The 95,714-nt window shown below is 36.6% G+C and carries 97 protein-coding genes and 6 tRNA genes; 26 read left to right on the top strand and 77 right to left on the bottom strand.

Annotation, left to right across the window (positions count from 1 at the left end):
• Nucleotides 1-158: 158 nt before the first annotated feature.
• From CVT05_RS08790 to CVT05_RS08735, 11 genes are all read right to left on the bottom strand, one after another.
• A complete protein-coding gene (locus CVT05_RS08790) occupies nt 159-686 on the bottom strand; it encodes a threonine/serine exporter family protein (RefSeq protein WP_107698511.1) in 528 nt (175 codons plus the stop codon).
• Nucleotides 679-1,461 (bottom strand): threonine/serine ThrE exporter family protein, encoded by a 783-nt coding sequence (locus CVT05_RS08785; protein WP_107698510.1) that lies wholly within the window; start codon nt 1,459-1,461, stop codon nt 679-681. The genes CVT05_RS08790 and CVT05_RS08785 overlap by 8 nt, the downstream gene beginning before the upstream one ends.
• A complete protein-coding gene (locus CVT05_RS08780; protein WP_107698509.1) occupies nt 1,445-1,924 on the bottom strand; it encodes a DUF4149 domain-containing protein in 480 nt (159 codons plus the stop codon). Before CVT05_RS08780 ends, CVT05_RS08785 begins: the two co-directional genes overlap by 17 nt.
• A 10-nt stretch (nt 1,925-1,934) precedes the next feature.
• Nucleotides 1,935-2,747 carry a HemK/PrmC family methyltransferase gene (locus CVT05_RS08775; RefSeq protein WP_107698508.1) on the bottom strand — a complete coding sequence of 271 codons (813 nt, stop codon included), beginning with the start codon at nt 2,745-2,747 and terminating at the stop codon, nt 1,935-1,937.
• Nucleotides 2,737-3,939 carry a M48 family metallopeptidase gene (locus tag CVT05_RS08770; protein ID WP_107698507.1) on the bottom strand — a complete coding sequence of 401 codons (1,203 nt, stop codon included), beginning with the start codon at nt 3,937-3,939 and terminating at the stop codon, nt 2,737-2,739. Before CVT05_RS08770 ends, CVT05_RS08775 begins: the two co-directional genes overlap by 11 nt.
• Nucleotides 3,940-3,950: 11 nt before the next feature.
• On the bottom strand, nt 3,951-5,324 hold the full coding sequence (locus CVT05_RS08765; protein WP_103576681.1) for a sodium-dependent transporter: 1,374 nt from the start codon (nt 5,322-5,324) through the stop codon (nt 3,951-3,953).
• A gap of 187 nt (nt 5,325-5,511) precedes the next feature.
• Nucleotides 5,512-5,952 carry a hypothetical protein gene (locus tag CVT05_RS08755; protein ID WP_107698505.1) on the bottom strand — a complete coding sequence of 147 codons (441 nt, stop codon included), beginning with the start codon at nt 5,950-5,952 and terminating at the stop codon, nt 5,512-5,514.
• Nucleotides 5,953-6,051: 99 nt separating this feature from the next.
• Nucleotides 6,052-6,852: a 3'-5' exonuclease gene (locus CVT05_RS08750; RefSeq protein WP_107698504.1), complete on the bottom strand. Its 801-nt coding sequence runs from the start codon at nt 6,850-6,852 to the stop codon at nt 6,052-6,054.
• A complete protein-coding gene (gene rpe / locus CVT05_RS08745) occupies nt 6,849-7,496 on the bottom strand; it encodes a ribulose-phosphate 3-epimerase (RefSeq protein WP_107698503.1) in 648 nt (215 codons plus the stop codon). The genes CVT05_RS08750 and rpe overlap by 4 nt, the downstream gene beginning before the upstream one ends.
• Before the next feature lie 9 nt (nt 7,497-7,505).
• Nucleotides 7,506-8,879: a prephenate dehydrogenase gene (locus CVT05_RS08740; RefSeq protein WP_107698502.1), complete on the bottom strand. Its 1,374-nt coding sequence runs from the start codon at nt 8,877-8,879 to the stop codon at nt 7,506-7,508.
• Nucleotides 8,876-9,622 carry a hypothetical protein gene (locus CVT05_RS08735; protein WP_107698501.1) on the bottom strand — a complete coding sequence of 249 codons (747 nt, stop codon included), beginning with the start codon at nt 9,620-9,622 and terminating at the stop codon, nt 8,876-8,878. The genes CVT05_RS08740 and CVT05_RS08735 overlap by 4 nt, the downstream gene beginning before the upstream one ends.
• 174 nt (nt 9,623-9,796) lie before the next feature.
• On the opposite strand from CVT05_RS08735, the gene rpmB reads away from it, so the two are divergent.
• From rpmB to CVT05_RS08720, 3 genes are all read left to right on the top strand, one after another.
• Entirely contained in the window at nt 9,797-9,988 is a 192-nt protein-coding gene (rpmB, locus tag CVT05_RS08730; protein ID WP_021090707.1) for a 50S ribosomal protein L28, read from the top strand.
• Nucleotides 9,989-10,011: 23 nt separating this feature from the next.
• A complete protein-coding gene (locus CVT05_RS08725; protein WP_107698500.1) occupies nt 10,012-11,142 on the top strand; it encodes a potassium channel family protein in 1,131 nt (376 codons plus the stop codon).
• 116 nt (nt 11,143-11,258) lie between these two features.
• Complete coding sequence (locus CVT05_RS08720; protein WP_084108294.1) at nt 11,259-11,459, top strand: YdcH family protein; 201 nt, start codon at nt 11,259-11,261, stop codon at nt 11,457-11,459.
• Between the two features lie 25 nt (nt 11,460-11,484).
• On the opposite strand, the gene epsC is transcribed toward CVT05_RS08720, so the two are convergent.
• The 13 genes from epsC to yajC all read right to left on the bottom strand — a co-directional run bounded on the left by epsC (nt 11,485) and on the right by yajC (nt 26,362).
• Nucleotides 11,485-12,036, bottom strand: a complete 552-nt coding sequence (gene epsC, locus CVT05_RS08715; RefSeq protein WP_107698499.1) for a serine O-acetyltransferase EpsC — start codon at nt 12,034-12,036, stop codon at nt 11,485-11,487.
• A 4-nt stretch (nt 12,037-12,040) separates the two neighbouring features.
• A complete protein-coding gene (gene cysK / locus CVT05_RS08710; protein WP_085657533.1) occupies nt 12,041-12,946 on the bottom strand; it encodes a cysteine synthase A in 906 nt (301 codons plus the stop codon).
• Between the two features lie 118 nt (nt 12,947-13,064).
• Nucleotides 13,065-13,733, bottom strand: coding sequence for an endonuclease III domain-containing protein (locus CVT05_RS08705; protein ID WP_107698498.1), 669 nt, complete (start codon nt 13,731-13,733; stop codon nt 13,065-13,067).
• Nucleotides 13,730-14,494 carry an ATP-binding protein gene (locus CVT05_RS08700; protein ID WP_107698497.1) on the bottom strand — a complete coding sequence of 255 codons (765 nt, stop codon included), beginning with the start codon at nt 14,492-14,494 and terminating at the stop codon, nt 13,730-13,732. The genes CVT05_RS08705 and CVT05_RS08700 overlap by 4 nt, the downstream gene beginning before the upstream one ends.
• Nucleotides 14,491-17,436: a transcription-repair coupling factor gene (mfd, locus tag CVT05_RS08695; protein ID WP_107698496.1), complete on the bottom strand. Its 2,946-nt coding sequence runs from the start codon at nt 17,434-17,436 to the stop codon at nt 14,491-14,493. The genes CVT05_RS08700 and mfd overlap by 4 nt, the downstream gene beginning before the upstream one ends.
• Nucleotides 17,417-18,619 (bottom strand): glutamate ligase domain-containing protein, encoded by a 1,203-nt coding sequence (locus CVT05_RS08690; RefSeq protein ID WP_107698495.1) that lies wholly within the window; start codon nt 18,617-18,619, stop codon nt 17,417-17,419. The genes mfd and CVT05_RS08690 overlap by 20 nt, the downstream gene beginning before the upstream one ends.
• Nucleotides 18,616-20,190: a GGDEF domain-containing protein gene (locus CVT05_RS08685; RefSeq protein WP_107698494.1), complete on the bottom strand. Its 1,575-nt coding sequence runs from the start codon at nt 20,188-20,190 to the stop codon at nt 18,616-18,618. The genes CVT05_RS08690 and CVT05_RS08685 overlap by 4 nt, the downstream gene beginning before the upstream one ends.
• Nucleotides 20,171-20,710 (bottom strand): LPS assembly lipoprotein LptE, encoded by a 540-nt coding sequence (gene lptE, locus CVT05_RS08680; protein WP_107698493.1) that lies wholly within the window; start codon nt 20,708-20,710, stop codon nt 20,171-20,173. Before lptE ends, CVT05_RS08685 begins: the two co-directional genes overlap by 20 nt.
• A gap of 3 nt (nt 20,711-20,713) precedes the next feature.
• Nucleotides 20,714-23,179, bottom strand: coding sequence for a leucine--tRNA ligase (gene leuS, locus CVT05_RS08675; protein WP_107698492.1), 2,466 nt, complete (start codon nt 23,177-23,179; stop codon nt 20,714-20,716).
• A gap of 8 nt (nt 23,180-23,187) precedes the next feature.
• On the bottom strand, nt 23,188-23,526 hold the full coding sequence (locus tag CVT05_RS08670) for a DUF6394 family protein (protein WP_021090699.1): 339 nt from the start codon (nt 23,524-23,526) through the stop codon (nt 23,188-23,190).
• Between the two features lie 9 nt (nt 23,527-23,535).
• Nucleotides 23,536-24,507, bottom strand: coding sequence for a protein translocase subunit SecF (secF, locus tag CVT05_RS08665; RefSeq protein ID WP_107698491.1), 972 nt, complete (start codon nt 24,505-24,507; stop codon nt 23,536-23,538).
• A 2-nt stretch (nt 24,508-24,509) separates the two neighbouring features.
• Nucleotides 24,510-26,090, bottom strand: coding sequence for a protein translocase subunit SecD (secD, locus tag CVT05_RS08660; RefSeq protein WP_107698490.1), 1,581 nt, complete (start codon nt 26,088-26,090; stop codon nt 24,510-24,512).
• Nucleotides 26,090-26,362 (bottom strand): preprotein translocase subunit YajC, encoded by a 273-nt coding sequence (gene yajC, locus CVT05_RS08655; RefSeq protein WP_107698517.1) that lies wholly within the window; start codon nt 26,360-26,362, stop codon nt 26,090-26,092. The genes secD and yajC overlap by 1 nt, the downstream gene beginning before the upstream one ends.
• Between yajC and CVT05_RS08650 the strand changes: the two genes are divergently transcribed.
• Nucleotides 26,338-27,630, top strand: coding sequence for an apolipoprotein N-acyltransferase (locus tag CVT05_RS08650; RefSeq protein WP_199906749.1), 1,293 nt, complete (start codon nt 26,338-26,340; stop codon nt 27,628-27,630). The genes yajC and CVT05_RS08650 overlap by 25 nt on opposite strands.
• 42 nt (nt 27,631-27,672) lie before the next feature.
• Here the strand turns inward: CVT05_RS08650 and metK are convergent, their stop codons facing one another.
• Entirely contained in the window at nt 27,673-28,878 is a 1,206-nt protein-coding gene (metK, locus tag CVT05_RS08645) for a methionine adenosyltransferase (RefSeq protein WP_107698488.1), read from the bottom strand.
• A 137-nt stretch (nt 28,879-29,015) separates the two neighbouring features.
• On the opposite strand from metK, the gene sstT reads away from it, so the two are divergent.
• From sstT to CVT05_RS08580, 13 genes are all read left to right on the top strand, one after another.
• On the top strand, nt 29,016-30,383 hold the full coding sequence (sstT, locus tag CVT05_RS08640) for a serine/threonine transporter SstT (protein ID WP_413784147.1): 1,368 nt from the start codon (nt 29,016-29,018) through the stop codon (nt 30,381-30,383).
• Nucleotides 30,384-30,470: 87 nt separating this feature from the next.
• On the top strand, nt 30,471-32,192 hold the full coding sequence (locus CVT05_RS08635; protein ID WP_107698487.1) for a M3 family oligoendopeptidase: 1,722 nt from the start codon (nt 30,471-30,473) through the stop codon (nt 32,190-32,192).
• 1 nt (nt 32,193) lies between these two features.
• Nucleotides 32,194-32,643, top strand: coding sequence for a hypothetical protein (locus tag CVT05_RS08630; RefSeq protein ID WP_107698486.1), 450 nt, complete (start codon nt 32,194-32,196; stop codon nt 32,641-32,643).
• A gap of 51 nt (nt 32,644-32,694) precedes the next feature.
• Nucleotides 32,695-34,764, top strand: a complete 2,070-nt coding sequence (locus tag CVT05_RS08625) for an ATP-dependent helicase (RefSeq protein ID WP_107698515.1) — start codon at nt 32,695-32,697, stop codon at nt 34,762-34,764.
• Nucleotides 34,761-35,582 carry a tRNA pseudouridine(55) synthase TruB gene (gene truB, locus CVT05_RS08620; protein ID WP_107698485.1) on the top strand — a complete coding sequence of 274 codons (822 nt, stop codon included), beginning with the start codon at nt 34,761-34,763 and terminating at the stop codon, nt 35,580-35,582. Before CVT05_RS08625 ends, truB begins: the two co-directional genes overlap by 4 nt.
• Nucleotides 35,576-35,806, top strand: a complete 231-nt coding sequence (gene csrA / locus CVT05_RS08615; protein WP_021090864.1) for a carbon storage regulator CsrA — start codon at nt 35,576-35,578, stop codon at nt 35,804-35,806. The genes truB and csrA overlap by 7 nt, the downstream gene beginning before the upstream one ends.
• A complete protein-coding gene (locus CVT05_RS08610; protein ID WP_107698484.1) occupies nt 35,803-36,546 on the top strand; it encodes a 4-(cytidine 5'-diphospho)-2-C-methyl-D-erythritol kinase in 744 nt (247 codons plus the stop codon). Before csrA ends, CVT05_RS08610 begins: the two co-directional genes overlap by 4 nt.
• 14 nt (nt 36,547-36,560) lie before the next feature.
• Entirely contained in the window at nt 36,561-37,013 is a 453-nt protein-coding gene (gene smpB, locus CVT05_RS08605; protein WP_107698514.1) for an SsrA-binding protein SmpB, read from the top strand.
• 8 nt (nt 37,014-37,021) lie between these two features.
• Nucleotides 37,022-37,618 (top strand): TlpA disulfide reductase family protein, encoded by a 597-nt coding sequence (locus tag CVT05_RS08600; RefSeq protein WP_107698483.1) that lies wholly within the window; start codon nt 37,022-37,024, stop codon nt 37,616-37,618.
• 62 nt (nt 37,619-37,680) lie between these two features.
• A complete protein-coding gene (flgB, locus tag CVT05_RS08595) occupies nt 37,681-38,115 on the top strand; it encodes a flagellar basal body rod protein FlgB (protein ID WP_107698482.1) in 435 nt (144 codons plus the stop codon).
• Nucleotides 38,116-38,123: 8 nt separating this feature from the next.
• The gene (gene flgC, locus CVT05_RS08590; protein WP_107698481.1) at nt 38,124-38,624 is read left to right on the top strand and encodes a flagellar basal body rod protein FlgC; all 501 of its coding nucleotides are present in this window, start codon (nt 38,124-38,126) and stop codon (nt 38,622-38,624) included.
• The gene (gene fliE / locus CVT05_RS08585) at nt 38,624-38,917 is read left to right on the top strand and encodes a flagellar hook-basal body complex protein FliE (RefSeq protein ID WP_021090507.1); all 294 of its coding nucleotides are present in this window, start codon (nt 38,624-38,626) and stop codon (nt 38,915-38,917) included. The genes flgC and fliE overlap by 1 nt, the downstream gene beginning before the upstream one ends.
• A gap of 7 nt (nt 38,918-38,924) precedes the next feature.
• Nucleotides 38,925-40,757, top strand: a complete 1,833-nt coding sequence (locus tag CVT05_RS08580; protein ID WP_107698513.1) for a peptidoglycan D,D-transpeptidase FtsI family protein — start codon at nt 38,925-38,927, stop codon at nt 40,755-40,757.
• A gap of 111 nt (nt 40,758-40,868) precedes the next feature.
• On the opposite strand, the gene CVT05_RS08575 is transcribed toward CVT05_RS08580, so the two are convergent.
• From CVT05_RS08575 to CVT05_RS08435, 29 genes are all read right to left on the bottom strand, one after another.
• A complete protein-coding gene (locus CVT05_RS08575) occupies nt 40,869-41,369 on the bottom strand; it encodes a hypothetical protein (protein WP_234400589.1) in 501 nt (166 codons plus the stop codon).
• 52 nt (nt 41,370-41,421) lie between these two features.
• The gene (locus CVT05_RS08570; protein ID WP_084108329.1) at nt 41,422-41,853 is read right to left on the bottom strand and encodes a fatty-acid--CoA ligase; all 432 of its coding nucleotides are present in this window, start codon (nt 41,851-41,853) and stop codon (nt 41,422-41,424) included.
• A complete protein-coding gene (gene ccsA, locus CVT05_RS08565; protein WP_107698480.1) occupies nt 41,854-44,949 on the bottom strand; it encodes a cytochrome c biogenesis protein CcsA in 3,096 nt (1,031 codons plus the stop codon). It abuts the gene before it with no gap.
• 45 nt (nt 44,950-44,994) lie between these two features.
• On the bottom strand, nt 44,995-45,552 hold the full coding sequence (locus tag CVT05_RS08560; protein WP_107698479.1) for a c-type cytochrome: 558 nt from the start codon (nt 45,550-45,552) through the stop codon (nt 44,995-44,997).
• Between the two features lie 92 nt (nt 45,553-45,644).
• Nucleotides 45,645-46,922, bottom strand: coding sequence for a major outer membrane protein (locus CVT05_RS08555; RefSeq protein ID WP_107698478.1), 1,278 nt, complete (start codon nt 46,920-46,922; stop codon nt 45,645-45,647).
• Between the two features lie 256 nt (nt 46,923-47,178).
• Complete coding sequence (locus tag CVT05_RS08550; RefSeq protein ID WP_107698477.1) at nt 47,179-47,616, bottom strand: hypothetical protein; 438 nt, start codon at nt 47,614-47,616, stop codon at nt 47,179-47,181.
• Between the two features lie 133 nt (nt 47,617-47,749).
• Nucleotides 47,750-48,337, bottom strand: coding sequence for a hydrogenase-4 component G (locus CVT05_RS08545; RefSeq protein ID WP_107698476.1), 588 nt, complete (start codon nt 48,335-48,337; stop codon nt 47,750-47,752).
• Nucleotides 48,338-48,419: 82 nt separating this feature from the next.
• Complete coding sequence (locus CVT05_RS08540) at nt 48,420-48,854, bottom strand: Dps family protein (RefSeq protein WP_107686540.1); 435 nt, start codon at nt 48,852-48,854, stop codon at nt 48,420-48,422.
• A 151-nt stretch (nt 48,855-49,005) separates the two neighbouring features.
• Nucleotides 49,006-49,383, bottom strand: a complete 378-nt coding sequence (locus CVT05_RS08535) for a rhodanese-like domain-containing protein (RefSeq protein WP_021090898.1) — start codon at nt 49,381-49,383, stop codon at nt 49,006-49,008.
• Between the two features lie 404 nt (nt 49,384-49,787).
• Nucleotides 49,788-49,864 (bottom strand) — tRNA-Arg (locus CVT05_RS08530).
• A 78-nt stretch (nt 49,865-49,942) separates the two neighbouring features.
• Nucleotides 49,943-52,021 (bottom strand): elongation factor G, encoded by a 2,079-nt coding sequence (gene fusA / locus CVT05_RS08525; RefSeq protein ID WP_107698475.1) that lies wholly within the window; start codon nt 52,019-52,021, stop codon nt 49,943-49,945.
• A gap of 12 nt (nt 52,022-52,033) precedes the next feature.
• Nucleotides 52,034-52,504, bottom strand: coding sequence for a 30S ribosomal protein S7 (gene rpsG / locus CVT05_RS08520; RefSeq protein ID WP_021090980.1), 471 nt, complete (start codon nt 52,502-52,504; stop codon nt 52,034-52,036).
• Nucleotides 52,505-52,582: 78 nt separating this feature from the next.
• A complete protein-coding gene (rpsL, locus tag CVT05_RS08515) occupies nt 52,583-52,981 on the bottom strand; it encodes a 30S ribosomal protein S12 (RefSeq protein ID WP_021090705.1) in 399 nt (132 codons plus the stop codon).
• Between the two features lie 131 nt (nt 52,982-53,112).
• Nucleotides 53,113-53,502: a DoxX family protein gene (locus CVT05_RS08510; protein ID WP_087585693.1), complete on the bottom strand. Its 390-nt coding sequence runs from the start codon at nt 53,500-53,502 to the stop codon at nt 53,113-53,115.
• Between the two features lie 121 nt (nt 53,503-53,623).
• On the bottom strand, nt 53,624-58,138 hold the full coding sequence (rpoC, locus tag CVT05_RS08505; protein WP_021091033.1) for a DNA-directed RNA polymerase subunit beta': 4,515 nt from the start codon (nt 58,136-58,138) through the stop codon (nt 53,624-53,626).
• A complete protein-coding gene (gene rpoB, locus CVT05_RS08500; protein ID WP_107698474.1) occupies nt 58,125-62,270 on the bottom strand; it encodes a DNA-directed RNA polymerase subunit beta in 4,146 nt (1,381 codons plus the stop codon). The genes rpoC and rpoB overlap by 14 nt, the downstream gene beginning before the upstream one ends.
• Before the next feature lie 118 nt (nt 62,271-62,388).
• Nucleotides 62,389-62,769 (bottom strand): 50S ribosomal protein L7/L12, encoded by a 381-nt coding sequence (rplL, locus tag CVT05_RS08495; protein WP_021090592.1) that lies wholly within the window; start codon nt 62,767-62,769, stop codon nt 62,389-62,391.
• Nucleotides 62,770-62,798: 29 nt separating this feature from the next.
• The gene (gene rplJ / locus CVT05_RS08490) at nt 62,799-63,284 is read right to left on the bottom strand and encodes a 50S ribosomal protein L10 (RefSeq protein ID WP_021090459.1); all 486 of its coding nucleotides are present in this window, start codon (nt 63,282-63,284) and stop codon (nt 62,799-62,801) included.
• A gap of 105 nt (nt 63,285-63,389) precedes the next feature.
• The gene (gene rplA, locus CVT05_RS08485) at nt 63,390-64,091 is read right to left on the bottom strand and encodes a 50S ribosomal protein L1 (protein ID WP_084108356.1); all 702 of its coding nucleotides are present in this window, start codon (nt 64,089-64,091) and stop codon (nt 63,390-63,392) included.
• A 59-nt stretch (nt 64,092-64,150) separates the two neighbouring features.
• On the bottom strand, nt 64,151-64,576 hold the full coding sequence (rplK, locus tag CVT05_RS08480) for a 50S ribosomal protein L11 (RefSeq protein ID WP_107698473.1): 426 nt from the start codon (nt 64,574-64,576) through the stop codon (nt 64,151-64,153).
• A 10-nt stretch (nt 64,577-64,586) separates the two neighbouring features.
• Nucleotides 64,587-65,117, bottom strand: coding sequence for a transcription termination/antitermination protein NusG (nusG, locus tag CVT05_RS08475; RefSeq protein WP_107698472.1), 531 nt, complete (start codon nt 65,115-65,117; stop codon nt 64,587-64,589).
• Nucleotides 65,118-65,131: 14 nt separating this feature from the next.
• Nucleotides 65,132-65,311 carry a preprotein translocase subunit SecE gene (gene secE / locus CVT05_RS08470; protein WP_072594862.1) on the bottom strand — a complete coding sequence of 60 codons (180 nt, stop codon included), beginning with the start codon at nt 65,309-65,311 and terminating at the stop codon, nt 65,132-65,134.
• A gap of 17 nt (nt 65,312-65,328) precedes the next feature.
• A tRNA-Trp gene (locus CVT05_RS08465) sits at nt 65,329-65,404 on the bottom strand.
• A 13-nt stretch (nt 65,405-65,417) separates the two neighbouring features.
• The gene (gene rpmG / locus CVT05_RS08460; RefSeq protein ID WP_035167196.1) at nt 65,418-65,576 is read right to left on the bottom strand and encodes a 50S ribosomal protein L33; all 159 of its coding nucleotides are present in this window, start codon (nt 65,574-65,576) and stop codon (nt 65,418-65,420) included.
• A 57-nt stretch (nt 65,577-65,633) separates the two neighbouring features.
• Complete coding sequence (gene tuf / locus CVT05_RS08455; protein ID WP_021090663.1) at nt 65,634-66,833, bottom strand: elongation factor Tu; 1,200 nt, start codon at nt 66,831-66,833, stop codon at nt 65,634-65,636.
• Nucleotides 66,834-66,907: 74 nt separating this feature from the next.
• A tRNA-Thr gene (locus CVT05_RS08450) sits at nt 66,908-66,982 on the bottom strand.
• Between the two features lie 126 nt (nt 66,983-67,108).
• Nucleotides 67,109-67,185 (bottom strand) — tRNA-Gly (locus CVT05_RS08445).
• 7 nt (nt 67,186-67,192) lie between these two features.
• Nucleotides 67,193-67,277 (bottom strand) — tRNA-Tyr (locus tag CVT05_RS08440).
• Nucleotides 67,278-67,331: 54 nt separating this feature from the next.
• Nucleotides 67,332-67,407 (bottom strand) — tRNA-Thr (locus CVT05_RS08435).
• A gap of 236 nt (nt 67,408-67,643) precedes the next feature.
• On the opposite strand from CVT05_RS08435, the gene CVT05_RS08430 reads away from it, so the two are divergent.
• Nucleotides 67,644-67,892: a hypothetical protein gene (locus CVT05_RS08430; protein WP_021090800.1), complete on the top strand. Its 249-nt coding sequence runs from the start codon at nt 67,644-67,646 to the stop codon at nt 67,890-67,892.
• Between the two features lie 209 nt (nt 67,893-68,101).
• On the opposite strand, the gene CVT05_RS08425 is transcribed toward CVT05_RS08430, so the two are convergent.
• From CVT05_RS08425 to hemB, 11 genes are all read right to left on the bottom strand, one after another.
• A complete protein-coding gene (locus CVT05_RS08425) occupies nt 68,102-68,740 on the bottom strand; it encodes a response regulator transcription factor (protein WP_107698471.1) in 639 nt (212 codons plus the stop codon).
• An 18-nt stretch (nt 68,741-68,758) separates the two neighbouring features.
• The gene (locus CVT05_RS08420; RefSeq protein ID WP_107698470.1) at nt 68,759-69,250 is read right to left on the bottom strand and encodes a DUF5416 family protein; all 492 of its coding nucleotides are present in this window, start codon (nt 69,248-69,250) and stop codon (nt 68,759-68,761) included.
• Nucleotides 69,250-70,716 carry an HlyD family type I secretion periplasmic adaptor subunit gene (locus tag CVT05_RS08415; protein ID WP_103648480.1) on the bottom strand — a complete coding sequence of 489 codons (1,467 nt, stop codon included), beginning with the start codon at nt 70,714-70,716 and terminating at the stop codon, nt 69,250-69,252. The genes CVT05_RS08420 and CVT05_RS08415 overlap by 1 nt, the downstream gene beginning before the upstream one ends.
• A gap of 2 nt (nt 70,717-70,718) precedes the next feature.
• Complete coding sequence (locus tag CVT05_RS08410; RefSeq protein WP_107698469.1) at nt 70,719-72,857, bottom strand: type I secretion system permease/ATPase; 2,139 nt, start codon at nt 72,855-72,857, stop codon at nt 70,719-70,721.
• Between the two features lie 3 nt (nt 72,858-72,860).
• Nucleotides 72,861-74,810 (bottom strand): LapD/MoxY N-terminal periplasmic domain-containing protein, encoded by a 1,950-nt coding sequence (locus tag CVT05_RS08405; protein WP_107698468.1) that lies wholly within the window; start codon nt 74,808-74,810, stop codon nt 72,861-72,863.
• A complete protein-coding gene (locus CVT05_RS08400; RefSeq protein WP_054196396.1) occupies nt 74,807-75,463 on the bottom strand; it encodes a transglutaminase-like cysteine peptidase in 657 nt (218 codons plus the stop codon). The genes CVT05_RS08405 and CVT05_RS08400 overlap by 4 nt, the downstream gene beginning before the upstream one ends.
• Before the next feature lie 19 nt (nt 75,464-75,482).
• Nucleotides 75,483-77,153 (bottom strand): TolC family protein, encoded by a 1,671-nt coding sequence (locus tag CVT05_RS08395; RefSeq protein ID WP_107698467.1) that lies wholly within the window; start codon nt 77,151-77,153, stop codon nt 75,483-75,485.
• Nucleotides 77,154-77,267: 114 nt separating this feature from the next.
• Nucleotides 77,268-78,629 carry an oxygen-independent coproporphyrinogen III oxidase gene (gene hemN, locus CVT05_RS08390; RefSeq protein WP_107698466.1) on the bottom strand — a complete coding sequence of 454 codons (1,362 nt, stop codon included), beginning with the start codon at nt 78,627-78,629 and terminating at the stop codon, nt 77,268-77,270.
• Nucleotides 78,622-79,107, bottom strand: a complete 486-nt coding sequence (locus CVT05_RS08385; protein WP_107698465.1) for a DUF2603 domain-containing protein — start codon at nt 79,105-79,107, stop codon at nt 78,622-78,624. The genes hemN and CVT05_RS08385 overlap by 8 nt, the downstream gene beginning before the upstream one ends.
• Nucleotides 79,104-80,021, bottom strand: coding sequence for an ornithine carbamoyltransferase (gene argF / locus CVT05_RS08380; protein ID WP_107698464.1), 918 nt, complete (start codon nt 80,019-80,021; stop codon nt 79,104-79,106). Before argF ends, CVT05_RS08385 begins: the two co-directional genes overlap by 4 nt.
• A 1-nt stretch (nt 80,022) precedes the next feature.
• A complete protein-coding gene (gene hemB / locus CVT05_RS08375) occupies nt 80,023-80,994 on the bottom strand; it encodes a porphobilinogen synthase (RefSeq protein WP_107698463.1) in 972 nt (323 codons plus the stop codon).
• 68 nt (nt 80,995-81,062) lie between these two features.
• Between hemB and ribA the strand changes: the two genes are divergently transcribed.
• From ribA to htpX, 5 genes are read left to right on the top strand one after another with little or no spacing between them, the layout of a single operon-like run.
• Entirely contained in the window at nt 81,063-81,626 is a 564-nt protein-coding gene (ribA, locus tag CVT05_RS08370; RefSeq protein ID WP_107698462.1) for a GTP cyclohydrolase II, read from the top strand.
• Complete coding sequence (rsmG, locus tag CVT05_RS08365; RefSeq protein WP_107698461.1) at nt 81,626-82,192, top strand: 16S rRNA (guanine(527)-N(7))-methyltransferase RsmG; 567 nt, start codon at nt 81,626-81,628, stop codon at nt 82,190-82,192. The genes ribA and rsmG overlap by 1 nt, the downstream gene beginning before the upstream one ends.
• Complete coding sequence (locus tag CVT05_RS08360) at nt 82,189-82,383, top strand: hypothetical protein (RefSeq protein WP_107698460.1); 195 nt, start codon at nt 82,189-82,191, stop codon at nt 82,381-82,383. The genes rsmG and CVT05_RS08360 overlap by 4 nt, the downstream gene beginning before the upstream one ends.
• Entirely contained in the window at nt 82,380-82,745 is a 366-nt protein-coding gene (locus CVT05_RS08355) for a hypothetical protein (RefSeq protein ID WP_107698459.1), read from the top strand. Before CVT05_RS08360 ends, CVT05_RS08355 begins: the two co-directional genes overlap by 4 nt.
• An 8-nt stretch (nt 82,746-82,753) precedes the next feature.
• Entirely contained in the window at nt 82,754-83,623 is an 870-nt protein-coding gene (gene htpX / locus CVT05_RS08350) for a zinc metalloprotease HtpX (protein WP_107698458.1), read from the top strand.
• A 237-nt stretch (nt 83,624-83,860) separates the two neighbouring features.
• Here the strand turns inward: htpX and CVT05_RS08345 are convergent, their stop codons facing one another.
• Genes CVT05_RS08345 through CVT05_RS08325 form a run of 5 tightly spaced genes read right to left on the bottom strand, consistent with a single transcriptional unit; the run spans nt 83,861 to nt 86,907 of the window.
• Entirely contained in the window at nt 83,861-84,241 is a 381-nt protein-coding gene (locus CVT05_RS08345; protein WP_199906748.1) for a hypothetical protein, read from the bottom strand.
• Between the two features lie 11 nt (nt 84,242-84,252).
• Entirely contained in the window at nt 84,253-84,684 is a 432-nt protein-coding gene (locus tag CVT05_RS08340) for a peptide deformylase (protein WP_087584793.1), read from the bottom strand.
• 9 nt (nt 84,685-84,693) lie between these two features.
• Nucleotides 84,694-85,707 carry an alanine racemase gene (locus tag CVT05_RS08335; RefSeq protein ID WP_107698456.1) on the bottom strand — a complete coding sequence of 338 codons (1,014 nt, stop codon included), beginning with the start codon at nt 85,705-85,707 and terminating at the stop codon, nt 84,694-84,696.
• Nucleotides 85,700-85,939, bottom strand: a complete 240-nt coding sequence (cmeU, locus tag CVT05_RS08330) for a CmeU family protein (RefSeq protein WP_021091016.1) — start codon at nt 85,937-85,939, stop codon at nt 85,700-85,702. The genes CVT05_RS08335 and cmeU overlap by 8 nt, the downstream gene beginning before the upstream one ends.
• Before the next feature lie 2 nt (nt 85,940-85,941).
• Nucleotides 85,942-86,907 carry a L,D-transpeptidase family protein gene (locus CVT05_RS08325; protein WP_107690951.1) on the bottom strand — a complete coding sequence of 322 codons (966 nt, stop codon included), beginning with the start codon at nt 86,905-86,907 and terminating at the stop codon, nt 85,942-85,944.
• A 137-nt stretch (nt 86,908-87,044) separates the two neighbouring features.
• On the opposite strand from CVT05_RS08325, the gene CVT05_RS08320 reads away from it, so the two are divergent.
• From CVT05_RS08320 to CVT05_RS08310, 3 genes are all read left to right on the top strand, one after another.
• The gene (locus tag CVT05_RS08320) at nt 87,045-87,467 is read left to right on the top strand and encodes a copper chaperone PCu(A)C (RefSeq protein ID WP_107698455.1); all 423 of its coding nucleotides are present in this window, start codon (nt 87,045-87,047) and stop codon (nt 87,465-87,467) included.
• Between the two features lie 71 nt (nt 87,468-87,538).
• Nucleotides 87,539-87,934: a hypothetical protein gene (locus CVT05_RS08315; RefSeq protein WP_199906747.1), complete on the top strand. Its 396-nt coding sequence runs from the start codon at nt 87,539-87,541 to the stop codon at nt 87,932-87,934.
• A 9-nt stretch (nt 87,935-87,943) separates the two neighbouring features.
• On the top strand, nt 87,944-88,486 hold the full coding sequence (locus CVT05_RS08310; protein ID WP_054196383.1) for an SCO family protein: 543 nt from the start codon (nt 87,944-87,946) through the stop codon (nt 88,484-88,486).
• Between the two features lie 295 nt (nt 88,487-88,781).
• On the opposite strand, the gene CVT05_RS08305 is transcribed toward CVT05_RS08310, so the two are convergent.
• The 7 genes from CVT05_RS08305 to napA are packed head-to-tail and all read right to left on the bottom strand — an operon-like array spanning nt 88,782 to nt 95,381.
• A complete protein-coding gene (locus CVT05_RS08305) occupies nt 88,782-89,123 on the bottom strand; it encodes a chaperone NapD (protein WP_072594844.1) in 342 nt (113 codons plus the stop codon).
• Nucleotides 89,120-90,055, bottom strand: coding sequence for a WD40 repeat domain-containing protein (locus tag CVT05_RS08300; protein ID WP_107698453.1), 936 nt, complete (start codon nt 90,053-90,055; stop codon nt 89,120-89,122). The genes CVT05_RS08305 and CVT05_RS08300 overlap by 4 nt, the downstream gene beginning before the upstream one ends.
• The gene (locus CVT05_RS08295) at nt 90,052-90,519 is read right to left on the bottom strand and encodes a 4Fe-4S ferredoxin (RefSeq protein WP_085657577.1); all 468 of its coding nucleotides are present in this window, start codon (nt 90,517-90,519) and stop codon (nt 90,052-90,054) included. Before CVT05_RS08295 ends, CVT05_RS08300 begins: the two co-directional genes overlap by 4 nt.
• A complete protein-coding gene (locus tag CVT05_RS08290; protein WP_107698452.1) occupies nt 90,519-91,046 on the bottom strand; it encodes a nitrate reductase cytochrome c-type subunit in 528 nt (175 codons plus the stop codon). Before CVT05_RS08290 ends, CVT05_RS08295 begins: the two co-directional genes overlap by 1 nt.
• Complete coding sequence (gene napH / locus CVT05_RS08285; protein WP_107698451.1) at nt 91,043-91,834, bottom strand: quinol dehydrogenase ferredoxin subunit NapH; 792 nt, start codon at nt 91,832-91,834, stop codon at nt 91,043-91,045. The genes CVT05_RS08290 and napH overlap by 4 nt, the downstream gene beginning before the upstream one ends.
• Complete coding sequence (napG, locus tag CVT05_RS08280) at nt 91,831-92,598, bottom strand: ferredoxin-type protein NapG (protein ID WP_107698450.1); 768 nt, start codon at nt 92,596-92,598, stop codon at nt 91,831-91,833. Before napG ends, napH begins: the two co-directional genes overlap by 4 nt.
• A 2-nt stretch (nt 92,599-92,600) precedes the next feature.
• Nucleotides 92,601-95,381 carry a nitrate reductase catalytic subunit NapA gene (gene napA / locus CVT05_RS08275; RefSeq protein ID WP_107698449.1) on the bottom strand — a complete coding sequence of 927 codons (2,781 nt, stop codon included), beginning with the start codon at nt 95,379-95,381 and terminating at the stop codon, nt 92,601-92,603.
• Between the last annotated feature and the right edge of the window lie 333 nt (nt 95,382-95,714).

The raw sequence follows: 95,714 nt of genomic DNA, 5'->3' as shown, positions 1-95,714 counted from the left end.
ATATACAATATAATATTTTTTTGACTCAACGAAACTTAATACCAATATAAGGAGTATTAAATTAAAGAGAACTTTTATTTTTATAATAATTTTTAAAAATACTTCACTATGCTTTTTACTTTAATCATAAATCATAATTGTTTTTAATAATTCTATTTTTAGCTTTTATTGTTATCTTGCATCGCCAGATCGCACTTGGCGCCGCGAGTAATCATCAAGGACTGATCGTAAAATAAAATTAGCACCACCGAAACCCCGACGCCAAGCGCTAACGAGACCGTGGTAGTCGTGATGGCGTTATCGAAAAATATGATTAAGTATTCGTTTTTCTTAGCGATATCAGGCTCGTTTAGAAACGAAAACAGCGCCAAAATGCCCTTGTACGCGTAAACTCCTGGCACCATCGGCAAAAGTGCGGGAAATGCGATGATCTCGGCGGGCACTTTGAGCCGTTTGGCAAAGAGCATACCCAAAATCCCGCTTAAAAATGAGACGATGAGCGTAGCGACGCTGATGTTAAAAAATCCCATCTGCATGATCCAAAAGCGGCTAGCGTGCGCAAATGCCGCAAGTAGCGCGCAAAATGCGAGAGTCCTTTTTGGCGGAGAGCTAGCGTAGGCAAAGCCAAGCCCCGCCACCGCGGCAAAAGCGCCGTCTATAACAGTTGCAGTAAAAAGCTCAAACATGTAAAATCTCCGCGTTGCTAAGCGAGAGCGTGATATAGACGCCCACCGCGATGCAAAGTATCAGGATGCCCGTGCTCACGGCTCTACTGATGCCTACAAGCGTGTTGTCGTTTAGGATGTCAAAGACCGAGTTTATGAGAAAAACGCCTGGCATCAAAAATAGTATCGACGAGCCGATCGCCACGTCGCTAGTATGCGTAAAGCCGTAAAATACGCCAAGATAAGCGATAAAAGAGACGACGAACGAGACTAGGACGTACTGGATTTTTAAATTTACGCCCATTTTAGCAAGCGCAAATCTAAGGCTATAGCCTACGAGCGTCGCAAAAAATACGCAAGCCACCGAGCCTGCATCGCCGCCGAAAAGCTTGCAAAACGCCGCATTTGCAAGGCTTATTAAAATAAGTGAGCTTGCAAATTTATGCGCCCCGATGCGCAGGACGCCTTCAAACTGCTCTTTTGCCTCGTTTAAGCTTAAATTTTCATCCAAAATCCGCCAGCTAAGCGACGAAAGCTCGGAAATGCGGTTAAAGCTTACATGACCAAACGGGATCTTTTTCACGTAGGTTCGGCGCAGGGAGTTGTCGGCCGAGTCCATGACGCTAATAGTAAAATACTTCACGAAAATCGTCACGCTAATGTCGTGGCCGTAGTGTTTAGCTATGCGGTCTACACACTTTTCTACGCGTGCGGTGTAGGTGCCAGCACTCACCATCGCCGCCGTGTATTCAGCTAGAAAATTTGTTAAGACTTGAATATCAGGCTTTGCATTCATTTTGGCTAATCTTAAATTTCACAAAAAATAAAATGATTTGCAAAACAAGCATGATTTTCATCACATATTCACTCGCACTATGCATTTTGGCAAATTCAGCCGTCTGTGTCGCGTCAACACCTAAATTTTGAGCGTAAACTATAAAAGGCGTAAAGAAAAATACAAAGCTCAAAGCTAAAGCCAAATTTAAAAAAGCAAGCATTAACATGCTAAATTTTAGTGAAAAAATAAGCTTTTTTCTAAGATCAAATAGCTCGCCAATCATTATAACTATACTTATAAAAAGCAAAATATAATTAAATTTCAAAAATATCTTTGTCATCATTTGACCGCTCATAAAATGCGTAAGTATGCCATCTCCTATGATGTTTTGCGGGAAAAATATGACTGGTGCCACCAAGATACCAAGCGTTAGCTCAGCTCCTATAAGTACCGCCAAAAGCAAAAAATAAACTCCTCTCAAATTCTCTCCTTTATATTTTTAACTTCGCGCAAAAGCCTCTATCAAAGCCAGCCAAGTCTTTGTAAAAACTATACTCAAAACCATTGACCTCTAAGAATTTTTGCATACTTGCTTTTTGATCGTACCCCATCTCACAAGCAACGTTTTTGATATTGCGATCTTTGGCTATGAGAATAATATCTTTTAAAATTTCATCTCCTACTTCGCCTCCAAAGAGCGCACTTTCTGGCTCATTTAGTACAAATTTACTAAGTTTATAGCTTCTTGCAATATATGGCGGATTTGAAACCAAAATATCAATATCTTCTAAAATTTCATCCACATAAGAGCAGTTTAAAAATTTGATCCTCCCACCTACATCAAATTTATCTGCATTTTTTTTAGCAAGCATCAAAGCTTTTTCATTTATGTCTGTTGCTACGATATTTGCATTTGTTTTTAGAGCTAGCATGATACTAATAATGCCGCTTCCTATGCCTATTTCTGCGATCTTTGGCTCTTTATATTCACTTGAAATTTCTATTACTTTATCCACTAAAATTTCTGTTTCAGGTCTTGGGATAAGTACTCCACTTTCCACGTAAAAATCAAGCCCATAAAAGCTAGCTTTACCAGTTATATATTCAAGAGGCTCGTAGTTCTCATACCTTTTAACTTGAGCGAAATAGCCGCTCTCATCAAATTCATTTTTTTGATTTAAAAATATCCATTCAATGCTTACATCAAGATAGTTCATAAGCAAAATTTTAGCAACTCTGCTTGGATTTTGGCAAAGTGAGCTTAGCCTTAAACTAGCCTCTTTAAGAGCTTCTTCAATTTTCATTTTCCAGCTCGTTTATACGCTCAAAAAGGCTTGGGTGCGAATGATAGACGAACGCATAGAGCGGATGAGCCTTCGGGAAGGCCTTGTTTTCGCTGCCTAGTTTTTTTAGCGCGCTTATCATGTCGGTTTTGTTTGAGACCTCGCCTGCGAATTTATCGGCGCCAAATTCGTTCGCGCGGCTAAAATACGAGCTCACCGGCGAAAATAAAAACCCGAAAATTGGCGAAAAAAGTAGCAAAAACACGATCACTCCGCCGCCGCCGTGATGAAGCCCAAGCGCTTGATACGCCGCGTCAGGGATATTGCCAAATATAAAAAACATCGCAAAAAGCATAACCGCGCTTAGAGCTATCATTTTTAGGATATCTTTGTGCTTAAAGTGCCCGAACTCATGCCCCAAAACGGCGATTATCTCCTCTAAGCTTAGTTTTTTAACGAGCGTGTCGAAAAGCACCACGCGTTTAGTTGCGCCAAGGCCGCCGAAATAGGCGTTTAAGCGGTTATCGCGCTTGCTGGCGTCTATCGTAAAAACGCCGCTACTTTTAAACCCGCACTGCGCTAAAAGCCCTTCTATACGGCTTTTTAGCTCGCCCTCTTCTAGCGGTTGCATTTTGTTAAAGATAGGCGCGATAAGCGTCGGGTAGATAAGATTTATAACAAGCGCGACCGCAAAGCTAAGCAAAAACGCCCAAAACCACCAAAAATCACCCAAAAATCTAATGCAAAGTAGCACCAGCCACACAAACAGCGTGCCAAAAACCAGCGTTAGCGCGAGCGTTTTAAGCAGGTCAAGCGCGAAAATTTTAGGCGTTACGTTTGAAAAGCCGAGCTTTTTATCTTTGACGAAGGTTTCGTAGATATTTAGTGGCAGTTCTAGTAGCGACGAAACGAGCAAAAATACCATAACCATAAAGATGTTGTCGCCTATATCTCCCGTTTTGTAGGCATGCCCCGATATCGCGCCAAGCCCCCAGCACGCCCACATCATAAATATCGCGGCGTGATAAAGTAGGCCTGCTATTTCAAATTTTTGATTAGTTATTGCTACGGCAGCGGCGGTTTCATACTCCCCCTGCTCTAGCACGACGGCTGGCTTTTTGGCCTCTGCGCGTATAAAATTTATCTGCAAAATCGCCAAAATCGCCTTTGCGGCGACGTAAAAAAAGTAAATACCGAGTAAAAAATAAAACATATTTTTACGCCCTATTTTAAAAAATTATCGTAAAACGAGCTAATAAAAAGCACCAAAATGATAAACGGTACGACGAATTTGATATACCAAAACCAGATATTTATTAGTTTTGCATGTTTTTCACTACCTTGCAAAATCTCTTTTTTTGCATCATCTTTTAGCACCCAACCTACGAATATTGCACAACCAAATGATGTAAATACAAAAAATATTGTTGCGCTTATTGCATCATATGCATCAAAAATATTCTTACCAAAAATGCTTACGTGACTTAGTATGTTTGTAGCCATCAGCGAAGGCAAATTTCCTAAAATAAATATACCTCCAAGGACTAAAAATATTGCTTTCTTGCGTTTTATTTTAAATTTTTCTTGAAGTGTTGTGATTATTACTTCATATATTGGTAGCGATGTTGTAAGTGCAGCGATCATTAATAGTGCGAAAAACGCAACCGCGAAAAAACCACCAAATGGCATGTGTGAAAAAACGATCGGCAGGCTCTTAAACACGAGGCTTGGGCCGCTATCTGGCGATACACCGTAGCTAAAAAGAGAAGGAAAAATCATAAATCCTGCAAGCACGGCAATTACCGTATTTAAAATACCTGTAATGATAGAAATTTTAACCAAACCCTCATCCTTTTTCACAAAGCTAGAAAGCGTGATCATCACACCAAATCCAAGCGAAAGAGCAAAAAAGACCTGCCCCAAAACATCAACAAAAAGCTTTAAATTTATCTTTGAGAAATTAGGTGTTAAGTAAAATTTTACGCCCTCTATTGCACCATCAAGTGTGATATTTTTAGCGATCATAATAAGCATTAAAATAAAAAGTAGCGGCATTAAAAATTTCGCTGATCGCTCGATACCACCGACCGCACCTTGTACCAAAATAGCGTAATTAACTAGCACAAAAACAAGAGTCGCAAAGCTGATAGCAAGTGGATTGCTTACGATATTTTGCTCATAAAACGCACTTGTCTCCTCAAAACTAACCACATGTGAGAGATCAAGTAAACCAAATGAAATTTGGGCGATATAGTTTAGCACCCAGCCGCCAATAACCATATAGTAAGCCATGATACCAAAAGCACCAACAAGCCCCATCCAGCCAACGATCTGCCACTTTTTGCTGATCTTTTTGCCATTTATTGATCCACCAAAAGCATCCACAGCGTTGCATTTTAGACGTCTGCCAATCGCATTTTCAACTAAAATCATCGGTATGCCAATCACGATCATCGCGATACAAAACACGAGCACATAGGCACCACCACCATTTTGCCCTACCAAATACGGAAAACGCCACGTCGCACCAAAGCCGACCGTAGCTCCTGCAACAGCTAAAATGTATGTGAGCCTTGAACTCCAAGATTTTCTATCCATCTTTTTGCCTTTATGAAAAATAGGGATTATATAAAAAAATTGATTAAATTTTGCTAGCAACAAGCGGTGTTAGGATGCAAGCCCAGTTTTTTGTTAATTTTAAGAATTTTTACGAATAATTTTTCTTTCACGTTTTGTTTTTATGGACAATTTTAGACGACTACTTAAAATAAATTTAAAAACTCTGTTAGTGCAAGACGCCAAATTCCACATATCCTTCCATCGCAATAAACAATATCCAGCCCTCCTTAGGACAGCAAAAATAGTGATGTTCTGGGATATTTTCAACTACAAATTTTAAAAAATCGTAAAAATACTTAGGCGCAAATTTAACCTCTATATTTGTTAAACTATCGCCGATATAGTTTATATCGCCACTTAAAATTTTACTTTTGATACTTGGATTTGAGCTGAGACATTTTTTAATGTCGGTAAAATTTTTATATTCAGCCGTTTTGTAATCTTCTAAATTTTGCAAAACTGGCTTTGAGCCGATAAATGTAAAATTTTGCTCTATAAATTTCGCCCCATCGTTACTCACGCACCACTTATTGCTAAAATTTGATAAAAAAGCGAGCATCTCATCATCAGCTGAGATAAAATTTGAAACTAAATTTTTCTGGCTCATTTGTCTCCTTTTTTGTAAAATTTAGCAAACTGCCCACAAGCTTTTAAAAAAAAGATTAAATTTAGTAATTTTGTATTGATAGTGGATAATTTTTTATCACTAATTCGCACACAAAACCGGTTCAGGTTTTAGCTTCACGCTTGGAGCTGTTTTGCTAAAGTTTATAAGATCCTCTGTCGTTTGGATACTAAAAGGTAGGCGCGTGAGACAAACTTTAAAAATTTCAGCCGCAGCTATTGCGTCATTTAACGCTCTGTGGTGGGTGTTGTTTATGCCAAGAAGCTCTTTTAGCGAGCCAAGTCCGTATTTTTGCGAAGCGATAGTGCGGCGACTAAGATCGATGGTACAAAGCTTTCTATTTAGCAACACGCCAAGGCCGATCTCATTTAGGCTATGAGAGATAAATCCGTAGTCAAAATTTACGTTGTGCGCGATAAAGACGCTAGTTCCAAGAAAAATTTTGAACCGCTCAAGTACATTTAGCAAATTTGGCGCACCGACTAAATCGCTAGCCTTTATACCGGTTAGCTCGGTGATATTTTCAGGCACCTCATTAGCTGCCACAAAGCTTTCAAAACGCCCTATCTCAACGCCATTTTTCATTTTTATTGCACCGATCTCAATGATCTGTCCGCTCGTCGTGCCACCAGTCGTTTCGATATCAACCACGCAAAATTCCTGCTCGCTAATATCTCTAAATCTCGTGCCAAGCTCGATCTCATTCTCTTCATTTCTAGTAATATCAAGTCCAAGAGTTCGCCACATATCAAGATCGCGCACGTCAATGAGTGATGAAATTTCTTCAATATCGCTAAATCTTAAAATAAACTCATGATAGCTTAAATTTTGCCTAGCTAAAATTTCAATGCTATTTTCTAAACGCTGTTTTTTTGGTTTCAAAACTCAAGCTTTATGGCGCGAATGGCTTGTTCGTAGGAATTTGATGAGAAGATATAGTTACCAGCCACCAAGATATCAGCCCCAGCGTCTTCAAGATCAGGCGCATTTAGTCCGTTTACGCCGCCATCTACTTCGATCAGACACTTAGCGTTTTTTCGTTCTATTAGCTCTCTTAGCGCCCTTGTTTTTTCAAGCACGACTGGCATAAATTTCTGACCCCCAAAGCCAGGATTTACACTCATCAAAAGCACCATATCAACTTCATCGATAATGTGTTCGATCGCACTAACTGGCGTATGAGGATTTAGCACGATGCCAGGACTTACACCATTTTTTCTGATGTGATCGATGAGCCTTAATGGGTGCTTCTCTTCTTCGATGTGAAAGGTTAGAAATTTTGGCTTTAACGGCAAGAAAAGATCAGCAAAAAATGAGTTATTCTCAACCATCAAATGTATATCAAGTGGCTTTGTAGCTGCTTTTGCAACGGCATTTACCACGACTGGTCCAATGGTTAAATTTGGCACAAAATGCCCATCCATAACATCAACATGCACCAGATCGCACCCAGCCTCGCAAATGGCTCTTATCTCAGCTGCCAAATTTCCAAAATCAGCCGATAAAATACTAGGTGCAACGTACATTTCTTCTCCTTACTTGGTTACAAATACAAAGCCTATTTCGTCATCTTTTACGTCTAGTCTATTCATGATGCCTACACTATTGTGATCGAAAAAAACATCATCAGATAAAATTTTAGGCAAGCTAACTTTTACTTTTATGTCTTTTTGCCAAAGATGTGTCAAAAATTTATCCGTAATGATACTAAAAATTTGAGAATATCCACTTAAATAGTCATTTGAATCATTGCCTTCAGGCATAAAAATAGAGCAAATTTTATCTAACTTATCTTTTTTTACACCAAATAGCACTCTTGCGTAAATATCACCATAATACTGAACACAAATACGCAAGTAATCGCACTCATCCTCTATGTCAAGCGCACTAACTTTGGTATCAACACACAAAATTTCTTCTTCTGCTAACTGTGAGATAATTTTGCTCGCAATTTGCGTCACATAAGATGAAATTTGAGCAACGTTCTTGTTAATATCTACTGGCTCTGCATCAAAGTCTCTTTTTTTAAGATAAAAAATAGTGTCATCTTTGTAAAAGTCATTTAAATTTTTATAGATAAATATATTTGCATCTTTAAGGTACGTTATTAATTCAATAGATAAATTTGATTCGTTTATGCCACAAAGCGAAATAAATGCACCTGATCTTTTGCTAATGCTAGCAAGTTTGATTAGAAATTTTGCACCCCTTATATTTAAAGCACCAGAAATATTTACCCATAAAATAAAAAATTTATATCCGATTTTTAGCATAATATCATGAGCTGACATATCAAAATCTTCAATAAAATCTGAGTCCATAAAACTTTTTATGGCATAAATAACGACACCATCTTTTATAAAAGTATCTATCTGATTTTGTCCTAATCTCACATGATTTAGCTGTGATACTGCATAACTATATAAATTCTTTTTTTTATTAAACTCGGTCGCATCTCTAGCCTCAACCACATCAAATGAGCGATTTTTGAGATAATTAGCCAAATAGTGCTTATACTGCTCAGTTGAGTTATAAATGAAAACTTTGTCATTTGCGTTATTTAGAAATTTATTTAAAAACAAGCTTGCGATATTTTCACTTTCAAACATCGAGACATTTAAAATATTCTTAACTGTTCTCATCATCAATTCATAAAAAATTTCATTGTAATCGCAAATCGCAAATACCACGCCAAGCTTTTGCGCTTCTTCGCTTAAATTTTCAATTATTCTACCAAGCCAAATAGGACTAAAAAATGTAACATTTTTTAGTGAGAGCAGTATAGCGCTGATATCACGCGAAGAAATTTGGTTTACGTATTTTTCACTTAATTTTAATGGAATATTCTCTGCTTCCAAAAAACCAAAAGGCCTTATAATAGCCATAGAACCATTAAAAGTTAATTTCATTTTTGTAGAGCTTTTTTAATAAATATAATGGTTTGCATCTCTGGATAAACATTGATATCTAAAATTTTATCAACTCCAAAATCATAAAATTCAGGCCTGCTGGACTCATAAGAGAGCAAAATCTCAAAAAAGCAAAGCATCTCTTTATCAATCTTGCTTAATGATTGCTTGTTCATATTCATTGCTTTTAAAAAAATATCCCAAAGGCTAAAGCCATATTTTTTTTGCAAAATTTTATTATAGCTTATGTCAGAATACGAAATAACATCTGACATATAAGATGGAAATTTCGAAAATAAATTCTCACACACTATAATACAGGCTATAGAATACGGAGCAAGCGATAAATAGTTATAGTGCTTTTCTTTAAAAGAATTTAATATCTTTAGCCAATCTGATAAAATTTTAGCATTAAGCTCGATCAAATCGACGATTTTAAAATTAAATACCTTATAAATTTTTGGGGATTTTAAAAATATAAAATAAGAAAGTACTATCGCTCTAAAAGTATCAATGCCAAGCATATTTGCTATTACTACCAAATCGTTGCCATCATAAGGAATATCAAATTTTGCACGTTTAAAAATGGAGCTAAAATAAGTTTTAAAAGATGATATATTTTGTAAAGTAGCAACTGCCTCAGTTACATTACCAGCTAATAAAAAGTGCTCGATCTTTTCAAAAAGAGTTGGCATCTGTAAAACAAAATCAACATTTTTTTCGATCAACTCTTTACTAAGCATTTTGTATCACTCAAGATTTCTAAATATTTTTGCTATTTATAATTTATAGACAAAGGCGTTATTTTATCTAGATTATTAATAAAAATCAATTCTTTTAAAAAAGAATCTATTTAAGCATTACTTTTGTTTGTTTTAGATAAAATCAGCAGAAATTTTTGTTTATAAGGAAAAAAAATGTCAAAAAGATGTGCGATAACAGGCAAAGGACCGATGATAGGCAACAATGTGAGCCACGCTAACAATAAAACTAAAAGAAGATTCTTGCCAAATCTTAGAACGATTCGCGTTACACTAGAAGATGGTACTACAAGAAAGATAAAAGTTGCTGCTTCTACTCTAAGAACGATGAAGAAACAATCAAACTAAGAATATAAAATGAAGAGGAATTTATGTCTTTTCTCTCAAGACTTTTAAAATTCCTCAACTGGTCAAACCCTACAAAACCAGAAATAAGCCTAGATACTGAGCTTTACGAACAATTAAAACCTTTTAGATTTCCACTAATTTCAGTCGTATTACTGTTACTTTTTGGAACATTAGGTTATGTCTTAATAGATAATTTCTCACTAATAGATGCCTTTTACCAAGCTGGCATGACTTTTACAACAGTTGGTTTTACCGAAGTTGCTCCAATAACTCCAAAGGGCAGAATTTTTACTATCACGTTTATACTTATTGGTTTTATTATATTTACACTATCGATCGGTATTGTGGTTGAGGTTTTAAAAAGAGGCACATTAATTAGCATTTTAAAGGAACGACGCATGCTTTATAGGATCGCAAGACTAAAAAATCACTTCGTTATTTGTTATCACAATCTATACACAATCGAACTTAGTGCTCAATTTCGCGAAAATCATATACCTTTTGTAGTGGTCGATGATAGAGAAGATATCGCAGAGCTAGCTCAAATTTATAAATATCCATATTTCATAAAAGCTCAGCCACATACACAAATTGCCTTTTTAAAGACACATCTATCAAGCGCAAAAGGACTTATAACTCTTAGCTCAAATATTGCTGATAACATCGCCCTTATAGCATCTGTAAGACTTTATGAAAAAGAGATAGGTCGCAGAAAACCTTATCATATCATAACAAATGCAGAGACAGAAGACGATACGCAAAGATTAAAAAAATTAGGCGCTGACAATGTGGTAAGTCCATCTCGCTTAGTCGCGCAGCGGTTAAGTGCCATGAGCGTAAGGCCGGACATGGAAAATTTATTAGAGCAGTTTTTGTATACAAAAAATTCACCTATCGATATAGAAGAAATTCTTGTTCCTGATTACTCTTGGATAAGATTTAAAAGATTAAAAGAAACTCATCTACGAAACATAACAAATGCAGACATAGTAGGCATTAGAGATATAAATAATAATTTTGTACCAATGCCAAATGGCGATACATTAGTGGGGACAGGATCAAAGCTTTTAGTTATCGGTACCGTTGATGGAATACGTCTAACCAAGCGCGTTGTAAAAAGCAAACATAAACCTGAAGAATTCAAATACGTATAAAATAATTTTTTCTACTTGCCTTTTTTTAAAAATTTAAGCAATGACTTGGTGCTTATTTTATATCCAAGCATTTACAAAGTCTTGATAAAATTTCTCAAATTTTTATAGGAGCCGATATGTTACATGAATATACAGACCTTATAAATGAGCTAAAGAAAACCGATGCTCGTTTTGCTACTCTTTGCAAAAAACATGATGAGCTAAATAAAAAAATAGACGACAACCTAGCAAAACCATCTGAAATTGATAATTTAAAGAAAGAGAAATTAAAACTAAAAGACGAAATTTATGCTCAAATTTTAAAGCATAAAAAGTAAAAATAAATTTATCCAATCTTTGAGATTAGATAATAAACTCTGGTTCAAATTTTGTGCCGTTTACTCGGACAACCCTTGCTGGTATACCAACAACGGTTGCATTTGCAGGAACATTCTTTAGCACAACCGAGTTTGCTCCGATCTTTGCATTTTCACCAATAGTTATCGCACCTAGTATCTTTGAGCCAGCTGCGATAGTCACGCCATTTTTTACAGTCGGATGCCTTTTGCCACACTCTTTTCCAGTACCTCCAAGTGTTACTTGATGATACATCATTACATCATCACCTATCTCAGCTGTCTCACCGATAACCACACCCATACCATGATCTATGAAAAATCTCCTGCCGATCTTTGCTCCAGGATGGATCTCGATGCCTGTTAAAAATCTTGCAATTTGTGAGATGAGTCTAGCTAGAAAAAAATGCTCTTTTTTATATAAAAAATGAGAAATTTTATGAAACAAAACCGCATGAATACCAGGAGTGTTTATAAGTATTGCCAAAAAGCAACACTTATGTACAGATGGGTCTTTTTCACGAACAGTTTGAACTAGCTCCTTTAGACTCTCCCGCATATTTTTATGCTCCGTAAAGCTCTGTGCTTAAGTATCTTTCACCATTATCTGGAGCTATGAAAAGTACTTTTTTGCCAGCGCCAAGTCTTTTAGCTACTCTTTTTGCAGCCACGTAAGCAGCACCACCGCTTATACCTATCATGAGTCCATCACTTTTTGCAATTGCTCTAGCTGCGTTTAGTGCGTCATCGTTGCTTACTTTTTCTACCTCGCTAACTAAGCTCATATTCATAGTATTTGGTAAAAATCCGGCTCCAATGCCTTGAATTTTATGCGGTCCTGGGTTGCCACCACTTAAAACCGGCGATGCTTCAGGCTCTACTGCGATGATCTTAGTATCATAGCCTTTTTCTTTTAAAATTTTTGCTACACCACTTATTGTACCACCTGTGCCAACGCCAGCTACAAATGCATCAAGCTTGCTAAAATCAGCCACAATTTCAGCTGCTGTTGTTAGCTCGTGAGCTTGTGGGTTATACTTGTTTTCAAACTGGCTTAGCATTACGTGATTTGGCTGAGCTGCTAGCTCTGTAGCTCTTGCGATCGCTGCTTTCATACCACCAGACGCTGGAGTAAGCTCAAGTTGTGCGCCATAAGCAGCTACTATTTTGCGTCTTTCGATACTCATGCTCTCTGGCATGCAAAGTATCACTTTAAAGCCAAGTGCAGCACCGCACATCGCTACACCAATGCCAGTATTTCCGCTCGTTGGCTCAACGATAGTATCACCATGTTTTAGCGTACCGTCAGCTAGCATCTTAGTTATCATATTAAATGCAATCCTATCTTTTACAGAGCCACCTGGGTTAAAAAACTCTAGTTTTACGTAAATTTCGGCTTCATCAGCACCTGTTTTTATCTTTACAATAGGTGTATTACCAATCGTTTTAACGATGTTATCGTAAATCATCACTCCTCCTAAACTAAATAAGATAAATTTTGTGTAAATTTAGCACAGAATTTTAAAATAGACTATAAAAAGCCCCGATATTTGGCAAATTTATAAATAGTTGTTACATATTAGTAGTTTAATTTTTAATGCTGCTTAATATTTTTTGACCATTTTGGCTTAAGATTTTACCTTTGAAATTTTCCTTGCAAAACTCCAAAATAAGAGCGTGATAGAGTTTTAAAATTTCAATCTCATCAAATTTCTCGCTATCAAGAATTTTATAAATTTCATCATAATCAAGCGAGCTAAACCACTCAGCCGCCTCATCGTAGCTCTCAAAAATATAGTCAAAATATGCCATTATCCTAAGCGCATAAGCATCAACAACCATATATGGCTTACCGCAAGCATAAGCAAGTATTGCATCACAAGTCTCGGCTCCAACACCTTTTACGCTTATGAGCCACTCACGACTTACATTTTCTTTGAAATTTTCAAAGTCGTCAAACTCGTTTCTTATGGCTTGGCAAAGCGTCTTTAGCCGTTTAGCCTTTGTGTTATAAAAGCCACTTGGCTTTATAAGCGTAGCAAGCTCGCTGTTTTCAAGCTCGCAAATGCCTTGTAGGCTATCTTTGTTTGCTTTTTTTAGATTATCTAGCGCTTTTTCTACGTTTTTCCAGTTGGTATTTTGCACTAAAATAGCACCTAAAATGACCCCAAAAGTACCCTCATCTGGCCATTTTAACTCGTCTAAATTTTTGTTTTTGTGATTAAACAAGGTTAAAAATAGATCGGTTGAAGTCATTTTAAATTTTCTTTAAAAGTAAGATAAAACTGCTTTGCTGTTCTGCCACTTCTGCTGGCTCTGAGTGTTGCGAAATTTTTAGCAAGTGTGTGAAGCTCGTCTTTATTGCCTTTATAGTCTTTAAAGTAAAAATCAACCATTTTTAGGTACTCATCGTAGTTGCCTTGATAAAAGCTGATCCAAAGGCCAAAGCGATCTGAAAGAGAAATTTTCTCCTGAGTTGCGTCGCTGTAATGTATCTCTCCGTCCATTAACTGCGAGTTTTCATTTTCGCTTTTAAACTCGCTTATTAGGTGGCGACGATTTGACGTAGCGTATAAAAGTACGTTTTTAGGTGGCTTTTGGATAGAGCCGTCCATTATAGGTTTTAGGAATTTATACTCATTACTGCCATTTTCAAAGCTTAGATCATCGCAAAAAATGATAAATTTAAACTCACTTTTTCTAATCTCGTCGATGATGTCGCCAAGGTATTTTAGATCTTCGCAGCCAAGCTCGATTATGCGAAGTCCGGTTTTATAAAATTTAGTAAAAACAGCCCTTACGAGACTTGACTTGCCACATCCTCTCTCACCCCAAAGAAGCACGTGATTTGCATCCTTACCTTCTATAAAATTTAGAGTATTTTTTAGTAAAATTTCTTTTTGTTTTTCCAGCCCATAAAGTGAGTCAATATCTACAAAATCAATATCATCAACTGGTTTTAGCATGCCTTTTGTGCTTCTATATATCGCTGCATACTTCACGCCCCAATCTATCACTTCTTATCCTTTCTTAGATAGACCAAAATTTCAGCCAAAACATCGTCATCGTCCTTGCTACGTGACTTTAGCCTGATCTTCTCGTCATCATTTTTTGTTATTAGTATATTTTGTTCGCTGTTTGAGATCGTCTTTATGCCAGCTTTTAGAGCTAAAATTTTGATGATGATAAGGTCTAAAAACTGCTTTGTAAATGTATCTATCTTGCCAAATCTATCTTCAAGCTCGCTTTGTATCTCATAGACTTCACTCACCTCTTTACACTTGCTAAGACGCCTGTAAATTTCAAGCCTTAGCCTATCTTCTCTTATAAATTCTTGATTTAAAAAGGCACTCACACTAAGCTTTAGATCGATCTTGTCAAGCTTTGCGGAGTCTTGATTAAGAAGCTTGTTTATCTCATCTTCTAGCATCTTTAGATATAGCGAGTAGCCGATAGCCTCGATGTGGCCACTTTGCGCTTCACCGATGATGTTACCACCACCTCTTATTTCAAGGTCGTGATAGGCAAGCACTGAGCCAGCGCCCAAAAATGAGTTGCCCTCGAGTGCCACAAGTCGTTTTAGTGCGTCTTTACTAATAGCATCTTTATCTTCCACCAAAAAGTAGCAGTAGGCCTGCTTGTCGCTTCTACCCACGCGTCCGCGCAGCTGGTGCAGGTCAGCCATTCCAAATTTATTGGCATTTTCTACGATTATGGTGTTTGCATTTGGCAAGTGGATGCCACTTTCAACGATGCTGGTGCAAAGTAATAAGTCATATTCGCCTCGCTCAAATTTCATCATCTCATCTTCAGTAACTTTCGCATTTACCTTTGAGTGAAGTATCAAAATCCTAAGCTTTGGCAAAATTTTTCTTAGATCATTTGCTGTTTGCTCTATGTCTGCGATGTGGTTGTGAATGTAAAAAGTCTGTCCACCACGTCTTAGCTCACGCATGATCGCCTCTTTGACGACCTTTTCATCCCACTCTTTCACACTTGTTCTCACATCAAGCCTTGAGCTTGGCGGAGTGGCTAAAATACTATATGTTTTTATCTTGCTAAGCGCCATATTTAGGCTTCTTGGTATAGGAGTGGCGCTCATACTTAAGATGTGTGAGTGCTGAGAAATTTCTTTTAGCTGCTCTTTTTGCTTAACGCCAAATTTATGCTCCTCATCAACCACTATAAGCCCTAAATTTTCAGCCTTTACACCAAGAAGTGCATGCGTACCCACGCAAACTATGGGCTCATTTTCTTTTAGCGCTTTTTGCAGGCTTGATTTTTCTTTAGCGCTTGAGAAGCGATCCAGCCTAAAGACCTTTATGCCAAATTTGCTAAATCTTTGGCTTAGTGTCTTGTAGTGCTGCGAGCTAAGAAGTGTCGTTGGCACAAAGAAAAATGCACTAAAGCCTGATTTTATGCAGGTAAATATAGCATTCATCGCAACTTCAGTCTTACCAAAGCCAACATCTCCGCTAAGCAGCCTATCCATGACCTTTCCGCTTTTTAGCTCATCCCTTATATCATTTACCGCTTTTTGCTGATCACTCGTATATGAAAAGCCAGCGTCTTGAACAAAATTTAGATAAGAGATGTCTTCTTTTTGCAAAATTTTACCAGCCACGAGCTCTCTTTTTGCCGCCATTGCTACGATCTTTGAAGCGATCGCAAAGAGTTTTTCTCTAACCTTTTCTTTTATCTTGGCAAAATTTGCCTTGCCGAGGCGATCAAGCACCGCCATAGAGCCATTTTGTGCGATGTAGCGATCGATTAGATTTAGATGCTCTACTGGCAAAAGAAGCTTGTCGTCATTTTGATAAGCAATGACCACAAATTCCTTCGTAGCACCCAAAACCTTGATCTTTTCTAGACCTAAAAATTTGCCTATACCATAGTCTTCATGCACGACGTAGTCATTTACTTTTAGCTCGTCTACCACGAGACTTGAGCGTTTAACTCGCCTTTTTTTCTCAAATTTATTTAGAGAAACGACTATCTTATCACTTGAGGTTATATTTACCACAAGAGGTGAAATTTCAAGCTTTACATTTGTAAAGACATCAAGCTCATAGCCTTTAAAAAGCCCCTCATTTCTTGAAAGAACGATTATATTTTTGCTTTTATTTAGCTCAAAAAAGTCAAAATTTAAAGTGACCTCTAGGTCTTTATAAAACTTTGGCTCAGGCAAAATTTCAATGCCCCTAAATTTCTCCTCAGACACATCATAAATTCCAAAATCGATCTTTTTAACAAGCTTTGAGTCAAAACATTTCAAATAGTCACTAAAGCTATCGATCGCCCAAAATCCAAGCGAATTTAGGTCGCTTACCAAGGCATCGCTTTGCATATCCTCGATCTTTTGGCTGACCTTTTCAAACTCATCTTTACTTAAATTTGCGATAAAAGGAACGATCTCGGCCTCGCCTAGCTCGGTCTTATTGCTAATTTGCGTGGCAGTGTTGTAGTTTCTTATACTCTCAACCTCATCACCAAAAAGCAAAATCCTAACAGGATCATCCATATTTACGCCATAAATGTCGATCACTTCGCCGCGAATGCTAAACTCGCCAACGCTCTCAACGATATCAACGCACTCGTAGCCAAATCGTATGAGCAAGTCGGCAAATTCGTTTAAATTTAGATTATCTTTTAGCTTGATTGTTGAGCTTTCTAGGTTTTTTTGCGTTGGAAGTGGGTTTAAAAGCGTGCTAAATGGGCTTATGATGATCTTTTTGCCATCAAATTTATAGTATTTGCTAAGAACGGATGAAATTTCAAAGAGCTCTTCGTTAAAGCTTCTTAGATCATCGCCCTTTTTAGCTCTAAAATCAGGTAATTTAAAAGCGTTAAAGCCAGCAAAACTGGCCGCATCCGCACAAAGAGCTGCCTCCTTATCATCTTCACAGATGAGAATTTGTGGGGCGTGTGTTAAAAGATACTCATAGACCTTTGCTTGCATAGTACTCTTTTAAAAAGGCTTCGGCTAGATGAAATGAGCCAAAAGCTAGATAAATTTTGCCGTTTCTAGCCTCTTTTACGTCGTTCATATCGCTTAGTTCAAAGTCTTTATATGAAATTTCTAGCTCATTTAATGCCTTGCTTATAAGTTCTCCACCAAGCTCTCTACCCTCACAGTGATAGTGATATAGTAGCACGTCATCAATAACCGGCTTAAGTGCTGCTAAAACTGCCTTGAAATCTTTATCCAAGAACGAATTATAGACTAAAGTAAGCTTCTTACTGGCAAACTCATCTTGGCTAAATTTCTTAGCAATAGCCTTTGCTCCAAGCTCGTTGTGACCAACATCTACGTATAAATTTGAGGCGATCTTTTCACATCTGCCTCGAAGCGTAAGAGCACCAAGCTTTTTTATGTCTATGCTTTTATCTAAAATTTTAGCAGAGGCGTAGGCTAGAGTTAAATTTGAGCGTAAAAATTCCGGCAAGTTATATTTGTGAGCGTATCTTGCTATCTCATCTAAATTTTCAGCAGTTAAGATTTCTCTTGGAAAGCTTAAAGCTGCCTTTTTCTCGCTTGAAATTTCTTTTACTATAACGATACTTGTCTCGTTCATTTCGTCATTTAAAATAGCTCTTGTGCCCATAGCCTCAAACTTCGTGCGTGAAATTTCTTCTAAACTATTTCCAAGAACTGCCGTGTGATCGAGCCCGATAGGCGTAAAAATGCTTAACTCTTTTTCAAAAACATTTGTCGCATCAAGCACACCACCCATACCAGCTTCGCAGACAAAGTAGTCGCAACCCTCAAAAAGCACAGCTGAAAGCAATGTCATATACTCAAAATAGCTCGTTTTTATCTTGTACTCGTCGCTTAAAAGAGCCTGCAAACGCTCATGAGCTGCTTCTAAAATTTCATCGCTAGCGACCTCACCATTTAGCCAAAATCGCTCATTAAATTTAAATATATGTGGGCTCGTGTAGTGCCCTACTTTTGCACCATTTTGACTTAAAATTTGTGCCAAAAAGCGTCCAGTACTTCCTTTACCATTTGTGCCTATTATGTGAATAATCTTAAATGGCTTTATATGTTCTTTTATAGTCGCATACGCTCTAATGATCCTGCCGTAGTCAATCTCTTTATAGTAAAGTGGTTTGCCATCAAGAAATTTAGCTAGACTCATTTTTCCTCGATTATCTTTGGCATTACTTGATTTCTACCATTTTCTTTTGAGAGATAAAGCATCTTATCAGCAGCTTCAAGCGTCATCGTCTCACTTAAATTTGCACTTCTTGTCGCTATGCCGGAGCTTATAGTAACCTTGATACGCTCATTTTTATAGATAAATTTAAAATTTTCTATCATACTTCTTAGCTTATCTCCAAATTTAACACTATCTTTTAAGCCAGTGCTTGGAAGCAAGATTACAAATTCTTCACCGCCATATCTACCAACAAAATCAACCTTTCTAGCATTTTTCTTAAGTACTTGAGCTACTGCCGAGAGTATAACATCTCCAGCCTCATGACCGTAAGTATCGTTTATCTTTTTAAAATAATCAATATCAACAAAGCAGATAGAATAATCGGTACCATAGCGTTTATATGCTTCTTCGATGCGTTGAATCTCATTCATCAAAGCACGTTTGGTAGATACTTTTGTCAAAAAGTCTTCTTTGTTCTCAAGCCTAGCTTCCTCAAGCTCTTTTTCAAGACTGATCACTCTATTTTGAAGCTCTGAAATAGTAACTTGCCTATTGTGCATCTCTATGCCAAGCTCTTTACTCTCGATCTCCAAAGCGCTAGCGATCTCAATAAGCATACTTCTTACTTGATCGATACTATTTGTGTTTAAATTTACATTTTTAAGATCATTTTTTATACTTTTTACTTTATCTGAACTACTTTGTGAACTAGCTGCAATATCAGAAATTCTCTCGCTTATATTTTGTAAGATATTATTTAGCGAACCAACTTTTTCTATGATCTCTGTTCTATCTTCTTCTATTCTGCGATCAACAAATGCCTTTACCTTTTCTTGAAATTCTTTGCTATTTAAGGTTTTAGGATTTTGCTTCAAAGTACTTCTTATCGTGCTAAGCTCTTCATCAAGATCCTTTGTAATAGAAGGCTCAAGAGTAAGGCTTAAAAGCTGAATCAAAACATCCTCTTCGCCATCTTCATCTTTTTGTGTAAGAAATTTCTCAAGTTCAGAACTCATTGTCTTTAAATCATCAAAATTTCTAACACCATAATATTTCAAAAATTCTAAAAATTCAGTATCGTAAGAGCTAACAAAGTCAAACCATCTAAGGCACATTTCTTCAAGATTTTTCTCATCATATCTTCTAGCGAGCAGTTGCATACTTTGCTCTGCTAAGCTTTTTGCATCTTTATTGTGAAGCATTGAGATAGCTTGGAGAATTCTTCTAGCAAATGCATTTAGTGATTGTAGTTTTTTATCATCAGCCATAAGGCTTGCTCCTTGTTGAGCACCTCTAGAGAGCCTGGCGGTCATAAAAGCAACAAACTCATCGACCGTCTTTATATGAAGGCTTAAGGCTTGATTTTTATATTCATCACCAAGCCTTGAGATATATTTTTCTATCTTTTTACTCTCTTCTGTTGTAAAGCCATGTTTTTTAGAAATTTCATTATAGACTTCAGTGTAATTCTCTGGCGTTAGCATCAAATGGCGATCTTTGATCTCATTTAAGGCTTCCTTGACTATTTGACTAACGGTTACTGCTGCCATTTCTATATCCTTTTACCGCTAAACTTGCGATATACTCATCAAAGGCCTCTTTTGATGCCTCTTTGATAGCTTCGTATTTTTGAGTATCACTAAGAATGCTATCAGCAAATCTTACATCTTTTTGACGTCTTACGACACTAAAGTCATACTCGCCAGTGGCTGGAATATCAACCACGCTACCATCTTTAAATTTAGTCTTATAATTTAAGCTTAAATGTGCTTTATATGACGTAATGTAACCAAACTCATCATAAATGATCGCTTCGTAATTTAAATCTTTTACCGAAATAATTATCGAAGTATCAGCACTCTCTTTACTTGATAAATCTTTATTTAGCCTTGCGACCATGCCCTCTTTTACAGCATCCTTTATCCAAACACTATTTTTTGGCTCTTCTTTGCTGATAATCACATCAACATAAATTTTATCGCCAACTAGATCATGTGTGATCTTTGAAACCGGCTTATAACCACACCCGCAGATAAATATCGCAATAAAAAACGCTAAAAAATATCTCAAAATTTATCCTTTAATGACAAAATTTACTAATTTGCCTTTTATATAAATCTCTTTTAAAATTTCTTTTCCTTCAAGCCATTTAGCCACATTTTGCTTAGCTAGCTTTAAAATTTCACCCTCACTCTCGCTTGCTGCTACTTCAAACTCGGCTCTTTTTTTACCATTTACTGTAACTGCAAGAGCGATGCTATCTTTTACAAAAACCTCTTCTTTTACGGCTATCTTTGTGAAATTTTTTCTACCAAAAAGCTCTTCACTAAGCTCATTTGCGATATGCGGCACAATAGGCTCTAGTAAATTTAAGATGATGAAAAAGCCCTCAGCATTTACATCTTCGTTATCCTGCGCATTTATGGCATTTAGTGCCTCCATGCAAGCAGCAATCAATGTATTAAAAGCAAATGTGTCGCCAAAAACCTCAGTTGATTTTTTAAGCGCTTCATAAATTTTTAGTCTTGCAAATTTCTCATCTTTGTTTAGGCTTTCGTGATCTATCTTAGGCAATTTATCTATCTTTTTGATAGTCTGAGCTTTTTCCCAAAGTCTATTCAAAAACCTAAATGCACCTTCAACTGCGCTGTCATTCCACTCAAGCTCTTTTTGAGGAGGCGCTGCAAAAAGGATAAACAGCCTTGCCGTATCAGCACCATATTTATTGATAATATCGTCAGGATCTACGACGTTGCCCTTACTTTTGCTCATCTTTTTGCCATCTTTTAAGACCATACCTTGAGTTAGTAAATTTTCAAACGGCTCATCATCTCTTAGATAGCCTAGATCTCTTAAGACCTTTTGGAAAAATCTAGCGTATAAAAGGTGCAAGATCGCATGCTCGATGCCTCCGATATACTGATTTACATTCATCCAGTAATTCACGCTCTTTTCGTCAAGTGCTTTTTGCTCCCAAGTCTTCTCATTACTTGCAAATCTAGCAAAATACCAGCTACTCTCCACAAACGTATCCATCGTATCAGTCTCTCTGATCGCATCTTGTCCGCATTTTGGACACTTTGTAAATTTCCAAGCCGGATGTTTATCTAAAGGATTGCCCTCGCCTGTGATCTCGACATCTTCAGGTAGCGCGATAGGTAAATTTTCCTCTTTTTCAGGCACTACGCCGCAGCATTTGCAGTGCACTACTGGTATTGGCGCACCCCAGTATCTTTGGCGAGAAATTCCCCAGTCTCTTAGTTTATAGTTTGTGATCCTTTTGCCTAAACCATCTTTTTCAAATTTTTCTATTATGAAATTTTTAGCTTCTTCTGAAGCAAGTCCATTTATAAGCTCAGAATTTATAGAAATTCCGTACTCAGAGTATGCTTTTGAGCTATCGCTCTCACCCTCAAGCGGCTTTACGACTGGCTTTATAGGAAGATTAAATTTACTTGCAAACTCGAAGTCCCTTTGATCATGCGCAGGAACAGCCATAATAGCGCCACTGCCGTAGTCAGCTAGGATGAAATTTGCAACCCAAACTGGGATCTTTTCATTTGTGAGTGGATGAACAACGTAAATTCCTAAAAATTCTCCGTCTTTTTCGCTCGCTTGACGCTCTCTTGGGCTTTGATTTAGGATTGCTTTTATCTTTGCCTTTTTGCTTTCATCAATTTTATCACTCTCAAGCAACGCTTTTACGATAGGATGCTCAGGTGCAAGAGCTGTGTAACTAACGCCGTAAATCGTATCAGCTCTTGTAGTAAATACCTCAAAGCCATCAAATTTACCACCTAAAGCCTCTTTTGAAGCCTCATCAAGATAAAATTTAAACTCTAGGCCGTAGCTTCTGCCGATCCAGTTTTCTTGCATTGTGATTACTTGATTTGGCCATTTGCCTTCAAGAAGTTTCAGATCATCAAGTAGCTCACTAGCATATTTTGTGATGTTAAAGTAATATCCTGGAAGCTCTTTTTGTACAACATCATTACCACATCTCCAGCATTTGCCATCCTCCACCTGCTCATTTGCAAGCACGGTTTGATCGTATTCGCACCAATTTATAATTGCATTTTTTCTATAAACAAGCCCTTTTTCAAACATCTTTATAAAAAAGCTTTGCTCCCACTTAGTGTAAAGAGGATCAGATGTGGCTAAAATTCTCTTTTTAGAAAATGAAAAGCCAAGACTTGCAAGCTCTTTTTTCATATAGTCGATGTTTTCATAAGTCCAAATTTTAGGGTGAATTTTATGTTTTATGGCTGCATTTTCAGCTGGCATGCCAAAGCTATCAAAGCCAATAGGATGAAGCACGTTATATCCGCTTTTTCTATATGACCTAGCCAGCGCATCGCCGATAGAGTAGTTTCTTACATGCCCCATATGTATGCGTCCGCTTGGATATGGAAACATACTTAGGATATATTTTTTCGGCAAGCTTAGATCGTCTTTTGGTTCAAATTCTTCATTTTTATCCCAAATTTCTTGCCATTTTTTTTCTATCTTCAAAGGCTCATATTTTCTCTTTTCAGCCATTTTTTCTCCTAAAATTCTTCTTGAGCTTTACTTGATTCTATTAAAACCAAGGCTAGTGAAAATATATTTGCAATGACTGCGCCAATAGCCAACGAATAGCTAAGTGTTATATTTTCAGAGACTTGCAAAATAACAAAAGCTGGTATAAGGTGTAAATCAGCAACCAGCGAGCTTGCAAAAAGCTCAGCTGAGAGTAAATTTTTAACACCGATCTTAAGTAGCGTTGAAACTAAATTTATACTAGCCGCCACAAAAAGGGCGATCTCGTTTTTATCATATAAAAATTCTGCTGTAGTCGTAAGACTCATTAACGCAAAAAATATGTAGATAACTTTTCCCCAGTTCATTATCCCTCCTTACACAACACCTTTCTCAAACATAGCACGCTCTTTTTCGCGCTCTTTTTTTATCTTTTGCTTTTCAGTCTCTCTACTTCTAAAATACTCGATGCTAAATTTGAACCAGATAAGAAACGGCGAAGAGATGTAGATCGAGCTGATCGTTCCTATAATAATACCAACGATAAGAATAAATGAAAATCCATGTATCATATCTCCACCAAATAAAAATAGCACAAGAACCGTCATCATCGTAGTTGCAGAAGTTAGAATAGTCCTTGAAAGCGTAGCAGACACTGACTCATTTATAACGCCCTCAATATCAGTCCTCTTGCTCTCTTTAATACCCTCCCTGATCCTATCAAAAATGATGATAGTATCATTTAGCGAGTAGCCAAGCACTGTTAAAACGGCAGCCAAAGTATCTAAATTTACATCAATATTAAATAGCGAAATAGCACCGACAGTTATAACTATATCGTGAATTTCAGTTGCGATCGCAGCAAGCGCAAAACGCCACTCAAACCTAAATGTGATGTAGATTAATATGCCAATTAGTGAAATTCCAAGAGCCATCAAGCCTTTTTCTCTAAGCTCGTCACCAACCTTTGGTCCAACGATATCAACACGTCTTACTTCAAAATTTCCAGTATCTTTTAAAATTTGCTTTATCTCAGTGCCGATGTCACCAGTTAAATTTGAGCTTGAACCTGAAAATCTAATAACAGCCTCATCTTCGCTTCCAAACTCAGTAACAGAGGCGTTTTTAAGCACTTCATTTGTGCCAAAAGCATCACGAATTTTATCAAGTGGCGCTTTGGTGTCGTATTTTAGCTGTATAAGCGTACCACCAGAGAAGTCGATGCCGTAGTTTAAACCCTTTGTTGCAAGCAAAAAGATCGAACCAACAAATAAAAATATAGAAAGTGCGAGTGACACAAATCTAAACCGCATAAAATCATAAACTTTTGCCTTAGTAAAAATTTGCATCCCTAGCTCCTTTTATAACCAAACCAAAGTCTGGTATTTCCGCTTTTTTCTATCTTATCCATGACTGCATCAAACATGCCATGTGTGCCTAAAATGGCCGTTAGCATAGAAGCCATGATACCTATCGCCATTGTCACAGCAAATCCTTTAACTGGGCCAGTACCATAAGCATAAAGCACAGCAACTGTGATGATGGTAGTTAAGTTTGAATCGATGATCGCACTCATAGCGTGCTCATAGCCCTTTTGCACGGCCGTTCTTATCGCCACGCCTTCACGCAAAAGCTCACGTATACGCTCATTTATGATGACGTTTGCATCAACTGCCATACCAATCGTTAGCACGATACCAGCCATACCAGGTAAGGTAAGCGTCGCTCCAAAAAGCGCCATGACAGCAACTAATATAACAACGTCTGCAACTAGCGCGATATTTGCAAAAATTCCAGAAATTCCATAATAAACTAGCATAAATAGCACGACTAAAATAGATCCAGCAGCAAGTGCTACCATGCTTTGGTTGATGCTCTCTTGTCCTAAAGATGGACCGACACTTCTTTTTTCTAGCATCTTAACAGGTGCTAAAAGTGCGCCACTTCTAAGCGCGATCGCTACGTCGTGAGCTTCATCAAGTGTAAAGCCACCGCTGATCTGGCCGCTGCCGCCACCTATTCTTTCATTTATAACTGGAGCTGAATAGACCTTGCCATCAAGCACGATAGCAAGCCTTTTGCCCACATTTGCGCCAGTAAAATCGCCAAAAATTCTAGCACCTTCTGAATTTAGTGTGAAATTTATGATCGGTAGGTTATTTTGCTGAGAAAATGCAACCTTTGCGTCAGTTAGCATCGAGCCATCAAGCACAGGGATATTTTTAACGACATATTTTACGCGGTCATTTTTGGCATCTTTAAAGATCACGTCACCATAGCTTTCAGCCTCGGCCTCGCTCATGGTATTAGCCTGATCTTGTCTTTTGTCATCAACTGCCATAAGCTGCAAGTGAGCAGCCTTTGCGATAAGATCTCTTGCTCTTTGTTCATCCTCTTCAGTCTTTATGCCAGGAAGCTCAACTAGGATATTATCTTTGCCTTGTCTGGCAACAGTTGGCTCAGCTAGACCAAACTGATCGAGTCTGTTTCTAATAGTTTCAACAGCTTGCGAGATCGCATACTCGATCGTATCCGTTCTTTCTTGTTCTGTTAAAGATATGCTGTAATTTAAACCATCTTTTTTGATATCAAGCCCCTTTATCTCAGCTAGTGCTTTATCTACTTTTGGAGCTTCGTCGCCATCAAGAAGAGTAAAGTCAATGTTCTCTTCTTTAATCTTAAATTTATCAATTAACACATCTTCTTTTTTAGCATAATAATTTATACTTCCAGCTATTGATTTTATTTTTGAGTGAATAGCTTCGCTCGTTTCAACACCAAGTAGCATATGAAGGCCGCCTTGAAGATCAAGGCCAAGTGAAATTTTAGCTCCACTTTGTGTTTGAAAAAAAGATGGCACCGAAAAGCCAAAACCAAAAATCAAGGCTAATATTAAGATAACTAGCCTATATGTGACTCTTGCGTTACGCATTATTTATCTTCGATCTTTTTAGCTATAAACTCGCGTGCTATACGAACGATTACATCATCGTTAAGTTTAACTTTGATAAAATCATTTTCGGCTTTAATCACTTCGCAGATAAGTCCGCCATTAGTTATTATCTTATCACCTTTATCAAGAGCTGCGAGCATTGCTGCATGGGCTTTTTGTTGTTTTTGTTGAGGTCTAATAACCAAAAAGTAAAATATGGCGAAAAGCACAACAAGAGGTAGTAATGATGTTAAAAAATCAGCGTTTTGCATGGTTTTCCTTATTTGTAAGATTTTTAAATGGGCATTTTAGCACTAAAATTATAATAAAAGCCTTTGTCGGTGCTTTTTTGCTTTCCAACTTTATTTTTTTAAGCCTCTTCGAGAATTTGCTCTTAAATTTTATCTCGCCATTTTTAACTTTAACTGGAATTTGCATTATCATAAATTTAAGCAGAGCTGGTTTTTTCGTGGTTGGATTTTTCACAGGAATTTTATGGTTTTATTGGATCAGCTTTAGTTTTATCTACTATGAGCTTGTTTGGCTTATACCATTTGTCATTCTCTTTGTAGCATTTGTTTACGGATTTATGTTTTGGGTAGCCTCTTTTCCCAGTTTTGTCGTGCTAAGAGCTGTTTTACTATTTTTAGTAAGCTACGTTCATCCATTTGGCTTTAACTGGTTTAATCTCGAAGCAACACTTGTTTTAGGCGCTTTTGAGCCAAGCACAAGAGGGCTTATATTTATATTTCTTGCGGCTATTTCTTTGAGTTTAAAAGGCAAAATTTTAAAATTTATCCTAGCTTTTATCTGCCTAGTAGCCGCTTTACAGTTTAAAGGTAGCGAGGCAAAGACTCTACCATTTGACGTGGAGCTAATAAACACCGATATCGCTCAAAGAGTGCGCTGGGATAAAAGCTTACGCATGAAATTTACAAATGACAATTTAGACTTAATAAATAACGCCATAGCCGAGCAAAAACGCCTTATCGTCCTTCCGGAGAGCGCGTTTCCATTATTTATGACAAATGAGCCGCTGCTCGTTGATGAGCTAAAAGAGCTTTCAAAAAAGATAACCATCGTAGCTGGTGCGCTTGCCTATGAAAATAAGCAAATTTATAACTCCGCCTTTTTATTTCAAGATGGCGATCTAAGGCGAATGGATAAGAAATTTTTAGTGCCATTTGGCGAAGAAATTCCTTTGCCAAAATTTATGCAAGATGCAGTAAATAAGCTATTTTTTGGCGGAGCTAGTGACTTTAAAAAGGCTGAAAATTTTAGCGACTATGGGATAGACGGAGTTAAAATTAGAAATGCTATCTGCTATGAAGCGACAAGAGAGGAGCTTTATAGGGGCGAATTTGACGTGGTTGTAGCTATCACAAACAATGGCTGGTTTGTGCCAAGTAGCGAACCTGTGCTTCAAAGGCTGCTTATAAAACACCTTGCCACAAAATACAATAAAGCAGTCTATCACAGCGTAAATGGCTCAAAAAGTGAGATCATAAAGCCTAAAAAAGCGTTTTGGAATGAGTTTTAAAGAGAAATTTAAAGTGGCTTTTAGATAAAGCCACTTTTTTAATTATTTTTTTAGTAAAGCCTTGAAAGTATCGACTGCATCAAGCTTTTCCCAAGGGTATTTTGCATTTCCCACTTGACCTTTTGCAGCTACTTTTGCATATAAAAACGTATCTTTACTTGGCTTATCAAGACCAAATTTATTTGTTATCCAGCGAGGCGTTAGAGCGAAATGCTCGCTTACAAAATTTGAAAGCATATCGTCATTTATGCCATTTGCATGAGTTCCCATGGTATCAACACTAACTGAAGTTGGCTTTGCAACACCGATCGCGTAGCTTATCTGGACGATACATTTTTTTGCAAGGCCAGCTGCTACGATATTTTTAGCTATCCAGCGAGCTGCGTAAAGTCCGCTGCGATCAACCTTTGTGTAGTCCTTACTTGACTGAGCACCGCCGCCTATTGGACTATATCCACCAAAGCTATCAACGATTAGTTTTCTACCTGTTAGGCCGCTATCGTGAAGTGAGCTGTGATTTACATATCTGCCTGTTGGGTTTATATAGATGATCGTTTTTTCTTTATTATATAGCTCTTTTGGAAGGCCAGTTTCGTCTATTAATTTTTGTATTAGTGCGCGAAGCTCTTCTATCTTCATGCTCTCCACGCAAGGGGCAGAAACGACGATAGTGTGGATACTTTGAGGTTTGCAATTTTCAAAGTTGTCTTTGCTACCGTAATCAATCGTAACTTGCGTTTTAATATCAACGCCAAGCTTATCAGGGTTTGCTTTGGCAAATTTATATACTTTATCGCAAAGCATTCTTGCGTAAGTTATAGCTGCTGGCATAAATTCTTTTGCTTCGCAGCTTGCAAAACCAAACATAATACCTTGATCACCTGCCCCAATCTCGCCATCATTCTGATCAACGCCTTGATTTATATCTGGGCTTTGTTGGTTTAAGCAGACTTTGACCTCGATATCATCTGGGTGCAAGCACTGCTCTTTTGTAAAGTTGCTCTTTCCGTCATATCCAATATGCGCTAGAGCGTCTTTTACAATCTTTTCGTAGTCTTTATATGAGAGTTTTACCTTTGAGTTTATCTCTCCACCTATTACTATATTTTTTCCAGCCACAAAGACTTCACTTGCGACACGACCATTTGGATCTTGTGTTAAAATAGTATCCACTATGCTATCAGCGATTATATCAGCACATTTATCTGGATGACCCGGACTTACAACTTCAGAAGTAAATAGATACATTTTCATCCTTTTTCTTGACTAAATTTTGTGCAATTGTAACAAATCTATTTAAAAGGCTAATTAATCTTTATCAAATTCTTTATATTTAAAAATTGTTTAGCTAAAATCAACAAAAAACTAATTTATTAAGGTGTCAAATGAATATGCTTAAAAACATAGCAAGAAGATACGCCGATGGAAATTTGATAATTCAAATTTTAGTTGGTATCATCCTAGGTGCCCTAGTTGGCTTTTACACACACTACGAAGCAGCTCCTTATAACAAGATCTCGGCTAAAATTCAAACTATTCAAAACGAAAGTGGTTTGAGCGTAGATGAAGTTATAAAAACTCGCCTTAGTCAAGATGAAGCCAAGCAGCTAAATGAAGCCAAAGAAAAAGCTAGTTCAGCCGATTCTATCGCAGCTTCAGCTTCAGTTTTAGGCGATTTATTCAAAGGTGCTTTAAAAGCTATCGCACCAATTCTTGTCTTTGTTTTAGTGGCAACATCCATTATTTTAAGAGATTTTGGTCATACAAAAGGTATGCAAAAGATCATTACACTCTATCTAATTGGTACATTTTTAGCAGCCGTTGTTGCAGTTATTGCTAGTTTCTTATTCCCAGTGGAGCTTTCTTTAAAAGGTCTTGCAAGTGCTGATATGTCAGCGCCTCAAGGAATTACCAATGTTTTAAAAGATCTCATTTATAAAATGGTCGAAAATCCAATAAACGCCCTTGCAAATGGTAACTATATAGGCATCATCACCTGGGCAGTTGGTAGTGGTATAGCGCTTAGAAATTCCACAGCTGAGACTAAAAAAGTATTTAAAGATATAAGCGATGGCGTAACCCATATTGTTAAATTTATCATTAGACTAGCTCCGTTTGGTATCTTTGGTATGGTTGCTATTAGCATTCATGAAACTGGATTTGAAGTACTTGCAGGATATCTAAAACTGATTTTAGTTCTTGTTGGAGCAATGCTTGTTGTCGCATTTATCATCTACCCAGCCATGGTTTTTGTATTAACTAGAAAAAATCCTTATCCACTTGTCATGATCTGCCTAAAAGAGAGCGCTATTTCAGCATTTTTTACAAGAAGCTCGGCCGCAAATATCCCTGTAAATATGGCACTTTGCAAAAAGCTTGGTCTAAAAGAGGAGCTTTACTCGATCTCTATCCCACTTGGTGCTACTATAAACATGGGCGGAGCGGCAGTTACCATTAGTATTCTAGCGCTTACTGCGGTAAATTCTATCCCATCTATCACAGTTACTTTTGGCGATGCGCTACTTCTTTGTTTCATCTCAGCTCTTGGTGCATGCGGCGCATCTGGCGTGGCTGGTGGCTCTTTGCTTCTAGTGCCATTAGCGTGCGGTCTTTTTGGTATCAGTAATGACATCGCAATGCAGTTTGTAACAGTTGGTTTTACAATTGGTGTTATCCAAGACTCAGTTGAAACTGCGCTAAATAGCTCATCAGACGTGCTTTTTACAGCCGTAGCTTCAGAGACTTCAAACTAATCTTCATAAAATTTCAGCTAAATTTTGGCTGAAATTTTACTTTTATCCATTTTTTTGTAAAATGTCCCAAAAATTTAAAGGATAAATATGCAAATTTGGGATCTAAAAGCACTTTTTGCAAACGAAAAAGAGTGCGAGCAAAACGCACTAAATTTACAAAAAGAGTGTGAGAAATTTAAAGATAAATACATAGAAAATTATGAAAATTTAAAAACAGACGAGTTTTTAAAGGCATTTTCTGAATATGAAAATTTAATCGCTAAAATTTCAAAAGTAATGACTTACGCTTTTTTAAATTTTGCCAAAGATACAAGCAAGGGCGCATTTTATGCAAAGATCGATGAGATAGCGACAAAAGCAAATGAAAATTTGATATTTTTTGAGATCAAATTTAATGAGTTTAGCCCTAGAAAACAAGAAGAAATTATCAAAAGCTCCAAAAAATATGGCTACTATCTAAACAATCTTGCCAAAGCAAAACCGCACCAACTTAGCGTTGCTGAAGAGAGGGTACTACTTCGCACTGCTAGCACTGGAGCTGAGGGCTTTTCAAGGCTTTTTGATGAGAGTATGAGCAAGATGAGGTTTAAATTTAAAGGTGAGCTTTTAAATGAAGAGGAAATTTTAGCTAAGCTTCATGATAACGATCAAAGCGTGCGAAAACTAGCCGCCAAAAGCCTCTCAAACGAGCTTAGCAAACACCAGCACCTTCTTGGCTACATATACAATATGATAAAAACTGATCTAAAAACAAGCTGCGAGCTTAGAAATTTCAAGCTTCCTGAAGAGCCAAGACACCTTGAAAATCAAATCAGTAAAAAAAGCGTTGATTCGCTCATTGCCGTAACTGAGAAAAATTTTGACCTAGTTGCTAAATTTTACGAGCGAAAAAGAGAAATTTTAGGCCTTAAAAAGCTTTATGACTACGATAGATACGCACCTCTTAGCAGTGAGGGCGAGTATAAATTTGATGAGTGCAAAAAGATAGTTTTAAAGGCGTTTGAGACATTTTCACCTAAATTTGGCGAGATCGCAAAAAGCGCCTTTAGTGACGGCTGGATCGACGTTTACCCAGCGCCAAACAAGCGAGGTGGGGCATTTTCTCACTCAGGATCAAGCGACACGCACCCTTATGTTTTGCTAAATCACACAAACCAGCGTAGAGACCTTTTCACGCTTGCCCATGAGCTTGGCCATGCCGTGCATCAAAAGCTCTCTTATAATGTAAGCTACTTAAACTCAGACACGCCACTAACCACAGCTGAGACGGCTTCAGTCTTTTGCGAGATGCTAGTTTTTGACCACGTCAAAGATGACCTTAGCAAAAAAGAGAAAATTTCACTGCTTGCTGGCAAGATCGAGGATATATTTGCCACGCTTTACCGCCAGATAAATTTTACCACTTTTGAGCGAGCTGTGCACGCACATGAGGGCGAGATCAGTCTAGACGAGCTAAATAAAATTTGGCTAAGAGAGAGCAAAAAGATGTTTGGCAAAAGTGTCACGCTAAATGGCTACTACAAAATTTGGTGGAGCTACATCCCGCACTTCATCCACACGCCATTTTACTGCTACGCCTACTCTTATGCGCAACTTCTTGTGCTTGCACTTTTTGGGCTTTACAAAAGCGGCAAATGCAAAAATTTTGTCGAAATTTACACCGAGTTTTTGAGCCTTGGCGGCAGCCTTAGTCCAAAGGAGCTTGTAGGTAAATTTGGCTTTGATATCGATGATAAAAATTTCTGGCAGATCGGCATAAACGAGGTTAAAAAGCTAGTAGATGAGTTTTTAGAAATTTCAAAGGATTAAGATGTTAGACGAAATTTTAGATGATGAGAAATTTTCGCTTTTGATGAAGATGCACGTCTATGAGTGCATTGATTTTTTGCTTGAAAAAGGGGTAAATTTCTCAGTTATGGCAAATTTACCGCTAGTTAGCTTTGAGCCAAGCTTGCCAGATGAGATAAATAGAAGCTTTAATATGCCAGTCATTATGTTTTCACTTGGTGGCTATACGCTTGAGAGTGCGAAGTTAACGCAAGATGAGCTTAGCTTTGAGGCCGGCTTTGGTGGTGAAAATTTTGCCTCAGTGGTCTCCTTTCCACTTGGTGCAGTGGTTCAAATTTTGGTTGAAAATAGCCCGATCCTTGTAAATTTTTCTATTCATAAGCCAAAAGAGAAGCAAGCGGACCACACAAAAAAATCGGTTTCAGTCTTTTTGCAAAACCCAAAAAATAAAGATATATTTAAGAAAAAATAGTAATTTTAAGCATTTTTGGCTAAAATCAAAAGAAAATTTAAAAAGCAAAAAATGGAAAAATTACTATCAAATTTAAACGAATCTCAGCGCGAAGCAGCTACTCATATAGATGGTCCGATGCTCATACTTGCAGGAGCTGGCAGCGGCAAGACAAAGACCATCACAACTAGGCTTGCCTACCTCATCGGCGAGGTCGGTATAGATGCGGCAAATACACTAACTCTTACTTTTACAAACAAAGCCGCCAACGAGATGCGTAGTAGAGCCATGGCGATGCTAAGCCAAAGCGGCAAAAACTATTCGCCGCTACTTTGCACTTTTCATAAATTCGGGCTTTTGTTTTTAAAGCTTTACATTGAAAAGCTTGGCAGAAAAAATAACTTCGTCATAATCGACACAGACGATAAAAAACGTATCATCAAAAGCTTTGAAAGTCCGGTCGCAACTGCAATTTTGTCAAGCGAAATTTCAAACTATAAAAACTCACTTTTAAGCGTCGAAGAGGTCTATAAAAACGCAAATTTCTCTTCATTTGACAAGAGCAAGGATAACTTTTACAAACAAGCTGCTCAAATTTATGAAAAATATGAGGACTATTTAAAGGCAAACAACCTTGTTGATTTTGACGATCTGCTCGGGCTTACATATAAAATTTTAGACGAAAACGAAGAGCTTGCTAGAGAAATTTCAAACCGATACAAATACATAATGGTCGATGAGTATCAAGACACAAACGACCTTCAGTATAAACTGCTAAAAAAGCTCTGTCTATGTCACGAAAACATCTGCGTCGTAGGCGATGATGATCAAAGTATCTACGGCTGGCGCGGCGCAAAGATCGATAATATCTTAAATTTTAAAGATCAGTTTAAAGATGTAAAGATTATCAGGCTTGAGAAAAACTACCGCTCGAGCGAGGCGATACTAAAGGCTGCAAACGAACTAATAGATCACAACCGCAACCGCCTTGGCAAGAAGCTCGTGGGCACAAAAGGCGAAGGCGAGGCCGTAAATCTGATAGAGAGCTTTGATGAGAGCGTCGAGGCTGGCAAGATCGCAAAATGCATAAAAGAGCTTTTAAGCAAAGGTGTGCAGGCAAAAGATATTGCGATCTTATACCGCATAAACGCGCTCTCTCGCTCGCTTGAAGATGGGCTAAACAAAGAGCAAATCGCCTATAAAATGGTCGGCGGAGTTAAATTTTACGAACGAGCCGAGATCAAAGATATCATAAGCTACCTAAGGCTGATAAACAATCCAAACGATGATTTTTCAATAAGGCGCATCATCAACCGCCCAAAGCGAGGACTAGGCAAAGTAAGCCTTGATAAGCTCGAAAAGATGGCATTTGAAGGTAAAATTTCCATTTACGAGTCGATCTCAAACATCTCTGATAACGACGATGCCTTTAGTAAAAAGGTAAAATCAGCCCTTCTTGAGTTTGCAAACAACCTTAAAGAGCTTCAAGAAAGCAACTCGGTTTTTGACCTGATAGATAAATTTGAAGCTAAATTTGGCGTGAAAAAATACTACGAGAGCTTGCCAGATGGTGCTGAAAGAGCGGCAAATATCGATGAGTTTTACGCTGTTTTAAAAGATCAGATCAAACAAAATCCAAGCTTTGATCTGGAGGAGTTTTTAAACGAGATCACGCTAACAAGCGAGCAAGACGGCATCAGCGACGAGGCTATTAGTATCATGAGCGTGCATGCGAGCAAGGGGCTTGAGTTTGAGCACCTTTTTGTGATCGGCCTTGAAGAGGGATTTTTCCCGCTCATTGGCGATGGAAGCGACATCGAAGAGGAGCGCAGACTAGCTTATGTGGCGATAACAAGAGCCAAAAAGACACTTAGTCTAAGCTTTGCAAATTCGCGCTTTTACAAAGGTCAGCGCACAAGGCTAAATAAGAGTAGATTTTTAAGCGAAAGCGGTATCACGCATGGCTCGCTAGTTATCGAACAGAGCAATGAATTTAAAAAAGGTGACCTTGTTAAACATAAAATTTTTGGTATCGGCCGCGTGAGTGCGGTTAGCAAGATCAAAAAAGAGTTTAAACTGACTATAAATTTTGGTGGCAATGTAAGAGAGATAATGTCAAGCTTCGTGGAAAAGGCCGTATGAACGCCATTTTCGTGGCAAATAAGCCAGCTGGCATGAGCTCAAACCACTTTTTAGGGCGACTAAAGAGAAAATACGGCGTTAAAAAGGCTGGGTTTTCAGGCACACTTGATCCATTTGCAAGCGGTTGTTTAATAGTCGCTTTTGGCTCGTATACGAAATTTTTTAGATTTTTAGACAAAAGCCCAAAGGTCTATGAGGCGACGATCTGGCTTGGAGCTAGCAGTCCAAGCATGGATAATGAAAATATCACTGAAATTTCAAATGTAAAAGAGCTAAATTTAGAAAAACTTGAAGCCATAAGAGGCGAGCTGACTGGCAGAATAAGCTACATCCCGCCAAAATTTAGCGCCAAGCATGTAAATGGTACAAGAGCCTACAAGCTAGCTAGAAACGGTGAAGAATTTGAGCTAAAGACAGAAACGATGGAAATTTTTGATAGCCAGATTTTAAACTATTCGCACCCATTTTTAACCATTCATTTAAGCGTAAGCGAAGGAAGTTATATCCGTTCGTATGCAGAAATTTTTGGAAAAAAGCTTGGTTATAATGTAACTTTAAGCTCATTAAAAAGGACAAGTGAAGGCAAATTTTGCTACGAAAATGAAAAATTTTTGAATATTTGTGATTTTTTAAACATTCAGAAAAATACATACTTTGGGGATATAAATGATATTCTTGATGGTAAGAAATTAAAAATTAACGATTTTGAAACACAAAAGCAAGGAATTTATTTGCTAAATTATGATAAATTTATGAGCGTAATCCAAATCACGGATGATACTATAAATTACACTCTAAATAAGGTTGAAAAATGTTAATCCTAGCAAGAAAAGAAAATGAAGAAATTTTAATAGGAAATGACATAAAAGTTGTCATAGTAAATATTTCAAAAAATACTGTTAAACTCGGTATCGAAGCGCCACGAAACACAATGATACTAAGAAGCGAACTAGCAAACGATATCAAAAACGAAAATATCCATGCCACAAAAACTGCAAGTGAAGCCGATATCCACGAGCTAGCTAAAAAAATCGAGAAATGAAAAGCTTTGCAAAGATAAATATATTTTTAAAGATAGTTGGCACTAGAGGCAGCTACCACGAAATTTTATCGCGCTTTATCATCTGTGAGCAGCTTTTTGACGAAATTTATTTTAAAAAGTCAGATTCATTTGCTATAGAATGCAACAACAGCGATATAAAAGATAACATCATCCAAAAAGCGGTAGATGAGCTAAAAAGAGCCGGCTTTTCAAACGAGCTTGACGAGTTTTTTAGCTCTCATAAAATCATCATCAACAAAAATATCCCAATTGGTGCGGGCCTTGGTGGAGGTAGTTCAAATGCCGCAACCTTTTTGCTAATGATAAATGATGAGCTAAATTTAAATATAAAACATGAAAATTTGATGCAAATAGCGTCTAAAATCGGTGCAGATGTCGCTTTTTTCGTATGTGGCTACAAGGCAGCAAATGTAAGCGGCATAGGTGAGATCATAGAAGAATTTGATGACGAAGTGCCGGATTTAAATATCTTTACACCAAACGTTTTTTGCTCCACACCGATGGTTTATCAAGAATTTAGAAGCAATTTCTTACAATACATAGACGTTAATGTTGCAAAAAAGATGCAAAATTTAAAAAGCAAAGAGCTACTTGAAATTTATAAAAATGGGGAGTTAAACGATCTTTTTGCCCCATGCTTCAAGCTCTATCCACAGATGAATGAGTTTAAAGATAAATTTCTAAGTGGTAGCGGCAGTAGCGTATTTAGCGTAAAATAAAAGGTAAAATTTTGATAAAAGATCTAGCGAAAAACAAAAAAGCTTTGCATGATTTTAGCATACTTGAAACCTTCGAGGCTGGCATCGTTTTAAAAGGCAGCGAAGTCAAAGCTCTAAGGGCTGGTAGAGCAAATCTAAAAGATAGCTTTGTGCGCGTCATAAAGGGTGAGCTTTTTTTACTAAACGCCCACATTAGCTATCTTGAGACTACACATAGCGCATTTCGTCCAAATGAGCGAGCAGCCAGAAAACTTTTGATGCATAGAAAGCAGATCGATAAAATTTTCGGTCAAGTCTCACAAGATGGACTAGCGCTGGTTGTTTTAGCATTTTATCTAAGTGATAAAAATATCGTAAAAGCAAGGCTTGCCCTTGCAAAAGGTAAAAATTTACACGATAAACGCGAGACTCTAAAAAGACGCGAGGCAGACAAAGAGGCAAGAGCTGCCATAAAAAGATATATTTAAGGGATAAGATGAAAAATTTACTCGTTTTAATAATCGCTTTATTTGCTTTTTTTGGCTGTGGTGACGATGAGAGCAGTAGTACAAATTTTAAAGAATTTAGCCCAAATGAAGAGGTTAAGCTTGTAGATGTAAGCGGTAAGGAGCTTACTTTAGTTCGAAAAAATCATGGCTTTGCTATCAAAAATGATGAAAATAAAGTTTTAATGATCGATATTTTTGGTACATTTTGCCCACCTTGTCAAAAAGAGGCAGCTGAGCTTACAAAATATCAGCTTGAAAACAAAGATAAATTTACACTAATTGGACTAACTCATTTTGAAAATGTCACAAATGAGTATGTTTTACACGAATTTATGCAAAAATTTAACGCCTACTATTTCATAGCAAACGATCAAAAGATAAATGACAGACTTGCCGAGCAAATCGTAAGAGACATCGAATATAAACACGAGATCGCACTACCTTTTAAGGTCGTGATAAAAAATGGTGAATATCAAATTTTAACAGACGTAGATAGCGGACAATACGGGGTAAAATACTATCTTGGTGGTATAAAAGTCACAAAAATGAAAGAAGATCTGACAAAAATTTATGAGACAAAATAAATTTGCCCTATATTTGGAACATCGTTTGCTTATAAAAATGTGAAATTTCATAAGGATTTTAAATGTTTGTTTTAGATAAATCAAAATCTAGCCCACTTGTTGAATCAGCTCTTGCAGGCAGAGAACTACGCCAAAAACTAATCTCTGGCAATCTTGCAAACGTTGATACACCATTTTATAAAGCTAGAGATATAAGATTTGAAGATGTTTTAAAAGAAAAAGCAAATGAAATTTATAACACTTCAAGCCAAAAAAAACTACAACTTGCTAAGACAAACGAAGCGCACATGGCTGCGGTTGATTTCCCAAAAAACGACACAGCTCAAATTTTCTTGCGCGATGGTCACATGGCTAGAAACGATGCAAACACAGTCGATCTTGATGTTGAGACAACAGAAATGGGCAAAAATACAGTTATGATAAACGCCCTTGATAGCGCCTACAAGGCTCAAAGCAATATCTTTAAAAGCGTCATAGACGCAAGTGCTAAGAACTAGGAGAGATGATGTCATACTTAAACGATTTTGATATTAGTGGATACGGACTAAGCGCACAACGTTTCAGAATGAACGTCATCAGCTCAAACATAGCAAACGCACAGACTACAAGAACGGCTGAAGGTGGTCCTTACAGAAGACAAGAGGTGATCTTTAAAGAGATGAATTTTGATAAAATTTTAAACGATCAACTTAAAAGCTCACAAAGTCTACTCGAGTATGAAAATCCACTTGATGATCCAAGCTCACCAAAAAACGCTCACCCTGCCCTAACTAGCGTGATCGTGGATAAAGTGGTGCGTGACGATAAGGACTTTCAGCTAAAATATGACCCGAGCCATCCAGATGCAAATGCAAATGGCTACGTCGCATTTCCAAATATAAATCCGGTTATTGAGATGTCTGACCTACTTGAAGCAACAAGGGCATACCAAGCAAACGTGGCAGCCTTTCAAAATGCAAAAACAATAGCACAAAGTGCGATATCACTTATTTCAGGACAAGCATAATGATAAATAGTATAAATTTAGACAAAATAAATAAAAATGAAAATTCAAATAAAATAGCAAAAGCAGGCGAAGAAGGCGGCTTTGAAAATGCTCTAAACGACTCTTTAAAAGAGCTAAATAAAGTCCAAATCAATGCAGATAAAGCCATAGCCGATCTTGCAACTGGCGAGGTAAAAGACCTGCACCAAGCTGCTATTGCGATAGGCAAAGCAGAGACTAGCATGAAGCTTATGCTAGAAATTCGCAACAAAGCACTAAGTGCTTATAAAGAAATTTCTAGAACACAAATTTAAGTCATTAATGAATTCCAGAAAATCAAAAATAACCATACTTTTTTTATTAATTACTTTTGGAATTTCAATATTTGTACTTGTCATATTTTATAGAGCAAGTATCGAGCGAAAGCTTCCTAGGCTTCAAACAAGCGATATAAATACAGCGATTCGTGGCAATATAATCACAAAAGATGGCTTTAGCATCTCTTCAAGTCAAAAACTCTACAAAGTAATGCTTGACACTAGAAATATTGATCCTAATAAAAAAGAGATGTTTATCAAGCTATATTCGCTTTACAGCGGCGACGATCCAAACAAAGTAAGAAAGATTATAAATGGCACAAAAGGTATCGTTACGCTCTCATATAGCATTGATGCAAAGGGTGCTACCTACCTTCAAGAGCTCTCAAGAAAGCTAAATCGCAAGAGCATTTTGGTTTCATACCTTGACCCAAAAACAGGCCTTGCTTCATTTCAGGGCATGAGAGTAATGGAGAGCGGTCAAAATCGTAAATTTATGTCAAAAGATGCCCTCACACCAGCTATTGGCTACGTGAGCAAAACTGAAAGTGACACGCTTACAAAAAGCAAAGGTGTAAAAGGTCTTGAGAGATATTATGAAGATTATTTAGCCCCTATACAAAATGCAAAAATTTTAGGGCCTCGCGATATTGGAAATAATATTATTTTAACAAGTGACTCAAATTTAGCAACAAGAGTAGATGGCTACAATGCGGTGCTCTCTATACCATTAAAATTTCAAACTAAACTAGAGCAAATTTTAGATGAAAAGCGTGAATTTCTAGATGCAAAAGAGTTAGTTATATGCATAATGAATAGCAAAAATGGAGAAATTTTAGCCCTAGCTTCTAGCTCAAGGTATGATCCTTCAAATATAAGAAAGCAAGATTATAACGCTCTAAACTCGACCGTTAGCGAATATGCTTATGAAGTTGGCTCAGTTTTTAAACCATTTATATTTTCTATCTTACTTCAAGAGAAGAAAGTAAATCCATTCGAGCTTGTAAATACCTATAATGGCCGATACCAACTTGGCAAAAGGATAATCAAAGATACCCATCCAGAGCCTTTTATGAGTGCTGAGGATATAATCGTACACAGTTCAAACATAGGCATGATCCAGCTTGTTGAGCGACTAAATGGGCCACAAATTTATCAAGGACTTTTAAATTTTGGCTTTTCAAGAAAGACTGGCATAGATCTACCTTACGAGCAAGTAGGTATGATGCCAACAGTTACAAAGCTAAACTCATCGACATATAAGGCGACTGTGAGCTACGGATACGGCTTGCAAGCTACATTTATGCAGCTTTTAAAAGCCTATAATACATTTAACAATAAAGGCATTGAAGTTACTCCTCACATGGTTGCCTACTTAGAGAGAAATGGAAAAAGATACGATTTGCCAAAGTCCGAGCCAGCTCAAGTTATATCACAAGAAACCGCAAAGATAATGAAGAGAATTTTAATAAAAACGGTTGAGAAAGGTACTGGACTAAAAGCCTTTACACCAGGGCTTGAGATAGGTGGCAAGACTGGAACTGCACACATTGCCTCAGGTAGTGGTGGATACAGCAATACCTACAATGGCTCATTTTTTGGCTTTGTAAATGATACAAGAGGCAATAGCTACACAATAGGCGTTTTAGCAAGGGATCCTAAAAGACCTTACTACTACTTCGGCGCTCAAAGTGCGTTGCCTATGTTTAAAAAAGCAGTTGATCTGATGGTTGAAGATGGATATTTATTTCCTGATGCAAATGTAATAGCTGAGTTTGAAGCCAAAAAAGATAAGCTTAAAAACGATAAGACAAAACAAAAGCCTGCTTTAGACTAAAATTTAAGGATAAGAAAGATATAAAAACTAAGCAAAAGCTAAATATAAAAATTTCTCTTGCTTTTTGGCATTTTCTCTAATTGCAAAACCTTTAATGCTCTTAAAATACTTTTAGTTTCTAATAGCAATTAAATTATAAATGGAAAATCTAAACTGATCAAAAAATTTTAAGTCTTTAATATTTTTAGAAGTTATCTCTTTGTCATCTTTGTAGTTTTTTCCGCCTAAAAAGAGCAGATAAATAAGCGGCATAACATAATTAAATCTTAAGAAAAGCGCTACGATACAATGAAAAAAGCCGTAGTTGTATCTGATACAAACATAAAAACCATAAATTATATAGGCCATCATTAGAATCAAAAAAGCATAGAATACAAAGCTTAAACCAGTATAATCTGAAATATTTAAAAAGCTACAAACTAAAATAAAAATACCTACCAAAGCAGGCAATATAATAATTGGAAAAATTAGATGAAGTCCAATTAGATCAAATTTACTCGCATAAACCTTTATATTATATCTACCTGTAGGAATTATCAAAAATATAGGCAATACGATTGAAAAGAAAATAAGAAATACCACATACATAGAATCAATATCATAAGAACCCATTTTTAAACCAAACTTAATTTTAAGATATTTTAACTACACTTTTTGAATAAATTTATCTACGATTTTTGCGATTTTCTATGCCGATTTTTTCACTCTCTTCTATTTCGACAATGTAGCTTGGGTTTTTCTTTTTAGCTTCTTTGTCTAAAAAACTAATGAGCTTTGCATCAGAATTTTTATGAGAGCAGATTAAAATTATAAAATTTATATAGTTATTTGCCTCTTTTGGCATGACTTGGTTATTTTTAGCTGGTATACTAAAATTTCCTACAAAGATTTGAATAAGTTCGAAAAGCTCGTTTTTGCTTAAACTATTATCACCCGCAAGCTTTTCAAGCTTTTCGATCGTTATCTCTTCTTTTTCTAATGCAAGCTCCTTTATTTCGGCGCTATAATCTCTATTTCTTAAAAGTAAATAGATTAACGCACAAATTGCGATTAAAAGCAATACAATAAAGAAAACTATTAGACCTTTTATTAGCATCTAAAGCCTTGAGCAAAGTGAGCGCTTTGTAAATGCTAAAACACTCATAAGCACCATTATTACGATACTAATCCAGACAAAATCAGGCACTGGTAATGGATCGCCAGCTGCATACGAGTGCATACCAGCTAAATAAAAATTTACGCCAAAATAAGTCATAATAATCGACCAATAAGCAAAAAATGAAGCCACTGCAAACGCATATTGGTTGTTTAGCTTTGGGATAAATCTTATATGAAGAACTGCGGCATAAACAAGTATCGAAACTAGCGCCCAAGTCTCCTTACTATCCCAGCCCCAATATCTGCCCCAGCTCTCATTCGCCCAAACACCGCCTAGGAAATTTCCAAGAGTAAGCAAGCTAAGTCCTAGTATCATAGCCATCTCATTTATACGGGTAGCTTCGAGGATATTGCGAGAAATTTCTGGATTTGGCTTTTTCTTATTTTGTAAAATGATAAGCAATAGTGTAAAGCCACCAAGTAACGCACAAAGCCCTAAAAATCCATAACTTGCAGTAATGACGGAAACATGTATTGTTAGCCAGTAGCTTTGAAGCACTGGCACAAGTGTAGTGATCTGCGGATCCATCCAGCTAAGGTGCGCAACAAACAATGTAACACCAGCCAATATAGACGTAAGAGCAAGAGCGATAGGGCTACGTTTTGCAAAGACGATACCAGAAAATCCTAGAGCCCATGAGATATAGACCATTGATTCATAAGCGTTACTCCAAGGCGCATGCTCAGCAATGTACCAACGAAGTCCAAGTCCGACAGTATGAGCAAGAAAAGCTAGTAAATTTACAGTGTATACAACTCTTACAATACCATTTATCTGAACTTTTGGAGCTAGCATTTTGACAAAAACAAAAAATAAAAGTGCAAGGCCAGCCAAAAGATAAACCGGCGTCAATCGTTCAAAAATTTGAATTTTATTAAACAAAATTTCTATATTTATCTTTTCTTCACTTGGCATTACAGCAGAACCGTACTTTTGCTGATAGGCTGAAATTTTATCAAGTGTGGCATCAGCCTTACTCCAATCATTATCTTTTGTTGCTGCATCAACTGCTGCAAAATACTCTCTCATCATATTAATGACTAGATCGGCCTCCTTAGGCGGAAAATACATCATTGCACTAGCAGGTGAATACCAAGAGTTTGATGGGTCATCTTGCTTTGGAAAAATTTTAAAAATTTCACCAATAAATATCATATAAAAAACGTTCAATCTCTCATCGATCTTGATCACGTCTTTATCAAAGGTATTGCGTGATCCAGGGTGCTTGCGATTAGCAATTTCAGCAAATTTTGTGAGTTTATATTCACTTCCGCCATCTTTTGTAGCTCTAAAAAAATCATTAAAACTTGCATATTTTGCATTTTCATCTATGCCAAGCTCTTTTTTTAGCTCCTTACTTTGTCCAAGTGAGATAATTTTTTCACTTCGCCAAAAATCAGGCGTTACCATTATTGAAAGCATAGCTTGATTCGAATTTAGGCTATTTATACTCTCGCTTCTATGTATTTTATTTAAAATTTCTTTGCTAAGAGTGTCAAATGGCTTCATTCTACCATCTGAGCTTTGCACAATAAGTCTAGAAAGCTTTTGTGTGTGCTCTTTGCTGATATTAGGCAAAAAGTCTTCAGCCTTTAATGAGCTAAAATTTAAACTTAAAAGCATAATGGCAATAATAGCAACAACCTTTTTACCACCTTTTGTTGATTCATTATCTATTAACTTAGCTAGTTTTCTAAAGCGGCTACCAGGATTTACAACATTTAACACAAAGCCAAGTCCAAGTAAAAAGTAGCCAATGTAAGTTGGTATCTTGCCTGGATCTTTATTGACAGAGAGAATCGTTCCTTTTTCATCTGTATCGTATGAACTTTGGAAAAATCTATAACCATCATAGTCAAGCACATGATTCATATAAATTTTATAGTCAAGCCCCGATATGTTTGTATCGTCTTTTACAATAACTTCACTTGAATAACTCATAGGCGAATTTGAGCCAGGATATCTTTTAAGCTCAAAGTCTTTTAAGTATAAACTAAAAGGAAGTTTGACTTGCTGTGCGCCCCATGAAGCGTTAAATTTTTGCCCAGCCACAGCCAAGCGTGAAGGTTCTGTTAGGTTATAAAAAATATGCATCTCTTTACTCTCGCCTTTATAATTTAATTCAGCTATCAAGGCGTTAAATTCGCTATCTTTTGTACTAACTAGCTTTCTTGAAGCATGAGCTGAAACTAATCTTGGAGCAAAATTTATATTTGAAATAGTGTAAAGACTGCCCATACCAAAATCATTTACACTACCAGCCTTTAATTCAGTTTTTGAGCTATCACTCATTGTAAATTTTGAAAGATCAGTATTTGAAGTAACTGTGAAATTTCCGTCCACTAATTTAAAAAGTACATATTTTTTATTCTCATCTGGCTTAGCATTAAAGATAAAACTAATATCTGCAACTCTTGCTTCCTCTTCTTCTAACAAGAAGATTTCTTCACTTTCACTCTCGTTTGAAACCACAAATTCCACTACTGGTTGCCCGTTTTTATCATCCACAAACTTATAGCTTGCATTTGGCACAAATTCTTTAAATTTTAAATTAGCTTCATTATCTGCTATTTTTAGCTTTAAATCAAAACCTTTTTTTGCATCAGAAAGTCCTAGTGGTAAAGCAGCGCTTATCTCTTCTCCATTATCGTTTAATGCGGTTAAATTTAAATAGGATATTTTTGTCGTAACAATATTTGACTGAGTTTTTTCTCTTATATGCATGTCAGCCTCAAAGCCAAGGTATCTTGTTATTCCAGCACCGATTAAGATAACGATAAAACCAAGATGGAATATAAGCGAAGGGAGTTTTTTTGGATCGATTAAGTTATATCTAAAGATATTATAGGTCAAATTTATACCAAGAAGTAGTTGAATGAGCGCAAACCAGCTGGCACCATAAACATAGTACCATGCAGCTTCTGTGCTAGTTTTACTTTCTATTATTGTAGCGGCTCCGCTAGCTATGGCAAAGATTATCATCAAAATGATAGCTGAGCCCATACTTAAAAATAATGATTTTGGATTTAACATCTGTTTCCTTTTGTTTATAATATGACAAAGCTACCAAAGCGAAACTTATCTTAAATAACTACCTTGCTTTGTTTCGGTTGAAACTGGTTTATTTTCGTTTGTATCTTGATCTGCAAGTGCATCTTTACCTTTTAGATAGGCAAGAATCGCACCAAGGTCATTATTTGAAAGAATTTTAGCTTGGTTTTGCATTACATTTTTGCCGCTTCCACCAAAACTTGAGTCACTTCTATAAGAGATGATGCTATCTTCAATATCTTTAGCATCCATATTTTTTAGAGGTGTTGAACCAAATGGCCTTTTATCAGCATTCTCGCCATGACAGCTAGCACATTGCTTTTCGTAAAGCTCCTTACCTAAAGAAACACTATATCTACCCTTTCTATCAACGCCCAATTTTAAAATTCTATTATCCTTATAGCGTCTTGGATCTTCATCGACATAGATATTTACTTTTTCATTTCTATCATTAGCCTGCTTTTTTGCCATTTCAGCAAGTTCTTTACCAAACTCACCACGAGCTTCTATATAGTAGACTTGTGAAGCTGCAAAGGCATTTGCCACCAAAAAACACGCCAAAAAAGAAATTTTAATACTTTTCATAACTTTCCTTAAAATTTTGCTCTAAATTTAAAAATCCCGGATCAGATTGCTCCGACCCGGGATTATATCATAAGTTGATTAATGAGCTACGATTAGAATGAGTATTTAGCTTCAAATCTGAATTGATCTTCTTTGTTTTTAGCCTCATCAGCAAATTTTGAAGTTTTGAATGCATAGTATGAGCTAAATGTTAACTTTTTGCTATATGCGTATGCAAATCTTGGAGTAATCTCTTCAACTTTTTCTTTGCCATTTTTGCCAGGAGCTGCAGCATGTTTAATATGACCTTTTATGTAGTCAGCACCAACTGTGAATTTATCAAATGTATATCCAGCTGTTGCATATATTAAGTTAGCTTTACCATTAGCCCAAGTTGGATCAAGTGTAAGCTCACCTACATCTATTAAGCTACCTTTATCTTCAAATGCAAATGATGTTACGCCCTTATCTTGAACTTTCCAGCCCATGTAACCTAATCTTGCATCAAGACCAAATAGCGAAGCTGTAAGTTCACCAGCATAGAAATTACCATCATTATATTTTGCTACGCCATTAGATGCATCTATACTTTTAGATAGGTGTGATTTTGCGCTTGCATCTGCTGTGCTATTTACATAGTTGATTCTACCACCCAAGCTAACATCATCATTTATAGCAAAGTTTGCAGTTACATCAGCAGCAAGAAGGTCAGCTAGGTTTGTTAAGCTTGCATACCATAGTTGGAAGTCTATTGGGCTATATGAACCAGCTATACCTGCTGCATATAGATTACCAAAATCATAAACTTTTACCCTATTTATATCGTCACCATTTGCATCTTTAGCCGCGTATAAATCACCATCACTTTCTGTATCATCACCTTCAATAGCATCAAAAGCTAGAGCTGTTAAAGTAAGACCTTCGATATCTTCATTTACTATTCTTACACCAGTACCGACAGCATCATCAGTAAAGTATGAACCTATAACTTGTTTACCAGCTGTTATAGTAGTAGCACCTACTTTGTAGCCTAGATAAAATTGATAAACTTTAAATGAATCAGTTGTATTTGTTTTATCTGTTCCAGCTTTAGCATTATCGCCTGAACCGTCATTTGCATTATATCTTAGGCCGATAACACCAAAGAAGTTATCATCGATGGCAGCTTTAAAATTTGTAATCATTTTAAAGTTATGTTTTGCATCACTTCTATTTTCTGAAGGAGTTGCTGAAGCATCAGCACTTTTATCTCTAGTATTTGTATATCTATATCTTGCAAATCCTGAAAGATCTACATTTTTTATAGCTTCTTCAAGTGGAGTAGCACTTGCTACGCTTGAAAACGCACCTAAAGCAACCAAAGCGGCTAAACTAATTTTTGTTAGTTTCATTTTTTCTCCTTTTAAGGTTTTTGTGCTGACGATTATAATCAATAAAATTTAATATGAAGCTTAAAATTTTTAATTTCAGTTACCGATCGTTTACCGTAATTAATCAAGAATAGATAAAAGTTGATAATTTTAAACAGACTAAGGATAAAAATTAAAATGAGTAAAAAGAAAAAGGGGCTATTGCTTTGCCCCTTAAAAGGAGTTCTAGTTTTGATTGCTGTTGAAATTATATAAGCAAGCAGTAAATCAACGGTAATTAAAAAGAAATTTTTTCCTCTTTTGGTACTTCGATATTTGTTTTTACATTTTTTCTTTTAATAACCACTTCATTTTGCGGCTTTTTTATACCATTATATAAGCCACTAGAGCCACCCTCTTTTATAAGCAACATATCTATAAGTTTATCTGCATAAAAGGTCGCATAGACCAAGTCACCTTTATCATAATAGTACCTATTTGCACAAAAATTTGCTTTATTGAGATTGTGATTTTTTGTATCGCTCGCCACTATTTCATAGCAGTATTTTGAATCTTTATATGTAACCTCTTTTATAAAACCTTTGATTGAGCTTTTTACTGGTCTATTTTGCATGACCTGTCTTGGCTGTTTTCGCAGCGGCGGATTGTCTTCAAAAAATGAGCAACCAAAAAACATGATAGCAGTTGTCAGTGGAAGTAAAATTTTAGCTTTCATCTCTTCTCCTTAGTGTAAAACGGAGAAGTATAACTTTTAAGATTAAATAAATTTTGTGGGAAATTAAAGGCTCGTATCTAAATTTATATACACGATCATACAAATTTATCTTAGACGAGCCTGCCTAAGATAGTTAAGCTGAAACATTTAAAACGTTACCGCCAAGCTCGGCGATCTTTTTATCAAGTGTCTCAAGGGTCTTTTCAATAGTCTTTTGTGAAATTTCAGGAAGCTCACCTCCCCAAATTTTCTTCGCATCCTCAAAACCCTTTGCCACACCCTCTCTACCAGCTTTTAGTTTTTCCACATCATCACCTGCACCATTTAACACAAAGCTAGCTATCCTATCAGCCGTATTTACGATACCAAAAAATCCATTCTCGCTAATAAGATCATCTGCCTCGTCACTACTTAGCTCGTTTAAAGATTTACCGTTATAGCCGGTACTTACAAGATCAAGTCCTGATAAAATTTCTGATAAATTTTTAGGCGCATTAAAGCTTAAGCTACCTTGGGCTAATAAATTTGAACTACTACTTTTAACGATCTCTTTTTGATACTGCAAAAAGTAGCCATTTGAAATGTCTTTGGCTGTTAAATTTATAATTTCAGACTCTTTTTTAGAAATATCCTTTTCATCTTTATGAAGTGAAATTTCTGATTTTACATTTCCTTTTAGGCTTGAATTATTATATGAGTTTGCGATTTGAGAAATTTTCATTTTGGCTCCTTAGAATTTATAAAATCAATATCGCCAAAAAGTAGAATTTATTTAGATAGAGCGGGAAAACTCCCGCTAGTAGTTATTTGCTAAGTGTTGCGTTTAGCATCCAGATGGCTTTTTCAAATTTTGCAATTTGATCTTGTGCATACATTTGAGTTGTTGTATCGCCTTCTGCAAGCTCGTCAAGCTTTTTAAACTCGCCCAAAAGGTGCTTGTAATCAGCCAAAACAATATCCAAAACTTCAGTCGGAGTGTAGCTTTCTTTTGGCTCGTGTTTTATGTGAGCGACTTTTGCTAACTCCTCAGCCTTTGCGATAGGTCTGCCGCCAAGCATAAGAGCTCTTTCTGCAACTGCATCAAATATATCACTCATATCTTCATAAGCTTTTTCTGTGTATTCATGGACGCTAAAAAATTGAATACCTTTTACATTCCAGTGAAGATCGTGAAATTTAATGTAAAGTGCATTCGCATCAGCCTGAATTGTGTTTAACTGTAAAATAACTTTTGACATTTTTGTCTCCTTCTTTATTGTAAATATGATGAAATTATATATAGTTAGAGTTAATCAGTGGTTAATCAAATAATAAATTTTATTATTTGATATAAAATTTGACTACAAAATAAATTTATTTTATAGTCAAATGTAGGATTACAAAATTTGTTTATTTTTTATAAGGCGTAGTTTTATAGCCTTGCTCGATCAAGCTACTCATACCTCCATCTAAATTTATTATCTTAAGATCTGAGCTATCTATCGCTGCGGCTGCTGCCGTACTTCTTCTGCCGCTTCTGCAAACAAGAGCAATAGGTTTTTTGATATCAACTGCCTTTGAAAGCTCCTCCAAAAATGCACTCTTATCGTTTGGATTAAAAGTTATAGTCTTTGCACCTGCGATAACGCCAGTCTCTTGCCACTCAGATGGAGTTCTTATATCGATAATCTGATCATATTTTTTGATCTCATCTGGGCTTATGTTAACGGTTTTAACATCAGCTGACAACATGCAACAAACGGCTCCTAAAAGTAAAATTTTTTTCATCTATTCTCCTTAAATAAATTTTTGAAATGTTAGCACGGATTATTAAATATATAAAAATTTTTGTTGATAAAATTTATTAGTTTAGATAAAAATTAATAATATAACGTATTGATAAAAAAGCTAAACCCACTACGAATGCATATATAGATAAACCGACTAGATTGATGGAAATATAGTCATTTACCATTATGTTTTTATAAAATTTCTCTTTGATATTAGTGATCTTATTTGCATATCACTTGTAATCTTTTTTATAAAGTCCATTCTTTACATTTTTTCTTTTACTATATTATACTGATCAGCATAAGAGCATTTTTATAAATTGCTATATCTTATTATACGTTTTAGTATATTTAAAAAACACTTGTTTGAGCACTTTGTATTTTACAAAGGCGATTGTATGATGGTGTCCCCAACAGGGTTCGAACCTGTGGCCTCAGAATTAGGAATTCTGCGCTCTATCCAGCTGAGCTATGAGGACAAATTTGCAAGTTAGTTTAAATTTTTACTCAAGTAGTTAAATTTTAAAGGGCAGATCGCTCTGCCCTATTTTGGCTAATTAGCCATTTCTCTTTTTAATGATCTCTTCACTTACGTTTTTAGGAACTTCTTCGTAGTGATCAAATTCCATAGAGTAAGTCGCACGACCTTGAGTCATTGAGCGAAGATCTGTTGAGTAGCCAAACATTTGAGCAAGTGGACAATAAGCTGCAATGATTTTTACACCATTTCTATCATCCATTGAATTTACTTGCCCACGGCGTTTATTAAGGTCACCGATAACATCACCCATATACTCTTCTGGAGTCTCAACTTCAACTTTCATCATTGGCTCAAGGATAACCGCGCCTGCTTTTCTAGCGCCCTCTTTAAAGCCCATTGAAGCAGCAAGTTTAAACGCCATTTCAGATGAGTCAACTTCGTGGTAACTACCATCAAAAAGTATAACTTTAACATCTTCAACTGGATATCCAGCAAGAACACCGCTTTGAAGTGCCTCTTTACAACCTTTTTCAACAGCTGGGATGTACTCTTTTGGAACAACACCACCTTTGATGTCGTTAACAAATTCAAATCCACTAGCAGCTGGAAGTGGCTCGATACGTAAGAATACGTGACCATATTGACCACGACCACCTGATTGTTTAGCATACTTATACTCTTGTTCAACTGACTTACGGATAGTCTCGCGGTATGCAACTTGTGGCTGACCAACTTCAGCATCTACTTTAAATTCACGAAGCATACGATCAACAATGATCTCTAGGTGAAGCTCACCCATACCACTAATGATAGTTTGTCCGCTCTCTTCATCAGTGCTAACTCTAAAGCTTGGATCTTCTTGAGCTAGTTTTTGAAGAGCGATCGCCATTTTTTCTTGATCTGCTTTTGTTTTTGGCTCAACCGCAACACTAATAACTGGCTCTGGGAAGTCCATTCTCTCAAGGATAACTTTATCTTTTTCACTTGCAAGAGTATCGCCGGTTAGGGTATTTTTTAGACCAACAACAGCACCGATTTCACCAGCGAAAAGTTCTGTAATCTCTTCACGTTTATTTGAGTGCATTTTTAGTAAGCGGCCGATTCTCTCTTTGCAGTCTTGAACTGTGTTGTAAGCATAACTACCGCTTTCAAGGCTTCCTCTATAAACACGGATAAATGTTAGCTGTCCAACAAATGGGTCAGTCATGATCTTAAACGCAAGAGCAGCAAATTCGCCATTATCTGTACTTTCAACAGTCACTTCAGTGCCATCTTCATAAACACCATTTATCGCTGCGATCTCATCTGGAGCTGGTAAATAATCAACAACAGCATCAAGTAGAGGTTGGATACCTTTGTTCTTAAACGCAGTTCCGCAAAGCATAGGTGTGATAGTCATTCTTAAGCAGCCTGCTTTTATACCTTTTTTGATCTCTTCTTCAGTTAGTTCTTCGCCTGCAAAGAATTTCTCCATCAAGCTATCGTCTGTTTCAGAAACAGCTTCGATTAGTTTTGCGCGGTATTCTTCAGCTTTATCTTTAACTTCAGCTGGAATTTCTTCTTCTACATAGTCAGTTGGCTTTTTCTCGTCATTCCAAACATAAGCTTTCATTCTTACAAGGTCAACCACACCTCTAAAGTTATCCTCGGCACCTATAGGAATTTGAATAGGAATTGGGTTTGCTTTTAGTCTTTCCCTGATTTGCTCTTCAACTCTAAAGAAATTTGCACCAATTCTGTCCATTTTATTAACAAAAACAATTCTTGGTACGTGATATTTATTTGCTTGTCTCCAAACAGTTTCTGATTGTGGTTGAACACCTCCAACAGAACAAAATACTGAAACAGCACCGTCAAGAACACGCATAGAACGCTCAACTTCGATAGTAAAGTCAACGTGTCCCGGAGTGTCGATTAGGTTTATTTGATAACCCTTCCAAAATGCCGTAGTTGCAGCTGAAGTAATAGTAATACCACGCTCTTTTTCTTGTTCCATCCAGTCCATGGTAGCAGCACCATCATGAACCTCACCTATTTTATGGCTCATACCAGTAAAGAATAAAATTCTCTCACTAGTAGTTGTCTTTCCAGCATCAATGTGAGCCGCAATACCGATATTTCTTACCTTATGTAAAGGCGTTTTTCTCTCTGCCATATTAATTCTTTCTTACCAGCGGTAGTGAGCAAATGCTTTATTAGCCTCTGCCATCTTGTAAGTATCTTCCTTCTTCTTGAAAGATGCACCTTTTGAGTTTGCCGCATCTAAGAGCTCATTCGCTAGTTTATCTATCATAGTTCTTTCGCTTCTCTTTCTAGCGTAAGTTATAAGCCAGCGGATAGCAAGGGCTTGTTGGCGAGCTGGGCGAACCTCAACTGGTACTTGATAAGTAGCACCACCAACACGGCGTGATTTAACTTCTAAAATAGGTTTTACATTTTCAATAGCATCGTTAAAAACGTCAATGCCTTTAACCTCAGCATTTTTCTTTTCTATGGCTTTAATAGCACCATACATTATCTCAGTAGCGACGCTTTTTTTGCCATCATACATAAGAGAATTAATAAATTTAGTGATTATTTTATTTCCGTAAATCGGATCAGGTAAGACTTCCCTTACAGGGGCTTTTCTTCTTCTCATTTTGATCTTTCCTTCAAATTTTTATGAAATTTTACTCAAACGTTTGCAAATTTTAGCAACGTCTGCGAACCTAAATTTTTACTTTTTTGTTGCAGCTGCAGCGCCAGCTTTAGGGCGTTTCGCACCATATTTAGAACGAGAAACTGTTCTTTTTGCAACACCAGCAGTATCAAGTGCACCACGAACGATGTGATATTTAACACCTGGTAAGTCTTTAACCCTACCGCCGCGAACTAAAACGATACTGTGTTCTTGTAGGTTATGACCTTCACCACCGATATAGCTGATGACTTCAAAACCGCTTGTTAGCCTGACTTTGGCAACTTTCCTCAAAGCTGAGTTTGGTTTTTTAGGAGTTGTAGTATAAACTCTAGTGCAAACTCCTCTTCTTTGAGGGCACTCTTTTAACGCTGGAGATTTTGACTTAACAGTCACTTTCTTGCGTTCTTTTCTGACCAATTGATTTATGGTTGGCACAATAATTCCTTTCAACTAAATTTATTAAAAAGACCTAATTTTATTTAAAATAAACTTAAATAACGGTTAATAAGTTAGACTTACTCATCTAATTCTTGATTTTATAAAAACTCTGCTGTCTTTATTTTGTATTAGTCTTGTTTGACAGCATATTTGCCACTACCTATCAAAAGAATACAAAGTGAAATAGCAATATAAAGGTAAATAAGCTCTGATTTAAAGCCATTAACCTCATTTAATGCAAATAAATTTGCAAATCCATAGTACGAGTATAAAATAGTAATACTAGTACCTAAAACTAGAATAGCACCTACCCTTGAGTAAAAACCAATAATTAACATAATGGGCGCTAAGACCTCTCCAAGGTAAGAAAAATATGCCAAAAATCCAGGCAAACCAGCATTTACTAATATACCTTTTACCCCACTAAGTCCATGTAAAATTTTACCAAAACCATGCATAAAAAGGCAGATACCAAGTCCTAAACGTATAAATAAAAGTCCAAGATCAACGTTTTTCATAAATTCTCCATGATGTGATTTCAAAGATAAGGATTTTATTAGGCGATAGTTAATAGCTTGTAAATTTTTAATTGATTTAATTTTATAAAGAGGTTAAGCCCCAAAATAGGGGCTTGAAGTATTAGTTTTCTTTGATTTTTACTTTTTTATCCTTATAAAAACCAGTTCCAACCGGAATCATACGTCCTAGGATAACGTTCTCTTTTAGATCTTCAAGATAGTCAAATTTAGCAGCAATCGATGCTTCTGTTAAGACTTTAGTTGTCTCTTGGAACGATGCAGCAGAGATCACACTATCACTTCCGATAGCCGCTCTTGTAACACCAAGAAGGATCGGCTCAGCAATAGCTGGCTCACCACCCATGTTCATGATACGCTCGTTCTCTTCTTTAAATTTATTTCTTGAGACCATATCGCCAACTATGAAATTTGTATTTCCGCTATCGACGATTTTGACTTGGCGAAGCATTTGAGAGACGATGATCTCGATATGTTTATCTGCGATCGCAACACCTTGGCGGCGATAAACTTGTTGAATCTCGCTAATCAAATAATAATGAAGCGCTTTTTCGCCAAGAATTCTTAAAATATCGTGGCTTGAAATTAGCCCATCAGTTAGTTTCTCGCCAGCATGGACAAATTCCCCGTCTCTTACTTGGATCTGACGACTTTTCTCGATCAGATACTCAGCAGTTGTGCCATCTTCAGCTTGGATGATTATGCGCTCTTTTGAGCGAAGTGGCTTGTCAAATCTAACCACACCATCAATCTCTGCAACGATAGCTGTATTTTTAGGGCGTCTTGCTTCAAATAGCTCACTAACTCTTGGAAGACCACCAGTGATATCTTTTGACTTAGCGACAGCTTTTGGGGTCTTGGCCAAAATATCAGCCTGAGCTACTTCATCACCACTTGAGACAAAGATCGCAGTTTTTGGATCAAGCGGATACTTGATTAAATTTCCTTTTTTAGTAGCGATAATAATCGCAGGTTTTACACCGCTTGGTAAGTATTCATTGATAACAAGACGTCTTTGTCCAGTCGCTTCATCAGCTTGCTCAGTCGCACTATATCCTGGCTCGATATCTTCAAAGCTAACCACGCCAGCTTCTTCAGCAATAGTTGGAGTTGAGTATGGGTCCCACTCAGCAATAATCAACTTATCATCTTTTTCAGGTAACGAAACCACTGTCGCTCTCTCAACTGCATCATTATCAGAAACTTGAATGATAGAATTCCTTGGAATATAATGGCGAACCGCCTCACGTCCATCTTTATCAGAAACAACCACAAAGAAACCTTTTTCAGTTACTTTGTGACCTTTTTTGATATCTTTAACCCTATCAAGATAATCACCTTTTAATATGAAAAATTTAACCACACCATTTGCGTCAGCTAAAATTTTACGAGTTACCGGATCTCCGTCTGAAATTTTAAGTTCACTAGCGTATGGGATACGATTTGGGATATTCCAACCCTCTTTTATGATCTCAACGATACTTTCATTCTCTTTTACTTTATCACCACTTACATAAGGTATATACATCTTTCCTTCGATCTTTCCGCTAACACCAGCTAATTCATTTGGTTTAGCAAGATCATTTCTTCTAATTGTATATTTAACCTCTTCTTTTTTACCTTTTATCACGATATTTACATCTTCGTGGGCATATTCGATCTCTATTTTGCCGTCAATCGTTGATTTAATCTTTGGCTCAACAAGTAGTACAGCCGCGCTTCTTCTATTTGCAACGATCTTCTTATCGCCGTTATCATAAGTATTAAGGTTGTAATATCTGATAAAACCTTCTTTTTGGGCGATTACTTGACGATCTTGTTGCTCAGTAGAAGCCGTACCACCGATGTGGAATGTTCTTAGTGTTAGCTGTGTACCTGGCTCACCGATAGATTGGGCTGAAATGATACCAACTGCTTCACCTGGTTTTACAAGTTTACCTTCACCCAAATTTAAGCCGTAGCATTTTGCACAAACGCCTTTTGGTGCTTTGCACGTGATAGGTGTTCTAATGCTTACTGATTTTATACCAGCCTCAGTTATAGCTCTAGCTTTTTCTTCATCAAGTAGCGTGCCTTCGCTAAATAAAATTTCATTTGTTATAGGATCGATCACATCATCTGCTAAAACACGGCCTAATACTCTTTCTTCAAGGCTTTCTATTAGCTCGCCACTCTCTGTAATATCTGTAATTTCAACACCCTCGTGCGTACCGCAGTCATGCATTGTGACTTTAACATTTTGAGCAACGTCGATTAGCTTTCTTGTTAAGTAACCAGCGTTTGCTGTTTTTAGCGCGGTATCCGCAAGACCTTTTCTAGCTCCGTGGGTAGAGTTAAAGTACTCCATTATGTTTAGACCTTCACGGAAGTTTGAAATGATCGGTGTTTCAATGATCGAACCATCAGGTTTTGCCATAAGACCACGCATACCAGCTAGCTGGCGAATTTGTGCTGCACTACCTCTCGCACCTGAGTCTGCCATCATATAAATTGAGTTAAATCCACCTTTATCGTTTTGGATAAGTTTCATCATCTCGCTTGCAACGCTGTTGTTTGTATCTGTCCAGATATCAATGATCTTGTTGTATCTCTCACTATCTGTTAAAAGACCAGCGCCGTATTGCTTTTGAATTTCTCGAACTTTTTTCTTAGCTTCGTCAATATATTTTTGCTTGCTATCAGGCACGATAATGTCTGCGATAGAGATAGAAATTCCCGCTTTTGTCGCATATCTAAAGCCTAAATTTTTAAGCTTATCAAGGAAGTCAGCCGTTACTTCAAGGCCGCCATTTCTATAAACATAATCAACCAAATTTGCAATGTCTTTTTTCTTCATGATCTTATTCCACATATTTTCAGGAACAAAATCAGGAAGTATGGCTCTTAAAATCAAGCGACCAGCCGTCGTAAAGATGATCTTGTTATCAACCATTGTTTTGATTTTAGCGTGAAGACCAAGAGTATTAGCCTCTTCAGCGATCATTACTTCATCAACGCTTGAGAAAATTTTATTTGCACCTTTTTCGTCATTTCTCTCTAGGCTTAAATAATAAATTCCTAAAACCATATCTTGCGAAGGAACTGTGATAGCCTTACCACTTGCAGGAAGCAAGATGTTCATTGAGCTAAGCATTAAAATTTTGCACTCAGCGATAGCCTCTTGTGATAGTGGCACGTGAACAGCCATTTGGTCGCCGTCAAAGTCCGCGTTGAATGCAGCACAAACTAATGGATGAAGCTGGATCGCCTTGCCCTCAACAAGCACTGGGTGAAACGCTTGGATAGAAAGCTTGTGAAGTGTTGGAGCACGGTTTAGCATAACTGGATAGTCTTTAACGACCTCTTCTAGGCACTCCCAAACTTCATTTGTCTTATCTTCTATCATCTTTTTAGCTTGCTTAACAGTTGTTGCATAGCCTTTTTCTTCAAGGCGAGCAAGCAAATGTGGTTTAAATAGTTCTAGAGCCATTTTCTTTGGAAGACCGCACTGATCCATTTTTAGCTTTGGACCAACAACAATAACAGAACGTCCAGAGAAGTCAACACGCTTACCTAGCAAATTCTGGCGGAAACGGCCTTGCTTACCTTTGATGATCTCGCTTAATGATTTTAGCGGGCGCTTATTTGCACCTTTTACTGCATTTGCTCTGCGGCCATTGTCAAATAGCGCATCAACAGCCTCTTGAAGCATTCTCTTTTCGTTTCTGATAATGATCTCAGGTGCATCAAGCTCAAGTAGACGTTTTAGACGGCTATTTCTGTTTATTACGCGGCGATATAGGTCATTTACGTCTGAAACAGCAAATTTACCACCATCAAGGCTGACTAATGGTCTAAGATCAGGTGGAAGAACTGGTAAATTTGTTATCATCATCCACTCTGGGCGATTGCCTGAATTTAAAAAGCTCTCGATAACTTTTAGGCGTTTTACGATAGTCTTTTTCTTGGCCTCAGAATTTGTAGACTCCATCTCTTCTTTTAGTTGATTTAAAATTTCCATCAAATCAAGCTCGGCTAGCATATCATAGATGACCTCGCCACCCATTCTAGCCGTAAAACCAGTCTCTTCATATCTTGAAGCTAGGCTTTGATATTGTTCTTCATTTAAAACGTCGTATTTTTCAACTTTTTTAGAATTTTCATTGTCGTAATAAGCCTCACCAGCATTATCGACAATGTATGCCTCATAGTAAAGTACGCGCTCAAGATCCTTCATCTTAATACCAAGAAGTGCACCAATACGGCTTGGTAAGAAATTTACATACCAGATGTGAGCCACTGGAGTTACAAGCTCAATGTGACCCATGCGAGAGCGGCGAACCTTAGATGTTGTTACTTCAACGCCGCACTTTTCGCACTTGATGCCTTTATAACGCATCTTTTTATATTTGCCACAAAGGCACTCGTAATCACGGATCGGTCCAAAAATTTTCGCACAAAACAAGCCGTCACGCTCAGGTTTTAGTGTACGATAGTTGATAGTTTCTGGTTTTTTAACTTCGCCATAACTCCAAGATTTTATCTTCTCAGGACTTGCTAAACGAAGTTGAAAAGCTTCAAAATCACGAGGTCTATGCTCTTCTTTTATCTCAACTGGTTTTAAATTAGTTAGTTTCATTTGTCTCATCCTCATCATATACTTCTACATCAAGAGCTAGTGATTTTAGCTCGTTTGTTAGAACAAAGAACGTCTCAGGGATACCAGTCTCAGGAACGTTTTCACCTCTTGTTAAAGCTTTGTAAGCAGAAAGTCTTCCCTCAACATCATCTGATTTTACGGTTAACATCTCTCTTAGTGTATGAGCAGCACCGTAAGCCTCAAGTGCCCAAACCTCCATCTCACCAAATCTTTGACCACCAAATAACGCCTTACCGCCGACAGGTTGCTGCGTAACAAGGCTGTATGGTCCAGTGCTTCTTGCGTGAACTTTTTCATCAACCAAGTGGTGAAGTTTTAGCATATACATACAACCAACATTAACGCGTTCTCTTATCTTTGAGCCTGTACGTCCGTCATATAGCTCAGTTTTTCCGTCGCTATCTATCTTTGCCATCTCAAATAGTTTTGCAAATTCGTCAGCTTTAACGCCTTCAAAAATCGGAGTTGCAAATCTTACGCCATTACTCCAATCTTTTGCATACTCAAGAAGCTTCTCATCACTCATCTTACCAAGAGCTTTTTTAGCATCCATTAGCTTAGCAACACCTGCTATCTCTATCATCTTAGCTCTTAGCTCTTTTATCCACTCGCCTTTTTTGGTTTCAAAAATTTCATTGATCTGCTCGCCTAAACGGTAGCCAACAAGACCAAGGTGGCTCTCTAAAATTTGACCGATATTCATACGGCTTGGAACACCAAGTGGGTTTAGCACGATGTCTACGATCTGACCGCTTGGAAGGTAAGGCATATCGACTTCTCTTACTATATTTGAAACAATACCTTTGTTTCCGTGACGTCCAGCCATCTTATCGCCAACTTTTAGTTTGCGCTTTGTAGCTATGTAAACTTTTACAAGTTTTACAACGCCGCTTGGTAAAATGTCGTCTTTTTCTAAAATTTCTATCTTAGCATCGTGCTCTTCTTTGAGCTTTTTCTTCTCATTTTGGAAGTAATTTTTTAGCTCATCGTATTTCTTTTGAATATCTTTTGAAAAGCTTTTAACGATAGCATTTAGAGTAAACCTATTTATATTTTCAAGATCAGCCTTATTGATCTTTGAGCCTTTCTTATACTCTTTTTTATTTACCTCTTGATCACTTGCTAGTGGATTTTTAGAAAGAAGTGCTGTAACTTTTAGCATCTCTTCGCGATCCAACATAAGTAGTCTATCATGATGTTCTTTTTCTAAAAGAGTCTTCTCTTCTTCGTAAGCTTTATTTGTTCTGCTATCTTTTTCATATCCTTTTTTGGTAAAAATTTTAACATCAACAACCACGCCTTCCATCGAAGCTGAAGCGTAGAGCGATTTATTGACCACATGACCAGCTTTTTCACCAAAGATAGCGCGTAGTAGCCTCTCTTCTGGAGTTGGCTTAACTTCGCCTTTTGGCGATACCTTACCAACAAGGATCATGCCAGGCTTGATCTCTGTACCAATTTTAACAATACCGCTCTCATCAAGGTGCATAAGCTCCTCTTCTTTAACATTTGGTATATCTTTTGTTATCTCTTCAACGCCATCTTTTAGCTCACGAGCTTCGATCTCTTTTTCATAAATATGAACGCTCGTAAAGGCATCTTCACGTATCATTTTTTCACTAATAACGATCGCGTCCTCGTAGTTATAGCCATTCCAAGGCATAAATGCGATTAGTGCATTTTTACCGATAGCTAGCTCGCCTTTTTCCATACTTGGACCGTCAGCAATTATTTGACCGGCAACGATTTCATCACCTTTTTTAACTATCGGATGTTGAGAAAAAGTCGTATTTTGGTTTGTTCTTAAATTTTTCTCCAAAGAGTAGTGATCGATATATGGACCAGCTTCGTCTTCGCCTAAAATAAATATATTTTTATTGTCAACCTTTTCAACCACACCACTACGTTTTGCTTTTACGCTTTCCCATGCATCTCTTGCGATAACGCTTTCCATACCTGTTCCAACAATAGGAGCAGTTGAGCGAAGCAGTGGCACTGCCTGACGTTGCATGTTTGAACCCATAAGAGCACGGTTAGCATCATCATGCTCTAGGAATGGAATAAGTGAAGCCGCAACACCAGCTATCATACCAGAACAAAGGTCGATCAAAGCAACATCTTCTCTACGGGCAAGCATCATCTCGCCATCTTTTCTAACCTCAATCAAGTCCTCAACGATGTGTCCATTTTCATCAAGTTTAGTTGATGCTGGAGCTATAACATTACCCTCTTCTTGAGTTGCGGTTAAATAAACTATCTCATCAGTCACTTTGCCATCTATAACTTTTTTGTAAGGAGCTTCAACAAAGCCAAGATCGTTCACTTTTGCATAAGTTGAAAGCGTATTGATAAGACCAATATTTTGACCTTCTGGAGTCTCAACCGGACAAATTCTGCCGTAATGAGTTGGGTGAACGTCACGCACCTCAAAGCCAGCACGCTCTTTTACTAAACCGCCCTCACCAAGCGCAGATAGACGGCGCTTGTGAGTAACTTCGCTAAGTGGGTTTGTCTGATCCATAAACTGGCTTAGCTGACCACCTGTAAAAAATTCCATAATTGTAGCTGTGATCATTTTTGGGTTAATAAGGTCGTATGGCATAATCTCTTCAGTATTATTGCTTAAGCTTGTAAATTTGTCGCGGATTGCCTTTTGCATCTTTACAAAACCAAGGTGAAGTTCGCTAGCGAGTAGCTCACCGATTGACCTTATACGGCGGTTGCCAAGGTGATCTCGGTCATCAATGTGACCTTGTCCGTTTTTAACCTTTATAAGATATTTTGCAGTTTTTATGATATCTTCGCTTGTTAGTAAGGTAACGTATTCTGGTACATCAAGTGAGAGCTTATGATTCATCTTCATACGACCAACTTTTGTTAAATCATATCTCTCAGGGTTAAATAGCATATCATTTACAAAACTCTTTGCAGCCTCTTTGACAACTGGCTCTCCTGGTCTCATAACCTTATAAATTCTAATAGCTGCAAGATCGTTTTCATCATCCACGCCCTCAGTTTGTTTTAAAACCTTAAGCATATCGTTGTCAGCTATGAAAGAATTTATAATCGCATCATCAACACCTGCAGCAGAGTTATTTATAATCTCAATAGTTTCATGTTCAGCTAAAATTTTTGAGAGTTTATTCTCGTCAAGAGCAGATAGTGTATCATATAAAATTTCTCCACTCTCTGTATTTATTACAGGATTTGCCAAATATCTACCAATAAGTGCTTCAACTGGGTATTCAACAAATTTTACGCCATCTTCAATCAACTTATCAGCTTTTTTCTTGGTTAGACGTTTGCCTGCTTGGTGAAGAATTTCTCCATCTTCGTTTTTTATATCATATTCAACTCTTCCCAAATAATCTTCAGGATTAAAAAGAGTTAAGAATTTGTTATTTTTAATAATTAAATTTTGTATTGGATAAAACAACTTAATAATGTCTTGTTTTTTATATCCAAGCGCCCTAAATAATATAGTTACTGGCACTTTTCTACGTTTATTTATCCTAACATATAAAATATCTTTTGTGTCATATTCGAAATGTAGCCAAGAGCCACGATCAGGTATTATTTGAGCTGTATAAATTAATTTATTTGCAACAGTCGCGCTCTCTTCTTGTTTAAAAATAACACCTGGGCTTCTATGGAGTTGATTTACAACAACACGCTCAACACCATTTATAATAAATGAAATTCTATCAGTCATTAGTGGAATTTCGCGTATAAAAATTTCTTGTTCTTTTATATCTTTAACACCGACTTTATCACCTGTCTTATCATCTTTCTCATGAACGATAAGACGTATTTTCATCTTTAAATTTACAGAGTATGTAAGACCTCTTTCTATACACTCTCTGATTGTATATTTTGGTTTTCCAATTTCTGAGCCAACATATTCTAAAGTCAAACGATTTTGTGGATCATGTATTGGAAAGATTGATTTAAAAACTTTTTCTATACCGCTTTCTGCTTGATTGTTATTTAGATTTAAAAAATTATCAAAGCTCTTTTTTTGTAGTTGTAGTAGGTTCGGAACGTCTATCTCCTTAACGACATTAGAGAAGTCAACCCTAAGACGATTTCCTGAGTATAAGCTATTTAACATTGCATCTACCTCGTGGTGATTTTGAAAGAAAAGTATAGCCTTTTAACAAGGCATCTAAAATTTAAAAAAGAGAGAGCCTATGCCCTCTCTTGAAATATTAAGCTCAAATAATAAAAAATTATTTAAGTTCAACCTTAGCACCAGCTTCTTCAAGCTCTTTTTTAGCTGCCTCAGCCTCATCTTTGCTAACACCTTCTTTAAGAACAGATGGTGTTCCCTCAACTGCGTCTTTAGCTTCTTTAAGACCAAGACCAGTAAGCGCTCTAACAACTTTAATAACGTTGATTTTCTTATCACCAGAATCAACCAAGACAATGTTAAATTCTGTTTTTTCCTCTGCTGCAGCTGCTGCACCGCCTGCTGCAACAGCACCACCAGCTACCATTACAGGAGCTGCGCTAACACCAAATTTCTCTTCGAACTCTTTTACAAGTTCACTAAGCTCAAGTACAGAAAGATTAGATATAAACTCTAATACATCTTCTTTAGTAATTGCCATTTTTAATCCTTATTATTTTTTAATTTAAATTAAGCTGATTGTTCTTTTTTCTCTTTAAGCGCATTCAAACCAATTGTGAAATTTTGAATTGGCGCATTCCAAACTTGTAAAAGCATCGCAATAAGCTCATCACGGCTAGGCATTTTAGATAGAGCTTTAACTTTATCAACGCTAGCAACTTCGCCATCAATATAAGCTGTTTTTATTTTGAAAAGATCAGCATTAGACTCTTCAAATTTTGCAGCTACTTTAGTTACTGCTAATTGATCTTCGCTCCAAAGATAGATATTTGTATCTTTGAGTTCCATTCCGACTTTATCAGAATTTTTAAGAGCAATATTTGCAAGAGTATTTTTAATAACTTGAACTTTTACATTTTGTTCTTTAGCAGAATTTCTTAAAACTTCAAGCTTCTTGACCGAAAGACCACGATAGTCACAAACCACAATAGCTTCAGCAGTTTTAAATTCACTCTCTAATTTTGCAACAACTTCAGTTTTTTCGTTACGTGTCACTTTTTCTCCTTTCCGACCGGTAATTTCAAGCAGAGCGGGTCGAATCAATTAAGCCCAATGGCCTCGGCTATCTCCAATCTAAGATATAAATTTTAATTTTTAGTTTTATTTTAAGTCCATAACTTCTTGAGTATCAAGAGCTATAGATGGGCTCATTGTCAAAGACAACGAAGCATTTTTAACATATCTGCCCTTTGCGGTTGCGGGCTTATGTTTATTGATCGCTTTAATAAATGTTGAAATATTTTCATTTAATTGTTCTTTAGTAAAATTAACTTTACCAAGACCTGCATGTATATTTCCTTGCTTATCAACACGGAAATTTACTTGACCGCTTTTTGCATTGTTAACAGCTTGTGCAACATCCATTGTAACTGTGCCAGTTTTTGGGTTTGGCATTAATCCTTTTGGTCCTAAAATTCTACCGACCTTACCTACAAGACCCATTAAATTTGGAGTAGCTATAAGAACATCAAAATTCATTATGCCTTTTTGAATATCTTCGACTAAATCATCTGCACCAATAATATCAGCACCAGCTGCTTTTGCCTCATCAGCTTTAGCATCTTTAGCAATAACAGCAACTCTTACAGTTTTACCTGTACCAGCTGGTAAAACTACTGAACCACGAACCATTTGATCAGCATGTCTTGGATCAACATTTAATTTTAATGCAATCTCAACTGTTTCATTAAATTTAGCAGAAGCTAGAGTTTTGACTGTATCAATAGCCTCACTAAGGTTATAAATTTTATCTTGCTCTACTTTTTTGAGCAATTCTTGAAATCTCTTACTAGTTTTTCCCATAAATTTCTCCGCATATATATTGCTTCCGTCTTTTGCTAATCAACCTGACGGTAAAGGTTTTAGTCTATTACTTCGACACCCATTGATCGAGCTGAACCAGCAATAATTTTAGCTGCTTGCTCTTTATCATTTGTATTTAAATCAACAAGTTTTTTCTCAACTATTTCTAAAACTTGAGCTTTTGTTAGTTTGCCTACTTTATTTTTTAAAGGATTATCAGTTCCTTTTGTTATACCTGCAGCCTTTTTAATAAGATCTGTAGCAGGAGGCTGTTTTGTAACAAATGTAAAACTTTTATCAGCATAAACAGTTATAACAACTGGAATATTAAATCCAACCATGTCTTTTGTTCTTTCATTAAAGGCTTTACAAAATTCCATAATATTAACACCTTTTTGTCCAAGAGCTGGACCAACTGGTGGACTAGGATTTGCTTTTGTTGCAGCAATTTGTAATTTTATTTCACCTATAACTTTTTTAGCCATTTCTTGCTCCTTAAATTATCTTCTCAACTTGTGAATACAAAATATCAACAGGGGTACTTCTACCAAAAATAGAAACATTAAGTCTAAGTTTACCATGTATCATGTCATATTCTTCCACAATACCTGTAAAGTTAGCAAAAGGACCTTCTGTTATACGAACACTCTCACCTTCCTCAAAAAATATCTTAGGTTTTGGTGCAGCCCTTTTTTGAACTTTTTCCAAAATAGTATTTATATCTTTTTCAGATAATGGCGTAGGTTTTTTGGCCTCACCAATAAAACGTCCAACTTTTGGTAAAGACTGAATCCTGTGCCAAAGAGCCGTATCAAGATCTAAGCATGCAAAAGCATAACCTGGATAAAGAGTTCTTTCGTTGATTTTTTGCTTACCATTTTTTATTTCTATTACGTCTTCTGTAGGAACTATAATTTCTTTTAGTTGATCTTCTATTCCATGATCTTTTACTAAATTTTCAATTCCTCTTTTTACTGCCATTTCGCTTCCAGCGTAAGTCTGTATAGCATACCATTTATGTGACATTACTTTTCCTTATATCATATAACTTTAGATAGAACAAAGGACATAATAACATCGACAAGAGCTAAAAAAAGTGATACAACAGCAACTACGATAAAAACTGCAAAAAAAGCATTTCTAATTTGTTCTTTTGTAGGATAGATAACCTTCATTATTTCCAATTTAGAAAGCTTAATATAATTTATAATTTTCTCCATAACCTTAACCTTAGTCGTGGCAGGGCAAGAGGGATTCGAACCCCCAACCATTGGATTTGGAATCCAGCGCTCTACCGTTGGAGCTATTGCCCTAATAGCTTCTTAATTAACTTTTTAATTTAACTTCTTTATGTATAGTATGTTTTTTTAATCTTGGGCAATACTTTTTAAGCTCAACTTTATCTGTAGTAGTTTTACTATTTTTAGTTGTTGTATAATTTATATCACCACTTTCAGAGCATTTTAAACCAATTTTAATTCTCATATAAGTCCTTTTCAAAATATCAAAGGGAATATTCTCCCTTTGACAAATTTTTATAAATTAACCAAGTATTTTTGAAACAACACCTGAACCAACAGTCCTACCACCTTCACGGATAGCAAAACGAGTGCCTTCCTCAAGTGCTACTGGAGCAATCAATTCAACAGAAATTCTTACATTATCACCTGGCATAACCATCTCTGTTCCTTCTGGAAGCGTAATTGAACCAGTAACATCAGTTGTTCTTACATAGAATTGTGGTCTATAGTTATTAAAGAAAGGAGTATGGCGACCACCTTCTTCTTTTGTCAAGATATAGACTTCGCCTTCAAATTTTGTATGAGGGGTAATTGATTTAGGCTTGCAAAGAACCATACCACGCTCAACATCCTCTTTCTTAGTACCACGGAGAAGAACGCCAACATTATCACCAGCTTCGCCTTGATCCATCTCTTTTCTAAACATTTCAACACCAGTAACTGTTGTTGTTTGAGTTGGCTTAATACCAACAATCTCAATTGTGTCACCAACTTTTATAACACCTTTTTCGATTCTACCAGTTACAACTGTACCACGACCTGAAATCGAAAAAACATCCTCGATTGGCATAAGAAGATCTTTATCTGTTGCACGAACTGGAGTTGGAATATAGCTATCAACTGCATCCATTAATTCCATAATTTTTGCTGACCATTCGCCATCTTGACCAGCTTTTGCCTCTTCAAGGGCTTTAAGTGCTGAACCAGAAACAATAGGTGTATCATCGCCTGGGAAATTATACTCATTAAGTAATTCGCGGATTTCCATTTCAACCAATTCAAGTAACTCAGCATCATCAACCATATCAGCTTTGTTCATGAAAACAACAATGTATGGAACACCAACTTGGCGTGATAACAAAATATGCTCTCTAGTTTGTGGCATTGGGCCATCAGCTGCAGAAACAACCAGAATAGCTCCATCCATTTGCGCAGCACCTGTAATCATATTTTTTACATAGTCGGCGTGACCAGGGCAGTCAACGTGGGCATAGTGGCGTTTCTCTGTCTCGTACTCAATATGTGAAGTAGCAATTGTAATACCACGCTCTTTTTCTTCTGGAGCATTATCAATATTATCATAATCTTTTAGCTCAGCAAGTCCTTTGCGTGAAAGAACAGCAGATATTGCAGCTGTTAATGTAGTTTTACCATGATCTACGTGACCAATAGTACCTATGTTTACGTGCGGCTTGTTACGTGAAAATTTTTCTTTAGCCATCTTTTCCTCCGTATGTGATATATGTCTTTTTTCTTACCAAATTTGTATAATCATAATAAAATCATATTAACCAGTGGAGCTCATAGCGGGACTTGAACCCGCGACCTCTTCCTTACCAAGGAAGTGCTCTACCTCTGAGCCATATGAGCGAAAAACGCTTGGCAGAGATGATTCCAATTAAATAATACAAACAACTAAAAATTTTGAAAATAAAGTAAGGAATAACTGTGTTTAGTAAAATCTAGATACAGCTCCCAGTTTATTTTCCCAAATTTTGGAGCGGGAAACGGGGCTCGAACCCGCGACCCTCAGCTTGGAAGGCTGATGCTCTAGCCAACTGAGCTACTCCCGCATAACAATGGTGGTGAGACGTGGATTCGAACCACGGAAGACATAGTCAGCAGATTTACAGTCTGCCCTCGTTGGCCGCTTGAGTATCTCACCCTAAACATTAATAAACTATTTTGGTATTTTCTGGTCAAACACTGTTACAAAAAATGGAGCTGGTGAACGGACTTGAACCGCCGACCCACTGCTTACAAGGCAGTAGCTCTACCAACTGAGCTACACCAGCACCTGTTTTGTGAAGTGGCAATTATATATCAAAACAAGGTAAAAGTCAAGGGAAATTTAAAAAATTTTCATAAAAATTAAAATCATAAAATATAGCCATTTAAGAATACAAATTTTTATTACATTTAAATCCGTAATGTATTATTAAGTATTTATAAAATATGTATAATTTTTATGGTTTTATTTTTTTTAAAAGCTAAAATTTCTATAATTACAAAAAATATATAAGGATTTAATATGCAATTTTTACCTTGGGCGATAATTTTATTACTAATTTACGTAATTTATTTTTTAATGATACGTTATGAGAAAAGAATATCAACTCTTAGCAAATTAATTGAACAAAATAGTGATGGCATTAAAGAAAATAGGGATTTGATTGGACAAAATAGATCACTTATTGAAAAAAATAAACACGATATTGAAAAAAATACAAAAGACATCATAACAAATGTTGAAAAAGTAGATATCGATTTGGAAGACTAAAGTTTCTGATTTCTTATCTCGGCTATTAATAAATTTGCTAGAATTTTTTATTTAAGATTTTAGCAAATCATTTTTTATTTAAAAATTTTATATTTATTGTATTCTTCAGCTAGTAAAAGTTATGTATATATTTCTTATGGGTGCATGTATAAAAAATTTATAGTTTTTGGAGAAGGATCTTAAATTTCTCACAAAAATAAATCAAGATTTTATGCGTCAAGCTGCTTCATTAAAAGCACAAGCCCTATTCTATCTTTTACATTTAGCTTACTATAAATCGAGCTTGTATGCGCTTTGACCGTCCTTAGTGTAATACCTGTTTTTTCTGAAATTTCATTATTTGTTAGACCATGATAGATTAAATCTGCAATTTCTCTTTCCCTTGAACTAAGTTCAGAGAGGTCGGTCTTTTTGTCTACCTTTTCACTTTCACTATTAATATATGAGCCGGTTAGCTCACTAATCATTGCCTGAACAAATTCTTGGTAAAGCCATATATTTCCATTAAAAATAGCTTCAAAAGCATCTTCAAAGTGAGTCTTTCTCATGTGTGAATTTGCATAGCCTTTGATTCCAAGTGTAAGCAGATGCTTGCCTTCGTTTATCGTTGGTCTATTTGAGAGTATGAGTATTTTTATATTTGGGGAATTTCCAATTATATTTTTTATAACATCATCAATATTATCTTTAAAAACATCAATATCAATGCCTATAATATCAACATCATCATTTATATGAGAAAAAAACTCTTTTCTATTATGTATAAATTTCACATCGCTATTGCCAGTAAAATAGCTTCTCCAAATATTGTTTAATGCACTATTTTGTGTAAATAAAATAACTTGCATTACCTTTCCTTGGATTATTTATATGATTCTTTCATAAATTTTTTTATTATTTATAAAAAATTCTACGTGACGACTTTCGCCGTTTTTGCGTATCTTGTAATCTATTGATGAAAAAAATTTAGTAACTACTGAGGATTTTTCTTCTAAAAAAATAGTCATTTCAAAAAAATCTTGTGATATAGCATATTTATAAGGAGTGTTTAAATTTAAAATTCCGGAATCAAAGTCAAATTTATCCAAACTCTGGTCATAGCCTTTTATTAAAATTTTAATACTTCTTACTATATCATCGTAAATTTTTATATTTCCAAATAGTTTTTTATGTCTACTAGCAACATCTACTAATTGTAAAAATTCTATTTCACAATCACTAAATTTAAATCGTTCAATTTCATCATTAACTATATCGCAGCAATGATCATCTTTTATGAGATAGAAATTTTGTAAATCTTGAAATTTTTCGATCTCATATTCACCAAATTTCTTATCATAAAAAGCGATCTTGCCCATTACCTCTCCGTTAAGGCATTTTGTTTTGCCTTTAAAATAGGTTTTAATAAATAATCAAGTATTGTCTTTTTACCGGTAATGATATCAGCTGAGACTATCATACCAACTTTTATTCTAAGCGGTTTTTCTTCGCTACCAAGATAATTTTTCTCAGTTTCTATCCTGACCAAATAATAGCTCTCGCCAGTTTTTTCATTAGTCTCCGTATCAGCACTAATCTGCGTTACTTTACCTTTTAGGCCACCGTAAATACTAAAATCATAAGCCGTAAATTTAACCATCGTATCAAGCCCAGGCCTCAAAAATGCAACATCAGCTGGTTTTACTTTTACTTCAGCAACCAGTTTATCTTCAAGAGGAACGATCTCAGCAATATTTTCACCAGGCTTGATAACTCCTGATACTGTATGAACCATCATTTTGCTGACAATACCATTTACTGGAGATCTTACATATGTTCTTTCCACTCTATCACTTAGGCTGATTTGTGATTCATTTATCCTTGCGATCTCTGCTGAAACTTCATTTAGCTCTTTTTTTGCATTGTTTTTAAATGCGAGTTTTGCTTCTTCGATCTTATTTTTCGCTTCTTTTATAGTTGATTCAACTCTTGGTACGGCAAGAACGGCAGCATCGAGCTCACCTCTTAGATCATTTACGCGTCTTTGAAGCTGGATGTATTCAACCTCGCTAACAAGACCTTTTTTAAAGATTGGCTCCATAATGGCCTTTTCTTTTAGAACAAGGTTGTAGCTATTTTGAGTTTGAGAAATTTTATTTTTTAGTTCGACCAACTCACTCTGGCGTTGATGAATTTGCTCTGTTAAAATTCCTATCTGTTCATTTAAGTGATCGATATTTGAATTATGCAAACTTAGCTCATATCTTATGGCTTTACTATTATTCGCATCTCTAGCTTCGTCATAGTCAAATTCTTTATCATTCGCCTCAGCATCAAGTCTCATAAATTTTGCTTGAAGTTCATCAAGTCTTAGTTTTGACTCACCATAACTACTCGTAAAATTTTTATTATCTAGCCTTATTAAAATTTGATCTTTCTTAACTTCGTCACCCTCTTTTACAAAAATTTGATCGACTATACCACCTTCAAGATTTTGTATCGCTTGGTTTTTTCCAGATGGGATGATTTTACCACTGCCTCTTGTGATCTCATCTATTTGTGCCCAAGAGGCCCAAACAAGAAGCCAAAACATAGTTATAGCAACTGTATAGAGTATCTTTTTAGATGTAGATGGAGCCTTTGCCAAAACCGCTTCTGAAAGGCTTGACATAAATTTCAAATCATAAGCATCATAATTTTTTGTTTGAAGATTAGACTTTATGTCATCTACACTATTTAAAATTTTATTACTAGCTTCCTCTTGTTCTTTTATGTTATTTTCAGAAATTAATCTTTTTTCAGTTTTTGGATTTTCATTTTGTTTATTCTTGATATCTTCTTGCATGATCACTTCCCACTAAGTCTTGCTAAAACTTCATCTCTTGATCCGTCCAATAAAATTTTGCCATTATCCATAACTATAAGTCTATCAACAAGATCTAGCATCGACGTCCTATGTGTAACAAGCAGCATCGTTTTATTTGCTGTATTTGTCTTTAAATTTATTTTTAACTTATTTTCAACTGTATTATCAAGAGAATTTGTTGGCTCATCAAGCAAAATAATAGGACTATCTAGCAAAAATGCCCTAGCCACAGCTATGCTTTGACGCTGCCCACCACTTATGCCATCGCCTCTTTCAAAGACTGGCATGTCAAATCCAAGCGGATGAGCATTTACATATTCATCAACTCCACTTACTTTAGCTGCTTTTATAATCTGAATATCATCAACATATGGTGCTTTTTGAACAATATTTTCTCTAACCGTTCCTTTAAAAAGCACAACATCTTGCGGAACGTAGCCGATGTTTCGCCTAAGATCGGCTGGATCGATTTGATTAATATCAATACCATCTATTAGTACTGAGCCTTCAGTTGGTGAGTAAAGTCCTAAAATGAGCTTTTGTAAAGTAGTTTTTCCAGAGCCATTTTTGCCTATAATGCCAACTTTTTCACCTGGCTGAATAACAAAATTTATCCTATCAAGCGAACCTTTTGTGGTATCTGGATATGTAAAGCTTACATTCTTAAACTCAATCTTTCCATCAAAAGAATTTCTTCTAACAAATTTTTTGCCTTCTGGCCTTTCAACAGGCATTTGCATAATCTTACTAAGACTTTGATATGCTGTTTTTGTCTGCTCAAAATTTGCAGCAAGTGAAGCTACCTGTCCCATAGGAGCGATAGCACGAGAGCTAAGCATAACCGCAGCGATAAGACCACCCATTGTAAGATGCGTATCTTGTATCATATAGACGCCAAGAACGATGATGGCAATAGTATTTAATTGCACTAAAAAAGATGTAACAGTCGTTATCGAAGTTGTGATAATTTTTGATTTGATGCTTCTGTTTGCTATCTCACCGGTCGCTTCTTCCCAGTTCCACTGCACATGGCCGCTAGCACCAAGGGTTTTAATAGTCTCAAGACTGCTAAGACTTTCTATCAAAATTCCATTCTTCACAGCCGAAGCCTCAAATGTACTCTTAATGGCATTTTGAAGCGGATCTTTTATAAAAAATGTGTAACATAAAATGGCCATCATAATAACAATTGGCACAAGTACAATATAGCTTCCTATAAAATAAGTAACTACTAAGAAAATGATCGCAAATGGAAGATCGACAATAGCTGCCAATGAGGCTGATGAGAAGAAATTTCTAACCGTATCAAACTCTTTTAGATTACTAGCGAATGAACCAACAGATTTTGGTTTATTGCTAAATTTCATATCCATAACACGCTCAAATAAAATAGAGCTCATTATGATGTCACTCTTTTTGCCAGCAATCTCAAGAAAATATGATCTTACAAATTTTAAAAAAAGATCTATGCCATAAACTACACTTACACCAAGTGCCAAGACCCAAAGTGTCTCAACCGCATTATTTGGCACGACACGGTCATATACGTTCATCGTAAAAAGCGGACTAGCAAGAACAAATAAATTTATAATAAAACTTGCAAGAACAACATCAAAATAAATCTTTTTTGAACGTTTTAGAGTTCCCCAAAACCAGTGGTCATTGCCCGCATCAATTAGCTTTGTTGAGCTAGTATCCTCTGGAACAAACTCGCGCTTTAGATAGTATGCATAGCCTAAATATTCTTCTTTTAATTTACTTATTTCTATCGTGCTAGTACCAGTTGAAAGTTCTGGTGTTATGATATTTGCTGTCTTTTTATCTTTACTAAAAGATTGCAAGATGCAAGCTTTTTTGCCTCTAAGCATTAAAATGCAAGGTAAAACTAAAGGAGAGATTTGCTCAAGATCTTTTCTTACAAGGGTAGAAGCAAAACCAGCACGAGAAGCAGCACGAGAAAATAAAGATCTTGAGCTTTTAAGTGAAAAAAGCTCAATCTCATCGCCATCTTTTACTGGTAAGCCAATAGTTAAAGCATCAGCACTGTATGGATTATTATGAAGCTTGGTAAAAATAACCAAACATTGAAGCAGTTCATCTTTTATCTTATCACTATGCATATATCATCCAATGTTCTTAATTTCATCTATATAAATTCCTTGCATATTTTTAATGCCAAGATCAATTAGTTTTTTCTTCTGTTCTTCGCCTTCAACACCGATTGCGATCAAAATAATGTCTTTTGAGCTTAAAACAACATCAAGCGATTGTTTTGTATTTACTCCTGACTTATCACTTAAGAAGTCGATTAAGACATTTGACTGAATTTTTACATAATCAGGGTTAAATTCTTTTAGCTTCTCAATACCTTTTGCATTAAGCTCGAAGTGGTCAAAACCAAATCCAAAACCAAGTTCTTTTAATTTTTTAGTAAGCTTAACTATACTTTCTATGCTAATATCGTCTTTATTTGGAATTTCTATATAGTTTTTATATTTAGAAATTTGACTTATCTTTTTAAGCGTAGCTTCGAGTTTTGAAAAATTTTCATCTGAATTCAATATCTCTTTTCCCAAATTTATAGCTAAATTGCCACTTGGTAAGATATTCTCCGGTAAAATTCTAGCTACTCTATTTAAGATATGAAGATCAAGCATTGCACCTAAATTTAGCTCATTTACCATCGGCATGAAATATGAGGCCATACGCCATACACCATCTTTATCAACAAGCCTCAAATAAAGCTCATACTGCTCAAAATTTGAATTAAGATCAATCACCTTTTGAGCTGCGAATTTAAATTCATCTTCTTTTATTGAGTCAAAAATAAGCTCTTTATACTTCTCTTTACCAATCACTAAAGTATTTTGATTTTCATTAAATACCTTATATGTAAAGCTACCAGCAAGTCTTGAGCTAGCCAATGTAACGTCAGCTGAAGTAAGAAGTGTCTTGATATCAGTATTTGGTAAATACTCAACTATCGCAGCATTTACTGGATACTCGCTATCATTTAGTGCAAAATTTGCATAAAGCTTTTTAAACTCGTTCATAATTTCATCGCATAGAGCTAAGAAATTTGATGAATTTCTACCATACGAAAGCACAATAAAATCATTATCGTTAAGTCTTGCAACAATCGCATTTTTATCATTATGAATTGATTTTTCTTGTAAAATTTGAGCTATTTTCATTACAACACTTTGCCATTTTTCAAAGCCAAGCGTACTTTTTAAATTTATTAGATCTTTAAAACTAACAAGCAAAGCAACACCACTTGAATATTCTTCACTAGCTAGATACTCGCTAAATTTAGTTTGAAAAAATCTTCTGTTATTAGTACCACTCATTGTATCTTTATATAAAAGCTCTTGATACTTACTAAGTGTGGCCGCCTCTCTCTCAAAGATGTCTTTTACCTTGCTAACCATAGAGTTCATAGCTAGAACCATTTTTTTAAGATCAGCTGTAAATGGAATTCTTTTCTGAATAATAAATTTATTATCAAGTATGGCCTCAGCCTGATCTTGAACCTTCATAAGTGGTCTAAAAATAGCTTTTAGAGCGAAATATGCCACCACGAGAGTGACAATTACCATTAGAAGAAGAAAATTAAAAATATTTTTTGAGTTAGTATAAAGCTCATTGTAGGCAAGTGCGGTGCTGCCTTGAACATAAAGCGTACCAAATTTTGCCCAACCAGTCATAATCTCGCTATCTGCTATTGGCGCTTCGAACTTGGCTATTTTGTAAAACCACTCGGGAATATCTTTAACAACAGTTTGTTGAGAATTTTCAATAAGAACCTTGCCATCAACATCTTCAAGCTTGATAAGCTTGTATCTGCCGCTGTCAAACATAGAATTTATCATTGTTTGAGCCAAGGACATATCGTCTGGATCGATAATAGGCTTTAAAGCAAGTCCAAGCGAATTTGCTGTATGTCTTGCGTTTTCACCAAGCTGGTCATTAATATATCCATTTAGGCTCTTAAAATTTAAGTAGCCAACAGCCATAAAAATCATGATACCAAAAGTTATCACGGCGATCATAATTTGTTTAAATAGCGTCATAAATCCTCTTTTCCTATCCTATCTATTAGTTCCATCCACTTAGGATTTTGTTTTTTATTTCCACCTGGTATTGCTTGACCAAGACCTTCTTGTTTTGCCAAGTATAGCGAATCACCATTAAAACTATAAACTGGAACAAGGTCTGTTCTTTGAGTTGCGATTTTTATTTTACCATTTATGTTATCTAAAATTAATGGAATAGATTTTGGTGTATCATAGTATGCTAAAACCATATGAGCTTGATTGTATCTTAAGGCTTTAACATATGTAAAGTATAATTTTTGAGTTGGAATTCCTAGCTGCTTTAGTGTAAAATATTTTGCGATAACGTAGTCTTCGCAGTCACCAGCACCTTTTCCTATAAATTCCATTCTAGTAGCCCAATAATCCTTTTTGTGCCAAAGTTGCATATCATCAACCCATCTAAAAGAGTTAAAAAAGTCATTTACTTTTATTAATTTCTCTTGTTCAGTTGCATCTTGCAACGAAGTCATTAAAGAATTTAGAGCAGAAGCCCTTCTTCTTGCATCTTCTCCATAAATTTTAGCTACCTTTGCTATAGTTGTTGATTTTATAAAATCTCCAATAGCACTTGCTAATAATAAAAAAAGGACGCTTACAATGAGCGTCCAAAAATTTGTCTTGACCCTCATGGTCATTACTTTTACATTTTTATCTTAAATCGTTTTGAATGCTGCAAGCACCTTGAATGTATCTCTTTGCAAAACCTGGTTCAAAGCTATCTGAGATCATTCCCATGTTATCTAACAGTCTGTATTTTGCATAAGATAGTGCTGTCTCAGTTGTAGCGATCTCTTTTAACGCAGAGTTATATTCATTTTCAGCATCAAGTAAGTTTATAAGATCACGACGACCGATTCTAAACTCATCCTGATAAGCATCAAGTGTAGCTTTAGCATATTCAACGTGTTGATTTAGGTATCCCATTTTTTCTTGGTTAAGAACATAATTTTGCCATGAAAATTCCAAAGACTCTTTAAGCTCTCTTACAAGATTATCTAAAGTTTGTTGCTCTTGTTGAACAGCAAGTTGGCTTTTTTCTTTATCTAGTTTATCATTACCTTTATTGTAAAGGTTATAGTTTAGTCTTAAAAGTGCGTCAAATGTTTGTTCTTCATAATTGTCATATAAAACATTTGAATGATCATACGCACCAGATACAACAAGATCTAATTTTGGTAAGAAAGGCGCATTTTTCTCTTTTACAACTGATTCTGCCATAGCAATATTTGATTTTTGAACCAAAAGTGACGGATTGCAAAGAATTGCTTTGTTATAAACAGCCTCTTTTGTGCTAGGCAAAGGAAGGCCAAACTCAGGCATTACTAAATTTTTAGCTGCAACTTTTTTTCCATATAATTTCTCAAATGTAGAAAGTGCATCTTCATAGTTATTTTTAGCAGCTGTATAGTTTGATTGAGCTAGAGTATAGCGTGATCCAGCTTGTCTCTCTTCGGAAGCTACGCCATAACCTGATCTTGCTCTATCTTTAATTTGACTATAAATTTCCTCATGACTCTTTACATTTTCTTCTTCAATATCTAAAATTCTCTTAGTTTGAAGAACTTGCAAGTAAGCATTTGTAGCATTTAATGTAAGTCTATCTGCAGCTTGTGCTACTGAATAAGCAGCTGAATCAAGCCTTGCACTTTGAGAATTTATTCTATTTTTATCAGCGCCACCATTGTATAAATTTTCAACCAAGGTTAGAGATGTGCCAGAAATTCTTCCATCTCCTCTTCTTGTAGAAACTCCATCATCAAGGCGTTTTTTCTCATATCCCACTCTAGCAGCAGCGTCAAGTGTTGGATAATAGGCATTTTTTGCTATTTTTAGATCTTTACCAACTTGCAGATAGTTAAATTCTGTAGCTTTTAAACTTGGATTTTCATTTAAAATAGTCTTTATAACTTGATCTAAAGTCAAAACTCCATCATCAACTTGTTCTACTGGTTTTACTTCAGTTGATATAGCTTGTTCTATATTAGATTTTTTTGTTATTTGAGTATCAGCTACAGGTGCTTTTGCTCTCATTAAAGCATCCTTATAGCCTGATTCATTTTGAACTTTAACTAATAGACTATTAGCTTCATCCTCAGAGACTGGAGTTGTGTCAACATATAAAAATTTTCGTCCACCAACCTCATAGATACCTGTAGTTAGTCTGCTGTCAGAGATTTTGCTATTGACTTTATTAACAGCACTGTCGATTCTAGCCTGATTATCATCTTGTGCAAATGAAGCTAGAAAAATCCTATAAGGAACATCTTGAGCTGACAGTACAGTTGCTGCCAAAGCACTAATTGCCAATATCTTTTTCATAACTAAGATCCTTTTACCTTTTTTATTATTAAGTCTATACTTAAAATTTAATGCGAATTATACACCAAGAAATATTAAATGCATTTTAAATATCTTATGACAAAAAAATAATTTTTATATAGTTTTAGAAAAACGCCTTAAATTCTCGGGAATTTTCTTTAGATATTCATCAAAACACATTGCAATATTTCGTATTATCAGTGTTCCAGTTTCATTTATGCTGATTTTATCTGCTGTAACATTGACAAATTCACTTAAATTTTTAAGCTCCTCAAGCTCTTCCTTAAAGTGTTCAAAAAAATTTATATGGAATTCATTCTCGATGGCTTTGATATCAAGCCCAAAATTACTCATTAAGTTCATAATCACACTCTTTCTAAGCAAATCTTCATCACTTAGATAAATTCCCTTTGCATATGGCAACTTTCCACTATCGATCGCTTTTTCATACTCGCCCATATCTTTGTGATTTTGTGCATAGTGCCTTTTGCACTCACCGATACTTGTCACGCCTATACCAATAAGATCAGCGCCACCCTTTGTCGTATAACCTTGAAAATTTCTATGCAAAGTGCTATTTGCCAGAGCACCAAAAAGCTCATCATTTGGCTTTGCAAAGTGATCCATTCCTATCATTTTATAGCCATTTTTAGTTAAAAACTCAGCCGTAAATTTTAAAATTTCAAGCTTTACTTCAGGATTTGGCAATGTGGTTTCATCAAATTTACGCATTGATTTTTTTATCCAAGGTACATGAGCATAGTTAAAGACTGCAAGTCTATCAGGATCAAGTGTGAGGGCTAGTTTAAGCGTCTTTTTAAAGCTCTCTAGGCTTTGATACGGCAGGCCATAGATTAGATCCATATTGATTGATTTTATGCCCTTTTGCCTAGCCATTTTTACAGCATTTTGAGTGATCTCATAGGGCTGAATTCTATGAATTTCTTTTTGTACTTTTTCATCAAAATCTTGCACACCGTAGCTTATGCGGTTAAAACCGTGAGATATGAGCACATCAAGCTGCTCATTTGTCAAAAATCTTGGATCTATCTCGCAGCTTATCTCAGCCTCTTTTGAGAAATTTTTAAATTTAGATTTGATTAGTTTTATAATCTCATCAAGCTGTGCAGCATTATAAAATGTTGGTGTGCCGCCGCCAAAGTGCATCTGTAAGACCTCGGCATTGGTGTCCAGGTGGTGAGCTAAAATTTCAAGCTCTTTTTCTATGTATCTTATATATCTCTCTTTGCGGTCCTCTTTGCTAGTGTAAATGACGTTACAGCCGCAAAAATAACAAGCACTTCTGCAAAATGGCAAGTGCAAATATAATGAAAGCGGTCGCTTTAGATCACGGCCTTCAAGCTCTTTTATATATGCCTCATAGCTAAATTTATCACTAAACTCTGGTGCTGTCGGATAGCTAGTATATCTTGGCCCTGGCCTTGAATACTTCACATAAGCACTAAAATCAATCATCTGCCCTACTCCTTGCCATTTGAATCACCTCTTTTATGTCTACAAATAAATTTGGGTGCTCTTTTTTGATATTTTTTACTAGTTTGTCAAGATCAATATTAAATTGTCTACTTTTTTTATCGCTTGCGATCTTTTTTATCTCATCCATAGCAACCACCCAAACATCACTAAAATCAATCGGAATGTTTTGCCAGATCGTCTTTTCAAGCCTTAGATCAAAATTTTCTTTTTGCGACTCTTTTAAGGCCTCGATCAAAGCCGAAAGCGATTTTACAGAGATTACCGTGTGTAAATTTTGATTTTCATCAATGCCAAACCATGGTTCTTTTGAGTCCCAAGAGCCACTTTTTAAATTTAAAATATGCTCATTTGGATTTTTGGTTGAAACTATCTCAAAGATCGTCTTTTCAGGGCTACTCAGCCCAAGGCTATTGCCGATCTCATCTATCTCATCATATATATTTTTCTCTTTGCTCATCTTCTTCTCTCATCCAGCCAGACCATCACGCCTTTTTGGGCATGGAGTCTGTTTTCAGTCTCGCTAAAAATTTCATCTGAGTGCTTCTCAAAAACTGCTTCGCTCACCTCATAGCCTCTATAAGCTGGTAGGCAGTGCAAAAATATCGAATCTTTTTTAGCTAAGCTCATCAAATTTTCATCCACGCAGTATCCAGCAAAGTCCTTTAGCCTCTTTTCTTTCTCGGCCTCTTGCCCCATTGATACCCAAGTGTCCGTAGTAACTACATCGGCACCATTTACCGCTTCTTTTATATCATTTGTGATAAAAATTTTCGCACCTGAAATTTTTGCGTTTTCATTAGCCATCTTTAAAATTTCTGCATCCACTTCGTAGCCTTTTGGCGTGGCTACTCTTAGCTCAAGGCCAAGCTTGCTGGCTAGCATGAGCCACGAGTGAGTCATGTTGTTGCCATCGCCTACGTATGCGACCTTCTCGCCTGCACCAAATTCAAGCATGGTTAGATAGTCCGCCATGAGCTGCACTGGATGAAATTTATCACTTAGTCCGTTTATCACTGGTACGCTTGAAAATTTAGCAAATTCCTCTAGTGTCTCGTGCTTATCGACCCTTAGCATAGCCATGTCGCACATCCTGCTTATCACTCTAGCGGTGTCACGGATAGGCTCGCCGCGGCCTATTTGTATATCATTTTTGCTTAAAAATAGCGCATATCCGCCAAGCTCATGTATGCCCACATCAAAGCTCACTCTAGTTCTGGTTGAGCTTTTTTCAAATATCATCGCAAGCTTTTGGTCTTTAAGATATGGCTTAAATTCTCTAGCCTTCGCCTCTTTTTTGATCTTGCGGGCTAAATTTATCATCTGCTCGATTTCATCTTTGCTAAAGTCATTTAGCGTCAAAAAGTGCCTCATCTTAGCCCCTTAAAATTTTAGCCGCTTCTTTTGCGTGATAGGTGATGATCAAATTTGCCCCTGCTCTTTTAAAGCCGATTAATGTCTCCATCATGACACGCTCGTAATCGATGATACCAGCTTTTGCGCCAGCTTTTAGCAGTGCGTACTCGCCGCTTACGTTATAGACGCAAAGTGGCAGAAGTGTCAAATTTCTAAGCTCTCTAACGATGTCAAGATAGGCAAGCGCTGGCTTTACCATCAAGATATCAGCGCCTTGCGCCTCGTCTTGCAAGCTCTCATTGATCGCCTCCAAGCGGTTTGCGCTGTCCATTTGATAGCTCTTTCTATCGCCAAAGCTTGGTGCGCTTTGCGCCACGTCGCGAAATGGTCCGTAGTATGCTGAGGCAAATTTGGTTGAGTAAGCCATCACTGGTAAATTCTCAAAGCCATTGCTATCAAGTGTCTCTCTTAGCGTTGCGATGATGCCATCCATCATACCGCTTGGTGCGATCATGTCAGAGCCATTTTGAGCGTGTATCAAGGCTTGTTTGGCTGAAATTTCAAGCGTTGCGTCGTTGTCGATGGTGTTATGTACGTGGTCGATTATGCCGCAGTGGCCATGGTCTGTATATTCGCAAAAGCAAAGATCGGTGACGACTACTAAATTTGGAAATTTATCTTTTATGGCTCGAAGCGTCGTTGCGATGATGCCGTCGTTGCTTAGTGCGTCACTGCCAACGCTATCTTTTAGGCTTGGTATGCCAAATAAAATGATCGATTTTATGCCTAAATTTACTATCTCTTCGCACTCTTTTAAAATTTCATCTATACTCATTTGATAGACGCCTGGCATCGAAGCGATCTCGTTTTTAACGCCCCTGCCCTCGACTACAAAGAGCGGATAGATAAAGTCATTTACGCTAAGGCTAGTCTCTCTTACCATATCTCTTAAAGCTGGATTTATTCTTAATCTTCTAAAACGTTTAAACATATTTTTGCCTTTTCTTTGTTAAAATGCGTGATTTTTAGCTAGTTTAGCACAGTTGGAGTAAATTTAAAATGAAAATAGAAATTTCAAACACCGCAAATCTACCCTCGAGATTTGGCACTTATAAGGTTCAAGCCTTCAAAGAAGGGGCAAAAGAGCACCTTGTGATCTACAAAGAGCCTTTAAGCGAAGTAGTAAATCTTAGAATTCACTCCGAATGCCTAACTGGCGATGCGATCGGAAGCCTAAAGTGCGACTGCCGCGACCAACTCGAAGCTAGCCTAAAATATATCGAAGAAAATGGTGGCATGGTCATCTACCTGCGCCAAGAGGGCAGAAATATCGGGCTTTTAAACAAGATAAACGCTTATAGCCTCCAAGACAAGGGCTTTGACACGATAGAAGCCAATCACCAGCTAGGTTTTAAGGCTGATGAGAGGACTTACGAAGTGGTTGATTTTATCCTAAATCACTACGGCATAAAAGAGGTAAATTTACTCACAAACAACCCTTTAAAACTTCACGGACTAAGCTCAGTAAAGATCGTAAAACGCGTGCCTATAGTCATCAAGCCAAATAAATTTAACGAAGGCTACTTAAAGGTCAAAAAAGAGCAAATGGGGCACATCCTGTGATGAAAAATGAGCTTTGCTTGCCAGCTGAATTTGAGGAAAAAGTAAAGGCTTACGCTCAAATTTTTGTTAGATTTAACAAGGTTCATAGCTTAAGCAACTATAAAGATATAAGCGAGCAGGTGCTTGATAGCATTAGACCGCTTGAGATTTTTGACCTAAGTGCCAAAACGGCGGTCGATGTGGGCAGTGGGGCTGGCTTTCCAGCGATATTTTTAGCCCTTGCGATGCCGCGCACTAAGTGGCATCTTTTTGAGCCGATAGCCAAAAAGTCGTCATTTCTAAGCTACGCTAAGATCGAGCTTGGCTTGCAAAATTTAGAAGTTCATAGCCAAAAGATCGAGCTTGCAGATAAATTTACAGCTGATCTCATCACCTCAAGGGCGCTTAGCAAGACAAAAGAGCTTATAAAAATTTGCGATGGATTTTATGATGAGAGCACTAAATTTCTCATCTATAAGGGCTCAAGCGTTATGGATGAAATTTCAGGCATAGACGCGCAAATTTACAATGAAAAAAATAGAAACTACATATATTTTAATCTCAAAAACCGAGGGGAGATACGTTGAAATACTTGCTTTTTATAGCGATTTTGGTTGTGATTTACATCATATTTTTTAAAAATAGAAAAAAAAGCGACAAGATAAGCACCAGTAACTTCGAGGAGTGCAGCAAATGCGGTGTCTTTAGTGACATCGACCAAATGGTGCTAAGGGACGGAAAATACATCTGTAAAGAGTGCATAAAGGGTGAGAGATGAAAATTTTGGGTGATGAGCTGATCAAATTTGAGCCATTATATCTTTGCAAAAGCGAAGATGAAATTTCAAGCGGCAGGCAAAATCTCTTTAAATTTAATAGAAATTTGATAAAAAGAGCGCTAGAAGCTGGAGCAAACTTTAGCATCATCGCAAATGACATCAACGAAGCTATCATCGCAAACGCCGCTGGAGCAAAATTTATTATTGCAGATATTGACATTGCAAAAGATCTAGCAAAGATAGCTGAGAGTTATCTATTTGACGCACTTATAGCTGTTTTAATAAAAGATGAAAGCGAGCTAGCACATCTTGCAAAATTTAACATAGACGCTGCGATCTTGCCAAACGCTATAAAAGAATAAGGACAAAAATGGAAATTTTTAAAACTGCTTTTTTAATGGTTACTTTAATGCTGATTTTTATCGCTGTTGGCGGATATATTGGAGGCGAGCATGGCATGATGATCGCCTTTTTGATAGCGGCTGGCACAAATATCTTTTCATATTTTTTTAGTGATACTCTGGTGCTTAAAAGATATAACGCTATCGCAGTCGATGAGAGTAACGCTCAAGGGCTTTATGAGATCGTATCTCGCCTCACACAAAAGGCAAATTTGCCTATGCCAAAAATTTACATCATCCCAGAAGAGGTACCAAACGCCTTTGCCACAGGCAGAAACCCAAGCCACGCAGCTGTCGCGGTCACTGAGGGGCTTTTAAAAATTTTAAATGAAAACGAGATCGAAGGCGTGCTAGCTCACGAGCTAAGCCACGTAAGGCACTACGACATCCTAACTGGCTCAATCGCTGCCATACTAGCTGGCGCTATCGCAATGCTTGCAAATTTTGCTAAAGTTGGCGGTATTGCTGGGCAAAGCAGCGGTTCAAGAAGAGGTGGTGGTAATGGCATCGTTATGCTAGCACTTGCTATACTCATGCCAATAGCTGCCACAATCATACAAATGGCGATCTCAAGGGAGCGCGAGTATAAGGCGGACAAGGGCGCAGCCTATCTAACAGGACACCCAGAGTGGCTTGCAAGTGCTTTAAAAAAGCTTGAGAGCTACTCAAATTCTTACGTTATGCAAAACGCGAGCGAGCAAAGTGCTCATATGTTTATCGTAAATCCATTTGGTTCGTTAAACAACAAGCTTAGCGTACTTTTTAGAACGCATCCAAGCACTAGCGATAGGATCGCTGAGCTTGAAAGACTTGAACAAGAGATAAAAAGGGGCATGTAGAAAATTTAGTTCTAGTAAAATTTGGGCTAAATTTCTTCTTTTTACCATCTTTTTTGGCTTTAAATTTATAAATTTAAAAAAATTTTAAATTTCATGAGTGAGTAATTTAGGCTCTGATTTTAGTGGCAGGCTTTGCGAGGCTTAAAATCAGTAGTAGATTCTTGTGAGTAAATAAAATTTTAAAATTTACAAAAATATCAAATTTACAACCAAAAAAACGAAATTTAGCCCCAAATTTCACTGCAATTTCTTACAGTCACGATCTTCTATAGTGTACTCAAAGATCAGCTCACCATTTTCTGAATAAAAAAGCTCGTCCAAGGTAACACCAATACTTAGCATATTTAAGATTTCTTTATCTTTGCAAGCAGTTCGCAAATTCTCTTTTTTGATAGCTTCGATAAATTCCAAAAGCTCTTTCTCCTCAAGCCTTTTAATCTCTTGCTTTCTTGCGTGTTTGATGGCATATCTATAAATGAGCGTATCACCGACATTTAAGATATCATTAAGTATCAGTGTTGGCGTACAGATAAATGGGAGCTTTTTTTTGTAGTAAGTTGCGTGATTTTTCGCTGCCATATCTGGCGTAAGAGCCAGGGCAAGCGAGTAAAAAAACATTAAAAAAAGGGCTACTCGCAACTACTTTTATCCAAATTTATATCAAAAAAATGCCTACCCTCAAAGCCGTAACTACCACTTAGTGTGATGCCACGATTTAGCACAGCTCTAGCCATACCCGAGTTACAAAGCGCATCTTTTCCATTTTTATAAAACTCATCTTTTAAAGCCAAAATTTGAGCCTTGTTGTAGCCTTTTATCCTCTTTGTCTTGGTCTCGTTTAAAACAAACTCACCGTGTATGTTTAGCCCGCTACTACTCACATCTTTTAGCGTAATCATCTCATCGACCCTGCTTGGTAAATTTGGCTTTGCAGTTTGGACGACAAAAGCTGGGATCTGCTTAGTATCAAGCTGATTTAGTATCTGCTCATAAATTTTAAACTCACTCTCTTGCACACCAAAAGCAAGGCTAGCAAGAGCTAATAAAACGATCTTTTTCACATATTTCCTTTATATAAATTTCCTAGTGATGTTTGGCGAGAGCTTTACTAAAATGTCATAACTTATCGTATTAAAAAATTTCGCCCAAACATTTGCATCCTCAAAGACACAGATCCACTCACCACTATCTTTACAGCTAAAGCTATCCATAGAAATTTTGCCCAGTATTGGCTCGTTATTGGCAAGTCTTAGCTCACCACAGCCATTGTATCTTAGCAATCCATCACCATATCCAAGATCATAAGTGGCTACATTTATATCTTCTTTTGCGCTAAATTTAGCACCATATCCAACACCTTGACCACTTTTTAAAATGCGCTTACTAACTCTTTTTGCCCATAGTGAAAGTACTGGCTTTAAGCCCAAACTATCACCAAACTGAGCATATCCATACTGAGCGATGCCAACACGCACCATATCATCATCGATTTCACTTGCTCTTTCAAGCGCAGCTGAGTTGTGAGAGTGAAAGATTGGTTTTTTTATACCAAACTCATCGCAAAGAGCTAAAATTTTCTCTTTTGCAGCCCTAAAATTTTCTCTTTGCACAAAATAATCAGCATTTAGCTCATCACTTGCACGAAAATGTGTATAAGCTCCAAGAAGCTCTAAATTCCTTCTTGTTAAAATTTCAAAGGCGTAATCAAGCTCACTAATATCAAGCCCATTTCTATGCATGCCAGTATCGATTGCAAGGTTGATTTTTGAGCCATCTTTTATCTTCAAAAGTGCCTCTGTATCGTTTATCGCATAGATAAATTTACTGCTTTCATTTCCGGTTGGGATATGTGAGAGAATGAGAATATTTTCAAATATGTCAGAAATTTCATCTGCCTCAAACTCGCTTTTTACAGCACAAATTTCTATGCCAAATTTTTTAGCCTCACTAGCAATAAGCCTTGCGCCATGGCCATAAGCATTGTCTTTTAACACAACTATTACTTTCTCTTTGCCACCAGCTTTAGCACAAATTTGAGTGAGGTTATGAATATATGAAGCTTTATTCAGGCGTATTTCAGACATTAAAATTCACATTAAAAGCAGTATAAACATCCGGTAAAAGTTTTCTTACATTGTAATCAAATGCATAAAATTTAGCGTAAATTTCTTTCAGGTCAGCCTCTTTTACTTTGCTAAAATCAAAAACATCAGTACCATCTTTCTTTGGAACTTGGCGGTCAAGCTCAGCAAAAAAAGCAGCTCTTGCCTCTAAAATTTTTTCGATTTTTTCTTTTACTTCTTGAGATTTTTCCACTTTTACTCCTCTATAAAAATTTTCATATCATCGTTATAAAGCTTCACATAAAGCGTCTTTTGCCCAGCAAATTTATGTGTATCTGAAACATAATCCTCATAAAAACTTACACGAAAAAGCCTATCGTTTTTAAGATTTGGATAAGGCGTGATGAGAAAATTTGAAAAAGAAATGCGTTTTTTCTCTTTTTTAGAAAAAATAGCCCGCTTCATACTTTTAAATTTTTCCAAGCTCATGCCATCGTATCGCTCAAAGTTTTTATCGTAAAATTTAAGATAGTTTTCAATGTCGCTCTCGCTCCATGTCTTTTTCCAGCCCAAAAGCCCAGAAATAATCACTGCTATATCTTTTGCACTAGCTTCCGGACGCTTATCTTCGTAGATAAATGCAAGTGTTTTTTTGTGATCCACTACATCATCAAATTTCATCAAAGTATCATTTTGCATAGCCACGCAGCCTTTTGTTTTTAGCTCATCTGTCCTTTGACCATCAAGCGGATAGCCATGTATCCAAATACCACCACCATTTCGTTTTGCAAGCTTATCAAGCAAATTTGGGTATGAAAGCGAAAATGCAAGTGGGCCAAGATATCTATCATTTGGCGTAAATCTACGTGTAAGCTGATATACTCCAACCGGTGTTTTTAGATCGCCTTCAAGAAGCTTATCGCCATTTTTGCCAACTATAACGCTTGAGCTAAAAAGCTTTTTTGTAATGCCGCCATTATAAGAGATCACTTCAAGCTTCTTTTTAGTTTTATCAACTACACTTAGAAGTATCTCGTTGTCATAATATCCATATCTTATATCCTTGCCCTCAAGTTTTTTTAGCCAGTAATCCTTACTTAAAATATTTTTTTCAATGGCATCAATAACAGCAGCTGAGCCATTTTTTAAGTAAATTTCTTCGTAATTTTGGGCAAAAAGACAAGGCGATAACGCGATGAAGAAAAATATAATTTTTTTCAAGTGAAATATCCCAAAAAGTAAAATTTAGTCCGTAATTATATCCTAAAAAATTTATATTTTTAGATTTTAAAGGTAAATTAAGTAGTTCTAAATGTATAATGTGAAAACCATTATTAATTTTATCACAAAGGAAAAATATGAAAAAAATCGTTTTTGGTGCGATGTTTGCAGCTTCTGCTCTTATGGCGGCTGATATCAGCCTAGAGAATGTTAGAGCTAGAGATACAAAACCTGGCACAAACAACAGTGCAATTTTTATGGATATAAAAAATGCTTCAAATTCTGATGTAAAGCTTATTGGTGCTCACTCAAGCGTTTGCAAAAGTACAGAAATTCATACACACAAAATGAATGATGGCATGATGGCTATGGTTCAAATCGAAGATGCAGTGATCCCAAAAAATGGCGAAACAAAACTAGCTCCTGGCGGTCTACACATTATGCTTATGGATCTAAATAAACCATTAAAAGATGGTGATAAAGTTGATTTAGAGCTAAAATTTAGCAATGGCGAGAGCATAAAGCTTGATAATATCGGAGTAACTAAAAACTTTAAATAATGAAAAAAATCATAATTATTTTTTCATTTATCTTTATTGTTCTAGGTGCTTTTTCGATAGGCTATAAGCTTATGACAACAAGTAAAGAAGACCCACCTGAATTTGCCGATGTAAACACATCGCTAGATCCTTTAAGATGTGATCTAAACAATAAATCTTGTGAGATGGAATTTAAAGGCGTAAAGCTAAAAATAGACATCTCACCAAGACCTATTTATGCTATGAGGCCTTTTAGCTTTAAAATCATTAACGGTAAAAATTTAGGGCTAAAAAATCCTAGTCTTGAGATAGATGGCATAAATATGAATATGGGATCAATCAAAGCAAGACTTGAGCCAAGAGGTGATAACTTAACTGCTCAAGTAGTGCTAAGTGCTTGCGTTGTCGAGCTTATGAGATATAGATTTAAAGTGCTTGATGACGAAAAAGAAACTGGTTTTTTTGTAGATCTTGATCTAAAATTATAGAGGGTAACGATGAAAAAGGCATTTTGGGGCTTAATAATAATCTTAATTTGTATAGGTGTTGCACTTTTGCTGATAAAGCCAAACAAGTATGATTTTAAGGCACTTTCACAAAATGGTGAAGTAAGTCTTAAAAATTACGACGGAAAGTACAAAGTTATATATTTTGGTTATCTTTTTTGCCCCGATGTCTGCCCTACTGCACTCTCTTTGATTGGTGATGAGCTAAATAAATTAAAAAGAGATGACTTTGAGCTACTTTTTATTACGCTTGATCCTGAACGCGACACTCCTGAAAATTTAACTCTAATGGCAAAAAATTTCTACAAAGATGCCGATGGATTAAAACTAAATGCCTTAAAAGAAGTGGCAAAAACCTATGGTGTAAAATTTCAAAAAGTCCGTCTTGAAAACTCAGCCATGGGCTATTCTGTTGCTCACAGCTCTTCAATATATTTAATAGACAAAAAAGGAAATTTTTATAAAGAAATTTCAAATCTAACAAATGAAAACATTGGAGAAAATTTATTAAATTTGATCAAAGATAGACCTTAGGCTGGAAATTTTAGTAAGCCAAAATGGCCTACTAAAATTCTTTATGCAAATATCATCTCAAGATCTTCTAAACTAAAATTAATTCACTTGTTATGTTTTTGATTTTAATGCTCGCTGAGTGATTTTTTCACCCAAAATCTATTAACCCTTGAACATAAATTTAATCTACAAACCAAACAAAATTAATTAAATATAAGCAGTACTAGCAATGAATTTATTAAGAAGATCTGTACGAAAAGTAGGCTTTTGCACTATGAATTTTAATGATAATGCAAAAGCCGGAAATTTGGTTTTGCTATTTCACTCTATGATGCACGCTGCCGCCATAAGTAATATCCTCAGCCTTTACCTCATCACTTGTTAAAATTTCACTTATCTTGCCATTTTCTTCTAGCTTTTTCCTATTTTCTTCGGCATCTTCTTGATAGCTGTAAACCATCGCAACACTCACTACTCCACTGATAGCTTCTATCTTTTTAAAATTTTTTATCTCATCTTCAATACTATCTGAGCTAACTACCACTACGATTCTATCGTCTGCATCGGTTATTATTTCACACTCTTTTAGCTTTTTTATTTCGTTTTTTACACTTTCATTTTTATTGTCCGTATAAACTATTAAACTTGAAATATTCATTTAATTCTCCAAAACAAAATTTTATTCTCATAGGCTGAAGTTACGACTTCGTTATCACTTATAAAAACTATGCTATTTATCGTGCTTTGTCCAGTTTTTAGCATTGCGATATTTTCTAAGCTTTTGCTATCAACTAAATTTACATCGCTCATCTCATCACTCATATAAGCCGCCACTCTACCATCATCGCTAAGGCCGACACCATAGACTAAAAAGCCGGTATTTATCTTTTTTAGGCTTCCATCTGAAAATATCCCCACGATCCTGTCGGTACCTCCGCTGATCATGACACCATTTTTATAGGAGATGTCGTATATATTATCTGTATGAATGTCTAAAATTTGATCCATTTTTTTAGCTTTTATGTTATAAAAGTAGACCTTCCCACTCTCGCAAGCGATAGCTAGAGTGCTTCTATCTTCATTTATCTCCATATCTGAAAGCATCGCAATTGAAATTTTAAAGCTATCATAAATTTCACCACTTTTTAAGTTTAAAAAGTAAATTTCATTACTGATTGAAGCAAGTGCAATACGCTCGTCATCTAAAAATAATGCCTTTTTTGTCGCTTGATTTGGTATTTTTATGCTTTTCATCTGCCCATTTTCTCTTATATAAAGCACCTTTGTAGCATAGTCACCCTCACTTAGGATGAGTATCTTGCCATTTAACTCATCAACGTTTAAAATTTTTGGTCTTTCATGATCGCTAACGTATGTTTTTATATCTTCTATTTTTATTATCTCTTCAAATTTATCTTCTTTAGGATCATAAATTTCAACCGTCCCTCCATCAGTTGCAATAAAGAGTTTGCCATTTATTAGCGTTGTACTTAGGACATTTGCACTAGCCTCTATTTGCTTGTATGGAGTGGTGATCTCGCTTGCAAAGATAAAATTTAATAGACAAAAAATAAAAAACAAAGCTCTCATAAGGCCTCCATTTGAAGTGAATTTTTAAAGCAAACATCAAAGCACTCGCCGCAACTTACGCAGTTTTGATTAACAATAGGTCTAAAAACACCAAGAAATTCGACTGCTTTAAATTTGCAAGCATCAAGGCAGTTGTAGCAGATTGTATCGTTCCATGCTAGACAGCTAGAAACATCGATGCTAACTTTTGCATTTATACTCTTTGGTGAGTTTAAGCTTAATGTCTTTTTACCAAGACTCTCACAAGCCTTTGCGCACTCTTCGCAAAAGTCACAGCCCAGCTTTTTAACTTTAAAAACTACCCTTTCATTTTCAAAGCTAAGAAGCTCTTTTTCACAAGCATTTACGCAGCTAGCATCACATCCATCGCAGTCAAACTCACCGCTAAAAAATGGCGGAGTTATAAATTTGGGAGCAGATTTTGCCCCCAAAATTTTACTAAAAAGCTCTCGCCTGCTTTGCATTATTTAACACCATCGTTTAAAACATCTAGCAAGTTTGACTTATGAGTACCGTTTTTATCTCTAAAGTCAGGCTTAAATTTATTACCGACTAGCTGAGTTAAGCCAGTTTGTTGCTCAACGTGGCATGTTGTGCAGTTATATCTTTCATCATCAAGCTTGCCTGCAAGATCTTTTTTATTTCTGATGTCATAAAGGTGAGATGATGGTATCGGTGTTGCTCCACTATCTTTTGCAAACTCTGGCATATGGCAGGTTACGCACATATTCATATCCTTTGTGATAGGCACTAAACCCTCAGTATCGTGCGGAATAAATGGCGGTGCATTTTCAAAAGACCTATCAAATTTCTTTGACATACCAGCTGGCTCTTTTGTGTAGTTCACATATTTTAATACAACGTCTTTATCGTCTAGCAAATCGATATTTCTAAAGCCGATTTGCGAATCACTAATACTTGGATTATTAAAAGTACATGCCGCAAAAAACGCAGCGCACAATCCTCCAAGCATCATTATTTTTATTTTCATTTTTCTCTCCTTAAATTTCTAATACTAAATTTCAAAGCCCTGTCTCCACAAACATCAATACACCTGCCACAGCTTATGCACTCGCTTGAGCTAACCGAGCGGCTCTCTTTACCGATCATGTCAAGCACTTGCACTTCTGGACAAACAAGCTTGCATTTCATGCATTTTGTGCAAACCTGGGCATCATGTTTTACTCTAATTAGGGCAAATTTTGAGATGATGGCGTAAAAGGCACCAAGCGGACAAACGTGCGAACAAATACCACGCTTTAACACAAACATATCAAAAGCAATGATCGCAACCGCTATACCTAAAGCACTAGCTGAGCCGTAAATAATGCCACGCTGAATAATGCCAATATAGCTAACGCTCTCAAATACTGGATAAGATAAAGCAAGGCTTAATATAAGAGCAAGAGCCAGCAAGTAATAACGTAAATTTTTACTCACATTTAAGACTTTTTCGCCCTTAAAGCCAAATTTCTCTCTTAGTTTAAAAGCGATATCGGTTAGTAAATTTATTGGGCATATCCACGAACAAAACGCTCTTGGAGCAACCAGTGCATAAAATGCAAAGATAATGCCAGCTCCAATAATTGCATTTATGCCAGCGCTAAAGCTTGCAAGTAAAATTTGAACCAAAGCAAATGGATCGCTTAGTGGAATTTTTCCAAAAAGCCAAGATGAGCTTAAATTTCCGCTAAGTATCTTAACTCCATAAAAATTTCCTAGGATAAATAGTGCTAGGATAGAAATTTGAGTTATTCGTCTTAAGATTAAAAATTTCATAGCTCACCACCATTTAGATAATCAGTCGCTTTTTTAATGTCAAGCTTTATTTTGCTGTCTGCATCATCTATGCGTCTTTCATCTTCTTTTATCCAGCCTTTGACGTAGTTATCGCCTACTTTGCCAAGCACCGCATCGCGGTTTAACACGGTAATAGCCGCTTTTTTGGTGATACAGGCTCGCTCACAAACACCGCACCCAGTACAGATATCACTATCAACCACTGGAAGTAAAAAGGCATGCTTTTGTGTTCTTTCGTTACGGCGATACTCTAGATATAAAGCCTTATCTAGAAGTGGACAGGCCCTATAACAAGCATCACACTGTATGCCCCAATAGGCCACACAGTTTTTCATGTCTACCACTGCAACGCCCATCTTGGCCTTATTTATATCGAGTTTATCGTTTGTGCTTACCAAATTTACATCCAAGGCGCCAGTTGGGCAAACTGGCACACAAGGAATATTTTCGCACATATAGCAAGGAATTTTTCTAGGCTCAAAATAAGGCGTTCCAATACTTACACCATCTCCTAGAGAGGCAAGTTTGAGTGTGTCAAATGGACATGCCTCGACACAAAGTCCACATCTAATGCAGCTTTCTAAAAACTGCTTTTCATTTTTTGCACCAGGGGGTCTAAGAAGCATGAGCGGCGAAGCTTTGGCGCTAAGCGACCATATAAAGCCTCCACTAAGTGCTAAAATCGCTGCCTTAGCTCCAAATTTTAAAGCCTCTCGCCTACTTGAAAATTCCATATCAGCCATATTTACGCCTTATAAATTTTAACCGCACACTTTTTATAGTCAGTCTCTTTTGAGATTGGGCAAGTAGCGTCAAGACATACTTTATTTATATAAACGTTTTCATCAAAGAAAGGCACATAAACAAGTCCTAGTGGCGGCTTATTTCTACCTTTTAGATCGACTCTTGCTTTTACCTTGCCACGGCGTGATTCGACCCAAACGACCTCATTTTGAAGCACGCCAAGTTTTTTAGCGTCATCTTCGTGCATATAGCAAAGCGCCTCTGGAACAGCTCTATAAAGCTCAGGAACACGCATAGTCATCGTACCTGTATGCCAGTGCTCTAGCACACGACCAGTACATAGCCAGAATGGATAATCTTTGCTTGGCATCTCGCATGGATCCATGTAAGGGCGGAAGAAAATTTTTGCTTTGTTCGCAAGAGATGTTTTCTCTTTATTTTGTACGCCTTTTAGATCACCTGTTGGAAGTGCTGCATTTTTGTTGCCGTAGAATGCAAATTTCTCATTTGGAGCAGCTTTTTTAGCATATGGATCGAATTTAGTATTAAATCTCCACTGAGTCTCTTTACCATCAACAACTGGCCATCTAAGACCTCTTACTCTGTGGTAAGTGTCAAAGTCAGCTAGGTCGTGACCATGTCCAACGCCAAATTTTCTATACTCTTCCCAAAGATATTTGTGGACGAAAAATCCATATCCTTTAAATTCTTTACCATCTGAGCCGATCACTTTTCTGCTATCACCAAACACTTCTGTATTGTCGTAGTTTTCCATAATAGGATCGTTTGCACTAAATTTCTTAGCCTCTTCGTTAGCAAAAAGTACATCAAATAGCGTATCTTCTTCGCTATATCCCATAGCTTTTGCAGCATCAAGCACATTTGGAAGTGTCACTTTATCATTTACTTTTTTCTCACCCCAAACATCTTTTAGCTTAAAGCGCTTGCTAAATTCCATCATTTGCCAAATATCAGGCATCGCTTCACCAACAGGAAGTACTTGCTGTCTCCAGTGTTGTGTTCTTCTCTCAGCGTTACCGTAAGCACCCCATTTTTCATAGATCATCGCAGTTGGGAGGATAAGATCAGCCACTTTTGCAGAAATTCCTGGATAAGGATCGCTTACAACGATGAAATTGTCCATCTCACGAGCTGCTTTGATCCAGTGGTTTGCATTTGCAGTATTTTGCCATGGATTATTTACTTGAACCCATATAAATTTAACCTTACCATCTTCAAGATCACGCATCATTTTTACGTAGTGAGAAGCGAGTACGCCACTTAGTGTTCCAGCAGGAAGTTTCCAAATTTTTTCAGTTATCTCTCTATGTTTTGGATTTTCGATAACCATGTCAGCTGGTAAGCGGTGAACAAATGTTCCAACCTCTCTTGCAGTTCCACACGCACTTGGTTGGCCAGTTAGAGAAAACGCTCCTGAGCCTGGAAGTGCTTGTTTACCAAGCAAGAAATGAACCATATAAGCTTGCTCATTTACCCATGTACCACGTTGGTGTTGGTTAAAGCCCATCGTCCAAAAACTTACGACTTTGCGGTTTTTCTCGATGTAAAGATCAGCAAGTACTTTTAGTTTTTTCTTAAATTCTTCTATATCTTCGTTTGGATCGCCCTTTGCCACCTTTGCTGTAAAGTCAAGTGTGTAAGGCGCAAGAGCTTTTTTAAACTCTTCAAATGTTATTTGCCAATGTGCGCCAGATTTTGCAGCATTTTTATTTTCTAGCGTATCGCCAGCTTTTAGTCCAAGATAAGAAAGCGTAACACCCTCAGCTTCACTTAGCACCTTTGACTTCTCAGTAGCAGCAGTGTCTAGCTCGCTTGGAGCATATTTTTTATGATTAATGTCTGGACGAAGACCATATCCGATATCGGCTGGACCAGTTGTAAATACACAGTGTTTTTTAACAAATTCTTCATCGATCATCTCTGGGTGGTTATAAACTATCTCGCGAGCGATGTAGTTCCAGATAGCAAGGTCAGATGACGGAGCAAAGATGATCTCGATGTCAGCTAAATTTGATGTTCTAGTTGAGTAGGTGCTTAAATTTACGACCTTTACTCTATCAGGATCGCTAAGCTTTCTATCGCTTACGCGTGCCCAAAGTATCGGGTGCATCTCGGCCATATTTGCGCCCCAAGCCACGATAGTATCAGTTAGTTCGATATCATCAAAACAGCCTGATGGCTCGTCTATGCCAAAAACTTGCATAAAGCCAACAACCGCACTTGCCATGCAGTGTCTTGCGTTTGGATCGATGCTATTGCTTCTAAAGCCACCTTTTATAAGTTTAACAGCAGCGTAACCTTCTGGAATTGTATATTGACCAGAACCTAGAACTCCGATACCATGAGGTCCTAGCTCATCATATGCTTTTCTAAACTGAGCCTCCATAACATCAAATGCTTGCTTCCAGCTTACTTGCTTAAATTTACCTTTTTTATCAAATTCGCCTTTTTCATTTACACGTAAAAGCGGATGAGTGATCCTATCCTCGCCGTACATGATCTTAGCATTAAAATAGCCTTTAATGCAGTTTAGACCACGATTTACTGGTGCTTCTGGATCTCCTTTTACAGCTACTATCTTGCCTTCTTTTGTGGCGACCATGATGCCACAGCCTGTCCCACAAAACCTACAAGCGGCCTTATCCCAGCGCCAGCCTTTTTCAGCTTCGTTTGCTGCACTTAGCGAGCTTGGTACAGCTATACCAGCACTAGCACAAGCAGCACTAGCCGCAGCACTTTTTATGAATTCTCGTCGATTCATTCTTTCTCCTTTAAAGATTTAAAACAAATTTAATTGATATTAACCTTGTAAAACTTATTTACAACTGATTTACATTTACAAAAATTTCAAAAAACTTAAGCTAAAAATGTAAATATTTTTCTACATAAAAATATTAATTTTCTTACGAAGCACGATTTTAAAAGAAAATACTATTTAATAAAATTTAAAAATTTTAGAGTAGTTATCAAAAAAGCTAAAGAAAACAAAGTAAAATTGTTTTTAAATATTTGAGTAAAAAAGTAACATAAAGTATTATTAAAAATTTTATCTCCTTACTGAAATATCAATAATTGCAAGGATAAATTCTAATAA

The organism is Campylobacter concisus (assembly GCF_003049705.1).
Taxonomy (GTDB): Bacteria; Campylobacterota; Campylobacteria; order Campylobacterales; family Campylobacteraceae; genus Campylobacter_A; species Campylobacter_A concisus_AR.
This window is presented reverse-complemented; position numbering and strand designations above follow the sequence as displayed.

Excerpts from the sequence above, each read along its gene's own strand:
- nusG (WP_107698472.1), bottom strand. The coding sequence starts at position 65,117 with ATGTCACATAAATGGTATGCTATACAGACTTACGCTGGAAGCGAAATG.
- CVT05_RS08625 (WP_107698515.1), top strand. The coding sequence starts at position 32,695 with ATGGAAAAATTACTATCAAATTTAAACGAATCTCAGCGCGAAGCAGCT.
- CVT05_RS08550 (WP_107698477.1), bottom strand. The coding sequence starts at position 47,616 with ATGAAAGCTAAAATTTTACTTCCACTGACAACTGCTATCATGTTTTTT.
- napH (WP_107698451.1), bottom strand. The coding sequence starts at position 91,834 with ATGAAATTTTTAATCTTAAGACGAATAACTCAAATTTCTATCCTAGCA.
- napG (WP_107698450.1), bottom strand. The coding sequence starts at position 92,598 with ATGGCTGATATGGAATTTTCAAGTAGGCGAGAGGCTTTAAAATTTGGA.
- CVT05_RS08535 (WP_021090898.1), bottom strand. The coding sequence starts at position 49,383 with ATGAAAAAAATTTTACTTTTAGGAGCCGTTTGTTGCATGTTGTCAGCT.
- argF (WP_107698464.1), bottom strand. The coding sequence starts at position 80,021 with ATGAGGCACTTTTTGACGCTAAATGACTTTAGCAAAGATGAAATCGAG.
- epsC (WP_107698499.1), bottom strand. The coding sequence starts at position 12,036 with ATGCGGGAGAGTCTAAAGGAGCTAGTTCAAACTGTTCGTGAAAAAGAC.
- cysK (WP_085657533.1), bottom strand. The coding sequence starts at position 12,946 with ATGATTTACGATAACATCGTTAAAACGATTGGTAATACACCTATTGTA.
- CVT05_RS08720 (WP_084108294.1), top strand. The coding sequence starts at position 11,259 with ATGTTACATGAATATACAGACCTTATAAATGAGCTAAAGAAAACCGAT.
- sstT (WP_413784147.1), top strand. The coding sequence starts at position 29,016 with ATGAATATGCTTAAAAACATAGCAAGAAGATACGCCGATGGAAATTTG.
- rplK (WP_107698473.1), bottom strand. The coding sequence starts at position 64,576 with ATGGCTAAAAAAGTTATAGGTGAAATAAAATTACAAATTGCTGCAACA.
- CVT05_RS08610 (WP_107698484.1), top strand. The coding sequence starts at position 35,803 with ATGAAAAGCTTTGCAAAGATAAATATATTTTTAAAGATAGTTGGCACT.
- ccsA (WP_107698480.1), bottom strand. The coding sequence starts at position 44,949 with ATGTTAAATCCAAAATCATTATTTTTAAGTATGGGCTCAGCTATCATT.
- rplL (WP_021090592.1), bottom strand. The coding sequence starts at position 62,769 with ATGGCAATTACTAAAGAAGATGTATTAGAGTTTATATCTAATCTTTCT.
- CVT05_RS08785 (WP_107698510.1), bottom strand. The coding sequence starts at position 1,461 with ATGAATGCAAAGCCTGATATTCAAGTCTTAACAAATTTTCTAGCTGAA.
- CVT05_RS08575 (WP_234400589.1), bottom strand. The coding sequence starts at position 41,369 with ATGGGTTCTTATGATATTGATTCTATGTATGTGGTATTTCTTATTTTC.
- CVT05_RS08355 (WP_107698459.1), top strand. The coding sequence starts at position 82,380 with ATGAAAATTTTGGGTGATGAGCTGATCAAATTTGAGCCATTATATCTT.
- fusA (WP_107698475.1), bottom strand. The coding sequence starts at position 52,021 with ATGGCAGAGAGAAAAACGCCTTTACATAAGGTAAGAAATATCGGTATT.
- CVT05_RS08570 (WP_084108329.1), bottom strand. The coding sequence starts at position 41,853 with ATGCTAATAAAAGGTCTAATAGTTTTCTTTATTGTATTGCTTTTAATC.
- CVT05_RS08725 (WP_107698500.1), top strand. The coding sequence starts at position 10,012 with ATGTCTTTTCTCTCAAGACTTTTAAAATTCCTCAACTGGTCAAACCCT.
- CVT05_RS08295 (WP_085657577.1), bottom strand. The coding sequence starts at position 90,519 with ATGCAAAGCAGGCGAGAGCTTTTTAGTAAAATTTTGGGGGCAAAATCT.
- CVT05_RS08420 (WP_107698470.1), bottom strand. The coding sequence starts at position 69,250 with ATGGGCAAGATCGCTTTTTATGATAAGAAATTTGGTGAATATGAGATC.
- truB (WP_107698485.1), top strand. The coding sequence starts at position 34,761 with ATGAACGCCATTTTCGTGGCAAATAAGCCAGCTGGCATGAGCTCAAAC.
- CVT05_RS08740 (WP_107698502.1), bottom strand. The coding sequence starts at position 8,879 with ATGAAATTAACTTTTAATGGTTCTATGGCTATTATAAGGCCTTTTGGT.
- CVT05_RS08410 (WP_107698469.1), bottom strand. The coding sequence starts at position 72,857 with ATGCATAGTGATAAGATAAAAGATGAACTGCTTCAATGTTTGGTTATT.
- CVT05_RS08560 (WP_107698479.1), bottom strand. The coding sequence starts at position 45,552 with ATGAAAAGTATTAAAATTTCTTTTTTGGCGTGTTTTTTGGTGGCAAAT.
- CVT05_RS08310 (WP_054196383.1), top strand. The coding sequence starts at position 87,944 with ATGAAAAAGGCATTTTGGGGCTTAATAATAATCTTAATTTGTATAGGT.
- CVT05_RS08685 (WP_107698494.1), bottom strand. The coding sequence starts at position 20,190 with ATGGCAGCAGTAACCGTTAGTCAAATAGTCAAGGAAGCCTTAAATGAG.
- CVT05_RS08305 (WP_072594844.1), bottom strand. The coding sequence starts at position 89,123 with ATGAATATTTCAAGTTTAATAGTTTATACGGACAATAAAAATGAAAGT.
- secD (WP_107698490.1), bottom strand. The coding sequence starts at position 26,090 with ATGCGTAACGCAAGAGTCACATATAGGCTAGTTATCTTAATATTAGCC.
- rpe (WP_107698503.1), bottom strand. The coding sequence starts at position 7,496 with ATGTACGTTGCACCTAGTATTTTATCGGCTGATTTTGGAAATTTGGCA.
- CVT05_RS08580 (WP_107698513.1), top strand. The coding sequence starts at position 38,925 with ATGAATTCCAGAAAATCAAAAATAACCATACTTTTTTTATTAATTACT.
- CVT05_RS08775 (WP_107698508.1), bottom strand. The coding sequence starts at position 2,747 with ATGAAAATTGAAGAAGCTCTTAAAGAGGCTAGTTTAAGGCTAAGCTCA.
- CVT05_RS08425 (WP_107698471.1), bottom strand. The coding sequence starts at position 68,740 with ATGCAAGTTATTTTATTTACACAAAATAGTGCATTAAACAATATTTGG.
- CVT05_RS08555 (WP_107698478.1), bottom strand. The coding sequence starts at position 46,922 with ATGAAACTAACAAAAATTAGTTTAGCCGCTTTGGTTGCTTTAGGTGCG.
- CVT05_RS08510 (WP_087585693.1), bottom strand. The coding sequence starts at position 53,502 with ATGAAAAACGTTGATCTTGGACTTTTATTTATACGTTTAGGACTTGGT.
- hemN (WP_107698466.1), bottom strand. The coding sequence starts at position 78,629 with ATGATTGATTTTAGTGCTTATGTGAAGTATTCAAGGCCAGGGCCAAGA.
- secF (WP_107698491.1), bottom strand. The coding sequence starts at position 24,507 with ATGCAAATTTTTACTAAGGCAAAAGTTTATGATTTTATGCGGTTTAGA.
- rpmG (WP_035167196.1), bottom strand. The coding sequence starts at position 65,576 with ATGAGAATTAAAATTGGTTTAAAATGCTCTGAAAGTGGTGATATAAAT.
- CVT05_RS08405 (WP_107698468.1), bottom strand. The coding sequence starts at position 74,810 with ATGACGCTATTTAAACAAATTATGATCGCCGTGATAACTTTTGGTATC.
- CVT05_RS08635 (WP_107698487.1), top strand. The coding sequence starts at position 30,471 with ATGCAAATTTGGGATCTAAAAGCACTTTTTGCAAACGAAAAAGAGTGC.
- metK (WP_107698488.1), bottom strand. The coding sequence starts at position 28,878 with ATGTATCTATTTACTTCTGAAGTTGTAAGTCCGGGTCATCCAGATAAA.
- CVT05_RS08765 (WP_103576681.1), bottom strand. The coding sequence starts at position 5,324 with ATGGATAGAAAATCTTGGAGTTCAAGGCTCACATACATTTTAGCTGTT.
- rpmB (WP_021090707.1), top strand. The coding sequence starts at position 9,797 with ATGTCAAAAAGATGTGCGATAACAGGCAAAGGACCGATGATAGGCAAC.
- CVT05_RS08670 (WP_021090699.1), bottom strand. The coding sequence starts at position 23,526 with ATGAACTGGGGAAAAGTTATCTACATATTTTTTGCGTTAATGAGTCTT.
- CVT05_RS08415 (WP_103648480.1), bottom strand. The coding sequence starts at position 70,716 with ATGCAAGAAGATATCAAGAATAAACAAAATGAAAATCCAAAAACTGAA.
- CVT05_RS08290 (WP_107698452.1), bottom strand. The coding sequence starts at position 91,046 with ATGAAAATAAAAATAATGATGCTTGGAGGATTGTGCGCTGCGTTTTTT.
- CVT05_RS08540 (WP_107686540.1), bottom strand. The coding sequence starts at position 48,854 with ATGTCAAAAGTTATTTTACAGTTAAACACAATTCAGGCTGATGCGAAT.
- CVT05_RS08650 (WP_199906749.1), top strand. The coding sequence starts at position 26,338 with ATGTTAAAAAATCAGCGTTTTGCATGGTTTTCCTTATTTGTAAGATTT.
- ribA (WP_107698462.1), top strand. The coding sequence starts at position 81,063 with ATGAAAATAGAAATTTCAAACACCGCAAATCTACCCTCGAGATTTGGC.
- rpsG (WP_021090980.1), bottom strand. The coding sequence starts at position 52,504 with ATGAGAAGAAGAAAAGCCCCTGTAAGGGAAGTCTTACCTGATCCGATT.
- napA (WP_107698449.1), bottom strand. The coding sequence starts at position 95,381 with ATGAATCGACGAGAATTCATAAAAAGTGCTGCGGCTAGTGCTGCTTGT.
- tuf (WP_021090663.1), bottom strand. The coding sequence starts at position 66,833 with ATGGCTAAAGAAAAATTTTCACGTAACAAGCCGCACGTAAACATAGGT.
- fliE (WP_021090507.1), top strand. The coding sequence starts at position 38,624 with ATGATAAATAGTATAAATTTAGACAAAATAAATAAAAATGAAAATTCA.
- CVT05_RS08335 (WP_107698456.1), bottom strand. The coding sequence starts at position 85,707 with ATGTCTGAAATACGCCTGAATAAAGCTTCATATATTCATAACCTCACT.
- CVT05_RS08705 (WP_107698498.1), bottom strand. The coding sequence starts at position 13,733 with ATGACTTCAACCGATCTATTTTTAACCTTGTTTAATCACAAAAACAAA.
- rsmG (WP_107698461.1), top strand. The coding sequence starts at position 81,626 with ATGAAAAATGAGCTTTGCTTGCCAGCTGAATTTGAGGAAAAAGTAAAG.
- hemB (WP_107698463.1), bottom strand. The coding sequence starts at position 80,994 with ATGTTTAAACGTTTTAGAAGATTAAGAATAAATCCAGCTTTAAGAGAT.
- CVT05_RS08690 (WP_107698495.1), bottom strand. The coding sequence starts at position 18,619 with ATGAGTCTAGCTAAATTTCTTGATGGCAAACCACTTTACTATAAAGAG.
- yajC (WP_107698517.1), bottom strand. The coding sequence starts at position 26,362 with ATGCAAAACGCTGATTTTTTAACATCATTACTACCTCTTGTTGTGCTT.
- rplA (WP_084108356.1), bottom strand. The coding sequence starts at position 64,091 with ATGGGAAAAACTAGTAAGAGATTTCAAGAATTGCTCAAAAAAGTAGAG.
- CVT05_RS08630 (WP_107698486.1), top strand. The coding sequence starts at position 32,194 with ATGTTAGACGAAATTTTAGATGATGAGAAATTTTCGCTTTTGATGAAG.
- CVT05_RS08345 (WP_199906748.1), bottom strand. The coding sequence starts at position 84,241 with ATGTTTTTTTACTCGCTTGCCCTGGCTCTTACGCCAGATATGGCAGCG.
- flgC (WP_107698481.1), top strand. The coding sequence starts at position 38,124 with ATGTCATACTTAAACGATTTTGATATTAGTGGATACGGACTAAGCGCA.
- CVT05_RS08735 (WP_107698501.1), bottom strand. The coding sequence starts at position 9,622 with ATGCTTAGTAAAGAGTTGATCGAAAAAAATGTTGATTTTGTTTTACAG.
- htpX (WP_107698458.1), top strand. The coding sequence starts at position 82,754 with ATGGAAATTTTTAAAACTGCTTTTTTAATGGTTACTTTAATGCTGATT.
- CVT05_RS08385 (WP_107698465.1), bottom strand. The coding sequence starts at position 79,107 with ATGAGCAAAGAGAAAAATATATATGATGAGATAGATGAGATCGGCAAT.
- rpoB (WP_107698474.1), bottom strand. The coding sequence starts at position 62,270 with ATGTTAAATAGCTTATACTCAGGAAATCGTCTTAGGGTTGACTTCTCT.
- mfd (WP_107698496.1), bottom strand. The coding sequence starts at position 17,436 with ATGCAAGCAAAGGTCTATGAGTATCTTTTAACACACGCCCCACAAATT.
- CVT05_RS08545 (WP_107698476.1), bottom strand. The coding sequence starts at position 48,337 with ATGAAAATTTCTCAAATCGCAAACTCATATAATAATTCAAGCCTAAAA.
- CVT05_RS08320 (WP_107698455.1), top strand. The coding sequence starts at position 87,045 with ATGAAAAAAATCGTTTTTGGTGCGATGTTTGCAGCTTCTGCTCTTATG.
- CVT05_RS08770 (WP_107698507.1), bottom strand. The coding sequence starts at position 3,939 with ATGTTTTATTTTTTACTCGGTATTTACTTTTTTTACGTCGCCGCAAAG.
- CVT05_RS08790 (WP_107698511.1), bottom strand. The coding sequence starts at position 686 with ATGTTTGAGCTTTTTACTGCAACTGTTATAGACGGCGCTTTTGCCGCG.
- CVT05_RS08300 (WP_107698453.1), bottom strand. The coding sequence starts at position 90,055 with ATGAGAGCTTTGTTTTTTATTTTTTGTCTATTAAATTTTATCTTTGCA.
- CVT05_RS08600 (WP_107698483.1), top strand. The coding sequence starts at position 37,022 with ATGAAAAATTTACTCGTTTTAATAATCGCTTTATTTGCTTTTTTTGGC.
- secE (WP_072594862.1), bottom strand. The coding sequence starts at position 65,311 with ATGGAGAAAATTATAAATTATATTAAGCTTTCTAAATTGGAAATAATG.
- flgB (WP_107698482.1), top strand. The coding sequence starts at position 37,681 with ATGTTTGTTTTAGATAAATCAAAATCTAGCCCACTTGTTGAATCAGCT.
- rpoC (WP_021091033.1), bottom strand. The coding sequence starts at position 58,138 with ATGAAACTAACTAATTTAAAACCAGTTGAGATAAAAGAAGAGCATAGA.
- CVT05_RS08315 (WP_199906747.1), top strand. The coding sequence starts at position 87,539 with ATGACAACAAGTAAAGAAGACCCACCTGAATTTGCCGATGTAAACACA.
- CVT05_RS08755 (WP_107698505.1), bottom strand. The coding sequence starts at position 5,952 with ATGAGCCAGAAAAATTTAGTTTCAAATTTTATCTCAGCTGATGATGAG.
- csrA (WP_021090864.1), top strand. The coding sequence starts at position 35,576 with ATGTTAATCCTAGCAAGAAAAGAAAATGAAGAAATTTTAATAGGAAAT.
- CVT05_RS08400 (WP_054196396.1), bottom strand. The coding sequence starts at position 75,463 with ATGAGGGTCAAGACAAATTTTTGGACGCTCATTGTAAGCGTCCTTTTT.
- CVT05_RS08395 (WP_107698467.1), bottom strand. The coding sequence starts at position 77,153 with ATGAAAAAGATATTGGCAATTAGTGCTTTGGCAGCAACTGTACTGTCA.
- leuS (WP_107698492.1), bottom strand. The coding sequence starts at position 23,179 with ATGGCTGAAAAGAGAAAATATGAGCCTTTGAAGATAGAAAAAAAATGG.
- CVT05_RS08430 (WP_021090800.1), top strand. The coding sequence starts at position 67,644 with ATGCAATTTTTACCTTGGGCGATAATTTTATTACTAATTTACGTAATT.